This is a genomic window from Paraburkholderia sp. FW306-2-2C-D06C, assembly GCF_058781505.1.
The window spans coordinates 1-115343 of sequence record NZ_JBYSWU010000006.1; the positions used below are offsets into that span (position 1 = coordinate 1).

General features: G+C 61.7%; 80 protein-coding genes, 1 tRNA gene and 1 pseudogene (1 of these 82 running past the window's edge). 36 read left to right on the forward strand and 46 right to left on the reverse strand.

Annotated elements, in window-relative coordinates; genetic code table 11:
* Nucleotides 1-194 precede the first annotated feature (194 nt).
* The 5 genes and pseudogenes from AC3WLT_RS06170 to AC3WLT_RS06190 all read right to left on the reverse strand — a co-directional run bounded on the left by AC3WLT_RS06170 (nt 195) and on the right by AC3WLT_RS06190 (nt 17195).
* On the reverse strand, nt 195-749 hold the full coding sequence (locus AC3WLT_RS06170; protein ID WP_492591021.1) for a hypothetical protein: 555 nt from the start codon (nt 747-749) through the stop codon (nt 195-197).
* Complete coding sequence (locus AC3WLT_RS06175) at nt 746-12553, reverse strand: two-partner secretion domain-containing protein (protein ID WP_492591022.1); 11808 nt, start codon at nt 12551-12553, stop codon at nt 746-748. Before AC3WLT_RS06175 ends, AC3WLT_RS06170 begins: the two co-directional genes overlap by 4 nt.
* 126 nt (nt 12554-12679) lie before the next feature.
* The gene (locus tag AC3WLT_RS06180) at nt 12680-13597 is read right to left on the reverse strand and encodes a peptidylprolyl isomerase (RefSeq protein WP_492591023.1); all 918 of its coding nucleotides are present in this window, start codon (nt 13595-13597) and stop codon (nt 12680-12682) included.
* A gap of 10 nt (nt 13598-13607) precedes the next feature.
* The gene (locus AC3WLT_RS06185; protein WP_492591024.1) at nt 13608-15449 is read right to left on the reverse strand and encodes a ShlB/FhaC/HecB family hemolysin secretion/activation protein; all 1842 of its coding nucleotides are present in this window, start codon (nt 15447-15449) and stop codon (nt 13608-13610) included.
* A gap of 8 nt (nt 15450-15457) precedes the next feature.
* A pseudogene (locus AC3WLT_RS06190) lies at nt 15458-17195 on the reverse strand (filamentous hemagglutinin).
* A gap of 108 nt (nt 17196-17303) precedes the next feature.
* Here AC3WLT_RS06190 and AC3WLT_RS06195 point away from each other — a divergent pair.
* Nucleotides 17304-17798 (forward strand): hypothetical protein, encoded by a 495-nt coding sequence (locus tag AC3WLT_RS06195; protein WP_492591025.1) that lies wholly within the window; start codon nt 17304-17306, stop codon nt 17796-17798.
* 36 nt (nt 17799-17834) lie between these two features.
* Here the strand turns inward: AC3WLT_RS06195 and AC3WLT_RS06200 are convergent, their stop codons facing one another.
* The 5 genes from AC3WLT_RS06200 to AC3WLT_RS06220 all read right to left on the reverse strand — a co-directional run bounded on the left by AC3WLT_RS06200 (nt 17835) and on the right by AC3WLT_RS06220 (nt 34359).
* On the reverse strand, nt 17835-18509 hold the full coding sequence (locus tag AC3WLT_RS06200) for a hypothetical protein (RefSeq protein WP_492591026.1): 675 nt from the start codon (nt 18507-18509) through the stop codon (nt 17835-17837).
* Nucleotides 18510-18598: 89 nt separating this feature from the next.
* Nucleotides 18599-19705, reverse strand: a complete 1107-nt coding sequence (locus AC3WLT_RS06205; protein ID WP_492591027.1) for a hypothetical protein — start codon at nt 19703-19705, stop codon at nt 18599-18601.
* Nucleotides 19702-20004 carry a hypothetical protein gene (locus tag AC3WLT_RS06210; RefSeq protein WP_492591028.1) on the reverse strand — a complete coding sequence of 101 codons (303 nt, stop codon included), beginning with the start codon at nt 20002-20004 and terminating at the stop codon, nt 19702-19704. The genes AC3WLT_RS06205 and AC3WLT_RS06210 overlap by 4 nt, the downstream gene beginning before the upstream one ends.
* 265 nt (nt 20005-20269) lie before the next feature.
* Entirely contained in the window at nt 20270-32692 is a 12423-nt protein-coding gene (locus tag AC3WLT_RS06215; RefSeq protein WP_492591029.1) for a hemagglutinin repeat-containing protein, read from the reverse strand.
* The gene (locus AC3WLT_RS06220) at nt 32689-34359 is read right to left on the reverse strand and encodes a ShlB/FhaC/HecB family hemolysin secretion/activation protein (RefSeq protein WP_492591030.1); all 1671 of its coding nucleotides are present in this window, start codon (nt 34357-34359) and stop codon (nt 32689-32691) included. The genes AC3WLT_RS06215 and AC3WLT_RS06220 overlap by 4 nt, the downstream gene beginning before the upstream one ends.
* A gap of 1080 nt (nt 34360-35439) precedes the next feature.
* On the opposite strand from AC3WLT_RS06220, the gene AC3WLT_RS06225 reads away from it, so the two are divergent.
* From AC3WLT_RS06225 to AC3WLT_RS06250, 6 genes are all read left to right on the forward strand, one after another.
* Nucleotides 35440-35979 carry a DUF2844 domain-containing protein gene (locus tag AC3WLT_RS06225; protein ID WP_492591031.1) on the forward strand — a complete coding sequence of 180 codons (540 nt, stop codon included), beginning with the start codon at nt 35440-35442 and terminating at the stop codon, nt 35977-35979.
* 29 nt (nt 35980-36008) lie between these two features.
* Nucleotides 36009-37337: a DUF3443 family protein gene (locus AC3WLT_RS06230; RefSeq protein ID WP_492591032.1), complete on the forward strand. Its 1329-nt coding sequence runs from the start codon at nt 36009-36011 to the stop codon at nt 37335-37337.
* A gap of 412 nt (nt 37338-37749) precedes the next feature.
* The gene (locus AC3WLT_RS06235) at nt 37750-38958 is read left to right on the forward strand and encodes a tyrosine-type recombinase/integrase (protein WP_492591033.1); all 1209 of its coding nucleotides are present in this window, start codon (nt 37750-37752) and stop codon (nt 38956-38958) included.
* A gap of 377 nt (nt 38959-39335) precedes the next feature.
* The gene (locus AC3WLT_RS06240) at nt 39336-39617 is read left to right on the forward strand and encodes a helix-turn-helix transcriptional regulator (protein WP_492591034.1); all 282 of its coding nucleotides are present in this window, start codon (nt 39336-39338) and stop codon (nt 39615-39617) included.
* Nucleotides 39614-40627 (forward strand): hypothetical protein, encoded by a 1014-nt coding sequence (locus AC3WLT_RS06245; RefSeq protein ID WP_492591035.1) that lies wholly within the window; start codon nt 39614-39616, stop codon nt 40625-40627. Before AC3WLT_RS06240 ends, AC3WLT_RS06245 begins: the two co-directional genes overlap by 4 nt.
* 495 nt (nt 40628-41122) lie before the next feature.
* Entirely contained in the window at nt 41123-42280 is a 1158-nt protein-coding gene (locus tag AC3WLT_RS06250; RefSeq protein ID WP_492591036.1) for a hypothetical protein, read from the forward strand.
* Here AC3WLT_RS06250 and AC3WLT_RS06255 read toward each other — a convergent pair.
* The 5 genes from AC3WLT_RS06255 to AC3WLT_RS06275 form a co-directional block, all read right to left on the reverse strand.
* A complete protein-coding gene (locus tag AC3WLT_RS06255; RefSeq protein WP_492591037.1) occupies nt 42277-42735 on the reverse strand; it encodes a hypothetical protein in 459 nt (152 codons plus the stop codon). The genes AC3WLT_RS06250 and AC3WLT_RS06255 overlap by 4 nt on opposite strands.
* Nucleotides 42736-42752: 17 nt before the next feature.
* The gene (locus tag AC3WLT_RS06260; protein ID WP_492591038.1) at nt 42753-43742 is read right to left on the reverse strand and encodes a DUF4268 domain-containing protein; all 990 of its coding nucleotides are present in this window, start codon (nt 43740-43742) and stop codon (nt 42753-42755) included.
* A 66-nt stretch (nt 43743-43808) separates the two neighbouring features.
* Complete coding sequence (locus AC3WLT_RS06265) at nt 43809-44597, reverse strand: HNH endonuclease (protein WP_492591039.1); 789 nt, start codon at nt 44595-44597, stop codon at nt 43809-43811.
* Between the two features lie 148 nt (nt 44598-44745).
* On the reverse strand, nt 44746-45723 hold the full coding sequence (locus AC3WLT_RS06270; RefSeq protein ID WP_492591040.1) for a hypothetical protein: 978 nt from the start codon (nt 45721-45723) through the stop codon (nt 44746-44748).
* 154 nt (nt 45724-45877) lie between these two features.
* Nucleotides 45878-46069 carry a hypothetical protein gene (locus AC3WLT_RS06275; protein WP_492591041.1) on the reverse strand — a complete coding sequence of 64 codons (192 nt, stop codon included), beginning with the start codon at nt 46067-46069 and terminating at the stop codon, nt 45878-45880.
* 428 nt (nt 46070-46497) lie between these two features.
* Between AC3WLT_RS06275 and AC3WLT_RS06280 the strand changes: the two genes are divergently transcribed.
* The 3 genes from AC3WLT_RS06280 (at nt 46498) to AC3WLT_RS06290 (ending at nt 48482) form a co-directional block, all read left to right on the forward strand.
* Entirely contained in the window at nt 46498-46806 is a 309-nt protein-coding gene (locus AC3WLT_RS06280) for a hypothetical protein (RefSeq protein ID WP_492591042.1), read from the forward strand.
* A 720-nt stretch (nt 46807-47526) separates the two neighbouring features.
* Entirely contained in the window at nt 47527-47835 is a 309-nt protein-coding gene (locus AC3WLT_RS06285; RefSeq protein ID WP_492591043.1) for a hypothetical protein, read from the forward strand.
* Between the two features lie 2 nt (nt 47836-47837).
* Nucleotides 47838-48482: a hypothetical protein gene (locus AC3WLT_RS06290; RefSeq protein WP_492591044.1), complete on the forward strand. Its 645-nt coding sequence runs from the start codon at nt 47838-47840 to the stop codon at nt 48480-48482.
* A gap of 28 nt (nt 48483-48510) precedes the next feature.
* On the opposite strand, the gene AC3WLT_RS06295 is transcribed toward AC3WLT_RS06290, so the two are convergent.
* Nucleotides 48511-48774 (reverse strand): helix-turn-helix domain-containing protein, encoded by a 264-nt coding sequence (locus tag AC3WLT_RS06295; RefSeq protein WP_492591045.1) that lies wholly within the window; start codon nt 48772-48774, stop codon nt 48511-48513.
* A gap of 69 nt (nt 48775-48843) precedes the next feature.
* Here AC3WLT_RS06295 and AC3WLT_RS06300 point away from each other — a divergent pair, with 69 nt between their 5' ends.
* The 3 genes from AC3WLT_RS06300 to AC3WLT_RS06310 all read left to right on the forward strand — a co-directional run bounded on the left by AC3WLT_RS06300 (nt 48844) and on the right by AC3WLT_RS06310 (nt 50677).
* Entirely contained in the window at nt 48844-49194 is a 351-nt protein-coding gene (locus AC3WLT_RS06300) for a hypothetical protein (RefSeq protein WP_492591046.1), read from the forward strand.
* Nucleotides 49195-49291: 97 nt separating this feature from the next.
* Nucleotides 49292-49948 (forward strand): hypothetical protein, encoded by a 657-nt coding sequence (locus AC3WLT_RS06305; protein WP_492591047.1) that lies wholly within the window; start codon nt 49292-49294, stop codon nt 49946-49948.
* Between the two features lie 144 nt (nt 49949-50092).
* Entirely contained in the window at nt 50093-50677 is a 585-nt protein-coding gene (locus tag AC3WLT_RS06310) for an acyltransferase (protein ID WP_492591048.1), read from the forward strand.
* Between the two features lie 179 nt (nt 50678-50856).
* Here AC3WLT_RS06310 and AC3WLT_RS06315 read toward each other — a convergent pair whose 3' ends face one another.
* The 6 genes from AC3WLT_RS06315 to AC3WLT_RS06340 form a co-directional block, all read right to left on the reverse strand.
* Entirely contained in the window at nt 50857-51855 is a 999-nt protein-coding gene (locus AC3WLT_RS06315; protein ID WP_492591049.1) for a DUF4365 domain-containing protein, read from the reverse strand.
* A 556-nt stretch (nt 51856-52411) separates the two neighbouring features.
* Nucleotides 52412-52867, reverse strand: coding sequence for a hypothetical protein (locus AC3WLT_RS06320; protein WP_492591050.1), 456 nt, complete (start codon nt 52865-52867; stop codon nt 52412-52414).
* Between the two features lie 50 nt (nt 52868-52917).
* Nucleotides 52918-53436 (reverse strand): hypothetical protein, encoded by a 519-nt coding sequence (locus AC3WLT_RS06325; RefSeq protein WP_492591051.1) that lies wholly within the window; start codon nt 53434-53436, stop codon nt 52918-52920.
* Between the two features lie 709 nt (nt 53437-54145).
* Nucleotides 54146-55552, reverse strand: a complete 1407-nt coding sequence (locus AC3WLT_RS06330; RefSeq protein WP_492591052.1) for a DUF6602 domain-containing protein — start codon at nt 55550-55552, stop codon at nt 54146-54148.
* Nucleotides 55553-55866: 314 nt separating this feature from the next.
* Nucleotides 55867-56691, reverse strand: a complete 825-nt coding sequence (locus tag AC3WLT_RS06335) for a hypothetical protein (protein ID WP_492591053.1) — start codon at nt 56689-56691, stop codon at nt 55867-55869.
* Nucleotides 56692-56794: 103 nt separating this feature from the next.
* Entirely contained in the window at nt 56795-57802 is a 1008-nt protein-coding gene (locus AC3WLT_RS06340) for a P63C domain-containing protein (RefSeq protein ID WP_492591054.1), read from the reverse strand.
* Between the two features lie 316 nt (nt 57803-58118).
* Between AC3WLT_RS06340 and AC3WLT_RS06345 the strand changes: the two genes are divergently transcribed.
* The 3 genes from AC3WLT_RS06345 to AC3WLT_RS06355 all read left to right on the forward strand — a co-directional run bounded on the left by AC3WLT_RS06345 (nt 58119) and on the right by AC3WLT_RS06355 (nt 61329).
* Complete coding sequence (locus AC3WLT_RS06345) at nt 58119-58721, forward strand: recombinase family protein (RefSeq protein ID WP_492591055.1); 603 nt, start codon at nt 58119-58121, stop codon at nt 58719-58721.
* 32 nt (nt 58722-58753) lie between these two features.
* Nucleotides 58754-59974, forward strand: a complete 1221-nt coding sequence (locus AC3WLT_RS06350) for a hypothetical protein (RefSeq protein ID WP_492591056.1) — start codon at nt 58754-58756, stop codon at nt 59972-59974.
* Between the two features lie 497 nt (nt 59975-60471).
* Nucleotides 60472-61329 carry a reverse transcriptase family protein gene (locus AC3WLT_RS06355; protein WP_492591057.1) on the forward strand — a complete coding sequence of 286 codons (858 nt, stop codon included), beginning with the start codon at nt 60472-60474 and terminating at the stop codon, nt 61327-61329.
* A gap of 32 nt (nt 61330-61361) precedes the next feature.
* Here AC3WLT_RS06355 and AC3WLT_RS06360 read toward each other — a convergent pair whose 3' ends face one another.
* From AC3WLT_RS06360 to speB, 5 genes are all read right to left on the reverse strand, one after another.
* Nucleotides 61362-62975 (reverse strand): esterase/lipase family protein, encoded by a 1614-nt coding sequence (locus AC3WLT_RS06360; protein ID WP_492591058.1) that lies wholly within the window; start codon nt 62973-62975, stop codon nt 61362-61364.
* Nucleotides 62976-63140: 165 nt separating this feature from the next.
* Nucleotides 63141-63230 (reverse strand) — tRNA-Ser (locus AC3WLT_RS06365).
* A gap of 166 nt (nt 63231-63396) precedes the next feature.
* Complete coding sequence (gene serS / locus AC3WLT_RS06370) at nt 63397-64692, reverse strand: serine--tRNA ligase (protein WP_492591059.1); 1296 nt, start codon at nt 64690-64692, stop codon at nt 63397-63399.
* A gap of 135 nt (nt 64693-64827) precedes the next feature.
* Nucleotides 64828-66141 (reverse strand): replication-associated recombination protein A, encoded by a 1314-nt coding sequence (locus AC3WLT_RS06375; RefSeq protein WP_492591060.1) that lies wholly within the window; start codon nt 66139-66141, stop codon nt 64828-64830.
* A gap of 366 nt (nt 66142-66507) precedes the next feature.
* Nucleotides 66508-67497, reverse strand: a complete 990-nt coding sequence (speB, locus tag AC3WLT_RS06380) for an agmatinase (RefSeq protein ID WP_492591061.1) — start codon at nt 67495-67497, stop codon at nt 66508-66510.
* Between the two features lie 159 nt (nt 67498-67656).
* On the opposite strand from speB, the gene AC3WLT_RS06385 reads away from it, so the two are divergent.
* Nucleotides 67657-68577, forward strand: a complete 921-nt coding sequence (locus tag AC3WLT_RS06385) for a LysR family transcriptional regulator (RefSeq protein WP_492591062.1) — start codon at nt 67657-67659, stop codon at nt 68575-68577.
* A 95-nt stretch (nt 68578-68672) separates the two neighbouring features.
* On the opposite strand, the gene lolA is transcribed toward AC3WLT_RS06385, so the two are convergent.
* Together lolA and AC3WLT_RS06395 are read right to left on the reverse strand one after the other, a co-directional pair.
* The gene (lolA, locus tag AC3WLT_RS06390) at nt 68673-69416 is read right to left on the reverse strand and encodes an outer membrane lipoprotein chaperone LolA (RefSeq protein ID WP_492591063.1); all 744 of its coding nucleotides are present in this window, start codon (nt 69414-69416) and stop codon (nt 68673-68675) included.
* A gap of 222 nt (nt 69417-69638) precedes the next feature.
* Nucleotides 69639-71954: a DNA translocase FtsK gene (locus AC3WLT_RS06395; protein ID WP_492591064.1), complete on the reverse strand. Its 2316-nt coding sequence runs from the start codon at nt 71952-71954 to the stop codon at nt 69639-69641.
* A gap of 420 nt (nt 71955-72374) precedes the next feature.
* Here AC3WLT_RS06395 and trxB point away from each other — a divergent pair, with 420 nt between their 5' ends.
* The 5 genes from trxB (at nt 72375) to AC3WLT_RS06420 (ending at nt 77006) form a co-directional block, all read left to right on the forward strand.
* Nucleotides 72375-73373: a thioredoxin-disulfide reductase gene (gene trxB, locus AC3WLT_RS06400; protein ID WP_492591065.1), complete on the forward strand. Its 999-nt coding sequence runs from the start codon at nt 72375-72377 to the stop codon at nt 73371-73373.
* Between the two features lie 228 nt (nt 73374-73601).
* Nucleotides 73602-74369, forward strand: coding sequence for a Smr/MutS family protein (locus tag AC3WLT_RS06405; protein WP_492591066.1), 768 nt, complete (start codon nt 73602-73604; stop codon nt 74367-74369).
* A gap of 10 nt (nt 74370-74379) precedes the next feature.
* Nucleotides 74380-75003: a trimeric intracellular cation channel family protein gene (locus AC3WLT_RS06410; RefSeq protein ID WP_492591067.1), complete on the forward strand. Its 624-nt coding sequence runs from the start codon at nt 74380-74382 to the stop codon at nt 75001-75003.
* A gap of 192 nt (nt 75004-75195) precedes the next feature.
* Nucleotides 75196-75855 (forward strand): glutathione S-transferase family protein, encoded by a 660-nt coding sequence (locus AC3WLT_RS06415; protein ID WP_492591068.1) that lies wholly within the window; start codon nt 75196-75198, stop codon nt 75853-75855.
* A 230-nt stretch (nt 75856-76085) separates the two neighbouring features.
* A complete protein-coding gene (locus AC3WLT_RS06420; RefSeq protein ID WP_492591069.1) occupies nt 76086-77006 on the forward strand; it encodes a LysR family transcriptional regulator in 921 nt (306 codons plus the stop codon).
* Between the two features lie 79 nt (nt 77007-77085).
* Here AC3WLT_RS06420 and AC3WLT_RS06425 read toward each other — a convergent pair whose 3' ends face one another.
* From AC3WLT_RS06425 to AC3WLT_RS06440, 4 genes are all read right to left on the reverse strand, one after another.
* Entirely contained in the window at nt 77086-78201 is a 1116-nt protein-coding gene (locus tag AC3WLT_RS06425) for an ABC transporter ATP-binding protein (protein WP_492591070.1), read from the reverse strand.
* Nucleotides 78202-78302: 101 nt separating this feature from the next.
* Entirely contained in the window at nt 78303-79160 is an 858-nt protein-coding gene (locus AC3WLT_RS06430) for a carbohydrate ABC transporter permease (protein WP_492591071.1), read from the reverse strand.
* Nucleotides 79150-80091, reverse strand: coding sequence for a carbohydrate ABC transporter permease (locus AC3WLT_RS06435; RefSeq protein ID WP_492591072.1), 942 nt, complete (start codon nt 80089-80091; stop codon nt 79150-79152). Before AC3WLT_RS06435 ends, AC3WLT_RS06430 begins: the two co-directional genes overlap by 11 nt.
* A 197-nt stretch (nt 80092-80288) precedes the next feature.
* Complete coding sequence (locus AC3WLT_RS06440; protein WP_492591073.1) at nt 80289-81536, reverse strand: ABC transporter substrate-binding protein; 1248 nt, start codon at nt 81534-81536, stop codon at nt 80289-80291.
* Between the two features lie 554 nt (nt 81537-82090).
* Between AC3WLT_RS06440 and zwf the strand changes: the two genes are divergently transcribed.
* The 3 genes from zwf to AC3WLT_RS06455 all read left to right on the forward strand — a co-directional run bounded on the left by zwf (nt 82091) and on the right by AC3WLT_RS06455 (nt 86348).
* A complete protein-coding gene (gene zwf / locus AC3WLT_RS06445) occupies nt 82091-83554 on the forward strand; it encodes a glucose-6-phosphate dehydrogenase (protein WP_492591074.1) in 1464 nt (487 codons plus the stop codon).
* A 180-nt stretch (nt 83555-83734) separates the two neighbouring features.
* Nucleotides 83735-84454, forward strand: coding sequence for a 6-phosphogluconolactonase (pgl, locus tag AC3WLT_RS06450; RefSeq protein WP_492591075.1), 720 nt, complete (start codon nt 83735-83737; stop codon nt 84452-84454).
* The gene (locus AC3WLT_RS06455) at nt 84432-86348 is read left to right on the forward strand and encodes a bifunctional transcriptional regulator/glucokinase (protein WP_492591076.1); all 1917 of its coding nucleotides are present in this window, start codon (nt 84432-84434) and stop codon (nt 86346-86348) included. Before pgl ends, AC3WLT_RS06455 begins: the two co-directional genes overlap by 23 nt.
* Nucleotides 86349-86444: 96 nt before the next feature.
* Here the strand turns inward: AC3WLT_RS06455 and AC3WLT_RS06460 are convergent, their stop codons facing one another.
* The 5 genes from AC3WLT_RS06460 to apbC form a co-directional block, all read right to left on the reverse strand.
* Nucleotides 86445-87200 (reverse strand): lysozyme inhibitor LprI family protein, encoded by a 756-nt coding sequence (locus AC3WLT_RS06460; protein ID WP_492591077.1) that lies wholly within the window; start codon nt 87198-87200, stop codon nt 86445-86447.
* 2 nt (nt 87201-87202) lie between these two features.
* Nucleotides 87203-89488: an Orn/Lys/Arg family decarboxylase gene (locus AC3WLT_RS06465; RefSeq protein WP_492591078.1), complete on the reverse strand. Its 2286-nt coding sequence runs from the start codon at nt 89486-89488 to the stop codon at nt 87203-87205.
* 86 nt (nt 89489-89574) lie between these two features.
* Entirely contained in the window at nt 89575-90144 is a 570-nt protein-coding gene (dcd, locus tag AC3WLT_RS06470; RefSeq protein WP_013338490.1) for a dCTP deaminase, read from the reverse strand.
* A 374-nt stretch (nt 90145-90518) separates the two neighbouring features.
* Entirely contained in the window at nt 90519-91052 is a 534-nt protein-coding gene (locus tag AC3WLT_RS06475; RefSeq protein WP_492591079.1) for a superoxide dismutase family protein, read from the reverse strand.
* Nucleotides 91053-91160: 108 nt separating this feature from the next.
* Nucleotides 91161-92249 carry an iron-sulfur cluster carrier protein ApbC gene (apbC, locus tag AC3WLT_RS06480; protein WP_492591080.1) on the reverse strand — a complete coding sequence of 363 codons (1089 nt, stop codon included), beginning with the start codon at nt 92247-92249 and terminating at the stop codon, nt 91161-91163.
* A 251-nt stretch (nt 92250-92500) separates the two neighbouring features.
* Between apbC and AC3WLT_RS06485 the strand changes: the two genes are divergently transcribed.
* Together AC3WLT_RS06485 and metG are read left to right on the forward strand one after the other, a co-directional pair.
* Nucleotides 92501-93154: a YiaD family glycine zipper/OmpA-like lipoprotein gene (locus tag AC3WLT_RS06485; protein WP_492591081.1), complete on the forward strand. Its 654-nt coding sequence runs from the start codon at nt 92501-92503 to the stop codon at nt 93152-93154.
* Nucleotides 93155-93543: 389 nt separating this feature from the next.
* On the forward strand, nt 93544-95679 hold the full coding sequence (metG, locus tag AC3WLT_RS06490) for a methionine--tRNA ligase (protein WP_492591082.1): 2136 nt from the start codon (nt 93544-93546) through the stop codon (nt 95677-95679).
* A gap of 108 nt (nt 95680-95787) precedes the next feature.
* Here the strand turns inward: metG and AC3WLT_RS06495 are convergent, their stop codons facing one another.
* Together AC3WLT_RS06495 and AC3WLT_RS06500 are read right to left on the reverse strand one after the other, a co-directional pair.
* Nucleotides 95788-100197 carry a translocation/assembly module TamB domain-containing protein gene (locus AC3WLT_RS06495; protein WP_492591083.1) on the reverse strand — a complete coding sequence of 1470 codons (4410 nt, stop codon included), beginning with the start codon at nt 100195-100197 and terminating at the stop codon, nt 95788-95790.
* Between the two features lie 28 nt (nt 100198-100225).
* The gene (locus tag AC3WLT_RS06500; RefSeq protein WP_492591084.1) at nt 100226-102088 is read right to left on the reverse strand and encodes an autotransporter assembly complex protein TamA; all 1863 of its coding nucleotides are present in this window, start codon (nt 102086-102088) and stop codon (nt 100226-100228) included.
* A 387-nt stretch (nt 102089-102475) separates the two neighbouring features.
* On the opposite strand from AC3WLT_RS06500, the gene AC3WLT_RS06505 reads away from it, so the two are divergent.
* From AC3WLT_RS06505 to panD, 4 genes are all read left to right on the forward strand, one after another.
* Nucleotides 102476-102661, forward strand: a complete 186-nt coding sequence (locus tag AC3WLT_RS06505; protein ID WP_492591085.1) for a DUF3460 family protein — start codon at nt 102476-102478, stop codon at nt 102659-102661.
* Nucleotides 102662-102665: 4 nt separating this feature from the next.
* A complete protein-coding gene (locus AC3WLT_RS06510; RefSeq protein ID WP_492591086.1) occupies nt 102666-103541 on the forward strand; it encodes a segregation and condensation protein A in 876 nt (291 codons plus the stop codon).
* A 211-nt stretch (nt 103542-103752) separates the two neighbouring features.
* A complete protein-coding gene (gene panC / locus AC3WLT_RS06515) occupies nt 103753-104586 on the forward strand; it encodes a pantoate--beta-alanine ligase (RefSeq protein WP_492591087.1) in 834 nt (277 codons plus the stop codon).
* Between the two features lie 56 nt (nt 104587-104642).
* Nucleotides 104643-105029 (forward strand): aspartate 1-decarboxylase, encoded by a 387-nt coding sequence (gene panD, locus AC3WLT_RS06520; protein WP_006048527.1) that lies wholly within the window; start codon nt 104643-104645, stop codon nt 105027-105029.
* A gap of 99 nt (nt 105030-105128) precedes the next feature.
* On the opposite strand, the gene AC3WLT_RS06525 is transcribed toward panD, so the two are convergent.
* Nucleotides 105129-105767 (reverse strand): ParA family protein, encoded by a 639-nt coding sequence (locus tag AC3WLT_RS06525; protein WP_492591088.1) that lies wholly within the window; start codon nt 105765-105767, stop codon nt 105129-105131.
* A gap of 208 nt (nt 105768-105975) precedes the next feature.
* Here AC3WLT_RS06525 and AC3WLT_RS06530 point away from each other — a divergent pair, with 208 nt between their 5' ends.
* Nucleotides 105976-106395, forward strand: a complete 420-nt coding sequence (locus AC3WLT_RS06530) for a PaaI family thioesterase (protein ID WP_492591089.1) — start codon at nt 105976-105978, stop codon at nt 106393-106395.
* Nucleotides 106396-106554: 159 nt separating this feature from the next.
* Here AC3WLT_RS06530 and AC3WLT_RS06535 read toward each other — a convergent pair whose 3' ends face one another.
* Nucleotides 106555-106983, reverse strand: coding sequence for a DoxX family protein (locus AC3WLT_RS06535; RefSeq protein ID WP_492591090.1), 429 nt, complete (start codon nt 106981-106983; stop codon nt 106555-106557).
* Between the two features lie 152 nt (nt 106984-107135).
* On the reverse strand, nt 107136-108596 hold the full coding sequence (locus AC3WLT_RS06540; protein WP_492591181.1) for a cobyric acid synthase: 1461 nt from the start codon (nt 108594-108596) through the stop codon (nt 107136-107138).
* A 311-nt stretch (nt 108597-108907) separates the two neighbouring features.
* Between AC3WLT_RS06540 and cobU the strand changes: the two genes are divergently transcribed.
* The 4 genes from cobU (at nt 108908) to AC3WLT_RS06560 (ending at nt 112419) form a co-directional block, all read left to right on the forward strand.
* Nucleotides 108908-109462 (forward strand): bifunctional adenosylcobinamide kinase/adenosylcobinamide-phosphate guanylyltransferase, encoded by a 555-nt coding sequence (gene cobU / locus AC3WLT_RS06545; protein WP_492591091.1) that lies wholly within the window; start codon nt 108908-108910, stop codon nt 109460-109462.
* A complete protein-coding gene (gene cbiB, locus AC3WLT_RS06550; protein ID WP_492591092.1) occupies nt 109462-110397 on the forward strand; it encodes an adenosylcobinamide-phosphate synthase CbiB in 936 nt (311 codons plus the stop codon). Before cobU ends, cbiB begins: the two co-directional genes overlap by 1 nt.
* Nucleotides 110398-110461: 64 nt before the next feature.
* The gene (gene cobD / locus AC3WLT_RS06555; protein ID WP_492591182.1) at nt 110462-111511 is read left to right on the forward strand and encodes a threonine-phosphate decarboxylase CobD; all 1050 of its coding nucleotides are present in this window, start codon (nt 110462-110464) and stop codon (nt 111509-111511) included.
* Entirely contained in the window at nt 111508-112419 is a 912-nt protein-coding gene (locus AC3WLT_RS06560) for a cobalamin-binding protein (RefSeq protein ID WP_492591093.1), read from the forward strand. Before cobD ends, AC3WLT_RS06560 begins: the two co-directional genes overlap by 4 nt.
* 24 nt (nt 112420-112443) lie before the next feature.
* On the opposite strand, the gene AC3WLT_RS06565 is transcribed toward AC3WLT_RS06560, so the two are convergent.
* The 3 genes from AC3WLT_RS06565 to AC3WLT_RS06575 all read right to left on the reverse strand — a co-directional run.
* Nucleotides 112444-113859: a Fic family protein gene (locus AC3WLT_RS06565; protein WP_492591094.1), complete on the reverse strand. Its 1416-nt coding sequence runs from the start codon at nt 113857-113859 to the stop codon at nt 112444-112446.
* Between the two features lie 219 nt (nt 113860-114078).
* On the reverse strand, nt 114079-114669 hold the full coding sequence (cobC, locus tag AC3WLT_RS06570) for an alpha-ribazole phosphatase (RefSeq protein ID WP_492591095.1): 591 nt from the start codon (nt 114667-114669) through the stop codon (nt 114079-114081).
* A protein-coding gene (locus AC3WLT_RS06575) for an adenosylcobinamide-GDP ribazoletransferase (protein WP_492591096.1) crosses the window boundary here: on the reverse strand, nt 114654-115343 show its 3' portion. It continues 87 nt past the right edge of the window; 690 of the gene's 777 nt are visible here — the last part of the coding sequence; the start codon falls outside the window, past its right edge; its stop codon occupies nt 114654-114656. Before AC3WLT_RS06575 ends, cobC begins: the two co-directional genes overlap by 16 nt.

Below are 115343 nucleotides of genomic sequence, written 5' to 3' on the forward strand. Positions count from 1 at the left end.
GCCTCAAGGATTCGCTACGCCGGGCTTACGCCCGTCCTTGACCCGCCAAACCTACCCACTCAAAATTCAAAAGAGGCTCTTTAACAAACTGGCCTTTTCGCTATAACCACTTGCCAACTCACGGATGCACATGGCGAGCGCATGTCGGTCGTCATTGGTCATTCAATAGCTGAGTTTATACAGCCTTACAAAATTCATTTATTAGGAAGTTTCACATCAAGAAACGGCGCGGCGTCAACATTCTGGGTCAAACGCCAACCATTCCCAAGAAGTCCATACGCCTCTCGGCCGATCCAGAACGCTCCCACTTTCTCTTTAAATTCTTTCCGCATCGCCGAAGCGAAGAGCCGCATCAAACGTTGTGACTCGCTGCTATCAGACCAAGTTTGAACCAAGCCACTAATCAAGATCCCCTGCGATAAAACACCGCCAGTGTTGAACTCCACGCAGTCAGCGCAATTTCCCGCCTCGTAGGCCGTAATCCGCTTGACGCCTATCGTTCGCTCTAATGGCAGAACATCTGCCTCTTGCGCTACGACCAGAAATCTCTCGCACAATATTGTTTGCCGGCGAATGGCCGTTCCCAAGAAAGGAAGTTCCGAGGCTGACAAGTAGGTCGGCACCGTTGCGCCGTATTCGGGGAACAGGTGGTGCTGCGACAGAATGTACTTAATTGCAGCCTTATGCTCGACTACATCCGCAACCGCCAAAACGTCGGCCCTAGTGGCAAAAAAATATATCCGCTTCATCGCTTTATCTGTCCAAGAGTCTGGTTAATTTGTGCCTGCGTCGCGCCTTTCGGAATCAGCACCAAAGTGTCCTTCGGATAGGCCGAACTAATTCTTTGTGCAGCCGCTAGCTCGGTCGAGGTCGGTGTCACTCCGTCACTCGTTGTCGTCACAGTCTGCACTCTTAAAACCGACCCATCAGGCGCTCTTGCCGTGATATCCACATAAGAACCACCTTTTGTTCCCGGCCCCGTACCTTGAATATATTCCTCAGAACCAATACCGCCGCCAGCGACAATGTCATAGCCTTCCTGCATTAGCGTTTGGCTGATATTGTAGTTGAGTTGACGCGTAGCGTTTGTTCCCCAACGACCACCTGAGCCAGACAAATAGTTGCTCGTAAAATCGGAAATCGGCGCCGTATCATCGCCGATGTTCATTGCGGTACGGCTACCCGTGGTGGTCGGCAAAACGTTGCTACTCTTCGCAAAGCCCCCCGGGATCGGGCCTTCGCCACCACCACTGAATGACAATGCGGGAACGGCCGTCGCGACGTAATTTCCCATATCGTTCGGTGTCAACACGCCACTCTGCACGCCCGCGTGATAAGCGGTCATGATGGCTGAATACAGGTACATACGCTCGCGAGGATCTACGTTCGGATCCCTGAGGGCCGTACCGAGTTGAGACATCGTATTTAGCACATCAGCCCTACTGAGGGTCCCCACGGGGGCCGCAGCGAAGCCGTATGCATGGCTCATCACCAGTTTCTCTTTGTCACTAAGTGCATTGTTCAGCGCCTCGTTTTCGGCTGCGCTTAGACCGCCGACGCTGCTCTGTCCTGCAGCACCAGCAAGTGAGCCGCCAGCGAGCATGGATGCGCCAGCAACTAGGGCGTTGTAGAGAGGGTTTTCATAACTTGTGACTTGGGTGACGGAGCCATCGAAATTCTGCGTGTTCGTTGTCGTGTCCGACTTGTCGTACAGACCATCTCGCACCATTGGAGCAACAATTGCGCTAGCCGCTCCACCGATTGCCCCGCCTGCGCAACCATTACCTTCTGCTGCGGAGACGACACACCCGAGTGCAGCATGTGCGAGGACATATCCAGGTGTGTTCTCCGCCATCAACGGATTTTTTGTCGATTCAACGCCAATTGCACCAGCGCCAACCGCGCCCACGTCCGCTATTACGCTGCCCTCAAGGGCCTGTCCAAAACTGCCGCCGTATACCGTAGTGTCGATGCCGGCACTAACTACACCGCGAGCCGCGATGGTTTCGAGAACCTTCGGCAGGTCTGCCACTCCAAAAGTCCCATTGGCTATATTGGTTCCAGCCTGTTGAAGATTGGCGAAACCCATACCAGCCTGCGAGAGCCCAGCGAAGGCACCGGCAGTCAAGCCACCTACTGCTCCGGCCTCAAGAATCTGGCCGAAGTTCAGCCCCTGCCCCGAGGCGAGTTGGCCTGCGATACTGCCGACCATGCCGCCGAGAGCGCCGACGAGTACCGTGCCCAAGGTTAATTGGGGCATCACGACGCCAAACGCCGCAGCCGCCGCCCCAGCCGTCACAATCGACGCCGCGATCGCAATTGCAGCGACCACGAAAGTCGGTAACCCGCCGCCATCCTTCACGAAGTCCGTGTGGAGATTGTCACTAACCGTGGTCTGCGTGAAGTTCGTGCCGAGCTGCTGCTGCAGCGTCGCAAGCAACTGCTGCGTGCCGGCCTGATCGACCGTGCCGTCCGCGTTGAGCTTCTGCAATGCGCCGCCGATCTGATCCAACGTCTGCACGTTGAGATCCATGTTCGCCGCGCTCATGAAGCCGCCCGGCTGAACCGTCGTACCCGTCGTGTCGACGTAACCGCCCTTGACCTTGGCCCAGATCTGGCCAACGTCGACCTGGTTCGCCTGGTTGGTCAACGTGTCCGTGTTGATCGTCAGCGTTTCGGAAGCCGTGATGCTTCCGGTGCTCAGAATGCTGCCGCCGCTACCCTTGTCAAAGTTAAGCGTGACGTTCTGTCCCGAGATATTCCCGCCCGCCGACATCGCGCTCGTATTGCTCGGCAGATAAACCTGCGGCATCAGCGCAGTGATGGTCGGACAGGTCGCCGTACCCGTTGCGGTGCAGGACGGATCCGGCACAGTCTGCTCGACATACCAAAGCATCGGCTTGTCGAGCGCATTGATCTGCGTCTGCGTCAGCGCATCGCCGAGCTGCAGGTTGTTCGTCGTCGCATAGTCGAGCGCGTTCTGATACAGGTACTGCTTCTCCTGCTCCGTCACAGATATGCCGGTCTTGCTGTCGTACGTCAACCCGTCGATAAAGCTCGCCTTGCCTGTTTGCTGCAAAGCAGCCTGCTGCAGCATCAGGTCCTCTTCTTGCGGGTTGTAGTAGAACAGCGTCGAGCTCGGTTGCAGGTTAGGCGGCAACGCCTTGAGCAGATCCTGTGGGCCCAGATTGCCAATCGCTGACGATCCAAGCGAATTGTCGACGTACGAAGCCTTACCGGCCACCGGCGTTGGAATCGTCCCGCCAACCGCATGCGGCATCGACAGATTCAACCCCGGCAAATCCACCGGACTCAGCGAAATGACCTGCGACGGCGCATTCACGCGCGGCGTATAAGTGTTCGACGTCGTGATGCCATTGATGAGCTTCTGACCGGTCAACGTCACGGACGTACCGATCACGTTACCCACGTTCTGAATCTGACCGCCCGACGTGATCGACAGATTCGGCGCCTGAATCGTGGCCGCAATGTTGCCGACCGGTTGCGGCGGGTCGATCGTGCCGCCCGTGTTCGTATAGGCACTGCCGTAGAGCGCCGTGCATTCCGCAGGCGACCCGCATGCCCACACGTCGTGGCGCTTGTCACTGCTGAACATGCCGGTTTCCTGCACCCAATGCGAGTGCCAGTAGGCGTTCAGCGTTTGTGCTTCATTGACCACCGGACCGGCGACCGCAATCGTCGCCGAATTGCCCGCTGCAATCAGGCTGCCGATGTTGGTCAGGCTGCCCGCGTTGATCTGCAGGTTGTTACCGGCGCTAATGACCGACGAGCTAGCCGATTGCTGATCGACATAACCTTCGCAGTAGCTTTCCTTGTAGCCACCTGCGGTCATACAACCCGAATACTGTTCCTTCGAGCCATAGTTCTCGTGAACCGGCACAGGCGGGGGCAAGTTGTTCGTGATTGCGCCCGAGACGTTCAACGTGATGTTGTTGCCCGCGACAATGTTGCCCGACGTGTTGTTCAGGCTGCCAGCAGGTGTCGTGGAACTTGCCGTCGTACCGACACCGCCGATCACGATGTCGTGACCCGCAAGCAGGTTGCCGAATGTGTTATTTATCTGGCCTGCGGCGATAACGAGGTCGTTACCCGCGTAGATCGTTGCGTCGTTCTGGCTGTAGCCGAAGGTCGTCGTGGTCGGGTTGGAGCCGCGCGTGTTGCCGGCGGTGCCGCATGCCGAGTTCGGGACTCCCGCCGCACAGCCTGTCTGAGTCGAATAGTTCTGCTGGTTGCCGCCCTGGTTAGTGAGGCTTGCTGCTCCAATCTGGACGTTGTTACCAGCGTAGAGCAGACCCGCGTTGACGAGATTGCCACCGTAAATAGCCAGATTGTTGCCTGCAGCGACCATGCCCGTCGGCGTGGTCGACACCAGTGAGCCACTCGCCGTGGGCGGCGGTGAAGACGGGTTGATGACAAACTGTGTCGGCTGCAATACGTTGCCCACCAGACAATAATCGCCTTGCGAACACCCGTATGCGCCGGTCGGATTCCCCGTGCCCGGTATGGCAATCGTGCCCAGTGATGCGAGTTGCGACAGCAGCGATGCGTATTGCGTCGGATCGGCCGTAATGGTCGTCTGCGCGGTCGTAGTAGGCGCGACGGCGCCGTTGGTCAGCGACTGCACGTTGAGCGTGACATTACCTTGCGCAGCAATCTGCCCGCCCTTATTCGACAGCGATCCGGCGGTAAGCGAGATCGAATTGCCCGCCGAAATCACGCCGGATGTTCCGGCCTGCTGCGTGGTGCTTGTCTGGTACACAGTCGGCAACGTAAAAGAGGCCGTCGCAAGCGCGTGCGGATCGGGCGCGGCACCGACATACCAGAGGTCCTGACTCTGTCCATCCGGGCCCGTAGTGACCAGATACTTGTTGAAGTAGACGACCCCCGAACCGGCAACCGGCTGGCCCGCATCAAGTCCGCAATCCTCGACACAATCACCGTTAAAAGGAGTGACGGTGATCACGGTTTGCGAACCGGTCGGGGAAAGCAGGCCACCGAGTGTCGCCGTGAAATTCTGCGTCTCGGTGTAAAGCGCGCCCGTGTCCCCGCCTGCGTAACTCTGCAGGTTGACCGCGACCTGGCCGACCACGCCGGACCACAATAGTGACGGGTCGCTGATTGTCGTCGTCGTCGTCGTCGATCCCGTCGGTGCCGTCTGATCATTAACAACCGCACCCGCGTTAATGTTGACGTCGTTCCCCGCGAATATCGACCCACCGGTGTTAGTCAGCGTCCCGCCAATATTGAAGTTGGCATCCCCCTTCGATTGCGTCGTCGCGCCCTGGTTGTCGTAATTCCCTCCGGTCACCGAGAGCAGACCGCTGGCTTCAACCGTCCCGCGATTCGTCGTATTTCCGTTCAGCGCCAGCGTGTTATCCGCATGCATCACCGCGCCGGCGACGTTGTTCAACGTCCCGTTGAACGTCACATTGCTACCCGTGACCTGCCCGAAGTTCGTGAAAGTGCCATTGGTGGAAAGCGTCAACGCCGCCGTCCCGGTCATCGTGCCGTAGTTGTTGATGCCGTTCAGGCCCGTCAACGTCACGCCCTGGCCGCCGTAATTCCACGTCCCGGTGTTATTGATCGACGCCGCGGTAATGGAAAGCTGACCGCCCTGGCTAATCGTCCCCTGCGATGGGTCGAGCGCCATGTTCGTAGCGCTGACGCCCATATTGCGTTGCGCGAGCAACTGTCCACTGACGTTATTGAACGAACCGTCGCCACCGTTGATCGTCAGTGAGACATCACCGGTCGTCGGTCCATTGGGCGTATTCGGATTGCCAGCAAAGATGATCCCGTTCTGATTGTTCAGCGAGCCCGTGTTGATCGACAGACTATTCACCGCCATCAACGAACCGCCCGTATTGTTCAACCCACCAGCGACCGTGACGTTGGTCGTCGAGCCGTTCACCAGCCCCGCGTTGGTAAAGGTCGTCGCATTGATCGTCGTCGTATTGGTCGACGCCAGCGACGCATTCGCCGCATTGGTCAGATTCGGCGCGGACACATACAGCGTCCCACCCGAGAGCACCTGGCTCGCGTTATAAAACCCATTCCCCGAAGTCAACGTAGCCGCCCCAACCACATCCACCGTTGGCCCCACCAGCGACAACTGGTTCGAAGCCGTCGCCGTCAACGCCCCACCGACAATCGCCGTCCCCAGCGTCACATTCGTGCCGCTGAACTGCATATTTCCCGTCGACATCATTGACGCATTACTCGCATCGAGCGTCCCTTGCGCAGTCACCGTGACGTTCTTCGAGCCGCCTTGCGAGCCACTCAACGTGACGTTGCCGCCGCTCAACGTAAACTGCCCCGCGACCGTGCTCGTGCCGCTCAACGTGAGCGTCTGTCCGGCGCTCATCGTCGTATCGCCGTTCGACGACACACCGGCCACGGTCACGTTGCCCTGCGTCCCCGTGACATTCACCGTGTCCATCGACGACACCGCGCCCGTCACCGTCGCATCCCGCGCGGCCTGAATCGCAACGTTGCCACCCGACTGCAAGTCACCACCGAAAGTCACACTGCCACTCGTAGACCTGGCCGTGACATTACCCACCGCCGTCGTCGCGCCGAGCGACATATCGCCGACCGAAGTCGCCGTAAACAGTCCCGCACCCTGAATCCCGCCAAGCGTGATGCCTGCGCCCGCGCCGATCGTGATGTCCTTGCCGAACGTCAGCGCGCCGCCGCCGTTCACCGAACCGCCCGCGTTGATCGTCGCGAGACCGAGGCCGAGGAACGAGCCGGTCAACGTCGTGGTACCGCCCGAGGTCAGCGTCGTATCGCCGTTGACGAGTTCACCATTCAGCGCCAGCGTGCCGCCCGAAGTGGCCTTCAAATTTCCCTGACTAGTAACCGCACCGCCGACGCTCAGATTGCGGCCCGTCGCAGTCAGCGTCACATCGGAATTCGCACCGACAGTACCGCTTGCCGTGAGGTTACGGCTCGCCGTCACGGTGAGCTTGTCGGTGCTGCTAGCGTTGCCGACGATCGTCGCATCGCGCGCCGCCGTCACGCTGACCGCCGCTCCTGATGCAAGCGTGCCGCCCACGTTCACGTCGCCCGCACCGTTGTGTCCTTGCGCCTGCAACACAATCGCGCCGCCGGCTTGCGCGGAACCCATCGAGAGGCCATTGCCCGCCGTCGCATTCAATGCGCCGTTCGTTACGACACCGCCGGTCACGCCGATGCTGCCGCCCGCGTTCAACGTCGCCTGCTGGCCGAACGCGACGGAAGTCGCGCTAATCGAACCGCCCGCCGTCAACGTGCCCACGCTCTGCGCACCGATGCCGCCCGTCAACGTCATGTCGCCGCCCGACGTGAGCTGCGCATTGCCGCCCACCGTCGTCGCGCCGAAGAACGTCAGCGCCTGGCCCGCATTCGCATTCAGATCGCCTTGCGTCGTGACATTCCCTGCACCCGCGTTGCCGCTGGTCGCAGTGAGCGTCAGATCGCCTGCCGAGTTAACGTCGGCGAGCGTGATATTGCGCGCGGCATCGATCGTCGTCGTACCGCCTGTGTTGATCGCGCCACTCACGCCGATGTCGCGTGCCGCCTGCAGTACCAGCGTACCGAGTGCCGTAGCCGTGCCGCCGAGCGTCACATCGCCACCGCCCGCGTTACCGTTCGCGGTCACGGCAAGGTTGCCGGTCACCGCCTGCACGCTGCCCAAGCCCGCGTTGTTGCCACCCGTCACCGTGACGCTCGCGCCTTGCAGCGCGCCGGTCAATGCAAGGTCGTGCGATGCATTCAGCGTCGCCGCCTGAGCAAACGCCGCCGTGCCCGCGCCGTTGATATCGTGCGATGCCGTCAACGTACCGCCGAGTTGGCCGGCGAGCGCGCCAGTCAGTATGATGTCGCGGCCCGCCTGCACGGTCATATCCTTGGCCGCGTTGATCGTGCCACCGAGTTGCGTATCGAGCGCGGACGTCAGGTTCAATGCGCCAGACGTGGTCGCGGTGCCGGTCAGCGCAATGCTGCCGGTCGCCGTCGTAGCAGTGAGATCGCCGGCCGTCGTTTGTACGGTGCCACTCACCGACACATTGCGTTGCGCGGCAAGCGTCAACGAATCGCCGGTGGTCGACGAACCGCTGACAAGCACGTCGCGCGCGCCGCTTAGCATGACCAAACCGGGTGCCGTCGCCGTACCCGTGATCGCCGCATCGCCACCACCTGCGTTGCCGTTTGCAGTAAGCGTCAAGGTCGTCGCCGAATTGACGTCGTGCAGCGTGGCGCTGTTGCCACCCAGCGCATTGATAACGTTCGCCTGAACGCCACCGGTTAGCGCGATATCACTCTGCGCCGTGTAGTTCGCCGCCTGCGTAAACGCTTGCGTACCCGCGCCGCTGATGTCGCGCCCCGCCGTCACGAAGCCGTTCGCCTGGCCGATCAGCAAGCCGTTCAGCAACGCGTCGCGGCCCGCATTCAACGTCGTGTCGCCGACTGCACTCGTGCTCGCGCCAAGCGACAGATCGAGCCCCGTCGTGATGTTCAGCTTGCCGCCGCTATTGATACCGCCCGTCGCATTCAGACTGCCCTGCTGCGCATTGAGCACCGCGTCGCCGACCGACTCGACCGCGCCTGCGACATTGATATCATGTTGCGCGTTCATGCCGACCGTCGTGCCGCTCGCAATCTTGCCCGTCGAGCTCACGGTCACGTCGTTCTGCGCCGTCGCCGTGACCGCACCCGCGGAAGCGACCGATCCGTTGACGGTAAGGTTGCCCGGCCCTGTAGCAGGGTTCGATCCATTCGCAACCAACGCGATCGTGCTCGCCGACTCGACGTTATTCACGCCGATGTTCCCCGCGGCCGTTACTTGAACGGCCTGACCCTGGATCAACCCACCCTGCGCCACATCACGGCCCGCATTGAGCGTGGCCGCCTGCGTGAAGGTCATCGTGCCCGCGCCGCCGATATCACGGCCCGCAGTAACGATGCCCTGCCCTTGCCCGGCGAGCATGCCGGTCACGTTGACGTCGCGTGTTGCGTTGAGCGTGGTGTCGAGCGCGACGGTAGTCGTGCCGCCGAGGTTGACATCGGAGCCGGCCTGCACGTTGAACGCGCCGTTGCTGGCGATCGTGCCCGTCGAGCCGACGCTGCCGTTCTGCGCGGCCAACGTGGTGTCGTTAGCCGACTGGATCGAACCGCTAATGCCGATGTTCTGGCCTGCGTTCAGCGTAACCGCCGCGCCGCCCGTCACCGCACCGGTGATGTTCAGATCCTGAATGGCTGCCAGTGCGAGGCTCGATGCCGCCTGCACGTCATGCAGCGATGCCGAGCCGCCCGCCGTCGTCTGCACCGAGCCGCCGCGCAGCGAACCGGTCAGGTTCGTATCGCCGCCGGAACTGACGTTCGCCGCGAGACCGAACGCGCTGGTCGCCGCGCCGGCAATCGTGCCGCCGGCCGTCAGCGTGCCGTTGCCCTGTGCGACCACAGAACCGTTCATCGTCAGGTTCTGGCCGGCTTTGACCGTCAGGTCGCCGAGTGCGGACGTGCCCTGTGCACCGAGGTCGACGGACTGCGCCGCGTCGATCAGCAGATTGTCGCCGGACTGGATGTTGCCGGTGCTCGTCAACGAGCCGGCTGCGTTCTTCAACGTCACGTCACCGTTCGACGCGACGCTGCCCGAGATCGACGTGTTGCCGCCGCTCGTCACGCTCAATGCGTTCGCGCTCTGCAGCGCGCCGCTCACCGACGTATCGCCGGCCGAGGTCAGCGACGCGGTCGACAGCGATGCGACAAGGCCGTTGACCGCCAGCGTGCCGCCGTTCGCCGCGACCTGCAGCGCCGAGTTCGCCTGCACGTTGTTCAATGCCACCGAGCGGCCCGCCGTCAGCGAAACGCCCGCGCCTTGCAGCGCGCCGGTCACCGACAGATCGTTCGCCGCCGTGACATTCGTGTCCTTGACGAAGCCGCTGCTGCCGCCCGCGACCACGTCATGCCCCGCGCTGAGCGTCGCCGCGCCCTGGCCCGCGAGCGTGCCGCCGATGGTCAGATCATGCCCGGCTGTCAGCGTCGTATCGCCGGTCACGCTCGTCGCGCCGGTCAGCGCAACATCCTGCGCGCCGTTGACGACGAGGTTCGACGCGCCGTTCAACGTGCCGCCCGAATTCACGCTGCCGTTTACCGCCGCGACCGACAGATCGCCGACCGCCTGCACGGTGCCGCTCGTCGCCACGGTGACGTTGCGCTGCGCCGTCAGCGCGACTTGCGAACCGCCCGCCAGCGTGCCGTTGACGAGCACGTCGCGCGCCGCCTGCACGTTCGTCGCGCCGACCACCGCCGCATTGCCGTTGAAGGTCACGTCACCGCCGCCGCCCGGGTTGCTCGTGATCCCGTTCGCCGCGATGTTGAACGCGCCGCCCGCCTGCACATCGGCGACGCTCGCGTTGTTGCCCGCCGTCACTTGCAACCCGTTGGCCAGCAGCTTGCCGGTGAACGCGACGTCCTGGCCGGTGGTCAGCGTGCCGCTCTGGCCGAAAGCCGCCGAACCGCTACCCGTGAGATTGTTCTGTGCGTTGAATGCGCCGTCCCGCTGCACGATCACGACGCCAGGCACGTCGACGTTACGTCCGGCGCTCACCTGCGCGTCGGTGCCCACGAGCAACGAGCCCGCTACCGAGATATCGCGCGCCACGTTGGCGGCCAGCGTCGACCCGCTGGCGAGCGAGCCGCTCACCGCGAAGTCCTGCCCGGTCGTCACCGTGACCGCATTCTGCGCGGTGGCCTGTCCGTTCACGCTCACGTTCTTGCCGGCACTCAACGCAAGGTCATTGCCGCTCTTGACGGTCGCGTTGGTAGTCACGCTGCCTTGCGTCGCGCCCAACGCCAGATCGCTCGATGTTTGCAACGCCGCGTTCACGTTGACGTTGCGTTGCGCGGTGACCTGCAGCGTGCTGCCGTTCGTCTGCCCGTTCACGTTGATGTCGCGCGCGGCCTGCAGGCTCGTCGCGCCGCTCATCACCGAGGTGCCGTTCAGATTGATGTCGCCCGCGCCGTCGTGGCCTTGCGCGTTTACGGCCAGCGCGCCGCCCGTCTGCACGTTGCCGAGCGTGACGTTCGCGCCGCCGGTGATCGCCGTGTCGCCGTTCGATTGCGCGTTCGCTACGTTGACGTTGCCGCCCGCCGTCACCGCGAGCTTGCCGCCGGTCTGGATCGTACCGGTCGAGGTGACATCGCCGTTCGCGTTGATCGTGTAGCCGCTGATGCCGACGTGCGCACCGGTCATCGACAGATTGCCTGCGGCCTGCAGCGTCGCCTGCTGTTGCGCGGCCGAACCGTTCACGGTCAGATCGCCATTCGACGACAGCAGCAGGTCACCGGTATTCGCCGCCATCTGCGCGTCGGTGCGCACGCCCATGCCGGCCGCCGTGCCGATCACCTGGATCTGGCCGGCGGTCATCGCGCCGAACGCGGTGGCGTCGATGGCGAGGCCGTTGTTGGCGCGGCCGTTCGCGCCGTTGATCGCGTTGGCGGAATTGTCCGAACCGTTCGCCGACGTCGCATACGCGGTGCCAGTGCTCGTCACCGCCGACGGCAGCACGAACTGGCGCCCGGCAATCGCGTTGATTCGCGAGCCGGCATACAGCGGCGCATTGATGCCGATGGTCTCGCCGATCAGGTCGATCGTGCCGACGGTGCCTTCGATCCCCGCACCGGGACCGTTCACGCCCGCGTTGCCTTCGATCTGGATATGGCCGCCGGTCACGCTATAGCCGACCGCCTGCGCGTTATTGAAGTCAGTGACCGTGCCCTTGAGGTCGCTCAGGAACTGCGGCGTACCGTTCGACAGCGTGACGCCGATCGTATTCGTAAAGCCGGTACCGTTCGTCGTGATGCCGTTCGGGTTCGCGATGATGACAGTGGCGGGCGCACCGAACACTTCGAGCGGTCCGTTGAGCAAGCTCGCGTACGCGGCGCCCGTCGACGTCACCTGGTTGACGATCACGCTCGCCGTGCGGCCCGCGAGATTCGGGTTCGCCTGCAGGTCGCCGCCCGTGAGCGACGTGCCGGCCATCAGGCTGTTATTCAGGATCAGCCCGACCGGATCGATGTTGAAGCTCTGGTATTTGTTGAGCGAAATCCCCGCTGCGTTCGGCGCCGTGATGTTCACGACAGGCACGCCGCCGCCCGCGCCGGTGGTCTGCGTGAGCTTCGGCTGAAACGAGATCGGTGCGGTCGGATCGACGATCGGCGCAGCCTGCGCCATTTGCATCGCAAAGCGAATCCGTACCGCGCTCAGGTCAATGATGCGTTGCCATGCTTCGTCATCCAGACGATGGCTGCCGGCGGCAAGCACACCAGCCGCGTCACGGCTCTGCTCGAACGTGATCGAGAGCGGACCGGCGAACAGCGTCAACGCGACGAGCGCCGATATCGCGCGCTGCCACACGCGATACGCACGCGCAGGCATGGGCACCGACCAGCGCAGCCGTGCGGACTGCATGCTGTTGTCGTGCCGCTCGTCGTGAGCCTGACGGTTTTGCTCGAGTTGTTTTAAAGCGTTGCGCGTGGACGTGTTCATGGTGCTCTCGTCTTTTTCTGGTTTTTTACTTCCGGCACTTCTTCTTCACCGTTCCGGGCGACCAGCCCGGAACGGCGTGGCAGCGGTTTTAATCCCGTCCGCTGCACCCCCTGGAATACGAGGCTCTTATTGCTGCTGAATCCGTGCGTTCTTCATCAGATCGACCACCACCTGTGCCGTGGCTTTCTCCAGCGCGACCTGCTCGAGCTGCTTGCGCAAGGTGTCCTTGATCTGGTCGTACTGCGGAATCTGCGTCGGACGCTTTTCGTCGACACGCAGAATCCAGTACGCGTCGCCGACCTGCACCGGCGCGCTCGACACGCCGCCTTGCGGCAGCTTGACGAGCGCTTCGGCGAGCGGCTGCGGCCAGTTCTGCGTATTGCCCGGCTGGATCGGCGTCTTGAACGAAATCCAGTTGAGCGCGCCGCCTTGCGCCGCGCCTGGGCCCTGGCTGTACTGCTTTGCGAGTTGCGCGAAGTCGGTACCCTTTTTCAGTTGCGTGAGCACCGTCTGCGCGGTATCGGCGTCTTTCACGGCAAGCACACTCGGCTTGTATTCGTTCTCACCTAGCGTCGCGACGATCGCGTCGTACTTCGCCTTCACATCGGCATCGGTCACCGGTGCGGGCTTCACCTGGTCGCGCAGATACGCAGCGGTCATCGCGGCCGTCTTCGCCTGCTCGACAGCGGCCACGACTTGCGGGCGCGATTCGTAGTGCTGTTTTTCAGCGGCCTGGCGGAACAGCTCACGCGCGATCAGCTGATTCTTCACCGACGCGCGCAATGCAGGCGTGTCCGGCACGTTCAGCGCACGTACGGCCTGGTCGAGTTGGTCTTGCGTAATCACAACGTTGTTGACGCGCGCCACGCCGTTGGCAGGCAGCGGACCGCCGACGGCATCCGCTGCCTTGTCGGCTGGAGGTTTCGCCGACGGCTTGTTGGCCGCGTGCGCGGCGGGCAGAAAACCGGCCGCGAGACCGAGTGTGGCGAGCGTGGCAATCAGCGTCGCGTGGCGAATCCTGACTACGAGCGGACGATGTTTCATATGAACCTCTTCAGAGTGACCAGTTGAGTGTCGCGAGCAGCACGGTGGCTTTTTTTCCGAGTGCGGCGGGTTGAAGCAAGGCCTGCCCGAGCAGCACCTCGCTGGTGACGGTTTGCGTTTTGTAGCGCCATTGCGCGCGGGCGCCGACGCCGGTACCCATCAGCGTCGGCCAGCCGCCCCGCGCGACCAGATGCGATTTGCCGCCGTCGAGAAACACGTAGGGTTCGAGGCGCGCGTCATGCCAGACCGGCACGTTCTGCCAGGCGGCCTCGTTACGCAGATAGAAACCGCTGTCGCCGGCGATGCCGCCTTCGGTGAAGCCGCGCACCGAATCCATGCCGCCCAGGAAGATCTGCTCGTTGCCGAACATCGCAACGCGGCTGTACTGGGCGCGCAAGGTGCCGCGATAGGTCCATTGCGTGCCCGCCAGCGTGCCGAGCGCAACCTGCAGCGTGGCGGTGGCATCGAGTTTGGTGAGCTGGCTGTGCGCGTCGGCCATGCCGATATCCGTGCCGTCGTGGCTCGCGGAGAGCCACGGCAAGCCTTGCGACACGCCGACGTCCCACGTCGCGGCCGCAGCCTGATCGTGCGCGACAAACCTGCGCAAGCCGTTCAGCCCGACGCGCAATACCGTGAGGTCCTGCGGCGACAATTCACTGCCGTTCAGACTGCGCTCCGTGCGCATTTTGGTGAGCGTGACGTCGACGCTGGTGCGGCCGGCGCGCGAGCGGGCCAACACGTCGCTCCAGCCGAGAATCTGGCTGAACGTACGGCCTTGAAGCAAAGCGACGTCGCTGATGGTCTGCTGGTATTCGGACAGCGACGTCGTGTAGCTGAAGGTCTGATAGCCGTATGGCGCCGCGGCGGAAAACACCACCGCGTTGCTGTCCTGCGTGCCGACGTAGTTGAACGACAGCGACTCCTGCAAGCCGATCAGGTTGTCCGCGTCCACGCCGGCGCGATAACGCAGCGTGCCGGTTTGCGAACTGCCGTAGTTGTCGATCCCGAGGTCGTAGAAAACGCGGTCGCCGTAGTGGTTCGTAATGGCCACCACCGAACCGCCCGGCGTCTCACCGGGCATGATCTGGATCTCGGCCTGGTTGCGGCGCAGCCGGTTGATCTGGTCGACGCCCTGTTCGAGATCGGGCAGGCGCAACACGTCGCCGGGGCTGTCGCCGAAGGCCCACGCGGTGCCCGCGTCGGTCAGCAGACCGCCGCCGTGCGTCGTGTACCACGGCTCGTTCGGATCGCGCGGACGCAGTGGATGACCGTTCAGCGTGAAGGCCGACACCTTGCCGTCGACGATGTTGATCTTCAGCGTGCCGGAGGCGAGATTCTGCGCGCCGAGATACGCGCGCGTCGTGATGTAGCCGCGCGCGATGAACGCTTCGGTCACGCGGCGCAGCAGCAGGTTGATGCGATTTCGGCCGAGCTGTTTGCCGATGAACGGCGCGGCAATCTTTTCGAGCTCGGACGAGCCGAGCACGCTGTCGCCGATAAACTCGATGTGGTCGATCCTGAACAGCGGCTCGACGTCCGGCAGTGTTTCGACATCCGCGCCTTCGGGCAGATTGACCACCGTCGGTTGCGGCACCTCGATCTGCGCGGGCGGTTGCTGGATTTCCTCGCGCCGCTGGCGATCGCGTTGTTCCTGCAACAGCCGTTGAGCGGGGTCCTGTTCGGCGCGGATAGGTGCACCGAAGGGCGCGCCGCCCAATGCGGCGGCGTTCGGCAAACCCGGCGGCGTTTGCGCGAAGCCACGCGCCGCCGCCGCGCCGGCGAGTATCGCCAGCGTGCAGCGCGCGAGCTGGGGTGTGCGGCGCTTGATAGCGCGCTTGATGGCCCGCGTCATAGGCGGCTTCATAGCCCGAACCACGACACGAGCCCGGTGGTTGTGATTGCCGATCGTGACCGGCGCGGTGTACGGCTTGCGTATCGTGTTGACGCCGCCGGCCGCCTGAATACCGCCCGGCGCGTTGAACACGCCGCCGTCGATATCGGCCTCACCCGTCAATTGGACCTGACCCGAACCGCCAATGAAGAGGCCACCGGTATCGGCCGCGAAGATCGCCGACCATGCGTTGCCGAACCACGCCTTGAGATCGTGCGTGCGGTTAATCGCGGTGTAGCCGAGTACGGCTTGTGCGAGAGTTCTCGGGGCGTCGAGTTTAAGCGCGCCATCCGCCGACACGAGGCCACCCGTATTGGTGATCTGCGTACCCGCTTTCAGGTTGATGTCATTGTTTGCCTGAATCACGCCGCCGTAGCCCTGCACGCTGCTCGACGAACTCGAACTGCAGAAAATGAAACACGTTCGATGAAACGACGCCTGGCCGGTAAAGATGGCCTGCGTCAGCAACTGGTCGCGCGCGGTGATCGAAATCGAGCCGCCGGCCGTCGGGCTCTTCGGATCGACTTGCGCGAGTATCGTGCCGCCGATGTTGTGAACGTTCTGCGCGGCAACCGTCACGTTGCCGGCGTTGGCAGTCATGTACGAGAGTTTGGTCGGATCGCCGATCGCGCCGTAGTCAACGTTGAAACCGTCGTCGCGATGTTCGACGAAAATCAGGCGCCAGCTGCGGTCCGAATAGCTGACCGGCGCGCCGCCGTTCACACCGGTCGAATGATCGACGATGTTGTCGACGTCGCCGCCCGCGGTGATCGTCAGGTTCTGGTTCGACAGAATGCGCGCGTTCTGATTCGTCACGGAACCACCGGCCGTCACGGACACATCGCCGTTCACACCGAACACGACGCCGAGCAGGCCCGTGGGCGTCGACTGGTTCAACACGTTGCCCGTCGCATTCAGCGTGACCGCACCGAGCGACGCCGTATCGAGTGTGTTCTTCTGCTGGCCCTGGATCAGCGAACCGACGTTGGTGATGTCGCCGGTGCTGGTCAGCACCACGCCGCTGGTCGCCGAAGCGATCACCGCTTGCGCCGTGGCGTCCTGTGTGAGCGCGATGCCCGCGCCGCTCACATCGATGCCGGCGTTGGCAAGCAGGCTGCTGCCTGTCAGGCTGACCGCACCGCTTGCGGTCAGCGTCGCGGAGCCGTTGCTCGCTTTCAGCTTCATATCCGACAACGCGACGCTGTCCTGCACCTGCAGATCGAGGTTGTTCTGCGCCGTCAGCGACGTGTTCGAGAACTGCACCGAACCGTTCGACGACAGTGTGAAATCGCCGAGCGTCGCGTTCATCGGCCCGGCGCTGCGCACGCCGGGGCCTTTGTCGGTGACGATCAGTTGCACGCGCCCGCTCGTGAGGCTGCCGGCGGCGGTGATGTCGATGGCGAATGAACTGGCGGTGGCCGCGCTCGCGGACGGACTCAATGTAAGCCAGTCGTTGCTGTTGTCGTTCGGCGAAACCGCCGTATTCAGCGTGACGTGACTGCTGCCGGCCACGGCGCGCACGTAGGCGGTCTGCGACGTGAAGCCATTGGTGAGCGGCCCGTTGATCTGCACATTCTTCGCGATCAGATCGAGCCCGATCAGCGCGCTCGACAGTCCCTGCGGCCCGACGACAATCGTGCCGGTCGCCGTGTCGAGCACGACGTCGCGTTCCGGGAGGCCCGCGACGATGCGACAAGCGGTCCCCATGAATCGGAATGGCGTTCCGGCACTTCAGCCCCGAAAAGACCTCTCACCTAGACGGGTACACCGGGCTGTACATATTGCTCCCGCGAGGTTTCGTTACGAAGCAGCGCCTTGTTAAGCTTCTCCGTCAAGTTCGCAATCCCCGGCAGCAGGACCTCCCTGCCGCTGTGGAAAACGTGGCCGACAGGCTCGAAGCCGCTGCACGCCTGCGTCGACGTGCTCTTCCAGTACATGACGCCCATCGGCATTCCGCTGGAGGTGAACGTCAGCTTCGCTGCATTCGGGTCGGCGGCGTTTTCCGCTTGGAGTTGCCGGGCGCGTGTCTCTTCTTGCCGCACTGCGGTCTGGTCCGCCGGAGCACGCCGATGGGCGCAGCCGGTCAATGCGAGCATTGACGCGAGAGTGGTCGCGATGGTCAGTGTGGCCAGTGTTTTTTTGACATTTGGTCTGTTTGCGTCATGTTATTTTTTGGTTGCGGTGCCTGTGCACGTGGATGGCTGCCCCGGTCCAACAGAGGCCGGGCGCCGACATCCCGAGCTGCACCGCCCCCTCCTGGACGGCCATGTCGTTCTGCACGTTCTGTGCGTCGAACGAGTTCGCGCCTGAGTTCAACGGCGTGTGCGTCCGCTGCTGGACGCAGGATTATTCGGCCTTCGCCGGATCGATTTGAGCCGTCGGTGCGGAAGCCTCTTTAGGCGGCGCCTCTTCCTTGATCTCATAGGACGGGTCGCGCACCCAACGGCTCAGGTCCTTGCTGATCACAATGGTCGTGCGATCGAGAATCGAACAGCTTCCTTTGAACGCGCCCCACACGCCGCCGATCGACCAGCGGTTAATCTTGGTGTGACGGGTGACCTTGCCGTCTTCAATCAGATCCGCAGTCACCATCGTAGCCTTGGGTCCACTCCATGCGCCGCCGCCGACGCCCAGTACGTGGGTGATCTGCAATCTGAGAATCTTTGCATCGCCCGCGTCGGTTTGCGATGCGATGGTGCCGTCGCCGATTCTGTTGATCTTGCGAAGTGCCTCGCCTACGTGGCGCGTCAGCATGTCTTCGATGTGGCATTCGTTCTTGATCTTGTCGACCACGCTGGCGTCCGGAGCGTAGGTGACTGGGGTTTCCAGTAACACCTGACCGGCGGCAAACGCAGAGGTGGTTGACAGGCAGAGGCCGATGAGGAGGAGGCGTTTCATAGCGTGATGGATTGAGGTTGAGAAAAGAACTGCACCATGAATGGGCTTTCGCAACAGCGAACGCCCAAAATGCGGGAAGCACAAAAGCTGCAAGGGCTTTTTTGCGCGTCCTTTGTTATTCACGGACATAGCCAATCAGAACGGCTGACCGAATCCGGAGGCTTCTTGTTGAAGTCGTCGTGTATTCATCTTGCTGAATTCCGAATTCACGATTAATTTGCCGCCAGGCCATTCCAATCCATGGCATCCGTCAGGCTGGTGACCACGTGATTAGCCAACAACGTTTCGGCATCGGGACGCCATAACGTCTGGGAGTCAATGGATGACGCCAGAGCAGCAAAGTTCGGTGTAGCACCCAGCTGGATCAATTCGGTGCGCATCTGGGCAGCGTACGCAAACAGGTTGGCGACCGTCAAAGGCGCCATGATCGGACTGTGAAAACCTAACGATGCAGAGCGATGCAGAACACGGCGAGAGCTCGACATGAAGATCAACGTGCACGCGCTATCGCACTCGGTCGCGACGAATGTCGCAAGCTGGCGATCCTTTACAGCGTTGCCAACAATGCGAGCTTCATCCAGAAGACCGCCTGGACCAGAGAGCTGCACAACGCGAAGCATTGGGTACTCCGCGATTGCAGCGGCAATCGCGTCGCCCGCCCCACGTACCAGGGTGCCGCGGACATATAGCTTGGTGCCCCGTGCATCCGTCGTGACTGACAACTTTGGCATGTTATCCAGCGTACGATACAGCGCAAGCTCCTGGGTCACGGTGCTGACGTTACCTATAAAAGCGAACGCCGCAGCAAACGCGCCGAGCACGACAACGATCTGTGCGCAACGAGCCCAGAGGCGCCGCCCCGTTTCGGCGATATGCCTGCGCGCCGAACGCCATATTCCCAACCCGAGCCATATATACGTCAGCAGCACGAGTTCAATCAGCAGGATCAGCCAGATATCCAGTCGATGCGCAACCACGGGCCGCGTACGAACGAGTGCCATAAGCACGATCAGCAATGCCATGCGCGGCAACCCATTTAGCCAGTAACTGACACCAAGCGAATACCATCCACGCCAGTGCCTTACGATCCACCGCAGTAGCCAGAAGCGTGGCAACTCGTGCAGCGGCAACTGATTAGCTGGTACCGCAACCGGCTCTTCACTATATTCAATGCCCTGCCGGAACGCCTTCTGTCGATACGCAAGCTCGCGCCCCTCGACTTCAGACGGGCATCCACATTGCGTGCAATGGCCGACATCGTTTGATGTGCCGCAGACCATGCATACCCATGCATAGCTATTTTTGTTGTTCTGGTTCAATTGCAACCCCGTTGTGTTGTTGCGTCAGTCGTGCTGCGCGCGCTCGTCAGCGGTATCGGCTCGTCGAGTGAATTGTCGCTCATCCTTACGACCTTCCCCGGCGAGTCGATCGACTTTTTTGGCATTGCTGGGTAGAGGCGGAAGTGCTCGAGCGTATCCGACAGTTGCGCCGCGCATTGCACCAGATAACACGCCGCATCCGGCAGGCGTTGCTGTTCCTCTGGCGTCTCACCCTTCTGCAACTGCGCCAGCTTCTGCTTTTCGTTCGGATGCAACTGCCAGTTGTACAGGTCAGTCATCCTTTCGCCCGAATCTTGCGCGCAGAGGAAACTTCTGCGGCCATATCCAGTTGGCCAACACTATAAAGAATGATCCCAAGCCGGCCAACAGCACAAGTTTGCCGAGCAAAGACAGCAAAACGGATAACCCAAGTTCATTCCACCTAGGCCACGGATGACCGCCCAGATAGTGATTTGCGGCGAGCTTTAGCGGCAACAGCAAAAGGACCGCAGATACAAACGCGCTCGTCAAGAGGCACCAAACAATCAAACGTCTTCGCATTGACTATTTTCCCTCTGTCTTCGGCGGGGAAATGTAATTTTGCAAGGCGCTGCTTCCCCAGTTAAGAAACTCCGAAAGTGCCGATCCAGCAAACGGCCCAGCCATCTCTCCCGCTGCATCACCAAGAGCGTAACCTGCACGACTTGATACTGCATTTGTCGCCGCATTAGCCGTTGCGTCTCCCAGACTCGGAGCATTACTATTTGTCACAGGCTTAACCAGAAGATCAGCGGCCAGAGACGTTGCGACTGTGGTGCCGACTGTGACTGCTGCGCTTGTGCCGTATGTTGCATAGCCCGTCAAAAACGCGTTACCCGTGTCAACAAAGTCAAATTCCTTCTTCGGGTCTGTCGACATTTGGATTCCCTGTGAAGCTGCATTCACCGCAGCCGCCGCAGATCCAGTGTAGAGACGCACCCCGCCATTTGCGCCGATAGCTGCAGCACCCAATTCCGGTGCTACAAGGCTCGCTGCTCCACTCAGAACTGTACCGCCGACGAGTAGTGCAGTGTTTTCACTCTGATACATCGCTTGCGTGCCCGGATTCTTCGGATCGACGTTGGCGTTGTAGACCAGACAGTCGGTGGTTGCGCACGAGAAATATCCTGCTCCGTGCGGACCAATCTGTGACCCGTAGTTCGTCGGCGTGCTGGAATAAACAGGTGCCGGCGTCGTGTCCTGTGTACTCCAGTAGTAAGGCGAATTCGCGCCGCCAGTCTGACTAATGATGTAATTTATCGCCGCCGAATTAGCGCTCGGCAGGACCTGTGTGCCGATCGTCGACTTGCCATCGTACAAGAACTGGGAACCTGAGTCATTCGCACCCGGATTGTCGTAAACCGCGCCAGCGTTGGCAACGTTGACTGTCGCCACGGAATCGGGCGTGATCGAACTGCCCTTTATGCCTGAGAGCCGGAGCGCATCGTCCAGTTGCTGCTCGGTGAATTGTCCGTTGCTGGCGTCAGCAAGCTTCTTCGCGAGCGACTTTTCGAGGGGATGCAACTGCCGGTTGTAAAGATCCGCACCCATGGCCCCGTTCGCCCCGCTCATCGCTCCCGCCGACCCACCCAGCGCGCCACCTGCCACGGCCCCCGCCAGTCCGGACGCCACATTCGACAGCACCTTTCCGCCAGCCGTATCGCCCAGCGCATCGCCGACCGCGTTACCCACGAGATCACCCGCCACCGTGCCGCCCACCGCGCCAGCAACACTGCCCCCACCGAACGCCGCACCCAGCCCCGCGACGACGGCATGCGACGCGATCCGCGCCGCCCCGTCGTTACCCCACAGCGCCGCCTCCCGGTTCGCCGCGTCCAGATCCGCCTGGGCCTGCGCCTCATCCTGCGGATCACTCGCCGCATCCCTGACGGCCCTCGCCTGTTCGGCGTTCCGGTTCGCCTGGTCCTCCAGCTTCGTCGCGATGTCCCCCACCACCTGCATCCCGACCTGTTCCGTTCCCTGCTGCACGGCCATGTCGTTCTGCACCTTCTGCGCGTCGAACCCGTTCGTCACCGCGCCGGCGTTCGCGCCCGCCACGTCACGGCTCAGACCCGCCGTACTGTCGTGCCCGCTGCCCGCGTCTGCGCGCACCGTGATCGTCGCCGGACTCACCGCCGCGTACGTCGTCCCCGAGGCACTGCTGCTCACGCCCGCCACCCCAAGGCCCGCCGGCCCCAGCTGGTTCTGGTACGGGCTGTCCTTCGACGGACTGAAGCTCACCCCGGCGGGCGAGCTCTCACCCGCCGAGCCGCTCAGGCTCGCACCCAGCGTCGAACCCGAGGACTCGGCCGTGTTCTGCAGATTGGTATAGCCGAACGTCTGCGTCGACAGCGTGTTTTTATCCTGCGTCGCGGTACTCGCGATCACGCCACCGTCCAGCTGCGTGTGATTCCCCACCTGGATGTTGAATCCACCGTCGCCCGCACGGATTCCGCTTTGCACGTTCACCGACTGGAAGCGGTTCCTGATGGTCTGGTCGCTGGCACTTGCGCTGCCGCTCACCGTCGAGCCATAGCAGATCGGCGGCACGCAGATGCTCACGTTGAAACCGCCGCTCACCTGCTTGCTGTCGTAGCTGTTCGTGTCCTGCACGCTCTGGATGTTCAGGTCGCGGCCCACGTTCGCATCGACCGTGTTGCCTGTCACCTCTGCACCGCGCAGGTTCGTGTCCCGACCGCTGGTGATCGACAGGTTGTTCGCGGCGGTAATCTGCGTGTCGCGGTTGGTCATACTGTCGCCATTCGCGTGGCCCTTCGCAGCGCTCGCGGCCAGTTCAATCGTGAAGCCGTTCTGCTGGCCGCCCACCCCGAAGCCCACGCCGATGCTCGCATTGCTGCTGCTGTTGCTGCTCGTCTGGTGCGCCAGGTCCTGCGCGCTTTGCAGGTTGATGTCGCGTGCGGCGTTGAGCACCACGTCGTTGCCGGAAATCAGCGTGCCGCGGGAATTGATGTCGCCGTCGGTAGCAAGGCCGCTCGCGTCTTTCGCGCCGCTGCCGGTCGCGACCAGCGTCACGGTGCCGCCTGCGCCCAGCGTGCTGCCGCCATTGACGGTCGAACTCTGCTGCGACTCGGCGTGGCTGCTGCCGCCGCCCACGCTGACGGTCACCTTGACCAGCGCCTGACTGCTCTTCCCGGTATTGGCAAGTTGTTCAGCCGTCTTGACCACGTCGTAGACGGCCAGCGCCGCCTTGGCGCTGTCGAGCGCCGCCAGCCGCGGATCGCTCGCGCGGTGTGCGCCGGCCGCCTGGTTGATCGCCGCAGCGGCATTTCCCGCCACGCCGCCCAGCGCCAGCGTCACACCGTACTGGCTCGCGCTCTGGCTCATGCTGCTCTGCTGCGCGTCCGTACCCGGATCGAGATTCAGGTTCTTCCCGATCAGCGTCAGGTCCTTGCCCGCGGACAGGTCCGCGCCCTGTACGGTGATGTCCTGATTCGCATCCAGCGTCACGCTGCCCTTCCCGCTGATGATCTGGCTGCGGATCGTGCTCTGCGTCTGTCCGGCCGTATCCTGCACCGAATGGCTGTTCGCCACGCCCACCGTGAAGCCCGTGCCGCTGCCGTTGCTGCCCAGGCTGCCGAACTGATGGCCGCTCGACTCCTGGTGGCTCGTGTTCGTATCCGTGCCGGCCAGTACATTGATCGCGCCGGCGCTCGCCACCAGATCGACGCCCTGCGTCCCGCTGATGCCCGAACCGGTCACATTGATGTCGCCCGTGTGGCTCTTCACGATCACGCTGTTGCCGGTCACGACTGTCGCCGTCTGCTGCGTCGAGGACGAGTTGCCGTCCTGACTACTCCGGCTCGCGTTATACGGCGACGAGCTCACACCGCCCGTGTTCGGACCTCCCTGAATCCAGCGCGACAGGTCGCCCAGGCTCGGGCTGGCCAGCTGGAAGTTCGAACTCGAACTGCTCGACTGCGAACTCTGCTGCATCTGGTCGGTCGAGGCCTGGAAGGTGACGTTGCGATTCGCGTTGAAGGTCGCCGTACCCTTCGCGCTGATGGTCGAACCGGTCACGGTAATGTCGCCGTCGAGCGGCTGGCCCTTCGCGTCGGTCAGCGCGCCACCGGTTGCCGTCAGCGAAACGTTTCCGCCAGCGCGCACGGTGCTGCCCGCATTGGACAGGCTCGACTGGGTGGTCGTGCTGGAACTGCTGCTGTGCCCGTACGAGAGCGACACCGAAGGCGTATCGAGCGTACTCGCGGTGATCTCATTCGCGATGCCGCTGCCCCGCTGGTAAGCATTGCCCGACGAACCCGCCGCCTTGAGGTTGCGCGCGGTATCGAGCGGCGTGCCGGTCACAGCCATGGTGATGCCACTCGAATGCGCCGATTGCTGGTCCCGCGATTGCGCCGTGTCCTGACCCGGATCGATCGTGATGTTCTGCGCCTTGATGCCGATGTTCCCGGTCTTGCCCGCCACATCGTCGGCCGCCTGGTTCGCGATGATGTCGCTGCCGCCGATATGGACGTCCTTGCCCGCCGTGATCGTCACGTTGCCCTGTACGGCGCCGACCGTGCTGCGCGCCTGGCTCTGCGTGACGGAACTGGCATCGTACTGATCCTTCTGCTCGCTCGAACCGACGCTAAAGCCGATGCCGCCGCTTCCCGACAGCCCCGAGTGCTTGACATCATGGAATTCAGAATCCTGCCAGGTATCGGTCGCAGCAAGGATGTTCACGCTGCCCTTCGCAGCGAGCGCAACACCGTTCGTTCCGACGATGCTGCTGCCGCTCACGTTGAGGTCCTTGCCGCTGGAGATCGACACACCGTCTGCCGAAATGGCGCTGCCATCGGCCTGCGTGGTCGTCTGATCAACGCGATTGACTGCGCTGGTGCTGCTCGCGACGCCGCTATGGCTGTGCGTCTCGTGGGAGTCGTCGACATGCGTTTCCGTGGCGGCACCGACATTGACGCTCCCTGCTGCCATCAGCAGCGCATTGCCCTTGTCGAGCGAGACCGTGCTACCCGTGATGTTGAGGTCCTTGCCCGACACGATCGCGAGACTGTCGCCGCTCCTGAGCGTCGTGCCCGTCACCGTGTCGTCGGACGTGTGCAGCGTCTCCGCGTAGCTGCCGTGATGGTCACTGCCGGAACTGTTGCTGTCCACCGTCGACGTCGCGGTCGCAGCCTGCAGCGTCACGTTGCCGCCTGCCGCGACAGTCCCGCCGCCGCCCAGGTGGATGTTTGCGCCGGTCGCCGTGAGATCCCCGCCCACGGCGATCAAGGACACGCCGCCCACCTTCACGCTGCTGCCGGTATCGCTCACAAGGTGCGTGTCGGATATACCGTTCGCACGAGCCACCACCTTCGTCTCGCCGGTCTGCTGCACCCCGAGATTCCAGTTACCGCCGATGTTCATCCCGAGCGCTCCGCCGACATTCAGCGTCGCCGCGTCCTGCTCGAAGTTGCCGCCCGTCACAATCGCCGCGTTGCCCGCCACGTTGATGCTCGCAGCCGGACCAAGCGTCGTCGTAACGCGCGTCGCACCGCTGTCGCTCACCTGCTTGAGCGTGTTCGCCGCCGTGTTCAGAATCAGGTTACCCCCCGCCTGCAGCGCCAGGCTGCCGGCGTTGAGGGTCGCCGACGTCAGGTTCACATCACCCGTCGTCACAAGCGACATCTGCCCGCCGCTTTGCAGCGTGCCGAATGAGCTGTCGATGCTCTGCCCGCTGATCGCGAAGCTGTTTGCCGCCTTGATCGTGCCGCTGTTGGTGACCGTCTGCGCGTTCTGCAGATCGATGTTTGTCGCCGCGATAACCGGACCGTTACCCATGTTCTCCTGGCTAGCCTGCGCCAGATAGACCACCGGCACGAGCACGGACTGCCCGTCGACGATCTGCGTCTGCATGATCACAACGTTGCCCGTCAGCTGCGCCACCTGCTCAGGCGACAGGCCCGTGCCGGGCGCCAGATCGAGCGACTTCGCGAGTGCGGCGCCCGACGTCATCAGAGTTTTGAATTCGTCCTGCGTGTTCGCGTAGTTCGTCAGCACCGACTTCCCGGTCATCGACAGAATCTGGTCCTGCACGAGCTTCTGCTCGTAGAACCCGTCGCCCAGCCGCATCTGAATCCGGCCGGGGTTCATGCCCATCTGCTGGAAGTAGTAGTCGCTCGACAGCCACTGCTGCTGGCTCGTGAAGGCCGGGTTCGTCTCGACCAGGTACGGTGCGTTCGGCGCGGTATCCGTGTGGAAGAGCCCGCCTTGCGGCACCGTGATGTTGTTGAGCACCTTGACCGCCGTCGCAGCTGCGATGGTCGGATTGTTGAAGTTCGCGAGGCCGCTGTTGAGGATGCGGCGGCCCTGGACTGCCACCGCGGTCGGATGCACGCCACCGCCCGTACCAATCGATCCACTCGCCGCGCCTGCGCCGATGACCCCCACGCCGTACGAACCGATCGTCCCGCTCACCGCGCCCACGCCAATCGCCCCCACGCCGCGCGAACCGATCGTCCCGCTCACCGCCCCGGCGCCGGTGCCCGACACCGTCTGTCCCGGCAGGAGCCCAAGCGGCGTTACGCCCGCGTTGCCCGCCGTGTTGTTGATCGTCACGCCCGTACCGCTGAGCGTACCGCCCGCCGTGAACGAGGATTCGTACGCCGGCAGCGCATACGTGCGAATGTCGGCCGGCGCCGCCTGCGTGTAGCCGCCCGGACGTGCGGTAACAAACCCGGCATTGCCAAACGGGAGCTGCCAGTTGTATTCGGTATTGTCGTAGTTGTCGTAGTGATATTGTCCTGAGTACGTCACCTGCACCTGGGGCGCCGTCTGGCCCTGCCAGCTGTTCTGGTCGATCGTGGCGGGCGACGCGATGTTGCCCGTCGCGGCCACCTGGCTCCAGTAGTTCTGGAACGTCCCGACCGATGACGCTTTCAGGTTGCCGCCGGCGAGAATCTGCGATTCCGGACTGACGGACGCGACCGTATTGGCGACCGCGACGCCCGTATAGGTCGTGTACTGGTAAGTGCTGTTCCACTGACCGCCGTGCGGCGGATCGGTAGGCACGCCACCGATCATCGTCGGGGCGCCCGTGGAACCCAGGACCTGCGGATTGCCCGGCCCACACGCGGCCATGTACGTGGCGGTACACCCGGACAGGCTGATGCCGAGGCTTTGCAGCAGGGCCGGGTCGACCGACGACGTGAAGCCGCCCGTGGTCATCACGCGGCGGGTGTTCGTCACCTGATTCGCGTCGATCTCCATGTCGCCGCCCGACTGGATCAGCGCGGACTGGTTGCGGACCAGATTCGCGTTGGTGTAATTGCCGCTCGCGTCCTTGCCGCCGGCCAGGACCACCTTGCCGAGACCGTAGATCGCGGTCATCGCCTGCGCGTCGGTCGCGGTCGTGTCGTCGCGGTTCTCGATGTCCGGCGCGAGCAGCTCGAGCGTGCCGGCGCTGTCCGTCGCACCGATCAGCGCGGTGGTGCCGAGATTCGACAGGGTTTGCGTGGCATTGAGCGACACGCTGCCGCCCACGATCGTGCCCGTATTGGTCAGCGTGTTCGAGTGCGTGCTTAGCAGACCGCCGGCCCCCAGTGCCCCCGAGTTCTGGATGTCGCCCGCATTGATGTTGAGCCCATTCACGGCCGACAGAGCGCCGGCGTTGCTGAACGTGCCGGGCAGCGTGAAGGTCAGATTGTGGCCGGCACTGAAGCGATAGTTCGGCGAGGTGGTGAAGTTCCCCTGCAGGTTCAACGAAAGATCGTTGACCGCACTGTACGTGCCGCCGCCCGCCAGCGCATTCGCGGTGACCGACAGATTCCGGGATGCATTGATCTGGCCGCTCGTATCGGTCAGGGTGCCCGTCCCGATCCCGACGTCGCCCGTCGTGTTTGCGACGTTGCCGATTTCCCCGCCGGTATTGTCCAGATTGCCGGTGTTGATCTGCAGGTTCGCGCCGCTCAGCTGCCCGCCCTGCGTGTTGGAGACCGACGCCGCGTTCAGCGTCACGTCGCCGTTGCCGCTGATCGAGCCCATGCCGGACGCGCCACCGGCATTGCTGTTGGTGATCTGGCTGCCGCCGTTGATCGTCGTCGCGCCATTCCCGAGGTTGGTGATCGCCCCGCCCGAGTTGTCGATCGACGATGCGCTCAGGCTCAGCGTGCTGCCGGCCACCGCGCCGCCCGCGCCGATAACGCCTCCGGCATTGATCAGCGCACCGCCGCTGGTAGCGCTCAGCCCTGTGCCCGACGACAGCCGTCCATTCGTGTTGTTCAGCGTGCCCTGAACAGTCGCGGTCATGACGCCCTGCGAAGCCAGCGTGCCCCCGGCATTATCGAGGCTGCCGACCGACACCGCGGCCTGTCCATTGGTCACGATCTTGCCGCCGACGTTCGTCAGCGACCCCGTGCCATTGCCTGGGTCGACCGTTAGCGTGCCGGTGGCGGCGTGCGTGATCGTGCCGCTGTTGTTGTTCACGGACGCGGAAGCAAGCGTCAGGTCCGTGCTGTTGGTCTGGATCACGCCGCCGTTCGAGTTGTCGAGCGTGCCGCTCACGCCGAGACTCATCGGACCGGTTCCGAGCTGCGTGATCGATCCGCCTTCGTTCGTCAGGTTGGTCGCGGTGACACCAAGCTGGTTCGTGGTGATCCGGCCATTGCTGTTGTCGAGCTGCGAAATCGACATCGTCACCGCGTTGCCGCTCACGACGCCGTTCGTGTTCCTGAATGACGCGGCATTCGCTGTGACCGTCTGCGCGCTCAACGTCCCGCCGCTATTGTCCAGCGTGCCGCCGACGGTGGTATTGAGATTCTGTCCGGCCGTGATGCTGCCGCCGTTCGTCAGCGACGCGGCCTGCACCGTGTTATTGCCCGACGCAGCGATCGTGCCGTTGGTGTTCGTGATGGCTGAGCCGCTCGTGACGCTCAGGTTCCCGTTCGATTCGAGTTGTCCCCGGGTATTGTTCAGGGCGCCGGCAACCGTCGCGCTCAGCCCGGACTGCCCCCCGATGGTCCCGCCCGTGTCGTCCACGCTGCCCGCGTTCAGCACGACCTGCCCGTTGCTGACAATCGAGCCGCCGACGTTGGTGACGGCACCCGTACCATTGGCTGCATCGACCGATAGCGTCCCGGTCCCGGCATGCGTAATGGTTCCGCCGTCGTTGTTCAATGTCGCGGGCGCAAGCGTCAGGTCGGTGCTTTTTGTCTGGATCACGCCACCGTTGGCGTTGTCGAGCGTGCCGCTCACGCCGAGCCCCATTGCGCCAGTCCCAAGCTGCGTGATCGAGCCGTGCTCGTTCATCAGGTTCGTCGCGGTGACACCGAGTTGGTTCGTGGTGATCCGGCCATTGCTATTGTCGAGCTGCGCAATCGTCATCGACACCGCGTCGCCGCTCACCACGCCGTTCGTATTCTTGAACGATGCGGCGTTCGCTGTGACTGTCTGCGCGCTCAACGTCCCGTTGCTGTTGTCCAGCGTGCCGCTGACGGTGGTGTTGAGATTCTGCCCGGCTGTGATGCTGCCGCCGTTCGTCAGCGACGCGGCCTGCACCGAGTTATTGCCCGTCGCAGCAATCACACCGCTGGCGTTCGTCAGGAGGCCGCCGCTCGACACGCCAAGATCCGCGTTCGACGCCAGTTGGCCGTGCGTGTTGTTCAGCGCACCGGAAACCGTCGCGACCAGGCCGGCATGACCGCCGATCGCTCCGCCGGTGTTGTCGACACTGCCCGCGGAAAGCGCCGTCCGGCCGTTGCTGATGATCGTGCCGCCGACGTTCGTGACCGCGCCCGCACCGTTGGCGGCGTCGATTGTCAACGTGCCCGTGCCGGCGTGCGTGATTGCCCCGCCGTTGTTGTTGAGCGTTGCCGGCGCGAGCGTGAGATCCGTGCTGTTCGTCTGGATGACACCGCCGTTCGAGTTATCCAACGCGCCGCTCACACCGAACCCCATCGCGCCGGACCCGAGCTGGGTCAGCGAGCCTTGCGCATTCGTCAGGTTCGTGGCCGTCAGATTCAGCTGGTTGGCAATGATCCGGCCACTGCTGTTATCCAGCTGCGGCACGATGAAGGACAGCGCACCGCCGCTGACGACGCCGCTGGCGTTCCTGAACGAGGCGGCATGGGTCGTGACCGTCTGTGCACTCAACGTGCCGCCGCTGTTGTCGAACGCCCCGTTGACAGTGGCGCCCAGATTCTGTCCCGCCGTAATGCTGCCGCTGTTCGTGAGCGAGGCGGCCTGCACCGAGCCGTTGCCTGTCCCGGCGATCGTGCCGCTGGCATTGGTGAGCACACCGCCGCTCGCGACGCTCAGGTCGGCATTCGCTTCCAGCTGGCCGTGCGTGTTATTCAGCGCGCCGGCGACCGTCGCAGCGAGTCCTGTCTGACCGCTAATCGTCCCGCTCGTGTTGTCGACGCTACCTGCGGACAGCGCCGTCCGGCCGTTACTGATGATCGAGCCGCCCACGTTCGTGACCGCGCCCGTGCCGTTAGCGGAATCGATCGTCAATGTGCCGGTGCCGGCATGCGTGATCTTGCCGCCATTGTTGTTGAGCGTTGCCGGCGCGAGCGTCAGGTCCGTGCTGTTCGTCTGGATGACGCCGCCGTTCGAGTTGTCGAGCGCGCCGCTGACGCCCAGGCTCATCGCCCCGGAACCGAGCTGGGTCAGCGCACCCTGTTCGTTCGTCAGATTCGTGGCATTCAGGGTCAACTGGTTCGCGGTAATCTGACCATCGCTGTTATCGAGCTGCGGTGCCGTCACGGAGACGGTATTGGCGCTGATTGCCCCATTCGCGTTCTTGAGTGAAGCGGCATTCGCGGTAAGCGCTGCGGCGTTCAACGTGCCACCACTGTTGTCGAGCGCGCCCGAGGTCGTCACGCCCAGACTTTGCGCCGCGGTGACGGTCCCGCTGTTCGTCAGCGACGCCGCGTGGATCGTCGCATTGCCATTACCACCGATCACGCCGCCCGTCGCGCCTTGTGCGGTCGTACCTGCCGCATTCGTGATCTGGCCGCTCGCCGACAACGTCAGGCCGTCGGCGTTTTCCGACACGATGCGCCCGGCCGTGTTCTGTACGTTTGCGGCCGATACGTTCACCGCACCACCCGCTTCGAGCCGGCCCGCCGTATTGTCGATGTCGCCGCCCGACGTCACACCGAGCGCCTGGGTCGACGTGATCGAACCCGCCCCGTTGGCAAGGCTCGCAGCCGCGATGGTCACCTGGCCGTTCGTGGCGATGCTGCCGTGACTGTTGTCCAGCGCACCGGTCTGGAGGTTCAGCGCGCCCGTGCCGGCCTGGCTGATCTGCCCGCTCGCGTTGGTCAGGCTACCCGACCGGATAGTCACGTTCTGCGCGTTCGTCGTGACCGTGCCGCCGGTATTGTCGAACGCACCCGATGCAGCCAGCGTCGTGTCACCGGAGCCAGTCTGTGACAACACACCTGCGCGATTCGAGATACTGGCCGCCGTCACGCTCAGCTGTGCCGCGCTCACCTGCCCCTGGTCGTTCGAAACGGTCCCCGCGGCGTTGGCCGTCAAACTGCCGCCCGCCTGCAGCGCCCCGCCCGTGTGGACGATGTTGCCCGTATCGCCGCTGGCGCCCGTCGCCGTCAACGACACGTTGCCCTTGGCCAGTGTTTGCGCGCCCGCCATGTTCAGGCTGCTGCCCGACAGGGCCAGATTGCCACCCGCCATCTCCTGCCCGGTGGCGCTGACGGCGCCAGCGCCCGTCACCGTGAGACTGCCGGCGCCCGTCACGTTGCCGTTCGCGTCGATCCCCGCGCCCAGTGCGCCGCTCGAATTCACACCGGCGCCCGTCACGGCCGTGTTGCCGAGCGCGGCGACCTTGCCGCTGTTACCCACCTGGCCCTGGCTGCTGACTGTCGTGTTCTGCGTCGCATAGACGGAGCCGCTGTTCGCCACGTCACCGGCACTGGAAATCGCCACATTGCCGTTCGCGCTTGTCGTGCCCGACAGGGTCACTTTGCCCTGGCTGCTGAGCTGGAGATCGCCAGATTGAGACGCAATCGTGCCCGCGCTGTTCACGCCAACACCCGTCTCCGTGCCCATGAGCCGGATCTTCCCCGCGTACATGCCGCCCAGCTGCGCGACGTCGATCGCCACGCCCGGGCTGTTGCCGTCCGGGCCGAGCCATTGCGCGTTCAGGTCGCTATGGCGCACGTCGTTGTTGCCCGCTACGACGTTGAGCGACTGGCCTGCCCATACGTTGCCGTTGATCGATACACTGCGCGCGATCAGGTCCACCTGGTCGACGTTGCTGCCGTTCAGGCCGGCCGTGCCGATCTGGATCTGGCCGCCCGTCACGTGGAACGCGTCCAGACTGCCCGTGCCGCCGAAGACCGGCGTGCCCGTCGTCAGAATGCCGCGGCTCGTATTGATGAAGCCGCAACCGTTACAGTAGATGCCGGCCGGGTTGGCGATCACCACCTCGGCCTTCTGGCCTGCCACCTCGGTGTAGCCCAGCAACTGGCTCGCGTTGCCCCCCACGACCTGGTTGACGATGACGCGCGCGCTGCCGGCGCCGAGATTCGGGTTACCCGTCACGTACCCCCCGAGCTGGGTCTGCACGTTACTTGCCGAATTGTTCAGGATCAAACCTGACGGGCCGACGTTGTACTGCGTGTAGGGGTTGTTTGAAACGCCGGCCGCATTCGGCGTGGCGATCTGAACGATCGGCAGCCCATTGGCCGTCACGCCGACGGCCGGCCTGCTGCCGGACGTGGGCGCCGCGACCACCTGCGCGTCGGCCCACAGCGGCTGCATGCCGAGCGCGCACAATGCCGCGAACGCGACGTGCCGCATCGACAGCATGTCGACGAAGCCCACACGTGCGCGCATCGAAGGCGCGCGACGATGCGTACTACAAGGCGTGCCGGCCGAGCGCCCCTTTCCAGTACCCGTTGCTGTTTCCTGCACAGCCGTCCAGACGCCACGAGCCGCATTGAAAATGACGCGATAGATATTCTTGTTCATAGCTGGAAACTCACGCTGAAGCCCGCCACCGGCCAGTGGTTCGGGAAACGGGCCGGCTGGTACAACGGACCGCCGATGAAAACGTCGTAGCTGACGTGCTTGAATGCACTGCCGCGCAGGCCGATCACGACCCCCGCCAGGCGGCGGCCAAGCAGGTTTTTCGCTTCGGGACCGAAGACCTCGCCGCCGTCGATGCCGAAGTACAGTGCCTGGCCGAAACGCGCAAAAGGAATCTCCAGGTCATTGCGCATGAACACGCCCTTTTCGGCAGCCAGCATCGTGTTGCCGTCGAAACCGCGCACCGTATAGCGGCTGCCGATCGAGAAGTATTCGGTGGGGTACAGCACGTTGGGCGTGTTCTGCGCCCGCACCGTTGCCGTATAGCGCAGCGGAAAACCCGCGATGGCGAATGGCACGCTCAACGTCGCGTCGACCGTTTCCATGTGGTAGTAGTAGGTCGGCGCGCCCGTGGCCACGCTCGACAAATCCTGCTGTGCACCGAACCACGGCACGCCCCACCGATAGGCGACCGTGCTATCGAATTGCGCGGCGCCGAGGTAATGCTTGTGTTCCCAGCCAACTTCCGCGTAGCTGTTGTCGCGGTGCTGGACCTCGATTTCCGTGCCGTCGATCGACGCTTCGCTGAAGCGCTTGCCGACGCGGAATTCGACCATGTTCTTCTGCATCTGATTGCGATAGAACTGGTACTCCGCCTTGACGTCGAAGGTGCTGGACTTGCCGCTCGATACCAGCGTCGAGAACGCGCCCGCGATCTGCTGGTGATAGTCGTACTGGCTGGCCGTGCCGGTGAATGTCCAGTTACCCCAGGGGATCGAGTAATACGCGCTGCTGCCGTGCGTGCCGTATTGGCTCGTATGGCCGTTGATGTCGTGGTTGTAGCTGATGTTGAGGAGGTCGGACAGGCCAAGCGGATTGTCGAGAGTCAGGCTCGCGCTGCCTTGCAGCTGACCGGTCGACCTGAGCCCGCTGTCGTCGGCGCTCACGGAGAGCGACCACGGCTTCGTGCGCTTGACCGAGATCACGACGTCGCTTTCACCGGTCGACGGTCCCGGCACGATCTGCATGTCGACGTCCTGATTCGGCACGCGCTTCATCTGCTCGAGGCCTTGCTCGAGATTGCGCAGATTCAGCAGATCGCCCGCCCTCGTCGGAAACGCGTTGCGCCACGTCCCGTACGTCGACGGATCGGCGAAGCGAATCGCACTGATTACGCCAGGGATCAGTTGGAGCTTCAGCTTGCCGGTGGACAGATCCTGCGGCGCGATGACGACGCGCGTTGTCGAATAACCCTTCTCGATGATGCGCGCCGTCACGCGATGCACGATCAGGTTGAGACCTTCGCGCCCAACGCATTGGCCGCGATAGCGCTGCAGATAAGAGGAAGCGAACGTGAGCGGACCGGGGAACAGCGGGTTCGGCGACAACGCACGCGCCCCGGCCGCTTCTACGGCGTCACTGAGTCCGTCCGGGACCGCCAGCGTGATCGTGTCGAGTTTGAAGCACGGCGATTCGACAGGCACCCGGCCATCGTCGATTACCCCGGACGGCGCCGCCTGCTGCAAATTGACATTGGGCGCCTGCTCCTGGCGCTGGCGCTCGATCGCCTGTTGCTGCGCGCGTCGGCGCTGCTCTTCCGTATCCAGCACCGAGGAAGTTTGCGCATGTGCGACTGGTGAAAGCGCGCACGCCAACAGGGCAAGTTGAGTGCGCGAGATCCAGAAGCGACGAATCAGCCACGCTGCACGGCTTGACGTCAGCGCTCCCCGAGGCTTACCCGATACGGGCGTAATGCGACATTGACTCATTCTTGTCTTTATCTGGTCTGCGTACGGCCAAATTCCCGCGTGACGGGGCTTGTGCCGCGATCATTGATTCGCCTGATGGAGGCATCGCAAGTCGACGCCATTGCGCTCAAAAAAATTCGGTGCCTGACACAATCGCCTGCACTCGCAAGACGAACTGCCTCACGACATCCGGGAACGCATGGCCCGCTCCCGGATGTGTGATCAGTCGACGTATTTGGAAATCGTCTAGAACGCGGTTCCGCCGAGCAACGACGGCAACTGGACGAGCCGCGACGCTCTGCCAACAAGCGGAAGGAACGCTATCAGACAGGTAGAAAATTGAATGGCGCGCCAGCTCCCGCAACTGGGGAGCCGAAACTGATGCCGACTTTCCATACAACAACCCCCGCCCCGCTCGTACATGCGGGCTCTTGTTCTGCTTGATTTTTCGGAACCAGAGAATTCAGATCTGGATTTTGTATTACGAATGTCGGCAGATTGACGAGAATCTTTAGCAAGTTATTTAAACAATTTTCTTTCGTTTACATTACGAATAAGAGGTACTTCAGACTCGGCTTTTCAAAACGCCCATATTCACCTGAAATGCGCCGTGTAAGCACAACGCACATAATCCTGAGATCCGGGTTGATCAGTATCTGGGATAACGGAAGCACCTAAACTGGCAATAGCCGACATCTGCGCAATTCGGGTATGCATGAAGCATAAAAATAACAGCCAATATATACAGCGCTGCTGCCCCGAATTACCCTGGATAACTTTCATCACGCTATCGGTCCGGCAAAGTTGAGGCTAAATAGAGCCCATTCCAGCCCGCTATTCGTCGGATCAAATTATTACCGGAGGGTAATAATGCTTACCGTGCGCGCATCCGCGCTGCAACGTGGTGGCGCACGCCCAGACAAAAAAAACCCGATCAACAATATGGCCATCAATTCAATTAGAGGCATTGCCGCGACCGCGGTGATCGCAACCAGCGTCGGGGCGGCGCTTGCAGCCCTGCCGGCATACGGCGCATTGGGGAGCGCGCCGACTTACTCGAGCGGCATCCGCACCGACGGCAGCACAACGACGACCCGTGCCGGCACCGCCGCCAGCGCATCGTTTGCCGCGCGCCTCGCGCAGGCATCGGGCGTCGCGTCCGCCGCGTACACCGTCAACGAGACGACGATGGCGTCCGGCACCGTCATCCGCGAGTACGTCGCGCAGAACAACGCGGTGTTCGCAATCAGCTGGAAGGGTCCGACGATGGCGCCGCTCAACACGCTGCTCGGCGACTATTTTCCGTCCTACACCCAGGGGCTCGCAGACATCCACGCCGCGCAAGGCGGCGGTTACGGCCCGGCCGCAGTGCGCCAGACCGGCCTGGTGGTCGACACCGGCGGCCACATGGGCGCGTTCCATGGCCGTGCCTACCTGCCGCAAGCGCTGCCGCAAGGCTTGAGCGCCGACGATATCCAATAACCGGCAACAAGATCAAACGAGAGATAGCAATGCGCAAATTCGCGTGGATTCTGGCCGCGACGCTCGGCCTGTGTCTGACTGCATGCGGCGGCGGTGGCGGCAGCTCGTCGACTACCGCGACATCCGGTTCGTCGACCAGCAGCGGCTCCACAACCAGCAGCGGCTCCACAACCAGCGGCTCCACGTCCAGCAACACGACCACGTCGAGCAACACCCTCGCGGTCGACGCGTCGGCCGTGCCGACGCTGGCCGGTTCGTCGAACACGGTGGCCATGACGGTGTCGAGCACCGGTATCCGCAATCAACCGATGGTGAATGTCACGATCTGCGCGCCCGGTTCAAGCGGCGCGACGAACTGCTCGACCATCTCGAACGTGCTGGTGGATACAGGCTCGTATGGCCTGCGGCTCTTCGAGTCGGCGATTCCGACCACGACGTTTAACAGCCTGACGGCTGAAACCGATTCGTCCAGTAGCCTGCCGCTCGCCGAATGCGCGCTGTTCGGCAGCGGCTACGCGTGGGGCACGGTACATACGGCGGACGTGAAGATGGGTGGCGAACTGGCTTCCAGCGTACCGATTCACGTGATGACCGATCCCAACCTTGCGATCTCGGCTCCCACCGAATGCAAGGTCGGCACCGCGATCGACTCGCCCAGCGCGCTCGGTGCAAACGGCATCCTCGGTATCGGCGTGGCGCCGCACGACTGCGGCTCGTCATGCGCGAACGCCACCACGCCGATCACGCAGCATTACTACACCAATGTGGGCACTGCGGTGAACGTCGCGACGACTGCTCAGGTCACCAACCCCGTGTACCTGTTTTCCCAGGACAACAACGGCGTGATCATCGAGATGGCCCAGGTGTCCGACAGCGGCAGCGCGACCGCGGCCGGCACGCTCGTGTTCGGGATCGACACGCAGAGCAATAACGTATTGTCCGGCGCCGGCGCGACGCTGATTCCCACTGACATCAACGGCAACTTCACGGCGACGTTCAATGGCAAGACGCTGAGCAGCGGGGCGTTCTTCGATTCCGGCTCGACCGCGTTGTTCTTCCAGGATTCGACGATCACGCACAACGCCTCGATGTTCTACACGCCGAGTACAACGTTGGGCCGCTCGGCAACGCTCGCATCGACGAGTCCGGCGAATGCGACGTTCGGCTTCAACATCGCAAACGCGGCGACTCTCCTCGCGGGCTCTAACAACGCGTTTAACAACCTCGGCCTCTACATGAACAGCGATCTCGACTTCGGGATTCCGGCGTTCTACGGGAGGCATGTGTACTACGGCATCAGCGGCCGCAGTTCGACGGGCGGCGGCACCGGGCCGTACGTGGCGTACGTGTCGAATTGACCACGCTGGTGTAAGTGCTGGGTGACTGCCGGCGCGGGCTGCGGTTTTGTGCAGCCTGCTGCCGGTTTTCTGTTTTGTCGTGGCTGACGGTCCTTGGGTCTAAAGTAAACGCAAAGTTTTTTTATGCACTCGATAGCGCAGTATTGCCAGGGAAGTGCAGTTTCGAGAAGTCTTTTCAGGGGTCTCAAAACTAAGGAGATGGACGGCGGGTTTTTTGGCGGGTAGAAACGAAAACAGGCCCCGAAGGGCCTGCTTGCTTGATGTCTTGGCGGAAAGGGTGTCCGTCTAAATATCATTCCATCAGATTCAGAGAAGTCCCGCAATCCCCTTCCAGCACTGGGTACCGACGACTCAAGCGTTCATTATCGTTCATCAAGATGCGCTACAATCCGACTATAATTTGATAGTCAATTTGCTAGTCATCATCATGCCGCGCGCGACGAACAAGCTAAACCAGTTGAAGGTAACCAAGACAACGAAGCCGGGGCTGTACGCAGACGGCGGCGGCCTCTATTTGCAGATCACCACAGCCGGGGTCAAATCCTGGCTGTTCCGTTATATGCGAGCGGGCAAAGCGCGCGGCATGGGACTTGGCCCGGTACACACCATTGGACTTGCTGAAGCCCGGACACGTGCTTTGGACTGCCGCCGACTCCTCCTGGACGATGTCGACCCGATTGATGCCCGGGACGCAGAACGGGCAGCAAAGAAGATAGCGCAGGCAAGCGAGATGACCTTCGAGCAGTGCGCGGAAAAATACATCGAAGCCCATCGCGCTGGCTGGAAAAACGCCAAGCATGCCGGCCAATGGACCAACACGCTGAAGACCTACGCGTATCCTGTCTTCGTTTCGTTGCCGGTCTCATCAATTGACACGGCGCTCGTGATGAAGGTGCTGGAGCCGATCTGGACGACGAAGACTGAGACGGCAACCCGCGTCCGAGGCCGCGTCGAATCTATCCTTGACTGGGCCGCAGTTCACGGGTATCGCAGCGGAGAAAACCCCGCGCGTCTGAAGGGACATCTGGACAAACTTTTACCGAAGCGCTCCCGCGTCCAGAAGGTGGAACACCACCCCGCGTTGCCATACGCTGAACTCAGCGAGTTCATGAAGGCATTGCGGGCTGAGGACGGTGTCGCCGCGCGTGCCCTCGAATTCGTGATTCTGACTGCTACCCGCACGAACGAAGTAATCGGCGCAACATGGACTGAATTCAGTCTGGACGAAGGTATCTGGATCATTCCTGCTGAGCGCATGAAGATGCGAAAGGAACACCGTGTGCCGCTGTCGACGCGAGCAATCGATATCATCAAGGCTCAACAGGAAGTGCGGCAGAACAACTACGTGTTCCCTGGCGCCCGCTATGGCAAGCCCCTCTCAAACATGGCAATGCTGCAACTGCTCGGACGTATGAAGCGCGACGACATTACCGTGCATGGCTTCCGTTCGACGTTCCGTGATTGGGCTGGGGAAACGACGCACTACCCGCGGGAGGTTTGCGAAGCCGCATTGGCACACGGCATCAAGGATAAAGCAGAGGCCGCGTATGCGCGTGGTGATCTCTTTGCCAAACGCGCGGCGCTGATGGACGACTGGACAGGATTTGCTTTACGTAACTGAGCAGCGTGAAACGGCCGCAGGTCTACGGAATCCTTAAGCGCATTGAGCCAGCCAGCACACATGGAAACTCCGCAAATCCTACGAAGACTCCGTTTGTCGAATTTAGTGGTATAACTATGACGCTGCTTGCGCACCAAGCGTGGCAAGTCCAGTAGTCGTAACCTTGCACAATTTTGCAAGGATCGAATTGCCAGTCGTACGACTGGCTGAGCGAAGGGCACGGCGCCCCGCGCTCTCGGCGCGATTTTCCGAAGGCATTCGGTGAGTCAAAACGATCGAGGGTGAATGCAGTAGATGCGACATCAGACGCCAATGTCATCACTCCACGTCGAAGTAGTTCGACGTGGGCGTTGATTAATTCATCATTGGATCGTCGAATGAGCCGCAAATCTCTGCTTCAGGCACGGGTATCGCATTTTCAAGAACAGTATCTTCCACACGCGGACCACTCCGCGGCCGTGAGTGTGAACGGCACAACTCCGCCTGATCGCATTCTTCGCCTCCCCGAAGTCCTACAAACGATCGGCGTCGGTCGCACTACGCTTTATAAAATGGTCCGCGACCAGCGTTTTCCGCCGCCGCTGCATCTTTCAGAGCGCATTCGTGGCTGGCGGTTATCTACGGTCGAAAAGTTCCTCGCGTCCGTGGAGGTGCAATGATGTGCGCCGCCAACAACCGTACCGTGCCGAACGGGAAGAAGCCGCGCGAAAATCCGGGCCGAGGAATGCCCGATTTTGCGCGGGAAGATATTACTCCTGTGCGCCCCGGAGTCGTGCTTGTTGCTGTTCGTCATCCATCGCAGATGATGCAGGCTCGAGCCCTAATCGAGGAGTGCACGCTCTACGGCAAGAAAATCGCCGACCTACCGATGCCCCGCGCGGAGACGCTGTGCAGCTTGTATGGTGGCGGAACTCGGGACTTGCATTTTGCGCGGGGACTCGCGGGCCGCGACGTTCGTAAGCAACTTCTTGATAAGCGGATGCTCTTTAAGGAGCTCATGAATTGCCGCCGCTTTAACGCCTGGTCGAATGAAGGCATCCATATCGTTCTCAAGCATCTGCCCGAGAGTGGCGGCTGCGTTTCGGCCGAAGCCTCGATCGGCGAAACGCGCGAGCAAATCATTGCAGCTCTTCAGCGAATCGAGGCGGGGGCGCGAGAGAAAAATGCACAAATCCTGCTTTTCGTCCAGACCGGGAAAGGCGACGTTGCGTGGTTGTCTGAGCATTGCGGGGAACTGATCGTCATCGACAAGTGTGAACCCGGCCCAGGCGCTTCGCACGCATTTTCGTTGACGGCTTTGTCATTGGAGAGCCAGTACGATGAGGGCATCGGCCGGACGATGTGTGAGGCCGTTTGGCAGCGCGACCATTTCGTGCGAAGTCAAACGACTTTTATAGCTGCGGCTGCATCAGACCGTTGTATCTGGTACCTCGCCCGGGAAGGAGTATCCGCTGAGGACATCGCGGGCTTGTTCGACATTTACAGAACGACGGTGTGGCGACGCTTGACATCGATACGGCTCTCGGTTCACTCTGACATAGAAACCGGGCTTGGCGACGAATGGCGGGACGAATGGCTCCCATTTCTCGGGATCGAGTTTGACAATGAAGTCGACAACGACGATGACGTGGACCTCGGCCCTGAGCAGCGCACCGGCATGAGATTCTAGTGCGTTCGTTGCACGTGTTGCAGGGCGCTGACTACCCCTCGCACGCGCGCAACACGTGCAACACCAAACTGCCGTCAACCTTCGAAAGCATCTCCGCAGTGCTGTCGACAGCACTGCGGAGATGGCGATTTCCGCAGCGCCCCATACCATCTCGCGCCCACCCCGGGCGCGGCGACAAAAGCCCGAATTAAGATCGCGATTTGCGTATCCCGTTGTCGCCGACTAATAAGAGTGCACTCGATGAGTATCATTGATTGTATATATAGGATAGATACCCCTGTCCCGTACCTAAAGCACTATCGAGCGCTCCATCCCCATGCCCGTCAGGGCAAGTCACTAATCCCCTTCGTCCGCACTCTCTCTGGAAACTGTAAAGGGCATTGCATCGGCGTCATGCAGCAACGCATCGTTTGCACTCAACCGCTGCTGCGCAGCTAGAGGGCAATGTACGCGTGATCGCATGACGCCGATGCAACCGACGTTCGACCAGAACGCTTGCTCAACAAAATTCTCGAAGGAATCTTTATGCAACGACGTAACAAGACCCCGATCCCGAAGCGGCCCGTTGTTGATTGTTTTGTCTTTCTGCTGCCGTGGGCCTGCGATCCGCTTGCCGATCAGCAAGTGATGTTCAAGCATGCCCGTCGTCGCATCGAAAAAGAGATGGAGGACGGCGCTTGCGGACCCGCGTTCGTCAAGTTCAAACGGTATCGCTTCAGCTTCAGCATCCCTCTACCCGGTGGATCGAACGCGCTGGTACAAATTGGCGCACTCGACCTTGAGCGGCAGAAAGGCGGCATCGCGGTAAAGATCAATCCGGCAAAGTTTGCTCCCGGTGATGTCGAACACCTCCACGCAGTGATGACGCGCATTGTTGGCTCATCGTATCGCAGCCTGATGCGACGAGCGTTGCTCAACCACGTCGACTTTGCAGTCGATATTTTGCATGCCGATCTTAGCCGTATGCTGGTCTCCTATCGGAACGCGCAGCAGTTCACCGTGTTCGGAAAAACGGTTAGCTCGAACGGCATAGTCGAAACTTATAATTTCGGCAGTGAGCGCAGCGATTACATGACTGCGGTGTATGACAAGAGCGCCGAGCGCAGGCACCGCGCCGTGCTCAACATTGCCAAACATGGCCTTCGTAGCGAGCCGCTTACGGCGAACTTCATCAGGCAGTTGGAGCAACTGCACGGCGCACCGCCTATTGTGCGCGTTGAAGTGCGCGGCAAGAAGTTGCGTGGCTTACCACTGCACAAACTCGAAGAACTTGAAAACCGGTTCGCTCGCTTCACGTTTGCCGACCTAAATGCCGTGGGTACAGCCCTGCCGAAGAAGCTGGAAGATGCGTTCATGTCGCTGTGCCGTGACCGCGGCGTAAAGGCGGCACTGGCTCATTTCAAGGGCACGCCCGAAGTCCGCAAGATCAACGCGTTCTGGAAATCGCACAAAGCCGGTTGGTGGAAGCCGGAAACCATGTGGGCACAGGCGTGCGCTGCAGTGCGCGACACGGGACTATTTCCTGCCGCAGCGTTCCATGCTGACAATACGAGCAACGACTTGCGAAAAGCGCCTCCGCTGAAGGAGTTCGCACCGCGCGCCGAGCCCCCTAGCGCCAGCCGAAACACGCGTACTGTTCGAGCGTACTTCTAAGGCGCGTCATCTCGCTCAGGGAATTCCCTGAACTGCGGTAGCACATGCTCGATGGTGTGCTCACTAGGTGTGAACGCGTAGTAAAAGAATGCCTCGTCGCTACCGGGGTGCAGGATGAAACTGCACCCCGGGGCCGACGAACCCAACGTCACATCGAAAAGATCACCGTTCTCGTCGGCCACGACAGAGTGTGCAGTGAATCGTCTGGCCGATGGCAGCGCCAAAAACGACACGTCGAGCCAGCCGCGCACAGCCTTGTGACAGGGATGGGACTCGACCCAACGGCTGACGTTCTGATGGCATTCGCTAAGCATCGGAGTCCACCCGTCGAGTTTGTCGGCAACGCGGGGTACCCGCCCTGCCGTTAAGGCGAGCAATGCCAATGTCGCCGCCAGTTCCCTCTTTTGATCTGGAGTCGGAAATTCGCTCGTGAACCTTGCTTCTGGATTCCCCACGACATACCTCCGATTGCTTAAGGCGTTGGCTCGTGCGCATCAGACGTTGGCATTGACGCATCAACAATTCTCGCAGCTGATGCAATAAATGCGGGAAACACCTGCTTCATCCGTCGCAGCTCCGTCTCGATCCAGTTCTTGATTTCTTCAAGTTGCTCAGTATCCAGATCAATGCTTCCTTCCCGGTACGTCGCTACACGGCATGCGCGTTTTGCATCCAGTCGCTCCCACGACAACTCGTGTCCATATGCCCCCTCGATCTCGGCCTTTTTGGTGTAGAGCACATCGAATAGCGCCTCATTCCTCGCTTTGTTGCCAGCATCAATATAGACCTCGACTCGCACACGTGCGCCGTGCGCGAAGCTCGCCATATAAGTGAAGACTTTCGAGTTCTCTGACTTGAACGAGTACCAGCTCTGCGGCTGCCCGGCACGGGCTTTAGTGAACTGGTATTTCTCGCGCAGGTCGTCGAGTAAGCTTTGGAAGAAAGTCTTGTACTTCAGCTTGGTCTCGCTGATGCCTTCACTGCTTCCAATGTCAACCAAATCGGGCTCTGTGGGCATGCAGACAACATTGAAGGTGTACGCGGGTTTCGAATCGTCAATCCTTATGACGCTAACCTCAAGTGCATACAACTGCAGCGTCGACTTGAGATTGAAGTTCAGGAAATCAAGGGCGGCTTTGTGCTCGGACCGAATTGTTTCTGCGATCCACACGACTACGCTCGCCCCCAGAGCCGAAGAGTAGGTGATGATCTGACCAAGATGCCTGTGATCCGTATTGCCGAATTGGTTCTCGATAACAACCTTGCGATTGGTCGAAATATCGTCCGCAATAATGTCTGCCGAAAAATCGCCGGCCGCAGCTTCCGTCGCCTGATGAACAAGCTCCATGCCAAGCTTTTCCGATAGTACGTCCAGGTTCGCGGCAAGCCAAGGTGTAAAGTCGGCTGCTTCACTTGCCCATACATCTCTAATCGGCACCGCTGATATTTTCCCGAATTCCATGTTGTCCCCGATTGTCTTGGCGTAGCGCTCGTTGCGTCCGATCAGGCGACGCCCGCTTAGGCTACCTTATTTAGCTGCGTCGATGAACGTACGAAGTACCTCGATACCAAGGGGTGGCCAACTCCGATGCAACATCGAGTGACAGTTTGGACATACTGGCCGAAGATCGGTGATCGGATCGACTTCATATTCAGCTCCAATTCCAGATATCGATCGAAGGTGGTGCACGTGAATGAAGCCATCGCCAAGGGCACCATAGACCATCCCGAAATCGAAACTGCAAACAGCACATTTCGCGCCCCAATGCTCAATGCATTTCCTACGCGCTTCCGGATTTCGTTCGTAGCGGTCCACGACTATCCGTTCGACACTTCCCTCAAGGTAGGTTTCGCCCGATGCAAGCTCTTCCGGATACCATCGCTGCGGCGGAGCAAGCTTCTCCTTTAACAGACCAAGTAATCGATCAGCTATCGACGTGTCGCGAATTTCCTCCTTGGTTCGACGCGGGGCCTGGCGGCCAACGTTCGCCAGCGACACTGCGCCGGTGATTTCCGTCACATAGTAGATCCATGTCACTGATCGAAGGTGCCGATGATCAGACTCGTACCCGATGGGCAGATCACGGTCCTTTGCCAGTCTGTATGACTCTGCGGAGCCGACAAGGCCAGCGCCGACAAATCCGTGCCCGTTGGCGTAGGCGAATACCCAGTCGCCCTGCGCCATGTCATGAAGGATGACATCGCCTCGGTCCCCTGATGCCCCTTCGTATCCAGCGGTAATTACAGCCAGCTCCCGATTACGCGCCCACCAGTCGTTGGTGTAGGGGCGTCCAATGTTGAAGATGTGATAGCGCATAACGGTCTCGGAATGTCGGTTTATGATCACGCACAGCCTTGGCGTTTGACTTCGGGCACGCACGAAATTTGCTTTAGGCGCGGGAACTCGCCCATGCCATCGCAAGGCTATAGTGCTCCGGCGACTAAATTTCGACTTTCGTTCCGGTTTAACCGGACAGTCGTTTATTGCCTCGGGGGATGAATATGGGGATGTCGCACTGCCAAGGTCCGATGCCCTCGACTTCGAGCAGAAATCGGAAAGGTTGCCAATCCTCTTCGGCGTCGCTTGCAAGCTGATCGACGCTACGAACACGTGTGACGCTATGCATTGGTGTGTATTCCCCCAGCCCAGCGAGGTCGCGGTAGGGTATGCAGGCCAAACGGATAACTTCCAGCTTGATGAGACGCGGAAGCCATGGCGACCCCTTGAGGTCATCGAAGTACTCTTTGATTCGCGTACCAAAGCTTGGATGGAATAAAACTTCCCCGCGCAGCGTCGAGATGCACGTCTTGATCTTTTGCGGGAGCGCATCCAAACCGGACACCATTGCAATGTTTCCGTTCAGCAGGAATAAGTCGTGAGCCTCGTCGAGCGCTAGGTCCGCTGGCAGTCGGTGAACGTTTGTGCGGGGAAAAGCCGGGCGTACGGAGCACGACACGACATATCCCTCATCTGTCTTCTCCCATTTAGGTGCAGCAAGCAATTGCCGCCCATCACCTAACGCATTAACCAGAATATAGCGATCATACGGATCGATGCGAGAGAAACGCTCACCGAAGTCGATCAACGTGGATAGATCGCCGATCAGGAAGTGATCTATGCGCACGCGCCATTCCGTTCCGCTTGCTCCGATCAGCTCACCGGAGAAAACAAGGTCCTGGCCAATGGCGACAAAATCCGTCTCGTGATTTGACCTCGATCCCGTATTCATTCCTTGCGACAGCCGCTCTTCGTGATCGGACTTCATCTTGCGCAACGCATCTGCCGGGTACCGCACCTGCTCTCTATCGATGAGAATGCCGTGGTTCGCGCACATCCAGATGCCGTTTGTGATGTCAGAGCGTTGCTCCGCTGTCATCTCTTCAAGATATCGAGGACCTCCGGGGGACGCCGCGTGGATGTGAGCCGCGACACCGATGCTCACAATGGCACTAGGCGACTCCTCGCCCGGACTGGACGTCCGGATTCCGCAAGCGGGAAAGGAACACCTATGATCTGCGCGATGCGCAAGCAACCTCTTGGTCTTCTCTGAAAAGTCGTGGCGGTTTGCTCCGGCCATGCTTTGGTCCCCCTCGCGCTCACAGAAGGCGCAAATTGCGAATGCGGCCGATCTGCGGCGAGCGCTGCCGTATAAGATCGGCGAGGAATTCGGGTAGCAGAGCGCGCGGTATGGTCGCGGGTACGTCCGTGATCAATTGCGACGGCACATGGACGATGAAATTGTTCGGTGCGCTCACGAGGCTGTGCTCGTAGGAAACGTTATAGTCCACTGCGTTCCTCGTATCTGCTCTGGTTGCCGTCTGCCCAGGTGCTCCGCGACTACCACCCGGACGCTGTGGCTATTATCACATCGCTGCGCGAGTGCCGACGACTCACGATACGGGGGTCACCCGGTAAAATGGCGCGCATTGAACAGGGGGCATTGTGCGGAAATTCGTTTCATTGATCTTGCTGGCCACGTCGGCGACAGTAGTTTATCCAACAACGGCAGAGGCTCATCCACGTGTCGTCTGCAAGCGCGTCTGGCATCGGGGACATCTGGTTCGCCGCTGTCGGCACTTGCCACCGCCGCACCATCGTCGACCACCGGTTCACCATGCAACATATGTTTGATCGTTCGAGTGGTGACGCATCGAATCTACCGGCGTGTCCTATCATCTGAATTTGGCTGCCTATCGAACGCGATTACCCAACTCCCATGATCGTCAACTTCCACACGGACCCGGTCGACCTCGACTTGATCTGCACCGATCTCGCGAACGACGGCGTTGTCGTAATCGAAACGACACGTCCGAATTTCAGAAGCATTGCTTCGACGGTCATGCAACGCATGACGGAATGTGTCCTTCCTTTATCAGTCGAAGGCATGGACCACGACTGGCATCACTACCTGATCAATAACGACGTCGAGAGCTTTGAATCGTTGACAACTGGCGGGCGCGTTGCACAGGCTGTCGTGAAATGGCAGGCTGCCGGTTCACCGTTCCCCTACAGCACAAAAGTCTGAACCGCGACGCTCCGTGCCGCTATTTGCGGATGGGTCCAGGGGGAAATTGATCGGGCTGTCGTGCGACGCACGGCGATACATTACAAAATCCCTTCATTTTCGCCCATAGAACCCGCCCCGTTAGGGCGGCTAGGGCGATCGGGGCTACATTCCCCTGCCCACTGGCCCTGTGGAGGGCTTCAGGGGGTCCTTCCGGCCCGATTTACCCTGTTTCGTGCTCCGGGAGAGAGGGCGATTAACCGTCCAAACGCCGCACCAGCAAGGAAAGTCGTTATTTTTGTAAAAATCGACGCTTGATCAGTCCCTTTTATGGGCTACGCGGAGCTTGGGCAGCAGGATTTTCGTGCTAGGATGTCGAAAATTTCGCGATTTTTAGTCGATTTTTGACTAAATTATGCTATTTTGTGCCGATAGGATGAGCGTCTGATCGATGATCGCCTACGCCGCAAACAGCGCAGAAATTCATGCCTCGCCACACGGATTTCCAGCTGTTTTGGCCCCACCGTCAACCATGACCTCAGGGTGTCATCTGCCCTTTCCCGGCTGCACCTGATCGCCATGCTTTTGCGGTCAACAAACCGACGTTTCGCGCAGTCTTGCTGTACCCGATTTCGCGGCCTCGCCGCATCCGTTTTGATTCCCTGTTTTCACCGGGCTGACGCCTGTCCATCCGAGTCCATCCGGAAGCACAAGCTCGCCTGCACTTTCCAGAAACTGACCATGAAATCAGAAGCCTTGCCGGGTGTCCTGTTACACCCGTTATTTCCCCTCGGCCGCCTCCTGGCTACTCCCGGCGCGATTGACCTGCTCGACAGGACCGGCACAAACGCGACCAGCCTGCTGCGTCGTCATCAGTGCGGCGATTTCGGAGACCTCTGTGCATCCGATGTTGGGGCCAACCGGGACGCCGTTCTGACCGGCGCGCGCATTCTGTCCTGCTACGAAGTTGGCACTCGACAAGAGAGGGTCTGGGTAATCACGGAAGCGGATCGACGCGCAACAACCATTTTTTTGCCGAGTGAATATTAAGTATGCCTGAATTTATCGTGCACAAACTGCTGTCGACAGACTCGAAAATTTACTGTTCACAAGGCGAGATTTCAGGGGGCTGCGCGACCCACGCAGCAGCAGCGGCGCTGACCCTCCTCGGCATCCTCGACACGCCCAGCCTAATATCGAACCCGCGATCCAAGCCGAACGCAAAACGGTTCTGGCGGAAGTTGAAAGACGTTTATACGGATGGCATTGGCCTGCAGGAACTTGGACAGCGACTTGACGAACTGGATTTCGGGCTGACTTTTGCTTACGTTGCCGGGTCTCACCACCGCGTCCTCGACTTCACCCGGACAGCCTTGCAAAACGGGCGACCAGTGATCCTGAGCTTTGCTCCGCTGAGTTGTCCTCGACAGCAACATGCCGTAGTTGCGACGGGAACGGCCGGGACGGCGGTGGCGCGCCGCTTCGTTCCGTCGGCGATCCTCGTCACGGACTCTTCGGAATCGCATCCAGGAATTGGGGCGCACAACGCTCGTCTCGAATTCTCGCCGGGTGCCAAACGCGAGCGAAGCAGCCTGTACGTCACCGCGTGGGAACGCTATCGGATCACGCTGTCCTCCGCCCTGTCCTTGCGGCTTGCAAGTACCGGATCAAAACAGCCAGACTGGAAGCCGCCGTGATCGTGCAGTGACAACCCTGGCGCGGCGACTATTCTCCTCGCGGCAGCGCCTTCATGGGTTGCTCTAGCACGCGGTCAATGAACTCATGCGGATCGGCATCCAGGGCAACGAGGACATCCAGTAACTCGATCACGTCGAGACGCCGCCCGCCGCTCTCGTATCTGGATACGTACGTTTGCGTTCGGCCAAGCCGCTCAGCTACGGCCTGCTGGTGCAAGCCACGCTGCTCGCGTAGCTCCTTGAGTCGGGCGGCGACTGCTTGGTAACGGTGATCATGGATGGGATGGGCCATAGCGGAAGTCTAGATGCGCATTTAGAATATGCTATATACGCATATGACATGTTCGACAGAGGAAGAGGCATGATGGACCTGACGATGATCTGGCTGTGTGCGGCTGTGTCTGCCGCCCTCGGCATCGCGCTCGACATGCGCCGGTTAAAAGTCAACCGGGTGGGGTTATCCCCTCCCGGCTGGGCTGTGGTGTGTGTCTGTGCTGGCGCTTTTGCAGTTGTGGCGTACCTGATCCTGCGCCGCCGCGTCTGGCGAAAGCTGATCGACGCGGCGTGGCGGTTTGTTGGCGACAGTTCGTACGCCATTGACGTCCGGCGCGAACGGCTTCGCGCGCTCTGGCACTGCGGACTTATCGGCGAAGCAGCGTTTCGGGCATGCACGCGCACGCTCGATGCCCAGTACCGCTCTACCGTGAACTGACTGCTCATTCGCCTGTGTTGCCGACCGTGCATGCGCCCGTTCCTGCATGCGGTCTGTGGATGCATCTCAACAGTAACGTTTAACCCGGTGAATCATCATGAAACTCTCACTTGCATTTCCGCTTGCCATCTTGTTTGCGGTTCCCGCCGCGCATGCGCAGATGAACCCGATTTTTAGTGCTCTGCAGTCAGTACAAAGTGCGATCACGCAAACCAGACAGTTGCTACCGCAGACGGCCGGAAGCAACGCTGCGAGCGACGCGCAACAGCCCATGAGCGGAAAAGAGAAGCAGGCGCAGGAAGACAGCGCAAGACAGGCCGCGGCCGCGCAAGCCCAAGGGCAAGCACAAATGCAGCAGCGGATGGAGGCGCAAAGAGAATCCGACCAGAGATACGGCACTGGTTCTGCTGGCTATGCCAGCGACCAAGCGGCCATCCTGGCGAGCAACCGGCGTGACGCGGAGCGCCAACAACAAACTGCAGCGCAAGCCAAGTCAATGCCGAATCCATGCCCGGGCGTAAGCCCCAAGCTCTCTGACGGTGCGTTCGTAGTGGCTTGCAAGAACGCAGGGGCAACCGAACAGCAACTGCTTGCCCGTCTTGGCGCTCTGCCGGTGATGCAGCAGGCGCTCTACGCCAACATCATTCAGGACATATACGACAACGACGTAACCGATCAGAAGAAGGGGGACGCCATTGCCAAATACGATGCCCGGTGCACGGCGCAGAACAACTGCCGACGGATTGCCTGGTGACACTTGGGACGCACATGTTCCGCCCCGCGCTTACCCAGCAACGGCGGAGAACCCGATCAATTCGAGCCCTGCCGCGTAGCTAATGAACGGCTCCACTTTTAGCACGCACGCGCAACGACGAGTTCAAATCCGAGTAAATCAATCATGGAAAGTCCATCACTAAACCCTGGCTACTGGACCGAAGGCGAATTAATGACGTTCGGATTCTGTAAAGTCGGCACGAACGTCCGAGTCGCCAAAAACTGCACCATCATAGGCATGCAAAACATATCAATCGGCGACAACGTGCGCGTCGATGGTCCGACCGTAATGTCGGCGTCAAGCGGCTACATAAAGATCGGCTCGCACGTTCACATCGGCGGCATGGCGTTTCTCGCTGGTGGCGGCGGTATCGAACTGGGCGACTTCTCTGGTTTGTCGCAAGGGGTACGTATCTACAGCACTTCGGATGATTACTCTGGTGCGGCGCTGACGAATCCGACCGTGCCAAAGGAATATCTGAACGTCAAGGTCGCGCCGGTAAACCTTGGACGTCACGTCATTGTTGGATCGGGAAGCGTCATCCTGCCTGGATGCTCCGTTGGCGAAGGAGCGTCGATCGGAGCACTGTCGCTGGTTACCAAGAGTCTCGGCCCATGGGGTGTTTACTTCGGAACTCCCGCCAGACGACTTCGCGCGCGATCGAGACAACTGCTCAAACTCGAAGAAGAGCTTATGAAAAAGCCCTAGGTGCACTGTTGCGCTGAGGAAGCGGGGCTCGCCTGTCCTCGGAAGCCTCGCGCTTCCGCCGGGAAATGTTTGACCGGTTGACTCAGGGCGTGAAGCAGACGTTCAATGTTCGCATGTGTGGCCTACGTCGCCAAGCGAAGCTTGCGCAAGCCAGTCCGATCGTGGGGGTATGCATCACTTCATGATTCGATTCCAAGACAGGCACACACGTTATTCGTGATGGTACTGTTCTCTTCGATGGACATTTCGAGCCAACTTGTCATCTGGTTTAGACCTGGAAACATCAGCATCAGGAACTCAGCAACTCCAACACTGGTGACCTTGCTCCTAAACTCGCTCGTTGAGTGAGATTGCAATAGCTCTACGGCTGTCTGGCAGAGGAACAGCATTCTTAGAGCATGTGTCGGTTGCTGCGTTCGGATAAAGAAAAGCAACTCTGGCAAGGCATGACACAGACTTGGAACGTACTCTCTGACTTCTTCGATCTCAAACAGCACGCGCCGGTCGTGATCATAGCCTTCGAAGCTGATTTCCAGCTTGCCCTGGCAGTAGTGAGCGAGTTCCTTGGTTGAGCGTAGGCGGTCGAAGAATGCGCGAGGTCTGCTCGTGTCGCGCGATTTCACTTCAGAAGCATGGATGATGAAGTGAATGTAAGTTGCTTCTGCGATAAGCTGATTTAGTTCCCAGTATTCCTTGAGGTCAGAGAGGCTATCTTGTAGCGGGGGAAGGAGCGCTTCAAGTTCTGGCTTCGCGTCATGTAGTCGATTTTCGAAAGGGATGGTCAACTTCCACCCACTTTCGTTAACTTGAGCTTGCTTTGGGACAAATGTTGACCAATAGCACGTTTCCTCGTCAGGGTGGCAAATAACAATAAGCGTTGGTACTGGATAGTTCGAGAGGTAGTTAAAGTGTTTTAGTTCGCCACGGTAAACATAGCCCCACTTATTCTTCTCTTCGAAAAACGATTTCCCGCATTTAATCTGAACCGCCAATACTTGACCAGTCACCGCCCCCTCGTCGGTAACAACCTCAATCTGTCCATCAATCCCGAAATCATGTTCCTGGTGGTTTCGCTTAAATAACCACTTGAATTTCTCGTGAACGATTCGTGAAACAATGTCGACGCCGCGTTCACCTTTCCGGGCGTTTGAAGTGAATTGGGGGAAGCCTTTAGTCAAGATACCCAACCTGTATTCAAAAGATAAAAATTTGATATCTCCAAGAGCAACTTTGAAAGCTGACGGAGGAATGCCACCCGGCTCCGTTAAGTTGCTGGGCTATTTGTATTTAGCCTACGGGCCAAGCATGCTATCGTCTACTGAGTCACGCCTCGTGTTGTGAGCGACCCGACCCGCACTGCGGCGAATTCTGCCAGTTGCCCGACATAGATTCAACGGGCGCAGTGTGTGCCTCGGCCATACTCTCGCCGGAAATCTTCAAACGACAATGTACAGAGCAACCGACCGCTCTCGGGTCGAACTGAGCCCGTTGTCGGGCTCGGTCCGTCCGAGACGGAATGGTCACACCGCCCTCCATTCGGGGAGGCAGGGTCCAGTTGCGGTCATTCGCCATAGGAACTGTTGCCGACGTTCGGGCAACTGTTCCACTCGAACAGCGGTCATTCCGACGTTGCGAGGTGGCGTCGCCACTTAGGTCGTTGCACCCGTTCGGTACCAATTCCACGAGCGACCGTTTCGAGGCAGAAAGCGGACGAAGCAATGCGAATCATCGGGGCTAGGGACACCGGCGGCTGAGACGGGTCATCCACCGTGTTAGCTCAACTTTTTTTATCGTCGTTACAAACGCGAAATACGAGAATGCAAGTAACGCAATAGCCAGGATTGCCAAGGCGATTGAAAATGCGAACATGATCGCTAACGAGCCTCCCAGGAAACTCCATACGGCAATAACTGGAATCCAGCCAAAAAGCCTAGAGCAATTTAATCGATGGATCAACTCGGCATCGCCGCCGGAAATTTTGACTACGAAGGCGAATGCCGAGCTAAATATTAGGCTGGTGCAGAAAAGGGGCTCCGCGAAAATTTTGACACTGGTCGCCCGGAGCATTTCATCGCTTGCTGAGAGCATGGCAAAAAAGAATGCCAAAGAAGCACCTCCTAATGCAGCGAAGACCCAACTTTGCGCATCTACAAAATTGCTGGTTTTAAAAAATTCTTCGTTGTATTTCACCAAGCACCTCCGGTTACTACGTCGAACGTTTGACAAGCCTAACTGGTCATCTAGAAATGATGAAGTTTTTTTAGATCGACGCCCCGGTAACTCCAACGTTGCTTACTCTTCAGCAGTTCTATCAACTTCCGACTACTTCTAGCGCGAAGCGGATAAACGTACTTTCCCACCCTTAGTCGATGAAATGTAAATATGGCTCGATGATATTTCACCGGCGCGTGATCGTCAAACGTCACATATATTACTCGATGTAGTTTCCACCAGAGAACGGCTACGCTTTTTGAAGAGGCAAATTTAGCATGGAAAATTCCCTCACCGTTGCCTGTCAATGCTTGACCGCCGGCTGGAAAAATTTTGAACCGACGACGCGTGACGTATTCTTCAATTTCAGGGTCGAACGCATATATCGATTGCCTTGAAATTTCTCCACCATCGCTTTGCTTTATTGCCTCCACGATCGCATGAATTATCCTGTAGTGCATACCGTTTTCTTTAGTAACATCCGCGAGCCAGTCCTCACCATAGGCCCTATTACAATGGAATATTTTTATCGCCATCACGGAATTCATCCGAATATTTAATGTTGTCGACTTTGTAATCGAACTATCATCAACTTGCAATCACCATTCTTGGCGATTCTTTAGGCTCTTGGCTAGTGGCGTCTATTTTAGCAAATCCGCTCGGTACCCAGACGAGTCGTGGCGCAAGAAAGAGAGTCTAGGAAACGGTGCATCACGGCGGGGGCCTCCGTTGCCGATGAATCCGTAGGACGTGCGCCCGCGCTTCATACCCGTCCTCACCGGCGGATCAGCGAAGCCCAAAAAGCGGGCATCCAAGTGAAGCGTTTAGGCGACCGCTCGTCGGCGATCGTGGGCTTTTTAGACGCAAACGGTAGTTGGATTTCGATGGTCACTGTCGCAGGCAACGGCCGGCGGGCACTGGCACGAGTCGAACAATAAACTGTGGGTCTCGGTTGTATCGAAGACATCCACACGACTTTTAAAGGTTCGTTCATCTGCGGAGAGTCCGGGCAGGAGCAGATTATCCGGCGGCATCATGCCTGCCATGAGCGCATGGTTGGATATTAGCCATTGCAAGCGGCAAGGTACGTCGAGCGGCCGCTATGTAGACATCTGTGTGTCCTTTGTGGGTCGGCCATGGTCTTACGCGCGATGCGCGGCCTAGGAGTTCACGCGTGCGGCACATCGGGTAGGGTTTGGCCAGGAGCGGTCTCTGGCAGGCGACCACTTTGGAGACGATCGATTATTGCAGATTGTTTTACCATGCCTCGCCAGCCAACCAGTGTTCGACGCGCTCGACTAAACGCTCCGCCTCGAATACACGAGTCTCGGTCTCATCATCACATAGGACTTCGTGCAGGCTGTAGGGGCCCCAGTCACACGGTGCGATGGGCGTATCGCCGTTGACATGAATGTCCGCGCCGAGAATTCGTTCGAAATCGAAGCTGAGTCCAGTGATCGGAGTGCTTCGCAGGTAGGCGCGCAGATGTGTCCAGAACAGGCCGGATTGCGGTGCAAGATCGGTCAGACTTTCAACAGATCGCACGATTGGTTGCACCTGGTCCGAACTATTTCGCCGATATGCGGTGAGAAGATATGCAGATTCATGCACGCATAGTGACGTCAGGTGCGAATATGGAAATTGGATTTCGGGGAATTCCAAAATTTCGTTTTCCTTAGTGGGGTTATAGTACGCCGCCACCTCGGTGCGCAACTGGTCATCCCGCATGGTGCTCTCGAAGGCGAATATGCCTTTAAACATCGGCGGCCCGGACCCGAACACGTGCGTGTCTGGAACATCGTTTAGCAACTGCAGTGAGTCTCGAAGCGTCTTCTTAGTTAGACGAGACTTCACTTCTATCACCGCGCGAACTGATTCAAGCGGAACCACCACCATGGAGCCTTGACGAAATACCGGTGCGAAATCCTGCTGGTCATAGATCAACACGTCTAGCTGACGTGAACATCCGAAGATGAAGCCGGTCGCTATGTGATACCGAGCAGGCAAGTGATTGCGCAACAGTTCCTGAAGCAAAAGCTCTCTATAGGTACCAATACTAGGACCATGCCGAATAATCGACGCAACTCGATTGCTGAGAGCAGTCAGTTCGTCTCCGAAGCTCGCTGCAAATGTCCGCACGCTCTCATGATCCTGTCCATCCTGAGACAATTCGATCTTGACCGAACCGAGTGCCCCAACCTGTACCTCAAAAGAGCCATTCGCGACCGCCGCCTTCAAAAGCGACTCTAGCAATCCTTCGTCCAAGAACGAGAGGCGTGGATCTTTGCGGAGCGCTGCGAGTAATTCTGAGGGAGTTGCCGCTCCTTGCCTTGCGCGAATGATCGAATGCGCCAAGTCTCTGACGTGAACGGCTATTTGGAGCAGTTTGCCCCACTTTTTCCTAGCGGATAGTCCGAATGGGATAGGAAACAGATGTTTTCGTTCGACCAGAGCGCGCCCACCTCGGGGATCGCTCATTTCGAAACATTTGCCATCGGAGCGCTCACAGCACAGCCTCTCCAAACTGTCCCACGGCACGTCCATACGGCACCATGACTCGTCGAGCGATCGAGCGGTCGGCAATGGAATCTCAGGTGTCAAAGAATCCTCTTCGGTGAAGTTATGATTACGCGCAAATCGTCGGCCGATAATATACAGGACCATTGTCGGCGACCGCGATCCAGTATCAATGGTTCGTCGCATTCCAACGGAGGATCGCCTTGAATCGCTGACCGTTCCGGGTCGGGCAGGGGGTAGTGTGCGCTTGCAAACCGGCGTCGCTTAGTCGCTGGCAAAACCATGCGCGTTTAATCGCGCTGGGCTACTTTCAATTTCGTCGGGTGTGACGCGGTGTATTCCTTAGCTCGCCCGCTGATGGGTGTCGCCGCCCAGACTAGTGACGTCCGCGTCGTTGCCACGGTCGGCAGCGGCTATACAGGAGGTAATGCTTGCCGCATGGTGGTTGCGACTGAGCTCCGCTACTCCTGCCGCATCTTTCGAAGAACCACATGTATGGTCGACAGATAGTAGTAAAACATCCAGCTTAACCAGAGCGATGCGTCATAACCGGTTTTTTGCTTTTCATTGTGATGCCTTACTCCAAAGTTGTTCGCAATGTTAAACAAATCAGCCTCGTCCTTCGACGTGATCAATTCCTTCATCTTGGGCCGCAAGTATTCCAGCACGTCAGCCAACTCACGAACTGCCTGACGGCGGTCAGCGATCGTTGCGCCATGTCTCCGATACTGCAACGTTGCCGCGGCCACGCGGCCCGAGACGTTTGCATCGTCAGACGGAATATCGGCATTAAAGATGGGTTCAAATCCTGCTTCCGGTTCGTGCAGGACCTGACCATTCGCAGAAAGCGCAAACCGCTTTTCATAGTGGGACAGTACAGCATTGATTTTTTCGCGCAAGGCCTGTTGGCCATCTCGCTTGTTAAAGGTCTCCCAATGCATCCCGCAGTCAGCATACGAATGCATCGTTCCATCGACTGGTTTTGAGACGTACTGGAAGAGAAATTCGATCATGTCGAATAGGTCATCTTCCTTGTACATCGGTGCTGCCTCCTCGATGGGCCACAATCCCTTCTTTCGGACATTCAGCAATATCTCGAGGCCGACGTCCCGTACTTTTCCATCGACGTCCCCAGCGTCAACACAGGTGAATCCGAATGCTTCATCAAAGTATCCGTCTTGCCTAAGCAGACCGAAAACCCGCGTAAACAGATCAATTACATCTGCAAGCGGGAGGCCGCTGGGATTCGGGTTGCTTCCGGTGCGAAGAGAATAATACGCATGCATATGGATCAGTGCCCGCAGTGAGCCGCGACGCAAAAGGGTCGCTGTTTCTTAATTTCGAACATCAGTCTCGCTAAACTATCGTACGACGCAGGGGGTACTTCCGTCATGGACGCTTCGTGTCTGGTTGATAGTCCAGCGCCAACGAAAGATTTTCGCCTCGTTTCGGAAAGGCTCGACTGAAATGGGTCTTGAAAGCCTCCCAATCGTCATGGGAGCGCATAAAACCAATCGTCGCGTACATATGTTGCGCGAGCGCGGGATTTCCGATGTCCTCCGTAAGCCACTGGAAGTGCTTTGCCTTTCGACGCCCATTCGCATCAACTGGGTTACGCCGCTGGAGCTCGTCTAGCACCCCCGGGCCGAGCCGGTCATAGATAAGATCGTTAATGTAATGTCCGACCACCCCCGGGCGTCGCGAGGTCCCCTTCCACTGCCAACGCTTCAGTCGGAACAGTTGCTCGAAAAACTCATCAGGAAACGTTTTGACCCATGCGGCAAGTTCTCGGCGCAAAAACTTGTCTAGGAAAGCCTGTAGGGCGTCGCGAGCACGTACATTCTGGTATCCGGTGGCTTCGTCCACCAACCCGATAATCCCCAATGTCGCAAAACCGTGCTGCAGGATCGCCGCGCGCTCAGCCAAGTATTTGTATCGAGAGTCGAGAACACCCTTCTGGTCGGCCTTTATAAGCGCGGAACATATGTCCGGGAGGATCGTTGCTTCGTAGCCGTCTGCGGGGTTTCCACCATGTGGCGGGACAAAGCGTATGGTAGAGCTTGCGCGCTTGACCAAATCATCGATTTGCACCCCGTTACGCTCTATTCGGTCCATCAAGGCGGTAATTTTTCGCTCGCCACCTCGACCTCCGCCCTTCGATATCCCGAGTGCGGCGTACAGACCGCTTTGCGATAACACGCGCGTTTCGTCCGGAAGCACGTAACAAGGGATTTCTATGTCACCTATCCGGACTGGTTTGTCGGGAGAACCATGCGTCGCCTTCGGTAAACTTTCTCCCCAACGTGCCAGCGCCGCTTTTTTCGCGATGGCGCTGCGCACTTCCGGACTAAGCGCCTTCGCTCGGGCAGCTCCGCCAATGGCTTTCGATTCGCGCATGCTTGCATCCTGTTTTAGATGCTTGCATTTATAGCACCTATTTTGCAAGCATGCAAAGCGGTTTTTCTTCATGCTTGCATTGTGCCAATGCGAAGGTATGGCGCTGCGGGCCGATTCGTCGGGATTTTTGCGTACCGCCCCGGGCAATCGCACACGCGCGTCGCGAGATCATCGACAGGGGTAGTTCGCTGGCTCATTTGGGTACACCGTAGCGAGCCATGGCTTGCGATAACCCGGAATGGATCAATAGAGTTAACCGGTGTTGAGCCACATGGTAGAATTGATCCATCAATCCAAATGATCCATGTGAGCGGCCATGCGAAAACTCTATTACGGGCGGATTTCCACCACGGACGGGCAGTCGTCTGCAAGCCAATACGAGGACGCCAGACAGCACGGTGTACACGAGAAGGACGTATTCATCGACGAGGGCGTCAGCGGTTACCACGTCGCGCCAGAAGACCGCGAGCAGTGGCGCAGGGCCGAGCATGATCTTCGGCACGGCGGCGTACTGATCGTTCGCTGGCTGGATCGCATCAGCCGCCGGTACGATGAACTGCATCGAACGATGCGCCGACTCATGGAACAGGGTGTGCGCGTTGAGTGCACGCTCAACGGCATGTGGTTCGACGGACGGGAGGAAGACCCGATTCAGAAGGCTATGCGCGACGCTGTCCTGGCATTCATGGCCGCACAAGGGGAAGCGGACTACAAGAACCGAGCGGAAATGCAGCGGCGCGGCGTGGCGATTGCGAAAGCGGCGGGAAAATACAAGGGCCGTGTGCGGTCGCACGATTACGTGGCGATCAAAACGTGGCGAGTCGAGAACGGCGCAAGCATCCGGGAAACCGCCGAGCAGTTCGGCGTCGGGACCGCGACGGTCAAGCGAGCTTGCGCGGAAGAGCTGCTCTCGTCCTGACATCGCATCCGTAACCCTTTGGAAAATTTCACATGTCGAATCGCAGACAACTTGATATAAGCCAGCGTTTGGGTGTTAGCCAATACGATGACGCCGAGCTAGTCCATTGCATCAATGAGTCTTTCCCGAAATGCCACGTTCACGGCGATGAAGTTATCTACGCCCAGGGTGATAACGCTGATTGGGAAATTAAGCTGCTCTACAAGAAAGCTCAACTAGCCGCGATCATTGGCCGCATCGATGAAGAGCAGCTTTCCCAACTCGAGAATCGGATCAAGAATGAGCTTAGCGCGCCGGTGAGGCCTGCAATCGCACAAGTCTTCATGTTCTCTCGGCTTCCAGTGGAAGGCTACATTCGCATCGATGATTGCTTTCAAATGGTGCCACCGCCATCGAGCGCACCAAAGCCCCGCTTTCTCGCTGCGGATAATCCCTTTGTCTGTCAGTTTTCTTTCCGCGAGAGCAGCGTGACGTGGCTTAACGCGTCACGCCGACATGCCAGGCAAATGGAGGTTGGGCTGCTCCTAAACCTGTTGTTGGAGTTTGGTGTACATCCGTCGCTTGGCGATGGTTCAACGTGGGTGATTCGGCCGAGCTCAACTGGAAAGCATCCGGCCTTTACCAGCGAGCTACTCCAACGTGGCTACCTTGTAGATGGCTTTGCGGGACAGTTGCCGAGCTTTTCAAACACTGACCACTTGTTCTCACTGAAGAAAACCCCGCCGGATGAGTACTACTATCAGCTTGGGATTCCGTCAGGACGTGGCCTCGAAGCGGCGACCGACACGATAGAACTTGCGCACAAGTTCTTTGCGCTCCCCGTCGATGTCCGAAAAAAATTTACTCGCTCAATGTTCTGGTTCTATCAGGGGAGCAGTTCCGTCGCCTCGTCGGTTTCCGCCGCGTACATTGCACTGATTAGTGCAATCGAGACGCTACTGCCTGCTGAACACGGCGGACCTGCTTGCGCGGCATGTGGTCGTCCTCTATCCAGGTCAGTGACATCAAGATTCGTGGAATTTATGGACCGTCACGCACCGAAGCAACCTGTCTTTGAGAGCGCTCGAAACGAGTTATACGTCGTGCGGAACAAGCTAACTCACGGCGGCATGTTGTTCATGGGTGACATGTCACTGTCAGTGATCTTAGACCCCAGGCAAGCCCGCGAGTGGGCTCTTCAGGCAGACGCGATGATGTTAGTTCGGGTCGCCTTGATCTCGTGGCTTCGAACGCAGTCTGCGCTACCCGGGTAGGAGCGTCCGAGCCACCGTCTCCCGTGTGGTAATTAAACGGGGAAATCAATCCTGATGGCAATCATCTCGTGTGCATACAATTGATTGCCACTGGATGGCCAACGTTCCGGGCGGCAAGAAATCGGACGATTGATTACCAAAGTCATTGACAGCTCTGGACCATAAACCGCATGTGCCGCCGCAAGGAAACAAGGAGGGTAAAAAATAGCCTTTGTCGCAGCGCGGAACTTTGGCGCGCCATGTGGAGCCGATTTCTATGATAATCTCCGTCTCGGCAACGGTGGTTGACACTCTCCGGTTACATCCGTGGACGCGATTCCGCTGTCCGTTCCCTCGAGAACCTTCTATATCCATCCATCGTTGCCCCAAATATGACGCAGTCTCGCCTTTTCGAACTAAGCGAAATTGACGATCTAGCGCGAGCTGTTGGCGTACCCGCTAGTCACATCGACGCATACGCGAATGCGCCGAGACAAATTGATGCATACACCGTTCTAATGATCTCCAAAAAAGGTCACAAACGGCGAGGCCAATACAGAACCGCGTTTTGGGCGGACGAAGAGTGGTTGTCACAACTACATCGCGGCGTGGCAATGATCGTCCTAAATTCGGTGGATTTTGGGGAGCACGTTCAGGGATATATAAAGAAAAGATCCATTCGAACTAATGCAGAGCATCACCTCGGCGCCAATCAGTTACTACACGCAGATATTAGTGATTTCTTTGACTCCATAACAACTGATCAAATCGCACAGAATTTAATCGCCGTCGGCGCCGCACCGGCGATGGCTTCCCTCATTGCGAAAGCATGCACCATCGATGGCCTCCTCAGGCAGGGCACTAGATGCAGTCCGATCCTCGCAAATTTGGTTTGCCGATCTCTCGATGCCGACATGATTTCACTCGCCCAGTCAGTTGGCGCAAAGTACACGAGATATGCTGATGATCTGACTTTCTCCGGGAACCAGACGCCAAGTAGCGACTCGGTTGCCGCCATAATCACTCGACACGGATTCGTAATACGTGACGGCCGCTGCTATCTTCAGCAGAAAGGCCATCGCCAATATGTAACCGGACTGACAGTTGCTGATACTGCGCAACCGCATCTTCCTAAGCGCCTAAAAGCACGCTTGCGCCTCGTAATGCATTACATCGAGAGGAATGGCATCCGGAAGCATTTCGCACGCCATTGTAGGCGCCCCGTCGCCCGCAATGCTAACGAGCTTTGGGGAATGCTCCGGTTTGCAAAATCGATCGAACCGCAGTTAGCAAGCACTTGGCTCGACCAATGGGCGACCGGTGAACGCATCGATTCGGAAAATGAGAGACAACGGCTCAAGGGACTAGCAAGCTAATTGCAACCAACTCATCCTCGCCTACCGGCACGCTAAAGCGGATTTTCGTCCCGCTTGTGTTTCTCTCCAGTTAGCACGTTTTGCGCAAATCTGATGCGGGTGCGCACATGCTCGAAGAGTGTCGTATCGCCCGAATTCGGCCGCTCCGCCAAATAATGCGCGACGGAAAAGGCTACGAGATTAGCCAACTCGACAAGAAAAGCGCCTCTTTTGTCGGCACCGGACAAAATTGGCTGCGCCAATACTGTCCTCCCGAAGCTATTCAAGACAGAAGCTCTAGCTTGACTCACCGCGGCGAGCTGATGCTCCTCGCGCCCAAGCCAGACTTTTTCAATCGCCTCGGTCTTTTTGCTCATCCTGTGAACGAGCGGCTCCTCATAAAATGCTCGTTCGACGTCGCCTATGCTTGACAGAGAATCGACACTCGCATAGTAGACGTAACCAGAGAATGGCGTAACAGCGAGCCTGCTCATTAGCTTGGTGCGAGCGCCCGGCTGAAGGAAGAGCGTGCGCAAATCCATTCCCGACGCCGACTCCCGCAACGACTTTGGAGCCAATGGGTCGCACGCGACCATATCACGCCAAGAAGAAATTTCGTCGATCAAGGACGATGGCGAATCAGTTACTACGAAAGCCGTCGCCGCAAAGCCTCCTTGCTCGCTGTGTAGGCCATATTCCCCAATAGCCAACTGCGTCATTCGAGGTTGCTTGACCAGCGCCCCGGCAGGAATTCCCTTTGAAGCGTGGCCAGTCTCAGACTCAACGCTCGGTTCAACCTCCCCTTTCACATCGCCGACAAATCGCCCGTCCGAGCCTCCGTGCGACATTTCATCAACCAACTGGGAATTCACCACATCAGCAAGAAATTTCTTCAGCGAGACGTGTATCTGCGCAGATCTGTTCTCAGGCTTGGCGATGCTGAAGTGATCTGCAGCAAGGGGAATTGCCACGGTTGAAGGCACATGAGGCTCGGCACTCTCGGGCAGCACAACCATCGTAACGGGTAGCCGCGGAATGAACCTATACCACCTAGGAAAGCAGACGGGTTGGGTTTCGTAAAAGCTCCGGACCTGAAAACGATATTTCGCTTGGGCGGCACGAAACTGATAGTTCAGTTGGCTCAAGTGCACGCTCCGCGCCTGGAGATCGCTTACCTGGTCGTTGATCTGGAAGAGGCGCTTAAACGGGCTCACCGCCGTCACCGCATTGGCAATATCCGAGCCCAGATGAGGCGTTGCGACAAACACCACGCCAGCGATTTGCCTCAAAAAATCCTGATTCGGCTGAACACCATGCGTCTCAGCATTGACGATTACCGATTTGATTACCAAACCACCAAGGCTGTGCCCAACTAGCACCAATCGCTGACCGGCTAGCCTTGGCTCACTGGTTATGCGGTCGAGAACAGAAGTACCCTGCCTCAATAGCGGCATTGCCCCGCCAGACCATCCTGATGCCTTGGCGTCATACCCCAGCACCCATATAGAACAATCAACATCCTCTCCCACCCAACGTGGCCAGAGTGTCGTATGGTCCTTCTTGTTATGCATCCACGTCTCTTCCGCGTGGCCATTAAGTCCATGAACGAAAATTACGTGGAGACGCTCTTCCGATTTCGATTCGTGGATGCGTCTAAGGTCTGCCATTCTTGTTTTCCTTACGCCCGAAGCACGGCCATCGCAACGATTTAGCTGATGGGAACCAGAGTTGCGCGATCATATCCCGCGACTTTGCGTTTGATAGTCGAATTGTAAGTCAAAATACAAAAAGCCCCGTAGATCATTGAATCTACGGGGCTTTTTGAAGAATTTTGGCGGAAAGGGTGAGATTCGAACTCACGGTACCCCTAAAGGTACACTGGATTTCGAGTCCAGCGCATTCGACCACTCTGCCACCTTTCCGGGTTTTCCAACTCACAAAACTCACAACAGCGAGGCTGTTTCGTCAGATCCAAGCGGGTCGTTGCTTGGGAGAGAAAGATTATAGAACAGCTGAATTCGATTTCCAAGCCCCTCTGACAAAAAATCTTCAAAGAGGCCCGTCAATCGAACCAACGCAGTAGCAGTTTCAGCCTGCCGCGACTTCCAGCCGTTCCACGCCGCCCAGATAAGGCCGCAGCGCCGCCGGCACCGTGACCGAGCCATCCGCGTTCTGGAAGTTCTCCAGCACCGCGACCAGCGTCCGGCCAACAGCGAGACCCGAGCCGTTCAGCGTATGCACCAGCTCCGGCTTGCCTTGCGCATTGCGATAACGCGCCTGCATCCGGCGCGCCTGGAACGACTCCGTATTCGAGCAGCTCGAAATCTCGCGATAGGTATTCTGCGCGGGCAGCCAAACCTCCAGGTCATAGGTCTTGGAAGCCGAGAAACCCATGTCGCCCGTGCACAGCGTAATCACGCGGTACGGCAACTCGAGCTTCTGCAAGATCGTCTCTGCATGGCCGACCATCTGCTCGAGCGCGTCATACGACGTTTCCGGCGCGACGATCTGCACCATCTCGACCTTGTCGAACTGATGCTGGCGGATCATGCCGCGCGTGTCGCGGCCATACGAGCCCGCTTCCGAGCGGAAGCACGGCGAATGCGCGGTCAGCTTGATCGGCAGCGCGCTCGCTTCGACGATGCTGTCGCGCACCGTGTTCGTCAGCGAAATTTCCGACGTCGAAATCAGATACTGCGTGACCGTGTTCTCGCCACCGCCCTTCTCGACGCGGAACATGTCGTCGGCAAATTTCGGCAGTTGGCCGGTGCCGTACAGAATCTCCGGATTCACGATGTACGGCGTGTAAATCTCGGTGTAGCCGTGCTGCTGCGTATGCGTGTCGATCATGAACTGCGCGAGCGCACGGTGCAGCCGCGCAATCTGTCCGCGCAGCATCGTGAAGCGCGCGCCCGAGAGCTTTGCGCCGGTCTCGAAGTCGAGGCCGAGCGGCGTGCCGACATCGACGTGATCCTTCACCTCGAAGTCGAACTGACGCGGCGTGCCCCAGCGGCGCACTTCGACGTTGTCGACTTCGTCCTTGCCCGCCGGCACGCTTTCGTGCGGCAGGTTCGGCACGCCGAGCAGCAGGTCGGACAGACGCTTCTGGATATCGTCGAGCTGAGCCGCCGATGCCTTCATCGCGTCGCCGAGGCCGCCCACTTCAGCCATCACCGCCGAAGTATCCTCGCCCCGCCCTTTCATCGCGCCGATCTGCTTCGACAGGCTGTTGCGGCGCGCCTGCATTTCTTCGGTACGGGTCTGGGTGTCGCGGCGTTCCGCTTCGAGCGCGGTGAACGCCGCCACGTCGAGGGTATAGCCGCGGTCGGCGAGGCGCTTCGCGACGCCGTCGAGGTCTTTGCGCAGCAGCTGAATGTCGAGCATGAGATGGGGCGGGTGTTCGTTGTATGAAGGTGGGATTTTAGCGCACCGGCGCGGGCGGCCGGTACGTTAGATGGGCAAGGCGCGCGGAATGCGGCCGCGGCCGCGGAACGCGCCGCGCAAACGCTCAGCCCTCGGTCAGCCCTTTTTAGGCTTGTTCTCGCTGCGCCACCGCGCGTCCAGTTCGGCCAGACGCGCCATCTTGTCGCCGATCTTGCCTTCGAGACCGCGCGGCGTCGGCTCGTACCAATGCGGGTCGCGCATGTTGTCCGGCAGATAGGTTTCGCCGGCCGCATACGCATCCGGTTCGTCATGCGCATAGCGGTATTCGTGACCGTAGCCGAGTTCCTTCATCAGCTTGGTCGGCGCGTTGCGCAGATGCACCGGCACGCTGCGCGACTGGTCCTTGCTGACGAAACGGCGCGCCTCGTTGTATGCGTTGTACCCGGCGTTCGACTTCGGCGCGACCGCCAGGTAGATGATCGCCTGCGCCAGCGCCAATTCGCCTTCGGGCGTGCCGAGGCGCTCGTAGGTTTCGGCGGCATCGAGCGCGATACGGGCCGCGCGCGGATCGGCCAAGCCGATGTCTTCCCACGCCATCCGCACGATGCGTCGCGCGAGATAACGCGGGTCCGCGCCGCCGTCGAGCATCCGGCAGAACCAGTACAGCGCGCCATCCGGGCTGCTGCCGCGCACCGATTTATGCAGCGCGCTGATCTGGTCGTAGAATGCGTCGCCGCCTTTGTCGAAGCGGCGCAGATTCTCCGCGAGCGCGCTGCCGAGCAAAGCGCCGTCGATTTCCGTGGTCTTCTGCTGTGAGGCCGCGCGCGCAACGATTTCGAGGTTATTGAGCAGCTTGCGGCCGTCGCCGTCGGCGGAACCGATCAGCGCGTCGCGCGCTTCGTCGGTGAACGTGAGGCCGCCGAGTTCTTTCTGCGCGCGCTCGAGCAGTTCACGCTGCTCTTCGTCGGTGAGGCTTTTCAGCACGTAGACCGCGGCTCGCGAAAGCAACGCGCTATTCACCTCGAACGACGGATTCTCGGTCGTCGCGCCGACGAACACGAACAGCCCCGACTCGACGTGCGGCAAGAACGCGTCTTGCTGACTCTTGTTGAAGCGATGCACTTCGTCGACGAACACCAGCGTCTGATGCCCGTTCGCGCGATGAATCTGCGCGGTCTCGACGGCTTCGCGGATATCCTTCACGCCGGAAAGCACCGCGGACAACGCGATGAACTCAGCGTGAAACGCGTCGGCCATGAGCCGCGCGAGCGTGGTCTTGCCGACGCCGGGCGGGCCCCAGAGGATCATCGAATGGGCTTCGCCGGATTCGAATGCGACCCGCAGCGGCTTGTTCGGGCCGAGCAGGTGCGTCTGGCCGATCACTTCGTCGATATTGCGGGGCCGCAGGCGTTCGGCGAGCGGAACATTGGCACGGGTTTCTTCAAACATGACGTTTTGGGGATAATCTCGGCTTTTCCGGACGCTGTCCGTATGAAGGCGGCGTGCTGCCGGATGAGCAAAGCCGGCACGCAAAGGTGCGGGCAACGTCCCGCATTATGACAGTGACGGCGCCCGGGCGACGGACGCGCGGATCGGGCTGCCGCGTTTGCGCGGCAAATCCAGCTAAAAAATCAGACAACATCAGAAGCAACGTCTGCAACGCTGCCCGCACTTGCGATCGGCGCGGTGTGTTATCTGGCGTTCGTATCGGCTCGAAAGACTGCATACGCTTAGGTTTCCAAACTCACCACGACAAACAGAAAAGGCCTGAATTTGCAGGCCTTTTCCTTTCACGCAGCATCAACGTTCGTCAGTTCAACGCGTAGAGGCGCGATACTCGACACCCGGCAACACGCACAGCAATTCGAAGGCGAGATTCGCGCCGAGCAACGCGGTCGTGCCGAACGGATCATACGGCGGCGCCACCTCGACCAGATCGCAGCCGACGATGTTCAGCCCGTGCGAGCCGCGAATGATTTCCAGCGCCTGCGGCACCGTCAAACCGGCGATTTCCGGCGTGCCCGTACCCGGCGCGAACGCCGGATCGATCCCGTCGATATCGAACGTGATGTACACCGGAGCGTCGCCCATCCGTTCGCGCACGCGCGCCATCAACGGCACCAGCGACTGGTTCCAGCACGCCTCGACCTGCACGACTTCGAAGCCCTGATCGCGGCACCAGTCGAAATCTTCCGCGGCGTAGCCGGTGCCGCGCAGACCGATCTGCACGACGCGGTCGCAATCCAGCAAACCCTCTTCCACCGCGCGGCGAAACGGCGTGCCATGCGCGATCTTCTCGCCCATCATCGTGTCGTTGACGTCCGCGTGCGCGTCGACGTGAATCAGACCGACCTTGCCGTGCTTGCGATGAATCGCGCGCAGGATCGGCAGCGCGATCGTGTGGTCGCCGCCCAGGGTGATCGGCTTGCAATCGTGCTGGAGGATTTCGTCGTACGCGGTTTCGATGCGCTTGATCGAATCGTGCAGGTTGTACGGATTGATCGCGACGTCGCCGATATCGGCCACGCGCAGCGAATCGAACGGCGCGGCGCGCGTGGCCATGTTGTACGGGCGCAGCAGCACCGATTCGCTGCGGATCTGGCGCGGCCCGAAGCGCGCGCCGGTGCGGTTCGAGGTGCCGAGATCGAACGGCACGCCGACGAAACAGGCGTCGAGCCCTTCGGCCGAGCCGACGTTCGGCAGCCGCATCATCGTCGCGATGCCGCCGCAGCGGGGCATCGCGTTGCCGGACAGCGGTTGCGGCCGTTCGCCGGCTTCGGGGGAAATGAAGGAGGAAGTATTCATCGTGTCTCGGCAATGAAAAGGGGCACTAAGCCAATAGGGTGCAACCGGCTGAGGGAAAAGCACCTTGCCGGGCGAATCTCGATTCTTGAGCAGTTTTCGCGAAGTTAAAATACGAACAGAATAAACTTAACATCGATCCTTAACGATGTATCCCGATGTATGTTCTCCCAACTCACCGATCTCGACCTGCGCCTGATCCGCGTCTTCCTTGCCATCGTCGACGCCGGCGGCGTCTCGCCGGCCCAGGCGACGCTCAACATCGGCCAGTCGACCATCAGCACACAGCTCGCCACGCTGGAAACGCGTCTTGGCTACCGGCTCTGTGAGCGCGGCCGCGGCGGCTTCAGCCTGACCGCGCGCGGCGAGCAGTTCATCGACGCGGCCCGCACACTGTTGTCCGCGGTCGATACCTTCGGCATGCAGGCGCGCAATGTCGGCCGCAAGCTGGTCGGCACGCTCGATATCGGTATGATCGGCCACACGCCCGTATCGGCGAGCGCGCGCATCAGCGACGCGATCGGCCGGTTTCGCGGGCGCGATCAGTCGGTGCGGTTTTCGATTCTGGTGCGCTCGCCGGGCGAGCTGGAAGAGCTGTTGCTCAATGGCCGGATTCAGATCGGCATCGGCTATTTCTGGCACCGCGTGCCGTCGCTCGAATACACCGAAGTGTTCGCCGAAGATCAGTTCGCGTATTGCGCGAAAGGGCATCCTTTGTTCACTTCGGCCGGTGAGGTGTCGCCCGCTGAAGCCGCGGCTCACGAATGGGCGTGGCGCAGTTATCCGTTGCCCGAGGCAGAGAGTTCGACCACGCCGCAGAACGTCACCGCCGTCGCGGACAACATGGAAGCGGTCGCGATGCTGGTGTTGTCAGGCCATCATCTCGGCTATTTGCCGGGGCATTTTGCGGCGCCGTTCGTCAAGCAAGGTTTGCTCGCCGCGTTGAACCCGGCAAAGATGCGTTACCGCGTCGCGTTTCATATGGTCACGCGGGCCCGGCAGCATCGCACGGATATCGTCGAGGCGTTTATCGACGATATGAAAGCCGCTCATCCGGTTCAGGCGCTGGAAGTGGATGAGTAACAGTACTGCACCGGGTACTGCGCAGCACATGCCGCGAACAAAAAAACCGCGCATTGGATGCGCGGTTTTTTTCATTGCGTAGCCAGGTGTGCGGGTTATCCGTGGATCACGTCCGCGCCCTTCGGCACCGTGAACTTGAACGCATCCGCCGGCAACGGCGGGTTCTTCTGAATGTTGGAGAACGTCAGCAATGTGACGTTGCCGAACACGTCGTGCAATTCCATCGCTTCGAGATTGCCGTCCTTGAAGCCAATGCCGACGCGCTGGAATTGCGTGTCTTTTGCCTTCGGCGTGAGTTCGAGCCAATCGATGCCGGCCTTCACGCCCGCATCGCGCAGCGTGAAGTTCTTGTCCAGATCGTTGCTGCCGAACAGGATCGCGGCCGGGCTCGCGCCGAGCGCGCCGCCAAGGCTGCGCACCGTGACCTGATTCAGATCCTTGTCGTACACGTAGAGCTTGTCGCCGTCGGCTTGCAGCAGTTGCGCATACGGCTTCTCGTATTGCCAGATGAACTTGCCGGGACGCGCGAACGTGAAGGTACCGCTCGACGTGCCGCTCTTGCCGCCGCCCGTCGACAATACGCCGCTCGCACCGCTTGCGCCCTGCTGCGCCTTGCTCGGCGCACGCACTTCCTGCTGCACAAAGGTGCCGCGCGCCGAGTGGACTTGCGCGACGAACGCCTTCAATTGCTCGGTGCCGCTCGCGAATGCCTGCGACGCGACCAGCATCGACGCGCCGATCGCCACACTGCCGACGCCACGCACGATCGTACGAGCGAGTTGGCCGAAACGGCTGGACTGGACACGCTGTCGAGCGTGCTGCTGCGCGAATGGCTGCATGTAGTTTTCTCCCTTGATTGAATTCGTTTGGCGGTTCCGGCGGCCGGTAGCCGGGAATCCGGCCGGCGCACGATGAGCGGCAATCGCCGGGACGGCAAGCCCAACGCGCGAACCCTTGGGAATCAGCTTAAGCAACGACTCTTAAACGACGCTTATGCCGCCTCGGCCGATTCCGCCGGCTCGTTCCGCGAGGCTGATTTCGCCAGGCCCGTTCGACTGGATTTATTCCGCTTCCCGCGCCGGCGCCAGAATCTCGCGGTTGCCGTTCGACGACATCGCCGACACCACGCCCGAGTTCTCCATCTGCTCGAGCAGGCGCGCCGCGCGGTTATAGCCGATGCGCAAATGCCGCTGCACCAGCGAGATCGACGCGCGGCGGTTCTTCAGCACCACATCGACCGCCTGGTCGTATAAGGGGTCCGACTCGCCGTCGCCTGCGCCGGTTCCGCCGGCGCCTGCGGAGCCTTCGTCGCCCTCGCCCGTCGCACCGCCTTCGAGAATGCCCTCGATATAGTTCGGCTCGCCCTGCTCCTTGAGCTTATCGACGACGCGGTGCACTTCGTCGTCCGACACGAACGCGCCATGCACGCGTACCGGTAAGCCGCTGCCCGGCGGCAGATACAGCATGTCGCCCATGCCGAGCAGCGATTCCGCGCCCTGCTGGTCGAGAATCGTGCGCGAGTCGATCTTCGACGACACCTGGAAAGCCATCCGCGTCGGCACGTTGGCCTTGATCAGGCCGGTAATCACATCCACCGACGGACGCTGCGTGGCCAGAATCAGATGGATGCCGGCCGCGCGCGCCTTCTGCGCGATCCGCGCGATCAGCTCTTCGACTTTCTTGCCGACCACCATCATCAGGTCGGCGAGTTCGTCGATCACGACGACGATGTTCGGCAGCCGCGTAAGCGGTTCCGGATCGTCCGGCGTCAGGCTGAACGGATTCGGCAATTTCTCCTCGCGCTTCGCGGCTTCGTCGATCTTGTTGTTGTAGCCGGCGAGGTTGCGCACGCCCATCTTGCTCATCAGCTTGTAGCGGCGCTCCATTTCGGCCACCGCCCAGTTCAGCGCGTGACCGGCCTGGCGCATGTCCGTGACCACCGGACACAGCAGGTGCGGAATGCCTTCGTAGACGCTCATTTCGAGCATCTTCGGATCGATCAGGATCATGCGGACCTGTTCGGCGCTCGCCTTGTAGAGCAGCGACAGGATCATCGCGTTGATCCCCACCGACTTGCCCGAACCGGTGGTGCCGGCCACCAGCAAGTGCGGCATCTTCGCAAGGTCGGCGCACACCGGCTTGCCGCCGATATCCTTGCCGAGACCCATGGTCAGCGGCGAAGCCGCATCCGCATACACCGCCGAGCCGAGAATCTCCGAGAGGCTCACGGTCTGGCGGCGCTGGTTCGGCAACTCCAGGGCCATGTAATTCTTGCCCGGAATCGTCTCGACCACCCGGATCGACACCAGCGACAGCGAGCGCGCCAGGTCCTTGGCCAGACCGACGATCTGGCTGCCCTTCACGCCCGTGGCCGGTTCGATTTCATAACGCGTGACAACCGGACCGGGATAGGCCGCGACCACGCTCACTTCGACGCCGAAGTCCTTGAGCTTTTTCTCGATCAGCCGCGACGTGAATTCGAGCGTGTCGGCGGAAATGGTTTCCTGCGCGGCCGGCGCCGCGTCCAGCAGCGAGATCGGCGGCAAGGTGGAATCGCCCGGCAGGTCCGTGAACAGCGGCACCTGGCGCTCTTTCTCGACACGCTCCGATTTGGCCGGCGTGACCACCGGCGGCACGATCATGACCGGCTCGTGCTCCTCGATCCGCACACGGCCCTTCTCGACCTTGCCTTCGCGCTTGACCGCCGCAGCTTCGCCCAATTTACGGTCGCGGCCCGCCTCGCGGCGCAGCTTGGCGAACGTGACCGCCGAAATGATCGATTCACCGACCTTTTCCGACACCGACAGCCAGGAAAAACGGAAATACAGCGACAAACCGATTCCGAGCACGATCAGCAGCGCCAAAGTGCCGCCCGTGAAGCCCAGCGCGTGCGACACCCCGCGCGCGACCGCCTCGCCGATCACACCGCCCGGCGCGCGCGGCAACTGCACGTTCAGCGACCACATGCGCAGCGCTTCGATACCGTCGCAGGCGAGCAACACCAGCACGAAGGCTAACGCGTCCGCGAGCCAGCCGGTGTCGCGCGGCGTGTCCTCCTGAAGGTCCTCGTTACGGGTGATACGGCGGTAATTGGCGGAGATATGGCGCCCGAGCAGCACGATCCACCAGTAGGCGGACAGCCCGAACAGCAGCAGCAAGATGTCCGACGTCCATGCGCCGACGCGGCCCGCCCAGTTGGCGATATGGTCGACCTGCGCGGCGTGCGTCCAGCTCGGATCGCGCCGGCTGTAGCTGACGAGCGCCATCAGCAGGAACACGCCGAGCGCCACCTGCAAGATCCAGCGGATTTCGGTGAAAAGGCGCGACATGCGGTGCGGCAATGCCTGCGCGCTCGCGGAATAGGGAGCTTTTGCCATTGATCCTGTTGCTTGTGTGGCCAATTCGCGGCCGGAGTCGCGGCCCAAGCGGCGCCCCGCGCGGCTTCAGGCCCGGTCCCGGCTAGCGGGGACTTCGATCCGGGCTATTGTAAACGCAGTGCCGGATGCAAGGCTGTAAATGACGGTAACTTGGCCGACTGGCCAGGCAACCGCCTAGGCAACGGCCGTCCCGGCGAGTCCGAATATGCCGGCGAATGCCTGAGCGCACCTGCGCGCGCCGGAACGGGCGTACGAAGAATGCCCGCAGAATGCCTGCAGGCTATCGCGGCGATCAGAAAGCTTCATAGAGCAGGCCGGCTTGCCGGCCTTTATAATGGCGCCCTGATACCCAACTACAGTTTCAGCTCAAGTCGCGCGGCCTCGCATGGGCGAGCCCGGCGCCGTATAAGGATTTCGATCATGCCCGCATCTTCCACGAAACACGCCAAGGTTCTGATTCTCGGTTCCGGTCCCGCCGGCTATACGGCTGCGGTCTACGCGGCGCGTGCCAACCTGTCGCCGGTGCTCATCACGGGTCTGGCCCAGGGCGGCCAGCTGATGACCACGACCGACGTCGAAAACTGGCCGGCCGACGCCAACGGCGTGCAAGGCCCGGAACTGATGACGCGCTTTCTGGAGCACGCCGAGCGCTTCAACACCGAAGTCATCTTCGACCACATCCATACGGCCAAGCTGGATGAGAAGCCGATCCGCCTGATCGGCGATTCGGGCGAGTACACCTGCGACTCGCTGATCATCTCGACCGGCGCGTCGGCGCAGTATCTCGGCCTGCCGTCCGAAGAAGCGTTTATGGGCAAAGGCGTGTCGGCCTGCGCCACCTGCGACGGTTTCTTCTACAAGCAACAACATGTGGCCGTGATCGGCGGCGGCAATACCGCGGTCGAGGAAGCCCTCTATCTTTCGGGCATCGCCAAAAAGGTGACCGTGATCCATCGCCGCGACAAGTTCCGCGCCGAGCCGATCCTGATCGACCGTCTGCTTGCGAAGGAAAAAGAAGGCGTGGTGGAAATCAAGTGGAACCACACGCTCGACGAAGTGACCGGCGATCAATCCGGCGTGACCGGCCTGCGCATCAAGCACACGCAGACCGGCGACACCACCGACATCGCCTTGCAGGGCCTGTTCGTCGCGATCGGCCATAAGCCGAACACGGACATTTTTGCAGGCCAGCTGGAGATGAAGAACGGCTACATCATCACCAAGGGCGGCCTGAACGGCTTTGCAACGGCCACCAGCGTGCCGGGCGTGTTCGCCGCGGGCGACGTGCAGGATCACGTCTATCGTCAGGCGATCACCAGCGCGGGCACCGGCTGTATGGCCGCGCTCGACGCGCAACGCTATCTGGAAACCATCGACGGGATCGGCGAGCACGTGATGAGCGCGGAAGCCGAGCGCTGATCCGCGACGGTAAAATAGCGGTTGGGCGTGGCCCGGCCGCTCGCTGTATCGAAAAGGCCGCGGCTGACAAGCCAGCGGCCTTTTTTGCGTCCTTCGCTTTGCGTCCGCTGCTTTGCGCTTGCTGCTCTGCGTCCTTTGTGCCTTGCTGCTGAACCGACGCACCGCGACACGGTTCAAAGCGAGTGCGGCGTTGCGTGATCGATCTACTTTTCCGCGTGTATTAGCGATATGCCGAAGAATCAGCCTCATCCGAGCGAACCGAAACGCCCGCGTGCCGTTGCCAGGCCCGAGGTGGCTGCGCCCAGCCCGGCCGCGCCCGTCGTCACACCGAAGCTCGACCCCGCAGCGGGTCTTGCCGGGCTCGGCGCGCTGCGCGACGCATTGAAGGGCGAGGCGCAACGGCGTGAAAGCGAACGCGCGGCAGTCGCGGCGGCGCAACGCGAGGCCTCCGCGGACGCCGATCTGTTTCGCCGCGAGATCGGTGCGGTTGCGCCGTTAGCCGCGCCGCCGCGCGCTACGCTACCGCGCAATCCGCCGTCGCCGATGCCGGTTCAAACCAGACTCGACGAAGAAGCCGTACTGCACGAAGCGATCTCCGATGAGTTCGACCCCGAAGTGCTGCTCGAAACCGACGAGACGCTGTCTTATTGCCGGCCAGGCGTGAGTCAGGACGTCGTGCGGAAACTGCGGCGCGGCGATTGGATCGTGCAGGCGCAAATCGATCTGCACGGCATGCGGCGCGAGGAAGCGCGCGAGGCGCTGGCCGAATTCATTCGCGAATCGGTGAAGCGCGGCTTGCGGTGTTTGCGCGTGATTCACGGCAAGGGCTTGGGGTCGGTCGGTAAAGAGCCGGTGCTGAAGGGCAAGGTACGGGCGTGGCTCGTGCAGAAAGCCGAGGTGATCGCGTTCTGTCAGGCGCGCCCTCACGACGGCGGCGCGGGCGCGGTGGTCGTGCTGCTACAGCCGGGCGCATCGCCGGCTCACGCCAGGTCCTGACGGAGTCCCGATGATCCATCCGAGGCTGACGCTCGCGCTGACCATCATGGAGGCGCTGGCTATTTTCGCGTACGCGATTTCCGGTTTCATCGAAGCGAGGACGCGACGACTCGATGCAGTGGGGACTTTTCTGGTGGCGATCGCCACGGCCTTCGGCGGCGGGACGTTGCGCGACGTGCTGCTGGAGCGCCGGCCCTTTTATTGGGTCGAGCATCAGGATTATCTGATCGCCATTTTTGTGATGTCGCTGTTTGCGCCGACGTTGCTGAAGATGACTTCGCGGTTGTTGTCTGAACGTGTGCTGCTGATTGCCGATGCGGTCGGGCTTGGGTTGTTCAGTATCGCGGGGACCTCGATCGCGCATGACGCGCAGATGCCGTGGTTCACGTCCGTGATGATGGGGGTGCTGACCGGCGTGTTCGGTGGCGTGATCCGCGACGTGCTCTGCAATGAAGTGCCGCTTATTTTGCGCGATTCGCGGCCGTATGCGACTTGTGCTTTTGTCGGGTGCTGGTTGTATGTGGCGCTTGATTACGTCAATCTCGATACGGTTTATAGCGTGCTGATCGCTACCGGGTTTATTTTGCTCGCCAGATTGGTGACGTTCAGGTTCGATGTGCGGTTGCCGCACTGATTCTTGTTTGCCTACGGCGCGGCAAAGTCTTCGCGCTGCGGGGGCCGTCGGCGGCGCCCCGGCGAAGCGCCGCGCAGAAAACGACTTCGCCGGTGTCGATTTCTCCCCGCGTCATTCGTCGTCGGATAAAGCGGCCCTGCCGGCGGCCGTTACTCCCGCCGTTACTCCTGCTCAATCGAAAAGGTGATCACGATGACTCTGAAGCTCTACGCCCACCCGTTCTCGTCGTACTCCCAAAAGGTCCTGATCGCGCTGTACGAAAACGGCGCGGCATTCGATTTTCGCGTTCTGTCGCACGACGACCCGCAAATCATGGCCGAATTCGCGGCACTGTGGCCGCTCAAGCGCTTTCCCGTGCTCGTCGACGCCGGCCGCACCGTGACGGAAGCCACCACCATCATCGAATACCTCGGCCTGTATCATCCCGGCCCCGTGGCGCTGCTTCCAGCGAGCCCCCGCGCCGCGCTCGAAGTCCGCAGCATGGATCGCTTGTTCGACAACTACATTTCGACACCGCAGCAAAAGATCGTCTACGACAGTCTGCGGCCTGAGACGGAGCGTGACGTCCGCGGCGTCGCCGACGCACGCGCGATGCTCGATACGGCCTACGGCTGGCTCGACAAAACCATGGCGGAACGCGAATGGGCCGCCGGCGACACGTTCAGCCTCGCCGACTGCAGTGCCGCCCCCTCCCTGTTTTATGCCGACTGGACGCATCGCATCGGCCCAGCGTTCCCTCACGTGCTCGCCTACCGGCAACGACTGCTGGCGCGCCCGTCATTTGCGCGCGCCGTCGACGAAGCACGCCCCTATCGCCCGCTATTCCCGCTCGGCGCACCCGATCGGGATTGACCACATCGAACCGACCGCGCGCTTCCGGTGCGCCGCCCCGCGCGCCAGCATGGACGCGACAGGGACCCAAGCGCGGACGCAACCGCGGACGCAAACGCGGACCCAACCGCGGACCCAAGCGCGGACCCAACCGCGGACGCATCGGCTTGCGCGGCTTGCCACAACAATCCTGTCAACCTATACACTTCAATTCGAAAACACCTTCCGCCAATCACTGACAAGGCATAGATATGGACCGTTTCGAGGCGATGGAGATATTTACGCGTGTGGTCGACGCCAACAGCTTCTCCAAAGTATCCGAATCGCTCGACCTGCCCCGCGCCAAAGTAAGCCGCACGATCCAGGCACTGGAAGAACACGTCGGCGTACGGCTCCTGAACCGTTCGACGCGCCAGGTCAGCGTCACCGAAGACGGCGCGCTGTTTTATGAGCGATGCGTGCGCATCCTCGCCGAAGTCGCCGACGCGGAGTCTTCGCTGTCGAACAAGCGAGAAAACCCGAGCGGCACGATTCGCGTCGATACGTCCGGCACGCTCGCCCGCGTACTGCTGCTTCCCGCGCTCGACGATTTCTACCGGCAATACCCCGAGATCGACGTGCGGCTCGGGCTGGCGGACCGCAATATCGACCTGATTCAGGACGGCGTGGACTGCGTGATCCGCATGGGTACGCCGGAGGAGTCGAGTCTCGTGGCGCGGCGCATCGGCAACGCGCGGATCGTCACCTGCGCGTCGCCCGCCTATCTGGACAAATACGGCACGCCGACCACGCTGGAAGAGCTCAGCGAGCATCGCGCGGTCAACTACGTTTCCGCGCGCAGCGGCAAGACCTTCCCGTTCGAGTATCAAGTCGGCGGCGAGCTCGTTAAGGTCACGATGAAAAGCGTGCTGGCCGTGAACGACGGTACGGTCTACATGTGCGCGGGCGCGCTCGGACACGGCATCATCCAGCCGTCGCGCTTCATGGTCGCCGATCTGATCGAACAAGGCGCGCTGCAGGAGATACTCACGTCGTACGCCAGTCCGCCCACGCCGCTGTCGATTCTCTACGCGCATCGCCGTAATCTGAGCTCACGGCTGCGCGCGTTCATCGACTGGGTGACCGAACTGGCGCGCAACAATCCGGACCTGCGCAGCGCCGACGAGCACTAGCAAACCAAAGAAAAAGCCCCACACGTTTCACGACGCGTGGGGCTTTTTCAAACCGGATCGCTCAGCCAACCGCCTGTTGTCAGGCAAGCCGCTCTTCGTTGGCGGGATCGAACAGCACCGCCTTCGACGCATCGAACAACAGCGTCGTGTTCGACAACGGCTGCGGATTCGAAGCCGGGTGCACCCGGCTCACGATGCGCTTGCCGTTGACCTGCGCGAACACCAGCGTGTCCGGGCCGGTCGGCTCGATCACGTCGACCTTCACTTCGATCGGCTGCAACTTCGCGTGGTCGCCATGCGCGCCGCGCGCGTCGGTGATCCGCTCCGGGCGCAAGCCGAGGATCACGTCGCGCCCAAGATGCGACTTCACCTTCGCGGAGTCGAAAGGCAGGTTCAGGACATTGCGCGCCACGCCCGTATCCAGCTCGATGCCGACGCCCGCGCCCTGCTCCACCAGCGTGCCCTGAATGAAGTTCATCGGCGGCGCGCCGATGAAGCCGGCCACGAACAGATTCGATGGCGAGTCGTAAATTTCTTGCGGCGCGCCGAACTGCTGGACGATACCGTCTTTCATCACCGCGATGCGGTCGCCGAGCGTCATCGCTTCGATCTGATCGTGCGTCACGTAGACGATCGTCGTGCCGAGGCGTTGATGCAGCAGCTTGATTTCCGAACGCATCTCGATACGCAGTTTCGCGTCCAGATTCGACAGCGGTTCGTCGAACAGGAACATCACCGGATCGCGCGCCAATGCACGGCCCATCGCCACGCGCTGACGCTGGCCGCCGGACAGCTGGCCCGGCTTGCGGTCCAGCAGATGTGTGATCTGCAGCGTGTTCGACACACGATCGACGATCTGCGACTGTTCGTTCTTCGGCACCTTGCGGATGTTCAGCCCGAACGAGATGTTCTCGCGCACTGTCATCGACGGATACAGCGCGTACGACTGGAACACCATCGCGATGTCGCGATCTTTCGGCGACAGGTTGTTCACCGTCTTGCCGTCGATCTGGATCTCGCCCTTGGTCACGGTCTCGAGGCCGGCGATCATGTTGAGCAGCGTCGACTTCCCGCAGCCCGAGCCGCCGACGAGAATCAGGAACTGGCCGTCTTCGATGTCGATATTGACACCCTTCAGAACCGGCACCCCATTCGGGTAAGTCTTGTACACGTCACGGATGGAAAGGCTTGCCATGCTGTGAATCCTCTTGTCTCTGGTACTGCTTGAAAACGTCTTGTCGGGTAACGGCGGCGCTTCGCCGAGGAAACGCCGCCGCGCTCGGATGGTTTAAGCCCTTAGCCCTTGACCGCGCCCGCCGTCAGGCCGCGCACGAAATAGCGTCCGGCGATGATGTACACGAGCAAGGTCGGCAAGGCGGCGATGATCGCGCCGGCCATGTCCACGTTGTATTCCTTCACGCCGGTCGAGGTGTTCACGAGGTTGTTCAGCGCCACCGTGATCGGCATCGAATCGACGCCGGAGAACACAATCCCGAACAGGAAGTCATTCCAGATCTGCGTGAATTGCCAGATCAGGCACACCATGAAGATCGGCAGCGACACCGGCAGCAGAATCTTCGTGAAGATCGTGAAGAACCCGGCGCCATCAATGCGCGCGGCCTTCACGAGTTCAGCCGGCACGCTCACGTAGAAGTTGCGGAAGAACATCGTGGTGAAGGCGATACCGTAGATCACGTGCACCACCACCAGACCGGTTATCGAATTCGACAGGCCGAGCAAGCCTTCGAAGCGCGCCATCGGCAGCAGGATCGCCTGGAACGGAATGAAGCAGCCCACCAGCAGCATCGTGAAGATCGGATCGGCGCCGCGGAAACGCCAGTGCGTGAGCACATAACCGTTGAACGCGCCGACGATCGACGAGATCAGCACGGCCGGAATCACCATGCGCACCGAGTTCATGAAGAACGGCTGCATGCCGTCGCAACGCACGCCCGTACAGGCGCCGCTCCACGCCTTGATCCACGGATCGACGGTCCAGTGCGACGGCGGCGTGAGCAGGTTGCCGGTGCGCAGCTGGTCGATGTCCTTGAACGACGTGGACAGCATCACGTACAGCGGAAACAGGAAATACAGGGCAAACAGAACCAAGGCCGCGTAAATGACGGCACGGCTGATCGTCATCTTAGGCTGCATTGCGGGTGCTCCTCGATTCCAGATACATCAGCGGCACGAGCACGGCCACGACGGTGGCGAGCATCATTATCGACGATGCCGCGCCGACGCCCAGCTGCCCGCGATTGAACGAAAACGTGTACATGAAAATAGCCGGCAGCGAAGACGACGTACCCGGCCCGCCCGCCGTCAACGCGACGACGAGGTCGAAGGTCTTGATCGTGATGTGGCAGAGAATCAGCAGTACGGAGAAGAATACCGGACGCATGCTCGGAATCACGATCTTGCGATAGATGGTCGGCAAGCTCGCGCCGTCCATCTGCGCAGCCTTAAAAATTTCCGCGTCGACGCCGCGCAAACCGGCGAGGAACAACGCCATCACGAAGCCGGTGGATTGCCACACGGCCGCGACCACGACGCAGAAAATCGCCTTGTCCGGATCACCCAGCCAGCTGAACGAGAAGCTCGTCCAGCCCCAGTCGTGGAAGACTTTTTCGAGGCCGATGCTCGGCGTCATGATCCATTGCCAGGCCGTACCCGTCACGATGAACGACAGCGCCATCGGATACAGGAACACGGCGCGCAGCGCGCCTTCATTGCGGATCTGCTGATCGAGCAGGATGGCGAGGAACAGACCCAGGCCGATACAGATACCGATGAACGGAATACCGAACCAGCCGAGGTTCGCGGCGGAGGTCCAGAACACATCGTTATCGAACAGTTCGCGATAACGGTCGAGACCGACAAATTCATAGCGTGGCATCAGTCGCGAATTGGACAACGACAGATAGCCGGTAATGGCGATGAAGCCGTACACGAAGATCAGGCTGATCACGACGCTGGGTGCGAGCACCAGCTTCGGAATCCAGCGATCGGCAAGGGCCGCCATCGGCGACGCGCGGCGGGTCACGGAGGCCGTGTTTTTCCCGTTTCCGCTGGTAGAAGCAGTCACTACTCGACTCCTGCTGAAACTGTACCGCCGGGGCGCTCACGCCAGGACAACGCGCGGCCGCAACGGCATGGGTGTGACTCTATGAAACCAGGGGTGAAGTTTCCTGCCCGATGTAACGCAACCGCTGCAGGCGATCCGAAGAGCGCGCCCGGCGCCCGCTCACTGGACAGCCGGGCGTGCCGCTTCGTCTACTTCACTTACTTGGTCTTCGCTGCCTTCGCGAGCGCTGCGACCGCGGTCTTCGAATCCTGCTGCGAGTTCATGAACTTCGTGACCACGTCCGAGATCGCGCCGGCTGCTGCATCCGGTTGCGCCATGCCATGTGCCAGCGAAGGCACATAGCCGCCCGCTTTGATCGCCACCTGTTCATCCGCATACGACTTCTTCGCGCAGTCGTCGAACTTGGCCATCGACACGCCCAGACGGACCGGGATGGAACCCTTGTTCAGGCTGAACTGTTCCTGGAAGTCCGGCGACATGATCGTCTTGGCCAGCGCGAGTTGACCCGGCGTTGCCGTCTTCTGGCCCTTCTGCTGGAAGAACACGAACGAGTCGACGTTGAACGTGTACGACTTTTCCGTACCCGGCACGGCGGCGCACACGTAGTCCGAGCCCGACTTCTTGCTGGCGTTGGCGAATTCGCCCTTCGCCCAGTCGCCCATGAACTGCATGCCGGCCTTGCCGTTGATGACCATGGCCGTGGCCAGGTTCCAGTCACGGCCCGTGCGGCCCGCGTCGAAGTAACCCTGGATCTTGCGGACCGTGTCGAACACGCCGACCATCTTGTCCGAGGTCAGCGTCTTTTCGTCGAGGTCAACCAGCGCCTTCCTGTAGAAATCGGCGCCTTGCGACAGCACCACGTCTTCCCACAGCGTCAGGTCCTGCCACGGTTGACCGCCCATCGCGATCGGCTGGATGCCGGCGGCTTTCATCTTGTCGGCCACGGCGAAGAATTCAGGCCACGTGGTCGGCGCCTTGCCGCCTGCCTTGTCCAGTGCTGCCTTGTTGATGTACAGCCAGTTCACGCGGTGCACCGAGAACGGCGCGCCGACATAGTGACCGTCCGCGTGCATGATCTTGTCGATTTCCGGCGGCAGGTTCTTCTTCCAGTCGCCCGCGCCCGCGTCGACCGGCACCAGCACGCCTTGCGAAGCCCAGTCCTGGATCAGCGGACCCTTGATCTGCGCAGCGCTCGGCGCGTTGCCCGAGATCACCTGCGTCTTGAGTGCCGTCATGGCAGCCGCACCTGCGCCGCCAGCAACCGCGAAGTCCTTCCACGTGTAGCCTTGCTTCGTCATGTCGTCCTTGAGGACGCCGACAGCTTTCGATTCGCCGCCCGAAGTCCACCAGTGCAACACTTCGACCGACTCGGCAGCCTGCACGGCCGACACGCCACACATCAGACCCGCGGCGCACAAAGCGCCCATGATCGCGCGAAATTTCATTGCTTATCTCCTCCAGACACCTGAACAAAAAACAAATGGCCCCTGATGTCGCCAGGGTGCTGTGGTTGGTTCAAACAGGCAAAACACTGGGCGATCGAGCACGGTCGGGCGCATGCGCGAAGCATGGGCCGGCGGACCGGGGTTCGGCCGCTGGAAGCTCAAGAGATGAGTGGTTCGGGATGCAACTGACTGTCTCCTCTTTTGATTTTTGCCTGCCCGCGTCGCGCGCGGCACAGACTCGAGGTGCCTCGCACGCTAACCGGTCAATCGCCTGACAACCGCCCTGCCAGCCATTTAACCGTCCGGCTTTCCGTAAGGGCCGCCGGGCCATGCTGGCACGTGCCGACACGCAATGTCCGTTAACATGCAGGGGACGCCTGCCGATTCGGGAAAACGCGCATCTAGCCTGACAGCGCACGCTTTTTTCATCGAATTAGCGCTACCTCTTGATTTGGATTGTAGTTAAACTACAATTCAGTGTCAAAAAAAATTTTATCGGACTACGGTCGCCCTTTCCGGTCACCACGGCGGCCCCAGGACATCGACGGAGACTCATGCAAACCGATTCAAGTTTCACCTTCGTTCTCTTCGGCGGAACCGGCGATCTGTCGATGCGCAAGATCCTCCCCGCTCTGTTTGAAGCACACCGTGCAGGCGGCATGCTGGCTGCCAGCGGCAAGATCGTCGCAGTGGCGCGGCATGTGTCCGATCGCGCCGGGTACCTCGAATGGGTCAATGAGCACGTCAAGCCGCACGTGTCGAAGAACGGTGTGGATGAGGCCGCGTGGGCGAGCTTTTTGCAGCGCATCGAGTTCGCGAAGATCGATCTGGGCAATCCGGAAGACTTTGCGCTGCTGCGCGACGCCGTCAAGGACCTGCCCGGCATTCGCGTGTTCTATCTGGCAACCGGTCCGTCGCTGTTCGTGCCGATCTGCCGCGCGCTCGCTTCGGTGGGGCTGAACCAGAATGCGCGCATCGTGCTCGAAAAGCCGCTCGGCTACGACCTGAAGTCATCCAACGCGATCAACGACGCGGTCGGCGAAATCTTCGCTGAAGAGCAGATCTACCGGATCGACCACTACCTCGGAAAAGAGCCGGTGCAGAACCTGCTCGCGCTGCGCTTCGGCAATGCGCTGTTCGAACCGCTGTGGCGCCGCGAATGGGTCGAAAGCATCCAGATCACGATCGCCGAAGAACTCGGCGTCGAAGCGCGCGGCGACTTCTACGACAACACCGGCGCATTGCGCGACATGGTGCAGAACCATTTGCTGCAACTGCTTTCGATCGTCGCGATGGAACCGCCCCACTCGATGGACTCCGATTCGGTGCGCGACGAAAAGCTGCGCGTGCTGCGTGCGTTGAAGCCGATCGATCCAGGCGAGATCAGCAAGGTCGCGGTGCGCGGCCAGTATCATGCGGGCGTGATTCGCGGCACCTCGGTGCCGGCTTACGCGACCGAGCCGGGCGTGAAGCCGGACAGCACGACTGAAACCTTCGTTGCCTTGAAGGTCGAGATCGAAAACTGGCGCTGGGCCGGCGTGCCGTTCTTCCTGCGCACCGGCAAACGGCTCGCGGATCGCGTCGCCGAGATCGTGGTGAATTTTCGTGCGGTGCCGCATTCGGCGCTGGGCGCGTCGGCGTTGCGCGCCGGCGCCAATCGTCTCGTGATCCGCTTGCAGCCGAACGAAACCATTCGCCTCTACTGCCTCGCAAAGCAGCCTGGCGAAGGCATGAATCTCGCCAGCGTCCACCTCGACCTCGCGTTCGACCAGTTCTTCCGCGAAGGGCAGATGGAGGCGTATCAGCGTCTGTTGCTCGACGTGATCAACGGGCGCCTCGCGCTGTTTGTGCGGCGCGACGAGCAGGAAGCCGCATGGCGCTGGGTCGAACCGATCCTCAACGAATGGGCGGCGTCGAACAAGCCGCCCAAGCCGTATGCGTCAGGTACGTGGGGACCGGCGGCCGCGAGCGCGATGCTGGCGCAGCACGGCACCTGCTGGCTCGAAGAAGAGAATTGAAGCACGGCGGCGTGCCGTGCTCGATCGAACACGGCGCATCGCCCGTAAGACCTACCGACGAACGAACGGAATGGCGCCGGTATCTCGAGGGCGCCTGCGAGTCATCCACCTTGCAGGCGCCTTCGCGGGAGCAGCACGGCACATTCCGCAGATCTAACAAGAAAGCAGCACGGAGGAGAAGTGATCGAGCTTCACGCTTTCGACGATCAACGCGCCCAATCCGACGCGTTGGCGAAGGCGGTTGGCGACGCGTTACATGCGTCGCTCGCCGCACGGGTGGCCGCGGCCGCGGCCGGCACGTCCACTAGCGCGCGCCCTGCAACGCTTGCAGTGTCCGGCGGCACCAGTCCGCGGCCGTTCCTGCAGACGTTGTCCACGCAACCCTTCGACTGGGCGCGCATTGCCGTGACGCTGGTCGACGACCGCTGGGTGCCGGAAACGGACAGCGCGAGCAATGCGCAACTCGTGCGCGACACGCTGTCGCAGAACGCCGCGAAAACCGCCGCTTTCTGGCCGCTGGTCGACACCGCGCAAGACCTGAATGCGCACATCGCCGCGCTGAACGCCGACCCGCGCTTCAGCGCCGTGCCGGACGTCGCGATTCTCGGCATGGGCGAAGACGGTCACACCGCGTCGATTTTCGCGGATGCGCCCGAATGGGATCACGCGATCAGCACCAACGAACGCTTCGTTGCCGTGCATCCCGGCGCCGCGCCGCATGCGCGCGTGAGCTGGTCGCTGTCCGCGTTGAAAGAAGTCAAGCACCTGTATCTGCTGATCGCCGGACCGCGCAAGCTGGACGTGCTGAATGCCGCCGCCGCTGCGCCACAAAAAAATGCCATCTCGAAGTTGGCAAACGACAAGGGAGTGAGACTCGATGTCTACTGGTGTGCAAACTAAGGCTGTTCCGGGCGCGGGCCAGCACGCCGATGGACCGAGGCTACTGGCCGACATCGGCGGCACCAATGCGCGTTTCGCGCTCGAGACCGGCCCGGGCGAGATCACGTCCGTGCATGTCTATCCGTGCGCGGACTATCCGGGCGTCGCCGAAGTCATCAAGAAGTACCTGAAGGATACGAAGATCGGCCGCGTGAATCATGCGGCAATTGCGATTGCGAACCCGGTCGACGGCGATCAGGTGAGCATGACGAATCACGACTGGAGCTTTTCGATCGAAGCGACGCGCCGCGCGCTCGGCTTCGACACGCTGCTGGTCGTGAACGACTTTACCGCGCTGGCGATGGCGCTGCCGGGACTCACCGACACGCAACGCGTGCAGGTGGGCGGCGGCACGCGCCGTCCGAACAGCGTGATCGGCTTGCTCGGCCCGGGCACCGGCATGGGCGTCTCCGGCCTGATTCCCGCCGACGACCGCTGGATCGCGCTCGGCAGTGAAGGCGGCCATGCCACGTTCGCACCGGCCGACGAACGCGAAGACATCGTGCTGCACTACGCGCGCAAGAAGTGGCCGCACGTGTCGTTCGAACGCGTGGCGGCGGGCCCCGGCATCGAAGTGATCTACCGTGCGCTGGCGGGCCGCGACAAGAAGCGCGTGGCCGCGAACGTCGGCACGGGCGAGATCGTCAAGCGCGCGCTGGAGGGCGAGCCGCTGGCGGCGGAATCGGTCGATGTGTTCTGCGGGATTCTCGGCACCTTCGCCGGCAATATCGCGGTGACGCTCGGCGCGCTAGGCGGGATCTACATCGGCGGCGGTGTGGTGCCGCGGCTTGGCGAATTCTTCGCGCGTTCGTCGTTCCGCAAGCGCTTTGAAGCGAAGGGCCGCTTCGAGGCGTATCTGCAGAACGTGCCGACCTACGTGATTACCGCCGAGTACCCGGCGTTTCTCGGCGTCTCCGCGATTCTCGCGGAGCAGCTGTCGAACCGCGCGGGCGGCAGCTCGTCGGCCGTGTTCGAACGGATTCGCCAGATGCGCGATGCGTTGACGCCGGCCGAGCGCCGCGTGGCCGATCTCGCGTTGAATCATCCGCGCTCGATCATCAACGATCCGATTGTCGATATCGCGCGCAAGGCCGACGTGAGTCAGCCGACGGTGATCCGCTTTTGCCGCTCGCTGGGCTGCCAGGGGTTGTCGGATTTCAAGCTGAAGCTGGCGACGGGTTTGACCGGCACGATTCCGGTCAGTCATAGCCAAGTGCACCTGGGCGATACCGCGACGGACTTCGGCGCGAAGGTGCTAGACAACACCGTGTCGGCGATTTTGCAGTTGCGCGAGCATCTGAATTTCGAGCATGTCGAGCGCGCGATCGATCTGTTGAACGGCGCGCGGCGCATCGAGTTCTATGGGCTCGGCAATTCGAACATCGTCGCGCAGGATGCGCATTACAAGTTTTTCCGGTTCGGCATTCCGACCATTGCCTATGGCGATCTGTATATGCAGGCGGCGTCTGCTGCTTTGCTCGGCAAGGGCGACGTGATCGTGGCTGTGTCGAAGTCGGGACGTGCGCCTGAACTGCTGCGTGTTCTGGATGTCGCCATGCAGGCTGGAGCCAAGGTCATTGCTATTACTTCCAGCAATACGCCTCTGGCCAAGCGGGCCACCGTCGCGTTGGAGACCGATCACATCGAGATTCGCGAGTCGCAGTTGTCGATGATTTCGCGGATTTTGCATCTCGTCATGATCGATATTCTCGCCGTTGGCGTGGCGATTCGGCGCGCTGTGCCTAGCGCGGATGTGGCTGAAACAATCGCCAGGGCACGGCAGGGCGCCGATGACGATGCTTCGGCTGTGCTGGACTGGTTAAGCCATGGGGCGGCTTCTTCGGCACGGGATTGAGGTTGGGGTTCTGCCTTTGGCGGCGGTTTGGGATTGCGTGCCTACGGCGGCGGCTTGAGCGCACCGCGCGCCGCACGCCCGAACCGCAACGCGTCCCTAATCGTTGCCGGCCGTCTCCGACAAACGCTTGAGCGTCGCAACCCGCGCGCCAATGATGTCGATGCGGCCACGCTCGTCGACCAACGGCGTGGTGGCATTGAGATACGCCGTCCACGCTTTCTGCGCGCGCACCAGGGTCGGCCGCGCGTGCGCCGGCATCTTCGCTTGCAAGCGGCGGTAGTAACGGTTCAGATCGAACATCGCATGTTCGCAATGCGCATCCGCGGTACAGGCGCGCGGACGGCGCGGCGGATCGCCGCCGGCGCTGATCCTCGCCGCCGCGCTGCGCAGCGCCAGCGCCCGGTCGCGCACCGGCTGCAACTGCATATCGGCTTCGGCGAGCACATACATCGTACCGCGCGTCGTCGCGAACACGTCGGCCAGCAACTGCTTCTCGGCGTCGCGTGAGGCCTGCCAGCTCGCCTGGCTCTTTTCCCACTGCTTGCGCCGCGCAGGCGGCAACTTCGGCTGAAGCTGCTGCCACGCGTTGTCCAACGCGGCCTTCCAGCCGATCCGCGCGTTGTCCATGCACTGCACCTGCCCCGCCGTCGACGACATGTCGCTGCGCGCGAGACATGTGCGCATCGCCGCGTCGATCGGATCGGCAGCGCCGACTTCGGCATGCGCCGCCGAGGGCGCTACACCGAGCGCGGCGCCGAACATCGCGCCAAGCACGGCCGCCGACGTCAAAGCCAGCGCGCAGCGCGCGCGCCGCCAGCCGTCGGCACCCAGCAGGGACTTCACCGTCCACATCGTCAGGCGCGCACGCAATCGACGAAGTATTCGATGCGCCCGTTGATCATTTCGCCGACAAGCCCGTGGATGTCCGTGTGGAACCCCGGGAAACGTTCGTTGAATTCGCGCGCGAAGCGCAGATAGTTGACGATGGTCCTGTTAAAGCGCTCGCCTGGAATCAGCAACGGAATGCCCGGCGGATACGGCGTCAACAGAATCGACGTCACGCGGCCTTCGAGTTCGTCGATCGGTACCCGGTCGATCTCGCGATGGGCGAGCTTGGCGAACGCGTCGGACGGCTTCATCGCCGGTTCCATGCTCGACAGGTACATCTCGGTGGTCAAACGCGCAATGTCGTTCGCGCGATAGACGCTGTGAATCTGCTCGCACAGATCGCGCAGGCCGACCCGCTCGTACATCGGATGATGCGCGACGAACTCGGGCAGCACGCGCCACAGCGGCTGGTTGTTGTCGTAGTCGTCCTTGAACTGCTGCAGTTCGGTGACCATCGAGTTCCAGCGGCCCTTCGTGATGCCGATCGTGAACATGATGAAGAACGAGTACAAGCCGGTCTTCTCGACGATGATGCCGTGCTCGGCCAGATACTTCGTGACGATCGCTGCCGGAATGCCCGACTCGCCGAAACCGCCGTCCATATCCAGACCCGGCGTGACGATGGTCGCCTTGATCGGGTCGAGCATGTTGAAGCCTTCGGCGAGCGTGCCGAAACCGTGCCACGCATCGTTCGGGCGCAGCATCCAGTCTTCGCGTGAACCGATACCTTCGTCGGCGAACTGGTCTGGGCCCCACACCTTGAAGAACCAGTCGTCGCCGTATTCGGCGTCGACCTTGCTCATCGCACGGCGGAAGTCGAGCGCTTCGGCAATCGACTCTTCGACCAAAGCGGTGCCGCCCGGCGCTTCCATCATCGCCGCGGCCACGTCGCACGACGCGATGATCGCGTACTGCGGGCTTGTCGACGTGTGCATCAGATACGCTTCGTTGAAGCGGTGCTTGTCGAAGCGGCTGTTCTTCGAGTCCTGCACGACGATCTGCGACGCCTGCGAAATGCCGGCCAGCAGCTTGTGCGTGGAGTGCGTGGCGAACACCATCGCGCCGATGCGCGGACGGCCCGCGCCGATCGCGTGCATGTCCTGGTAGAACTCGTGGAACTCGGCGTGCGGCAGCCACGCTTCGTCGAAGTGCAGCGTGTCGAGCAGATCGCCGAGCATGTCCTTGATCATCTCGACGTTGTAGATCACGCCGTCGTAGGTGCTCTGCGTGATCGTCAGAATGCGCGGCTTGAGATTCGGGTTCTTCGCCAGCGCCTCACGCGCGAACGGATTCGCCTCGATCTTCCTGCGGATGTTTTCCGGCTCGAATTCGCTGCGCGGAATCGGGCCGATGATGCCGAAATTGTTGCGCGTCGGCGTGAGGAACACCGGAATCGCGCCGGTCATCGTGATCGCGTGCAGGATCGACTTGTGGCAGTTGCGGTCCACCAGCACGATGTCGCCCGGCGCAACCGTGCCGTGCCAGACGATCTTGTTCGAGGTCGACGTGCCGTTGGTGACGAAGAACACGTGATCGGCGCTGAAGATGCGCGCGGCGTTGCGCTCGGACGCGGCTACCGGCCCCGTGTGATCGAGCAGCTGGCCGAGTTCGTCGACGGCGTTGCAGACGTCGGCGCGCAGCATGTTCTCGCCGAAGAACTGATGGAACATCTGGCCGAGCGGACTCTTCAGGAACGCGACGCCGCCCGAGTGCCCCGGGCAATGCCACGAGTACGAACCCTCGTCCGCGTACTGCACCAGTTCCTTGAAGAACGGCGGCGCGAGCGAATCCAGATACACCTTGGTCTCGCGGATGATGTGGCGCGCGACGAACTCCGGCGTGTCCTCGAACATGTGAATGAAGCCGTGCAGTTCGCGCAGGATGTCGTTCGGGAGGTGGCGCGAGGTGCGCGTTTCGCCGTACAGGAAGATCGGAATGTCCGCGTTGCGGCGGCGCACTTCGGTCACGAACGCACGCAGCGCGACGATCGCGGCGGCCAGTTCCGGCGTTTCGCCTTCCACCACGACGTTATCGACGTACGGCAGCAGTTCGTCGTCGTCGATCGACAGGATGAAGCACGACGCGCGGCTCGATTGCTGCGCGAACGAAGTCAGATCGCCATAGCTCGTCAACCCGAGCACTTCCGCGCCTTCTTTCTCGATTGCTTCGGCCAAGGCCCGGATGCCGGAACCCGAGATGTTCTCGGAGCGGAAATCTTCGTCGATGATGACGACGGGAAAACGAAACTTCATGGGCGATTCTCCAAAAAGAACGACCGCTGCGCTTTGTAAAGTGCAACGGTCACCCGAATAGCTAGTGGGTCAGTGCGCTGCCGACGTCACGTTTTAGGCAACGTGACGCCGTGCTGACCTTGATATTTGCCGCCGCGATCCGCGTACGACGTCTCGCAAATCTCGTCGCTTTCGAAAAACAGCACCTGCGCGACGCCTTCGTTCGCGTAGATTTTCGCAGGCAAAGGTGTCGTATTTGAGAATTCGAGCGTGACGTGCCCTTCCCATTCCGGTTCAAACGGCGTCACGTTGACGATGATTCCGCAACGCGCATACGTGGATTTGCCCAGACACACGGTCAGGACGCTGCGTGGAATGCGGAAATACTCGACCGTGCGGGCCAGCGCGAACGAATTCGGCGGGATGATGCAGACGTCGCCCTTGAAATCGACAAACGACTTCTCGTCGAAGTTCTTCGGATCGACGATGGTCGAGTTGATGTTGGTGAAGATCTTGAATTCGTCGGCGCAGCGAATGTCGTAGCCGTAGCTCGAGGTGCCGTAGCTGACGATCTTCCGGCCGTCTTCGGAGACGCGGATCTGATCGGGCACGAACGGCTCGATCATCTTGTGCGACTCGGCCATGCGCCGGATCCACTTGTCGGATTTGATGGTCATAGGTGAACGCTGCTCGACGTGAGTGACAGATGTGTGACGGGTAACAACCCGGTATCGGGACCGGGCAACGGGTTCGGCTAAGTGTCGGGTAGCGGCCTGAGCGGCGCGCCGCCTTGGCGGGCCGCCACGGGGGACTGTGCGTGCTGACCAGGCTTCCCGGGCCAGGCGTCCCCAACCAGGCGTTCCGGACCAGGCACCCCCGACCAGGCGTCCCCGACTGGGCGTCCCCGACGAAAGGCGCTTATTTTACGCGATCGTGAGAATGCTGCTGCGGGTAGGGTTTGAGAGCGGTCTGCGACACCTGCACGCACCTCTGCTTGCGCGGCAGCTAGCGGCCAGGTGTATGCAGATGGGACACGCGCTGCGCCCCGCCGTCACTGGCGAATCGAACCGCATGCGAGCGCCGGGCCCGCGCCATGCTGCGGATAGGCATACGGATCGGTAGCGTCGTGATGCAGCAGCACAGCGCGTTGCAACACCGAGCGGATACCGTCGAGCGACACATCCGGCGCGACGATGAAACCCGCGGCCACGCCGTTCGCGTCCGCATGAATGTTGCCGAGATCGCCCTCGACCCGCGCGCCCGCCTTCAGACGCTCGGCTGCCGGCGAGAACACCTGGCCGGCGCTGGAGCCGTCCGCGGCATTGCAGTCGCCGCGTTCATGCACTTGCAACGCGTGGTCGCTATTGGGCGGCAAGCCCGTGAGGTTGTAGGTGACCTGTACGCCGTCCGAGCGCTCGATGAACGTCACGAGCCCGCGCGCCTGATTGCCCACGGTGGGCAGCAACTGCGCGTCGGCGCGCTTTTCCTGTGGCCTCAGGAAGACGCTGCAGCCGCATAACAGCACACTGCTGGCAGCCAGTACGATGAACGCATGCACCGCCTGTCCGTCGATTCGTTTTCCCATGCGATCCTCTTGTCGGCCCTGCGGCCGCCGGGCCGAACTTGTGAAGTCGACATGATACCGCGAGAGCAGGCCCAAATTGACGCCTTGCGCCCTCGTCTGAATGGCAGCTCAGGTGTTCTGCACGACGATGTTGGGAAACTTCGAAGTCATGTCGCGCGCCCGCTCGGCGATATGGACCGCGACCTTGCGCGCGATCGACCGGTAGATCTCCGCGATACGCCCTTCCGGCTCGGCTACGACGCTCGGCCGGCCCGAATCGGCCTGCTCGCGAATCGCGATATCGAGCGGCAGGCTGCCGAGCACCTCGACGCCATATTCCTTCGCCATCCGCTCGCCGCCGCCGGCGCCGAAGATAGGCTCTTCGTGACCGCAATTCGAGCAGATATGCATACCCATGTTTTCGACGATACCGAGGATCGGAATGCCGACCTTCTCGAACATCTTGAGACCCTTCTTGGCGTCGAGCAGCGCGATGTCCTGCGGCGTCGTGACGATCACGGCGCCCGTCACCGGCACGCGTTGCGACAAGGTCAGCTGAATGTCGCCGGTGCCCGGCGGCATGTCGACGATCAGGTAGTCGAGATCTTGCCAGTTGGTCTGCCGCAGCAGTTGCTCGAGCGCGGAAGTGGCCATCGGGCCGCGCCACACCATCGGGTTGTCCTGCTCGATCAGAAAGCCGATCGAGTTGGCCTGCAGGCCGTGGCCGATCATCGGGTTCATCGACTTGTCGTCGGGCGACTCGGGACGGCCCACGATGCCGAGCATCATCGGCAGCGACGGACCGTAGATGTCGGCATCCAGCACGCCGACCGACGCGCCTTCGCTCGCCAGCGCCAGCGCCAGGTTCACGGCGGTCGTGCTCTTGCCGACCCCGCCCTTGCCCGACGCCACCGCAACGATATTCTTAACGTTCGGCAATAGCTTCACGCCGCGTTGCACGGCATGCGCGGCGACTTGCTGGGACACCTGGACACGCGCGTTGGCTACGCCGGGCACGGCTCGCAGCGCGTCGGCGAACTGTGTGCGGATGGCTTCGAACTGGCGCGCGGCCGGATAGCCGAGTACCACGTCGACGCTAACCGTGTCTCCCTCCACAACCACGTTCTTGATGTTCTTGGCGGCCGCGTACGGTCGGCCGGTATTGGGGTCAGCGACGGCCGCGAGGGCAGCGTCGACCAAAGCCCGATCGATACTCATTGACACTCCGTGGGGAACGCTTGCGGCGCGGCGGAATCGAAGTCTCGGCCACACGCCGGAATTTGAAAAAAATTGTTAGACAGCATTGCGAAAACCAGGTATGCCGGGCACCCTTCGGGCAGGCGGAACGCCATGGGGTCGCATCGCTGCGTACTTCTGTCATCATTGTAGTGGTTGGCGCCAAGCCTTGCCGGAAGACCCTTCTTCGCTGTCGGACCGCTTTACTCGCTTCACTCAAGAAAGGAATCAAAATGAATGCAAAAATCATGACTCGCCTGGCCGTGTTCGCCGTCGCCGGTTCGTTGCTGGCTGGCTGCGCGACCCAACAAGGCACCAACACGGCGGTCGGTACGGGCGTGGGCGCCGGCACCGGCGCGGCGCTTGGCGCGATCTTCGGCGGCGGCAAGGGCGCGGCGATCGGCGCGGGCGTCGGCGCGGCGGTCGGCGGCATCACCGGCTACAACTGGCAGGCGATTCATAACAAGCTGTCGGGCGCCACCAAGGGCACCGGCACACAGATCACCGAGCAGCCGGACGGTTCGCTCAAGCTGAACATCCCGAGCTCGGTCACCTTCGACACCAATAGCTACGCGGTCAAGCCGTCGTTCGCGCCAGTGCTGGATCAGCTGACGCAGACCATGACCCAGAATCCGGAACTGATCGCCCAGGTGGTCGGCCACACGGACAGCACCGGCCAGCCGGCTTACAACCAGACGCTGTCGGTCAACCGCGCTGAAAGCGTGACGGGCTACCTGGGGCAGCGCGGCATCTCGCCGCAACGCCTGTCGGCACAAGGCATGGGCCAGACCCAGCCGATCGCCGACAACAACACCGAAGCCGGCCGCGCGGCAAACCGTCGTGTGGAAATCTATCTGCGCGCCACGGCACAGCACGCGACGCAATAAGGACAAGACTCGAGGGGATGGATCAGCCGGGCGCCGGGCCCCTCCCCTTTACCGTGAATCGGCCGGTGTCCGGAGCGCCGCAGGAGTCTGACGAACGGGTTTCCGCACGAGGTCGAAAAAAATTTCGAACTCTGCCGGAAATCCGTTGTCTCTCTTTACGGTACGTGGCTGGCTATGCCGCTGCGTCACCATTCTCCTCTTGTCGTTGTTGCTCCGGGGTTAGCAGCCCCGGTTTTTTTTGGGCGCGCGGTTTGTACCCGCGGTGTGTACCGCTTCTGCACCGTCCCGCCCGGCAGCAGCGCGGCCCCAGCCCAGCCGGCCCGTCCCGCGCCGGTCGCCTGCCCTGCTAGAATCAACCTTTCGTCCCACCGCAGGCTCCCACCATCCTTATGTCAGCACCCGCAACCGATCTCTCCGCAGGCGCGCCGTCGGGCCGTCGCCAGATTCTCGTCACGTCGGCCCTTCCGTATGCGAACGGGCAAATCCATATCGGCCATCTGGTCGAATATATCCAGACGGACATCTGGGTCCGGACGTTGCGAATGCACGGTCACGAGGTCTATTACGTGGGCGCCGACGACACGCACGGCACGCCGATCATGCTGCGCGCGGAAAAGGAAGGTCTGACGCCCAAGCAGCTGATCGACCGCGTCTGGCAAGAGCACAAGCGCGATTTCGACGGCTACGGGATTTCGTTCGACAATTACTACTCGACCGATTCCGAGGAAAACCGCGTCCTGAGCGAATCGGTCTATCTCGCGCTGAAGGAAGCCGGCCTGATCGAAGCACGCGACATCGAACAGGCGTATGACCCGGTCAAGGAAATGTTCCTGCCGGATCGCTTCATCAAGGGCGAATGCCCGAAGTGCGGCGCGAAAGACCAGTACGGCGACAGCTGTGAAGTATGCGGATCGACTTACCAGCCGACCGAGCTGATCAATCCGTATTCGGTCGTCTCGGGCGCCACGCCGATTCGCAAGACCTCGACGCACTACTTCTTCCGCTTGTCCGATCCGCGCTGCGAGAATTTCCTGCGCGAGTGGGTGGGCGGTCTGGCGCAGCCGGAAGCCACCAACAAGATGCGCGAATGGCTCGGCGACGCCGGCGAAGCCAGGCTCGCCGACTGGGACATCTCGCGCGACGCGCCGTATTTCGGCTTCGAGATTCCAGGCGCGCCGGGCAAGTATTTCTATGTGTGGCTGGATGCGCCGGTCGGTTACTACGCGAGCTTCAGGAATCTCGCCGAAAAGCGCGGCCTCGATTTCGACGCCTGGGTTCGCAAGGGCTCGAAGACCGAGCAGTACCACTTCATCGGTAAAGACATTCTGTATTTTCACACGCTGTTCTGGCCGGCCATGCTCGAGTTTTCGGGCCACCGCACGCCGACCAACGTGTTCGCGCACGGCTTCCTGACGGTTGACGGCGCGAAGATGTCGAAATCGCGCGGCACCTTCATCACTGCGCAAAGCGTGATCGACACCGGCCTGAATCCGGAATGGCTGCGCTACTACTTCGCGGCGAAGCTGAACAGCACGATGGAAGACCTCGACCTGAACCTCGACGACTTCCAGGCGCGCGTGAACAGCGATCTGGTCGGCAAGTACGTGAACATCGCGAGCCGTGCGGCCGGTTTCCTGATCAAGCGTTTCGACGGCTGCGTACAGGACAGCGCCATGCAGCATCCGTTGCTCGCCACGCTGCGCGCCGCCGTGCCGCAGATCGCCGCGAACTATGAAGCGCGCGAGTACAACCGCGCGCTGCGTCACACCATGGAACTGGCCGACTCGGTCAACGCCTACGTCGACGCCGCCAAACCGTGGGATCAGGCAAAAGACCCGGCGAACGCGGTTGCGCTGCATGAAACCTGCAGCGTGAGCGTCGAGGCATTCCGCCTGCTGTCGCTGGCGTTGAAGCCGGTGTTGCCGAAGCTGGCCGAAGCGGTCGAAGCCTTCCTCGGCATCGAGCCGCTGGTGTGGGCCGACGCGAATGTGCCGCTGAGTTCGGCGCGCCCGATCAACGCGTACAAGCACCTGATGACGCGCGTCGATCCAAAACAGATCGAAGCGCTGCTGGCGGCCAATCGCGATTCGCTGCAGGCCACGCCGGAAGCCGCCGCACCGGCTGGCGCCAAGACCAAATCGAAGGCAAACGCAACCGCCGTCGCCGAGAAGGATGAAACGCCCGGCGTCATCTCGATTGACGACTTCGCCAGGATCGATCTGCGGGTCGCGAAGATCGTCGACTGCAAGGCCGTCGAGGGGTCGGACAAGCTGCTGCAACTGACGCTCGACGTCGGCGAAGAAAAAACGCGCAACGTGTTCTCGGGCATCAAGTCCGCGTATCAGCCGGAGCAGCTGGTCGGCAAGCTGACGGTGATGGTCGCGAATCTCGCGCCGCGCAAGATGAAGTTCGGCCTGTCCGAGGGGATGGTGCTGGCGGCATCGGCCACTGACGAAAAAGCCGAACCGGGCCTGTACGTGCTCGAACCGGACAGCGGCGCGAAGCCGGGTATGCGGGTGAAGTAAAACAGACGCGCGGCGTCGACCGCGGTCGCCACAAGCAAAAACGGCACGCTTTAAAAGGCGTGCCGTTTTTTTATGCCGTTGCTCTGCTCAAACCGCCTTCTCCTCTCGTCACCAGCTGATCCGGTCGAAGCGCCGCGTGTAAAGCAGCTCGAGGCCGTCGAACGTGCCGCCATAGGCCGCGACCGACCAGTACCGCGTCAGATTGACCGTCGCCTTGATCGCATTGCTCGCCGACTGCAGACCCTGCTCGTAGCCGATCACGAGCCACTCGTTGATGGCTTTCGACACCATCACCACCTGCGGATCGGTTAGCCCGACGTCGCTTCGGCCGATCGAAAACTCGTCGAGCCCGAAGGTCTGCGCAATCCGCTTGCCGCTCGCGCTGCCGAGCAACGCGAGCGCCGTGGTCATGGTGCTTTGCTGACCGAGGTTATTGCCTTGGTCCGTGCCGTGACCGAACAGCAGCCACGAGAGCTTTTCGTTGTCCGCCACGTTCGGCTCCGACACCAGCTTCGCGACCGGAGCCTGGATCGTGCCCGTCACCTGCACGCCCGCCTCGACCTGCTGATTGCGGCGCATCGCAAGGATGTTGATGCCGGGATTGGCCACCGGTCCGTTGAACGTGAAGAAGCCGTTCTCGATGCCGAGCTTGCGGCCGAATGCGGTGTAGGTCGACCCCGGCGTCACGCGCACATTGCCGACGGCGCGCAGCGGCAGGTTCGGCGCGCTCATCGCCGTGATCGTGCCGGTCAGGCCGAGATCGGCGCCTTGCCCGCGAAAACGGAAGTTGTTGCCGAGGCTGATGTCGATGTTCGCGCGCGGCGCGAACGGGCCGACCGGCTTGTTGGTGCCGTCCACCGGGACCGGCCGCTCGCCCGCCACCGTGCCGTCCGGACGCACCACCACCACGTCGTCGCCGAGCTTCGGCGCGGACTGCTCCGGCATGTCGAACAATGCGTGATCGACCACGAACTTGCCGTTGATCGCCATGCCGCCCTGCGGCCCCGCGTTCGCGACGCTCGCGCTGCCCGACAGCGACAGGTTGCGGTCGGGCGCGGCGAACAGTTCCAGCTTGTCGGCCACGATGCTGGCGGTCAGATCCGGCTGCGCGCTGTCCAGGCGCACTCGGCCGGTGGCGCGCAAGGTGCCGCTCGCGCCGTGAAATTCGACCTGCTGGAAGTCCACCAGATTTTCCGACAGCGCAATGCGCACCACCCCGTCTTTCAGTTGCACACCCTGGTCGACCATCGTCGCCGACAGTCCGTCGCCGAGCAGCGAGCCGGACAGATTCGGCTTGGCGACCGTGCCGCCGAGCGCGAGCTTGAACGCCAGGTGGCCGTCGAGCAGATAGCTCGGGCCGAACAGGCCGCCGGTCGTTTTCAGCGACGGCACGTTCGCGTTTACGTTGCCGTTCAGCGCGCCCTCTTCGTTGAGCGTGAGAAAGCCGTCGCGCATCACGAGCGTGGTATGCGCATCGGCGTCGAACACGCCGATCCGGCTGGCCTGCGCACGCACGGTGGCGTTGAGCCGGTTGCCGCCGCTGAATTCGGCGCGCGCCGTGATATCCGTAATGCCCAGCGACGCGAGGCCGCGGCCGATTTCAACCGTGACGTCGCCGCCGCGGCGCTTCAACTGGATGTGGCCGCTCGCGGTGCTGCCAAGCGCGAAGTCCCAGTCGCCGTCGAACACCAGATCGGTTTTGACGGCCGGCGGCGTGCCGGTGATCTCGCGCCGCAAATCCTGCAAGCGCGCCAGCGAAACGTCGGTCAAGCTGCCCGCCGACTGGATCTTGCCGTGGTCGAGCGCGAACGATTTGAGGTTCAGCACCGCGCCTTCGAGCGTAAGGCGCGTCGCACCCAATGTGACGCGCTTCGGCCCGGCGCTGACGGCGAGCGGCGACTCGAGATTGAGCGCCGGCGTGCCGCGATTCTGCAGGCGGCTCACCGTGCCGTCCCAACGTGTGCCGTCGCGCGCTTCGGTCAGCTTGCCGTTGGCGGCGAGCGTCAGATCGAGCGGACGGTCCTGCAGCTTGCCGGTAGCCGCCGCCTCGAGCGTGTGGTTCGCACGCGTGCCGGACAGGCGCGCCGTGAGCGTGGTCAGATCGACGCCGCCCGCGCTCAGGCTGCGCGCGTCGGTGGTAAAGACGAGCGCGCCGTTCACGCCGTCGCGCAGTTCGGCGTGGCCCTCCGCGTGGCCGATCCGGTTGGTGCCGAACGCGACGCTGTCGGCCTTGTAGTTCAACACGACGTTCGGATGCGCGAACGAGCCGGTGACGTCGCCATCCGCCGCGACGAGCCCCGCGAGGCCGAAGCCGAGGCGCTCCAGTTGCGGCGCATCGACGCGAAAGCGCAACCGGTCGCCGCGCTCACCGAAGCTGCCTTGCAGATCGACCTGGTTGCCCGCCACCGACAGATTCGCGCGGCTCGGCAGAATCCGCGAACCGGCCAGCTGGACCGTGCCGCCGCCCGTCAGCGGCAGGCCGTCGTAGACGCTTGGGCCGAGCTTGAATTCGGCCTTGGTGGTGAAGATCGGGCCGAGCACGCCGGCCGCCGTCAGCGTGCCGTTCACGCGCGCCTCGATCTTGCGGGCGGGTGGCGCGCCGCGCTTAGGCGGCGTCTTGCGTTGCATTGCGTCGGCCCGCGCCGCGGCCTTAGCCGTGTTTTTCACCGCAGCGGCAGCTTTGTCGCCAGGCGCCGCGCTTTTCGCGCCGGCGGCGCTGGCCGCCTGAGCCGCGCCTTGCGTGCGCTTGACGTTACTCGCCGACTGTCTCGCGGACTTACTCGCCGACTGACTCGCCGACGGCGCCGGGCCAGTCGCCGCCGCGCGCGACGGCATCTGCGAAGTCAGCGTCAACGGATCGAAATCGGTCAGTTGCGCTTTCAGGTTGTAGGTGGAATTCGCGTCGTGCTTGAGCGCACCGGACAGGTCGATGCGGCCCATGCCCGACGTGACGCGCACGTCGTTGAAGCTCATCCGCGCGGGATCGAACGTCACCTTGCCCTGGGCGCGCAACGCCGCTTTCGGGTCGGCGAGATCGAGCGTGAGGCTCTGTATGTCGTCATTCAGACGGATACCGATGGAACCGGCAAGCTGCGTCGGCCGCACGCTCGCTTCGAGCGCGTTCAGATCGAGCCCGGCGACTTGCAGATCGAACTGGCCGCGCTTGCCGGCCAGCGCGCCGCCGCCGGTGAGCGTGGCGCTCTTCACGAGCCGCACGTTCAGATTGGAGATGCGCTGCGTCTGCGCGTCGAGCCGCACGTCGGCGCGGGCGTCGATCAGGGGCAGCAGGTTCTGGTCGATCGCGCCGGGTTTGGCGTTGACGATCGAAACGTGGCCGGCAACCGCGAAACCCGCAGCGGCTTTCTGCGACGCCTCCGTATTGACGCCGCCTTTGCCGTTCTTAACCATGGCGGCCTGCGGGACGCTGGCGGCGTTGGGAGAGCTGGCCGCGCTCACTGCGCCGGAAGCGCTGACGGAACTCGCCGCACTCGATCCAGCATGCGCCTGCCCGTTCACAGCGCTGGCCGCGGCCGCGCCCAACACCACCGTCCCCGCCTCGCCCTGTGCTACCGGCTGCAACTCCGCCCGCACCGCCAGATCCGCCAGCGGCGCACCGGGCGCGAACGCCTGCGGGTTGACGTGATCGAAAGTCAGCGTCGCGCGTTGCAGCGGCACGTCCGCAAACGGCGTCGCTTCGACCTGCGCATGGCCGGAAAGCTTCATGCCGCTCGCATCCAGCTCGGCAGTCAATGTTTCAAGCGAGCCGGTCAGATGCCCGCCGACCTGCACCGGCTCGTTGTTGACCTTGCCCGAATAGCCCAGATCGCCGCTCAGCGGAAACGGCCGCACGCCGTCGAGCTTCGCCGCCGCGGTCACCGCGCCGAACGGCGTGTCGAGCCGGTCGATGGCGGCCTCGTGATGGCGTCCGTCGCTGCGGCCATGAAAGACGAAGCGGGAAAACTCGGTAGTCGATGCCCCCTGCCGCAGGAGGAGCTTGTCGACCTGCACGTCGCGGATGTCGAGTTGCAGCGGCAAGCGCAAGTCTTGCGGCAGCGTCAGCGGTCCGCTGGTGCTCGGCGACGAACCCACCCGCGCGTCGATCGTGCCGATATGCAGATAGTCGATGGCGAAGCGCCAGGGCGCGCGCGTGAGGCCCCAACGGCCGGCCACACGGTCGATCTGGATATCGGTGCCGCTGCCGTCGAGGCTGCGCCAGCGCACCTGGCGCAGTTGCACGCCTTGCGCGAGCGCGCCGCCTTCCAGGGTGCCTGTCAGCCTGCCGCCGAGCAGCTTGACGGCCGCCTGCCACGCATAGCCGGTGCCGCGCTCGGTCGTCAGCGCGCCGTACAGCAGACCGATCGCCACCGCGACCAGCAACACCAGCACCGCGACCGTCCACGCGAACGTTTTCAGCAGCAAACGGCCGAGCCGGCGCCTGGGCGACGGCGCAGAAGGCGGCTGCCCCGCCGGGCGATCGCCCGGCTCTGCGGGTGGTTGAGCGGAAACGTCCGTGGTCATGCGTGGATCATGTGAATGCAGGTGTCCATCAGAAGGCGATCCCGAGCGTCAGATACGGCCGCACGCTCCTGTTGCGAATCCCGTAGGCAATATCGACGTTGACCGGCCCGACCGGACTGCGCCAGCGCGCCCCCACACCGACGCCAGGATAAAAGACTTTCTCGCCCCAGGTGTCGGTGGCGGTGCCGACGTCGAAGAACGCCGCCGCGCCCCAATCGTGACTGAACCAATGCTGATACTCGGCCGCCGCGGTGGCCAGATATTTGGTCGGCAGCACCGAGCCGGAGACGTTATTACCGATGCTCTGATAGCTGTAGCCGCGGATCGAATTCGAGCCGCCCGCGCGGAACAGCAGCGAAGCCGGAATGCCGCTCGAACTGCCGCTCGTGAACACGCCGCCGAGCTCGGCGCGGACCAGCACGAGGTCTTCCTTGCCGATCGGCAGATACTGCTGGCCGCGGGCGTAGCCGCGGATGAACGTCTGGTCGGTCAGCACGCCCTTGACCGCGAAGCCCGCTTCCACGTGAATCAGGTTGCCCGAACGCGGGAACAGCGGGTCGTCGGTATGGCGGCGGGTCCACGACCACGACGGCACCAGCGCCCGGCTGGTGGTCGGCGCAATCGCGTTCTGGTCGAGCCGGTCCTGGTAGAGCAGGATCGCGTAGTTGTAGTCGATGAATTGCGACGTGCGAGCCCGCTGCACACCGGCACGGACACTGTAAATGCGCGTGTCGGAAACGTCCGTGGTGGTGTAGGACGCCAGCACGCTATTAGTCCAGCCACGCGGCCCCGGCGGCATCGCCAGCTGGATTTGCCCATACTGCTGAACCTGGTCGATCCGGCCGTCGATCGTGAACGGCCAGGCCTTGCCGAAGGTGTCGAGATACGAATACGCGCCCTGGATCAGCGGACCGTTGTCGGTCGAGTAGCCGACCCCGCCGCGGATGCTGTTGTACGGATATTCGGACACCTTCACGTGCAGCGGCGTCTCGGCCGGTTTGGCCGGATCGCTATCCACGTCGATGGCGACGCTCGCATAATACGGCGTGTTCTGCAACTGCCGCTGCAATTCGGCGACGCGTTGCACATCGTAGATATCGCCGACCGAAATCGGATTCACGTTATCGACGATCCGCTCCGGATAGCGCCGCGTGCCGGACACGTCGAGCTTGCCCATCGTGAAGGTCGGCCCGCTGTCATATGTGACGGACAGCTTCGCTTCGTGCGTGCGCGGGTCGATCCGCGCCTCCGAGTGGTAAATCTTCGCGCCCAGATAGCGGCGCGCCTGCAACGCCTTGAGCGACGCGTTTTTCGCATTGTCCCAGTCGCCTTGCGAAAACGGATCGCCTTCGCGCAGCGAAAACGCGAAGCGCGCGGCATTTTCCTGCGCCGGGTCTTCGGTCAGCACCGGACCGCGAAACGACAGCGAAATCGACTCGATGGTGGTTTGCGGGCCCGGATCGACGCTCACGGTGACGCGCTTCTTGCCGTCGACGGTTCGCACGTCGGTGCGCACGACCGGCGTGAAATAGCCTTGCGTAGCGGTCAGATCGCGCACCTGCTGGGGCGTCGCGGTGACGAGGAACTCGAACTGGTCGTCGCTGATGTCGGCGCGTTTGGCGAAGCGCGCAATGTCCAGATGCGCTTCGAGCAGCTTGCGCAGCGAGCGCGGCGAGGCCTCGATATCGACCTTGTAGCTGGCGTTGGCGCGCGCGGCGTGGGCGTCGGCCGCGGCCAGCGTCAGCATGACGATGCCGAACGCCAGCCACGCACGCAGCCAACGCCGAACCGGCATCATGCGCCGGTGCAGCCCGCCGGCGGCACCGGCCGCAGCGGCCGCACCGGCTTCAGCGCGCCGTACACGCGGCGTTTCGATCGCACATCCCGCCAAACAGGACCTCCGGCCGTGGTTGATTAAATTCTTTGGTTCGGGCTCGCCGCAGCGTCCGAAGCTCGCTATTTGAACACATCGGCGAGGCCGCGCGATCTCTTGAACCGCCGCTCGCTGGATGGCCAGACGGCGCGCGAGCCGCGCTCTCGCGCCGCATCCGTCGTGGTGCACACGCCCCCGAGCCGGGAGCGCGCCCGCCTTTGACGCGTCGCCGCCGCCCGGGTTCCAGGCGTTTTCGCCAGACGGCGGCTCGCGCCTGCCGCCGTTTTTCGTCCGTGCGCGGCGCTTGCGGTAAAATCGCGCAGTCAACGCAAAGCGGTTGCCTTGCGGATTCCTGTCAGGGGTCGCGAGGACAGCCGCCATTTCACCCATCACGGACGTCGAGCCATGTATCAATCGGACATCACCCAGTTCCTGAACCAGCTCAAGCAACAAAAACCGCATCTGGAAGCTGAACAGCGCCGCGGCCGTTCGCTGCTGTGGGACAAACAGCCGATCGACCTCGAAGAACGCGCCGAACAGAAAGCCTCGCGCGTAGAACAGACGTCTTACTCGTACTATCAAAACTTCTAAGCGCGTGAGTCACGCCGACGAGGCCCACGGCGCTACGCCGGCTCCGGCCGACGCCGCGCTAGCCGCCCCCGCCACCGATTCCACGCCCGACACGGTCGACGGCATCGCGTTCGCACGCCTGTACGGCGAGCCGCTCTTCAAGCTGCCGACGGATCTGTACATTCCGCCGGACGCACTCGAAGTGTTTCTCGAAACCTTCGAAGGTCCGCTGGACCTGTTGCTGTACCTGATCCGCAAGCAGAACTTCAACGTGCTCGACATCCCGATGGCGGACGTCACGGTGCAGTATCTCGGCTACGTCGACCAGTTGCGCCAGACCAATCTCGAACTCGCATCCGAGTATCTGCTGATGGCCGCGATGCTGATCGAGATCAAGTCGCGCATGCTGCTGCCGGTGAAGAAAGCCGATAGCGGCGAAGAAGCCGAAGATCCGCGCGCGGAACTGGTGCGCCGCCTGCTCGAATACGAGCAGATGAAACTCGCCGCGCAGCGCATCGACCAGTTGCCGCAGCTTGGCCGCGATTTCCTGCGCGCCGAGGTGTACATCGAGCAAAGCATCACGCCGCGCTTTCCCGACGTGAACAGCGAAGACCTGCGCGCCGCGTGGGCCGACGTGATCAAACGCGCCAAGCTGGTCCAGCACCACAAGATTTCGCGCGAGGAACTGTCGGTGCGCGAGCACATGAGCACGATCCTGCGGCAACTGCAGAACGCGCGTTTCATGGAATTCTCCGACCTGTTCGACACGAGCAAAGGCGTGCCGGTGGTGGTGGTGAATTTCATCGCGATGCTCGAGCTATGCCGCGAATCGCTGGTCGAAATCACCCAGGCCGAGCCGTTCGCACCGATCTATGTGCGCCTTGCCTATCTGCCGGCATGAAGCGTCACAACAGGCATCAAAGGGGGTGCCAGGCGCAGCTTGCGTGCGCCAGAACAGCTGCCAATGCCTCGTTTCGGTGCACCCCCGCCGCAAATCCACTACAATCCCGCGCTCCGAACCTGTCATTACCAGTGCGGCGGCGGCCCGCGCGATACCCTAAGGTTTTGCGTCAACCGAATCTCGCGCCGCGCGAGGAAATCCCTGTCCGATCATGAAAGTCATCAGCTCGATCCATGAATTGCGCGACCAGTTGCGCGGCCAGAATCGCACCGCCTTCGTGCCGACGATGGGCAACCTGCACGAGGGTCATCTGTCGCTGATGCGTCTGGCGCGCCAGCACGGCGATCCGGTGGTGGCGAGTATCTTCGTGAACCGCTTGCAGTTCGGTCCGAACGAAGATTTCGACAAATACCCGCGCACGCTCGAAGCCGACATCGAAAAGCTGCAGAAGGAAAACGTCTACGTGCTGTTCGCGCCGACGGAAAGCGACCTGTATCCGGAGCCGCAGGAGTACCGCGTGCATCCGCCGCACGATCTGGGCGACATTCTCGAAGGCGAATTCCGGCCGGGCTTCTTCCAGGGCGTGTGCACCGTGGTGATGAAGCTGATGTCGTGCGTGCAGCCGCGCGTCGCAGTGTTCGGCAAGAAGGATTACCAGCAGCTGATGATCGTGCGCAGCATGTGCCACCAATTCGCACTGCCCACCGACATCATCGCCGCGGAAACGGTGCGTGACACCGACGGCCTCGCGCTCAGCTCGCGCAACCGCTATCTGCAAGCCGCCGAGCGCGCCGAGGCGCCGATGCTGGCCGCCGAACTCAATCGCGTGCGCGATGCAGTGCTGTCGGGCGAGCGCGACTTCGCGAAACTCGAACAGGCGGCGATGGCGGAACTGTCCGTGCGCGGCTGGCAGCCCGATTACATCGCGGTGCGCAAGCGCTCGAACCTGCTGCCGCCGGGCCCGCAAGACGAGAACGCAGAACTGGTGGTGCTCGCCGCCGCCAAGCTCGGCGCCACCCGTCTGATCGACAACCTCGAAATCTGAATCTGACGCTGTCCTGGTCCGCGCGAACGCGCACAAGAAGCCACAAGGGATTGATCATGCAACGCAACATGCTGAAGTCGAAGATCCACCGTGTCGCGGTCACGCACTGCGAGCTGCACTACGAAGGCTCGTGCGCGATCGACGAAGACTTGCTCGAAGCCGCGAACATCGTCGAAAACGAACGGATCGACATCTGGAACATCAACAACGGCGAGCGCTTCTCGACCTACGCGATCAAGGGCGAACGCGGCAGCGGCATGATTTCGCTGAACGGTTCGGCGGCGCGGCGCGCGCAGCTGGGCGATCTGGTGATCATCGCAGCGTTCGCGGTGGTCGACGAAGCGGAGCTGAAGGCAGGCTGGAAGCCGGATCTGGTGTTCGTCGACGAGAACAATAAGATCAAGGGCAGCCGCGATCACGTGCCGACCCAGAACTGGACCTGAGACCGGGATCCATCGCGCGGTTCCATGCAGCGGGCGGCCGCGCCGCCTGCTAAAACTAACCCGCCTAACCCGCCTGCCGACCCTTCCGCCAACGCGCCCTCAGGCCTTCTTGCCGGCCGCGTTCGTCCATTCGACGATCGGCTGCCATTGCTCCAGGTCCTTCTCCACGCGGCTTTTCGCGACGTCCCACAAGGTCAGGCCGTGCGCGGCCAATTGCACGTAATTCTGCGTATCGCGCAGAAAACCGAGCACCGGCAGCTGCAAACCCTCGACAAATCGATGCAGCTGCTCCGCTGAACGCGTGCGCGCATCGACCCGCATGCCGACCACGCCGATCTCGATCGCGCCCTTCCGGACCGCTTTTTCCTTCGCCAGGCGCTCGAGAAAATCCTGGGTGGCGAGAATATCGAACAGCGACGGCTGCAATGGCACGATCACCTTGTCCGCCAGATCCAGCGCGATATTCAGGCGGTGGCCGTGCAACCCGGCCGGCGTATCGACCACCGCATGCTCCAGGCCCTTCGGCGGCTTGACCGGCGCATCCTGGTCAACCTCCCAGGTTTCGATGGCCGGCAACGTGGCGGGCCGCAGCGACAGCCACGCATGCGCGGACTGCTGCCTGTCCAGGTCCGCCAATGCGACCCATTCGCCTGCCGCCGCGAAATAGCCCGCCAGATTGGTCGACAGCGTGCTTTTGCCCACGCCGCCTTTCGGATTCGCCACCACGATCACCGTCATGAATTCTCCCGGGAAGAAGGCCGGCGCTGCCAGCCGGTTTGCCGCGCTTTTTGCTCAGAGTTGCGTTGGTGTGCCCCGATCCGCACCGGTTTCAGGGCACTTGCCGATCCAGCCGTTGATAATATCGACAAATGCATCAGGGCCGAAGCCCCGGACGGCTAATTACCGGCCCGCTACAGCCGATTATTCCATCGAGGATCCGAATCCCATGAGCAAACTGCGCCCCGAATACACGATAGACCGCCTGCACGAACGCCAGCAGGGCAAGCTGCCCGGCTTGCTGGGCGTGCATGTCCTCGAACTGGCGCAAGGCACCTTGACCGCAGAATTGACCGTGCGCAGCGAATTGCTCGCGCCGAACGGTTTTTTGCACGCGGCTACTGTGATCGGTCTGGCCGACACCGCCTGCGGCTACGCGTGCCTCGCGCATTTGCCCGAGACGGCGCGCAATTTCACGACCATCGAGCTGAAGAGCAACTTCCTCGGCACCGCCAACGAAGGCACGATCCGCGCGGTCGCCAAGAGCGTGCATCTGGGCCGCAGCACGCAGGTGTGGGACGCCACCGTCACCGATCCGAACGGCAAGACGATGGCGCTGTTTCGCTGCACCCAGATCGTGTTGTATTGACTGAATGGCGCGACGCGCAGCGCCATGAAAAAAGCACGCGGCCTCACGGCGCGTGCTTTTCTATTGCCCGGTGGACCGGACCGCCAGAGCGGTTCGACGAACCGCCAGTGCGGCGGTTCAGGCGTGCTTCAGGCGTATGAAGCGCGTATCAAGCGCGTATCAAGCAGCCTTTCCAGCAGCGACGGTGCGCGGCGCCTTCGCCCCGCTCAACGCCAGCGCGCCGCCGCCGAGCAGCGACTGCACCGCCAGCGTCACCGCCCAGAACGCCGGATATTCCCATCCGCCATTCGGCGACGCGAATCCCCAGCCGTTGTGCAGATGCGCCGACATCGCGCCGAGCATGAACGGCAGCAGCACCAGCGCGACCCAGCGGACCTGCACGCCAAGCAACAAAGCGATGCCGCCGATCAGCTCGACGAACGCCGTCAGATAACCGAGCCAGCCCGGCAGGCCCAGCGAAACAAAAAACTGCGCCGTGCCAGGCAGCGTGAAAACAAAAATCTTCTGCAGGCTGTGCGCGAGATAGAGAACGCCCAAGGCGAGGCGAAGCAGTAAAGCGGCCAGATCGGCGGAGCGGTTCGAATTCATGGCAGGTCCTGTGGAGAGAGGCGGCGCATTTCCGCCGTCGATGCAAAGAACTTTATTCGAACCTCCGCGAGCGAAAAACCCTTTCGGACGCTTTGATTATTTCTTATTGAGAGTTAATCGGCGCAGCCCGGCTGCAACCCGGCTGACATAGATCAGCCAATCGCCATGAACAGCTTCGGCAGATCGAGATGCGCGGCCAGCGTGTCGGCCAGGCGATCCAGCGAGGCTTCGCGCAGCGCCGGGTAGTCGATCTGCTCGGCGCCGCTCAGCCCCGCCCACGCCAGCAGCGCGGCGCAGGCGGCCGGGGTGTCGAACAGACCGTGCACGTAGGTGGCGAGAATTTGCCCATCGGCGGAAATCGCGCCGTCGGGATGCGCGTGTTGCGCTTCGCCCAGTTGCAGCGCGGGCGAAGCCAGCGCCGAGCCTTGCGTTGCGCCCATGTGAATCTCGTAGCCTGCCACCTCGGGCGCGCCCGGCAACGCGAGGCGTCCGGTCACGTTCTTCAGCGTTTTCTCGCGCGTCAGCACGGTCGAATAGTCGAGCCAGCCGAGGCCCGCGAACGTGCCCGGCGCACCTTCCACGCCATGCGGATCGGCCACTTCGCGACCGAGCATCTGCATGCCGCCGCAAATGCCGATCACGCGGCCGCCGTACCGCAGGTGCCGTTCCAGCACCGCGTCCCAGCCTTGTGCGCGCAGATACGCCAGGTCGCCCGGCACGTTCTTCGAACCCGGCAGGATGATCAGATCCGCTGGAGGCGGCGGCGTGCCGCTTCTCACGTAATGAAAATCGACCTGCGGATGGGCGCGCAGCGCGTCGAAATCGGTGTGATTGCTGATGTGCGGCAGCACCGGCACGACCACGCGCAACATGCGTCCGGCGTCGCCGCTGTGCGCTGCGCGCAGTTCGGGCGGCAGCATGTCTTCGGCGTCGAGCGTGAGACCGTGCAGATACGGCACGACGCCCAGCACCGGCTTGCCGGTTTTCGCTTCGAGCCAGTCGAGGCCGGGCTTCAGCAAGCCGACGTCGCCGCGAAACCGGTTGATGATGAAGCCGCGCACGCGCGCCTGCTCGCTCGCCGACAAACACGCGAGCGTGCCGGTCAGATGCGCGAACACGCCGCCTCGATCGATATCGGCCACCAGCACGACCGGGCAATCGACCGCTTCCGCAAAACCCATGTTGGCGATGTCGCGATCACGCAGATTGATTTCGGCGGGACTGCCCGCGCCTTCGACGAAAATCGTGTCGTACGCCGCTTGCAAACGCGCATACGATTCCAGCACCGCCTCGAGCGCCAGCGGCTTGTAGTCGTGATACGCGCGTGCATCGAGATTCATGCGCGCCTTGCCGTGGATGATCACCTGCGCGCCGCGGTCGCTGGTCGGCTTGAGCAGCACCGGATTGAGATCCGTGTGCGCGGCAATCCCCGCGGCGACCGCCTGTAAGGCCTGCGCACGGCCGATCTCGCCGCCGTCGATCGTCACCGCGCTGTTGAGCGCCATGTTCTGCGGCTTGAACGGCGCGACCCGCACGCCGGCGCGCCGCGCGAGCCGGCACAAGCCGGCGACCAGCGTGCTCTTGCCCGCATCGGACGTGGTGCCCTGAATCATCAGCGTGCCGCGCGGCACGGGTACATCGTCAAGCACGGTCGAAGTGGTGGTCACGGAAAATTGAGCTCAGCGGTGAAAAAGGCAATCAAGCGGCAACGAAGCCGTGACGAAGCGACAATGAGGCGGTAATTAAACGGCTATGAAGCGAGCTATCAAGCGGACTATAAAGCGGGCTATAAAGCGGGCTACGAAGCGGGCCACGAAGCGGCTACGAAGCGACAATGAAGCGGCTATGAAGCAGCGATGAAGCAATTCGAACGCGGCATTATCCCATCGCGCCGGGAGCGGGTGCGCGCCGGTACAATCACGCGATGATTTCCCGCGACCTCACCTTCGTTCTCGGCGGCGCCCGTTCGGGCAAAAGCGTGCATGCCGAACAGCTGGCGAACGACAGCGCGCTCGCCGTCACGTACGTCGCCACCGCGCGCGTGGCCGACGACGCCGAATTCAGCGCGCGTATCGCGCATCATCGCGAGCGGCGTCCGGCGCACTGGCAGTTGCTGGAAGCGCCCGTCGATCTCGCCGGCGCCGTCACGCAAACTGACGCGCCCGGCCGCTGCATCCTGATCGACTGTCTGACATTGTGGCTCGCCAATTTATTGTGTCCGCCTGATGGCGACAGTGTGCCCATCGATCGCTATCACGCCTATCTCACCGCATTCGAGGCCGCGCTTTTTGACGCCAAAGGAAAGATCATCGTGGTCAGCAACGAAATCGGCCTGGGCGTGGTGCCGCTCGGCGCGGCCACGCGGCTCTATGTCGACGAACTCGGGCGGCTCAATCAACGTATCGCCGCGTTGAGCACCCAGGTCACGATGATGGTCGCGGGCTTGCCGCTCGCATTGAAAACAGCGGGCCGCGCGTGATGCTCTCGCTCCCCATGCTCGTTACGCTGGCGACCGCCGGCGTCGCCGTCGACCGTTGGTTCGGCGAGCCGCGCCTCGCGCATCCGCTGGTCGGCTTCGGCAAACTCGCGATGCGCCTCGAAGCGCGCTACAACACCGGCCGGCGCTTGCGGCCCAAGGGTCTGCTCGCGTGGTCGCTGGCGGTCATGCCGCCGGTGCTGATCGCCTGGTGGCTGGTCAGCGTGCTGCCGTTTTTGGCGGCCTGCGCCGTGCACGTCGCGTTGCTGTGGTTCGCGCTCGGCGCGCGCAGTCTGCACGATCACATCGCGCCGATCGCCCAGGCGTTGCAGCAACGCGATCTCGCGCAAGCGCGTTTGCTGACCTCGCGCATCGTGTCGCGCGAAACCGCGCATGCCGACGAAGCCGCGCTGTCGCGCGCCGCTGTCGAATCGGCGCTCGAAAACGGCAACGACGCGATCTTCGGCGCGCTGTTCTGGTTTGCGATCGCGGGCGGCCCGGGCGCGCTCGGTTTTCGTCTGGCCAATACGCTCGACGCGATGTGGGGCTATCGCACACCGCGCTATTTGCGCTTCGGCTGGGCCGCCGCGCGGCTCGACGACGTGCTCAACTGGATTCCCGCGCGTCTCACCGCGGCGAGCTACGCGCTGCTCGGCGACACGCGCACGGCGTGGCGTTGCTGGCGCGAGCAGGCGCCGCGCTGGGACAGCCCGAACGCCGGGCCGGTGATGGCCGCGGGCGCCGGCAGTCTGAACGTGTTGATCGGCGGCGCGGCGGTTTATCACGGCGCGCTCGAACATCGGCCGACGCTCGGCGCCGGACAACCGGCGAACGCCGGCCATGTAACGGCGGCGTTGATGCTGGTCGAGCGCACGGTCATTCTCTGGCTGGCGGTGCTGATCGTGCTGGCTTTGCTGAGCGTGCCTTTTCATGGTTGAGCGCATAAATAAGCACATAAGTGAACGCATGAACGAGCGCATGAACGAGCGCATACATGAGCGCATGGCCGGCCGCACGGCTGATCTCATGGCCGATTCCAGCGCCGCGGTCCACGGCGGCAATCTGCACGAAGCCGCCGAGCGCTACGGCATTCCGTACGCGCAATGGCTCGACCTGTCGACCGGCATCAATCCGCACGGCTATCCGGTGCCGCCCGTTCCCGCCGATGCATGGCGCCGCCTGCCCGACGAAGGCGACGGCTTTGCCGCCTGCGCCGCGCGTTACTACGGCGCGCCCGATGCCGCGCACGTGCTGCCCGTCGCCGGCAGCCAGGCGGCGATTCGCGCGCTGCCGTCGTTGCTGCCGCGCGCGACGGTCGGCATCGCGCCGCTCACGTACAGCGAATATGCGCCCGCTTTCCAGCGGGCCGGACATCGGGTTTTGCCGCTGGACGTGTCGTGCGATACCTTGCCCGACGCGCTCACGCATGGGGTTGTCGTCAATCCGAATAATCCGACTGCGGAGCATCTGAGCGCCGGCAGGCTGCTGCAATGGCACGCGCAACTGAGCGCGCGCGGCGGCTCACTGCTTGTCGATGAAGCCTTTGCCGATACGATGCCGTCGGCGTCGCTCGCCTCATGCACCGATCGCAACGGCTTGATCGTCTTGCGCTCGCCGGGGAAATTCTTCGGCCTGGCAGGCGTACGCGCGGGCTTCGTACTTGGCGCGCCGGCGTTGCTCGACGCGTTGCGTCGTACGCTCGGCGCGTGGACCGTCAGCGGCCCGGCTCGTCATGCCGTCAAAGCCGCGTTTGAAGACGAAGCCTGGCAGCGGCAAATGCATGCCCGCCTCGCTGCCGACAGCGCGCGTCTCGTGAACCTGTTGCATGCACAAGGTCTTGCCACGCGCAGCACGCCGCTTTTCGCATGGTGCGCCGATGCACGCGCCGCCGCTTTGCATGACGAATTGGCGCGGCGCGGCGTCTGGACACGGCTGTTCACGGCGTCCGGCAGCGTACGCTTCGGCTTGCCGGCGAGCGAGGCTGAATGGACGCGCTTCGACGAGAGTTTGTGCGAGGGCATGCGCATGATCGACAGCGTCGGCGCCCGATGATCCGGCTCCCCCGCTTCGCCATCGCCGCCGCGCTTTTTGCCAGCGCGCTGCACGCGCACGCCGCAATCACCGTGACCGACGACACCGGCGCGACCGTCACCCTGCCCGCCCCCGCGCAACGCGTGATCAGCCTCGCGCCGCACGTCACCGAACTGCTCTATGCCGCGGGCGGCGGCACGCGACTGGTCGGCGCGGTGTCCTACAGCGACTATCCGCCTGAAGCGAAACAACTGCCGCGCGTCGGCGACAACAAGGCGCTCGATCTCGAACGCATCGCCGAGTTGAAGCCCGATCTGATCGTCGTGTGGCGGCATGGCAATGCGCAGCGTCAACTCGACCGTCTGCGCGACATGCATGTGCCGTTGTTCTTCAGCGAGCCGCATCATCTCGACGACGTCGCCGTGTCGCTGACCAGACTCGGGCAATTGCTCGGCACCTCGCCGACCGCCGATGCCGCAGCGGCTGCGTTCCGTCACGACATCGCGCAATTGCGAACGCGGTACGCGAGCCGGCCGCCTGTCAGCGTGTTCTACCAGGTGTGGGATCAGCCGTTGATGACGCTCAACGGCGAGCACATGGTCAGCGACGCGATTGCGCTGTGCGGCGGCCGCAACGTGTTCGCGAAACTGGAACCGCTGGTGCCGACCGTCTCGACTGAAGCGGTGCTCGCCGCCAATCCGGAGGCGATCGTCACCGCCGCGCCCGGCGCGACCAGGCCCGCCACGACCTTGCCGCAACTCGACAGCTGGCGCGTATGGCCGGGCTTGAAAGCGGTGGCGAACAACAACCTGTTCGCCATCGACGGCGATTTGATCAACCGCCCGGCGCCACGCATCGCGCAAGGGGCGAAGCAGTTATGCGAGGACCTGGATGTGGCGCGTTCGCGGAGGAAGAGCGGCGCGCAGTGACGCCGAAACAGGAGCGGCGAGCCGTCAGCGCCCGGCAGTATCCGGGCGTTTGAACGGCCAGCGCTCGAACTCGGAAAGCCGCAACCGGTAACGCGCGACGTTACCCAAATAGAGATGGTCCAGATCGGACTGGATCGCATCGACGAAAGAGGACAAGTCTCCCGCGGCCGCCAGGTTCCGCGCGAGCGTTTCGATTTCGCCGCGCGTGCCGGCCAGGCCGCCGCGAATCACCTCCTGCACCACCTGTATCAACGCATTGCGATACTTGAGCCGGAACGCGTCCGGCTCGCCAATCGATTGTCGAATCGCCAGATAGCGTTGACATGACCGCTCGTAGGCCCAGATGAAAACATCGCGCAGCAATTCCACGCGATTGGTTTCGTACACGCCGAGCGTGCCTTCGATATACGCCTTCTCGGGAACGTCGACGAACGACAGCGGACACAGATTCTGCCGAATCAGCGGGATGTTCGCCGTTAGACGCGAGACCCGTTTGTTGACGTCTGCGAAGGGCTGCAAGTACGGCAGGTGCACCATGCCGAAAAAAGCCTGCTCGAACGGATCGTCGATTTGTGCGGCTTTGTTCAGCAGCGCCTCGAAGGATTCCGCGATCTGTTGCGGTACGGCGAGCGGAAAAAATACGGTGCCGCTGATCTCCACTTCGCGCGCGCGCAAACGGCCGCTCGCGAACGGGTCCGACATCAGGTTGTCGGAGAGAATCGCGTGAAGGTTCAGTACAGTGAAGCGATTGAAACCCACCTCGTCGGCGCTCTCGACAATCATCTCGATCGCGGCCTTGTGGTTGAGGATCATCTGCGTTTCCTGAGCGTCCTTGCCTTCGGCGATCTGCCCTTGCTCGATCAGGCGCACGGTATCCAGCCGCGTATAAGTGTTGCCCTCGAGCCGCGACGACGCCCACGACAAATCGATCAGAAGCCTGCTCATGATGTCGCGCGCGTAGGTGCCCGCCGGTCGCACATCCGCCGACGTGCGGCCCCACTCATGCAGGCGTTCGCGCTGAGTCTGGGATAGGTAAGCGTCCTGATTAGGGCGGTAGCGCTCGAGAAACGCGCGGTTGTAGCCGACCGGCCGGCGCTCATGCAGCGGCCTGTTCACCTCTGCGCGAACTTCCAGACCTGCGTTCGACACAGGCACATAGGCTTCGCCTGTAGTGCTTGCGGTTATGAAAGCCTGGGGAGGAGAAACCGCCTCGCTCGAGGCGGAAATCCGCTTATAAGCGACCGCTCGCCCGCCGCCTTCCGACGCGATCCGGCCGGCTTCCAGCAACGCATCGAGGCGGCGTTGCAGCGTGCGGCGCGGCATCGGATGGCGACGCGCGGCGAGTGCCGCGGCGAGCGCGCGGACGCCCCACCCCTCACCGCTTGTAGCGATGAGTTGCTCGATCAGATCCAGTTCCTGTTTGATGCCCTTGCTGTTCATGCGCGCCACCAGAGAGTCGATGTGGCGCGATTAGCGTTATTTGCGCCACTTTTCTCATCACATTGTGGCACAAATAGGGATATTCGTGCCACTTTAATGATTGGAGTGGCACGAATAAGGTTTTTCGCGACAAATTTCAGAAAAAGTGGCGCGAATAGTATATCAACCGGCTAGCGTGTCCGGCCGCCGGGAGGCGACAAGCTGCCCCAGGCGCGGCACTCAAGCATTCCACCTCACCAGCGACCATTGCTGCGCGTCATCGTCCCGGCGCAGCCAGACGATCCCGGCCATTCCCAGCGACCAGTTCAGACAGCGCTCCACCGGCACATCCAGCACCAGCGACGCAATCACGCGAATCACGCCCGCATGCGTGACGACATACGCCGGCGTCAACTCGCGCGTCTGCGCGAATGCCTCGAACCACGCGCGCACCCGCGCGGCGAATTGCGCGACACTCTCGCCGCCATGCGCTCGCGCATGTTCGAAGTTCGCCGCCCACTCGTCGAGCAACGCACGATCGATGGCATCCCAGCGCTGCTGCTCCCAGGCGCCGAAGTTCATTTCCTTCAGGCGGTCGTCGTGACTGAGCGCGCAGCCGAAATCGTTCGCCATTGCAGCGGCGAGGGACGCGCAGCGTGTCAGCGGACTCGACATCAAGACGCGCGGCGGCGGCACCTGCAAGGTCGCGAGTTTCAAGGCCAGCTCGATCGCGGACACCTCTACATCCTCGGCAAGCGCCACGTCGCTATGGCCATAACACACGCCTGCATCGAGCGCGACGGCGGGATGGCGGATCAGGACGATATCCATGCAAGCCCCACGAGGTAGATGCTCAATTCAAAAATCTGTTGCGCAAAGCCCAGGCAGTCGCCGGTGTACCCGCCGATGCGTCTGACGAAATAACGGCCCATAGCAAAACGCAGCGCCGCCAATACAGCGAATGTGACGCACGCGAATCGCCAGTCGGGCCCGTCGCGCCAGCTCGGCCAGAGCAGCCACGGCAAGCCGGACACCGCCGCGCAGATCAACGCGGAACCGCTCAGGCGTTGCGCGACCGGCCTGGCTTTGCCTTCGGCACGCACATAGTCGAGCGTGGCGAGATAGCTGATCGCGCACGCGCGGCTGGCCGCATGCGCCGCAATCATCAGACTTGCCGCGCGCATCGGCGGCATGGCGGCGAGCGCTTGCCACTTCAATGCCAGCGCGATCACAAGCGCGATAGCGCCGAATGCACCGATGCGTGAATCACGCATGATGCGCAGCACGTCGTCACGCGTATAGGCGCCACCGAACGCATCGACGCAATCGGCCAGACCGTCTTCGTGAAACGCGCCGGTGACGAGCAGCGACGCGGCCATCGAGAGCAGCACTGCCACGCCCGCCGGAAACACGCGCAACGCCGCGAGATAGACCAGCGCGCTCAAGCCGCCGATCAGCACGCCCACGAGCGGAAAATAGCGCGCCGCCGCGTTCAGGTAGTGCGG

What these genes read in the sequence shown, in the direction of transcription:
- cobU (WP_492591091.1), top strand. Translation starts at nt 108,908, where the DNA reads ATGATTTCCCGCGACCTCACCTTCGTTCTCGGCGGCGCCCGTTCGGGC.
- AC3WLT_RS06175 (WP_492591022.1), bottom strand. Translation starts at nt 12,553, where the DNA reads ATGAACACGTCCACGCGCAACGCTTTAAAACAACTCGAGCAAAACCGT.
- AC3WLT_RS06300 (WP_492591046.1), top strand. Translation starts at nt 48,844, where the DNA reads ATGATGGACCTGACGATGATCTGGCTGTGTGCGGCTGTGTCTGCCGCC.
- AC3WLT_RS06280 (WP_492591042.1), top strand. Translation starts at nt 46,498, where the DNA reads ATGATCGTCAACTTCCACACGGACCCGGTCGACCTCGACTTGATCTGC.
- AC3WLT_RS06265 (WP_492591039.1), bottom strand. Translation starts at nt 44,597, where the DNA reads ATGCGCTATCACATCTTCAACATTGGACGCCCCTACACCAACGACTGG.
- AC3WLT_RS06225 (WP_492591031.1), top strand. Translation starts at nt 35,440, where the DNA reads ATGGCCATCAATTCAATTAGAGGCATTGCCGCGACCGCGGTGATCGCA.
- zwf (WP_492591074.1), top strand. Translation starts at nt 82,091, where the DNA reads ATGCAAACCGATTCAAGTTTCACCTTCGTTCTCTTCGGCGGAACCGGC.
- AC3WLT_RS06360 (WP_492591058.1), bottom strand. Translation starts at nt 62,975, where the DNA reads ATGGCAGACCTTAGACGCATCCACGAATCGAAATCGGAAGAGCGTCTC.
- AC3WLT_RS06170 (WP_492591021.1), bottom strand. Translation starts at nt 749, where the DNA reads ATGAAGCGGATATATTTTTTTGCCACTAGGGCCGACGTTTTGGCGGTT.
- cobD (WP_492591182.1), top strand. Translation starts at nt 110,462, where the DNA reads ATGGCCGGCCGCACGGCTGATCTCATGGCCGATTCCAGCGCCGCGGTC.
- AC3WLT_RS06440 (WP_492591073.1), bottom strand. Translation starts at nt 81,536, where the DNA reads ATGAAATTTCGCGCGATCATGGGCGCTTTGTGCGCCGCGGGTCTGATG.
- AC3WLT_RS06345 (WP_492591055.1), top strand. Translation starts at nt 58,119, where the DNA reads ATGCGAAAACTCTATTACGGGCGGATTTCCACCACGGACGGGCAGTCG.
- panC (WP_492591087.1), top strand. Translation starts at nt 103,753, where the DNA reads ATGAAAGTCATCAGCTCGATCCATGAATTGCGCGACCAGTTGCGCGGC.
- AC3WLT_RS06460 (WP_492591077.1), bottom strand. Translation starts at nt 87,200, where the DNA reads ATGTGGACGGTGAAGTCCCTGCTGGGTGCCGACGGCTGGCGGCGCGCG.
- AC3WLT_RS06180 (WP_492591023.1), bottom strand. Translation starts at nt 13,597, where the DNA reads ATGAAACATCGTCCGCTCGTAGTCAGGATTCGCCACGCGACGCTGATT.
- AC3WLT_RS06350 (WP_492591056.1), top strand. Translation starts at nt 58,754, where the DNA reads ATGTCGAATCGCAGACAACTTGATATAAGCCAGCGTTTGGGTGTTAGC.
- AC3WLT_RS06335 (WP_492591053.1), bottom strand. Translation starts at nt 56,691, where the DNA reads ATGCATGCGTATTATTCTCTTCGCACCGGAAGCAACCCGAATCCCAGC.
- AC3WLT_RS06305 (WP_492591047.1), top strand. Translation starts at nt 49,292, where the DNA reads ATGAAACTCTCACTTGCATTTCCGCTTGCCATCTTGTTTGCGGTTCCC.
- AC3WLT_RS06420 (WP_492591069.1), top strand. Translation starts at nt 76,086, where the DNA reads ATGGACCGTTTCGAGGCGATGGAGATATTTACGCGTGTGGTCGACGCC.
- AC3WLT_RS06295 (WP_492591045.1), bottom strand. Translation starts at nt 48,774, where the DNA reads ATGGCCCATCCCATCCATGATCACCGTTACCAAGCAGTCGCCGCCCGA.
- AC3WLT_RS06240 (WP_492591034.1), top strand. Translation starts at nt 39,336, where the DNA reads ATGAGCCGCAAATCTCTGCTTCAGGCACGGGTATCGCATTTTCAAGAA.
- AC3WLT_RS06330 (WP_492591052.1), bottom strand. Translation starts at nt 55,552, where the DNA reads ATGGTCCTGTATATTATCGGCCGACGATTTGCGCGTAATCATAACTTC.
- serS (WP_492591059.1), bottom strand. Translation starts at nt 64,692, where the DNA reads ATGCTCGACATTCAGCTGCTGCGCAAAGACCTCGACGGCGTCGCGAAG.
- dcd (WP_013338490.1), bottom strand. Translation starts at nt 90,144, where the DNA reads ATGACCATCAAATCCGACAAGTGGATCCGGCGCATGGCCGAGTCGCAC.
- AC3WLT_RS06495 (WP_492591083.1), bottom strand. Translation starts at nt 100,197, where the DNA reads ATGACCACGGACGTTTCCGCTCAACCACCCGCAGAGCCGGGCGATCGC.
- AC3WLT_RS06375 (WP_492591060.1), bottom strand. Translation starts at nt 66,141, where the DNA reads ATGTTTGAAGAAACCCGTGCCAATGTTCCGCTCGCCGAACGCCTGCGG.
- AC3WLT_RS06230 (WP_492591032.1), top strand. Translation starts at nt 36,009, where the DNA reads ATGCGCAAATTCGCGTGGATTCTGGCCGCGACGCTCGGCCTGTGTCTG.
- AC3WLT_RS06455 (WP_492591076.1), top strand. Translation starts at nt 84,432, where the DNA reads ATGTCTACTGGTGTGCAAACTAAGGCTGTTCCGGGCGCGGGCCAGCAC.
- AC3WLT_RS06325 (WP_492591051.1), bottom strand. Translation starts at nt 53,436, where the DNA reads ATGAATTCCGTGATGGCGATAAAAATATTCCATTGTAATAGGGCCTAT.
- AC3WLT_RS06565 (WP_492591094.1), bottom strand. Translation starts at nt 113,859, where the DNA reads ATGAACAGCAAGGGCATCAAACAGGAACTGGATCTGATCGAGCAACTC.
- AC3WLT_RS06425 (WP_492591070.1), bottom strand. Translation starts at nt 78,201, where the DNA reads ATGGCAAGCCTTTCCATCCGTGACGTGTACAAGACTTACCCGAATGGG.
- AC3WLT_RS06530 (WP_492591089.1), top strand. Translation starts at nt 105,976, where the DNA reads ATGAGCAAACTGCGCCCCGAATACACGATAGACCGCCTGCACGAACGC.
- AC3WLT_RS06285 (WP_492591043.1), top strand. Translation starts at nt 47,527, where the DNA reads ATGAAATCAGAAGCCTTGCCGGGTGTCCTGTTACACCCGTTATTTCCC.
- AC3WLT_RS06525 (WP_492591088.1), bottom strand. Translation starts at nt 105,767, where the DNA reads ATGACGGTGATCGTGGTGGCGAATCCGAAAGGCGGCGTGGGCAAAAGC.
- AC3WLT_RS06465 (WP_492591078.1), bottom strand. Translation starts at nt 89,488, where the DNA reads ATGAAGTTTCGTTTTCCCGTCGTCATCATCGACGAAGATTTCCGCTCC.
- AC3WLT_RS06385 (WP_492591062.1), top strand. Translation starts at nt 67,657, where the DNA reads ATGTTCTCCCAACTCACCGATCTCGACCTGCGCCTGATCCGCGTCTTC.
- AC3WLT_RS06540 (WP_492591181.1), bottom strand. Translation starts at nt 108,596, where the DNA reads ATGATTCAGGGCACCACGTCCGATGCGGGCAAGAGCACGCTGGTCGCC.
- AC3WLT_RS06215 (WP_492591029.1), bottom strand. Translation starts at nt 32,692, where the DNA reads ATGAACAAGAATATCTATCGCGTCATTTTCAATGCGGCTCGTGGCGTC.
- AC3WLT_RS06355 (WP_492591057.1), top strand. Translation starts at nt 60,472, where the DNA reads ATGATCTCCAAAAAAGGTCACAAACGGCGAGGCCAATACAGAACCGCG.
- AC3WLT_RS06340 (WP_492591054.1), bottom strand. Translation starts at nt 57,802, where the DNA reads ATGCGCGAATCGAAAGCCATTGGCGGAGCTGCCCGAGCGAAGGCGCTT.
- apbC (WP_492591080.1), bottom strand. Translation starts at nt 92,249, where the DNA reads ATGAGTATCGATCGGGCTTTGGTCGACGCTGCCCTCGCGGCCGTCGCT.
- speB (WP_492591061.1), bottom strand. Translation starts at nt 67,497, where the DNA reads ATGAATACTTCCTCCTTCATTTCCCCCGAAGCCGGCGAACGGCCGCAA.
- AC3WLT_RS06415 (WP_492591068.1), top strand. Translation starts at nt 75,196, where the DNA reads ATGACTCTGAAGCTCTACGCCCACCCGTTCTCGTCGTACTCCCAAAAG.
- AC3WLT_RS06210 (WP_492591028.1), bottom strand. Translation starts at nt 20,004, where the DNA reads ATGACTGACCTGTACAACTGGCAGTTGCATCCGAACGAAAAGCAGAAG.
- AC3WLT_RS06410 (WP_492591067.1), top strand. Translation starts at nt 74,380, where the DNA reads ATGATCCATCCGAGGCTGACGCTCGCGCTGACCATCATGGAGGCGCTG.
- AC3WLT_RS06260 (WP_492591038.1), bottom strand. Translation starts at nt 43,742, where the DNA reads ATGGAATTCGGGAAAATATCAGCGGTGCCGATTAGAGATGTATGGGCA.
- trxB (WP_492591065.1), top strand. Translation starts at nt 72,375, where the DNA reads ATGCCCGCATCTTCCACGAAACACGCCAAGGTTCTGATTCTCGGTTCC.
- AC3WLT_RS06430 (WP_492591071.1), bottom strand. Translation starts at nt 79,160, where the DNA reads ATGCAGCCTAAGATGACGATCAGCCGTGCCGTCATTTACGCGGCCTTG.
- AC3WLT_RS06535 (WP_492591090.1), bottom strand. Translation starts at nt 106,983, where the DNA reads ATGAATTCGAACCGCTCCGCCGATCTGGCCGCTTTACTGCTTCGCCTC.
- AC3WLT_RS06485 (WP_492591081.1), top strand. Translation starts at nt 92,501, where the DNA reads ATGAATGCAAAAATCATGACTCGCCTGGCCGTGTTCGCCGTCGCCGGT.
- AC3WLT_RS06290 (WP_492591044.1), top strand. Translation starts at nt 47,838, where the DNA reads ATGCCTGAATTTATCGTGCACAAACTGCTGTCGACAGACTCGAAAATT.
- AC3WLT_RS06405 (WP_492591066.1), top strand. Translation starts at nt 73,602, where the DNA reads ATGCCGAAGAATCAGCCTCATCCGAGCGAACCGAAACGCCCGCGTGCC.
- AC3WLT_RS06560 (WP_492591093.1), top strand. Translation starts at nt 111,508, where the DNA reads ATGATCCGGCTCCCCCGCTTCGCCATCGCCGCCGCGCTTTTTGCCAGC.
- cbiB (WP_492591092.1), top strand. Translation starts at nt 109,462, where the DNA reads ATGCTCTCGCTCCCCATGCTCGTTACGCTGGCGACCGCCGGCGTCGCC.
- cobC (WP_492591095.1), bottom strand. Translation starts at nt 114,669, where the DNA reads ATGGATATCGTCCTGATCCGCCATCCCGCCGTCGCGCTCGATGCAGGC.
- AC3WLT_RS06505 (WP_492591085.1), top strand. Translation starts at nt 102,476, where the DNA reads ATGTATCAATCGGACATCACCCAGTTCCTGAACCAGCTCAAGCAACAA.
- lolA (WP_492591063.1), bottom strand. Translation starts at nt 69,416, where the DNA reads ATGCAGCCATTCGCGCAGCAGCACGCTCGACAGCGTGTCCAGTCCAGC.
- metG (WP_492591082.1), top strand. Translation starts at nt 93,544, where the DNA reads ATGTCAGCACCCGCAACCGATCTCTCCGCAGGCGCGCCGTCGGGCCGT.
- AC3WLT_RS06310 (WP_492591048.1), top strand. Translation starts at nt 50,093, where the DNA reads ATGGAAAGTCCATCACTAAACCCTGGCTACTGGACCGAAGGCGAATTA.
- AC3WLT_RS06395 (WP_492591064.1), bottom strand. Translation starts at nt 71,954, where the DNA reads ATGGCAAAAGCTCCCTATTCCGCGAGCGCGCAGGCATTGCCGCACCGC.
- AC3WLT_RS06185 (WP_492591024.1), bottom strand. Translation starts at nt 15,449, where the DNA reads ATGACGCGGGCCATCAAGCGCGCTATCAAGCGCCGCACACCCCAGCTC.
- AC3WLT_RS06475 (WP_492591079.1), bottom strand. Translation starts at nt 91,052, where the DNA reads ATGGGAAAACGAATCGACGGACAGGCGGTGCATGCGTTCATCGTACTG.
- AC3WLT_RS06245 (WP_492591035.1), top strand. Translation starts at nt 39,614, where the DNA reads ATGATGTGCGCCGCCAACAACCGTACCGTGCCGAACGGGAAGAAGCCG.
- panD (WP_006048527.1), top strand. Translation starts at nt 104,643, where the DNA reads ATGCAACGCAACATGCTGAAGTCGAAGATCCACCGTGTCGCGGTCACG.